This window comes from Allobosea sp. CCNWLY174 (genome assembly GCF_037120455.1).
Taxonomy (GTDB): domain Bacteria; phylum Pseudomonadota; class Alphaproteobacteria; order Rhizobiales; family Beijerinckiaceae; genus Allobosea; species Allobosea lupini.
In genome coordinates, this window is record NZ_JBBBBQ010000001.1 from 786,273 (window position 1) to 895,959 (window position 109,687).

General features: G+C 66.6%; 113 protein-coding genes and 2 tRNA genes (1 of these 115 running past the window's edge). 52 read left to right on the plus strand and 63 right to left on the minus strand.

The window, feature by feature from the left end:
- The first annotated feature begins 203 nt into the window (after positions 1-203).
- Complete coding sequence (locus V7S63_RS03790) at positions 204-1,388, plus strand: GGDEF domain-containing protein (protein WP_336529251.1); 1,185 nt, start codon at positions 204-206, stop codon at positions 1,386-1,388.
- A 43-nt stretch (positions 1,389-1,431) separates the two neighbouring features.
- On the opposite strand, the gene V7S63_RS03795 is transcribed toward V7S63_RS03790, so the two are convergent.
- Positions 1,432-2,115: a L,D-transpeptidase gene (locus V7S63_RS03795; RefSeq protein WP_091829882.1), complete on the minus strand. Its 684-nt coding sequence runs from the start codon at positions 2,113-2,115 to the stop codon at positions 1,432-1,434.
- Between the two features lie 305 nt (positions 2,116-2,420).
- Between V7S63_RS03795 and V7S63_RS03800 the strand changes: the two genes are divergently transcribed.
- From V7S63_RS03800 to ssb, 5 genes are all read left to right on the plus strand, one after another.
- Positions 2,421-2,495: transfer RNA gene (locus V7S63_RS03800), tRNA-Thr, on the plus strand.
- A gap of 72 nt (positions 2,496-2,567) precedes the next feature.
- Positions 2,568-2,993, plus strand: a complete 426-nt coding sequence (locus V7S63_RS03805) for a hypothetical protein (protein ID WP_091829884.1) — start codon at positions 2,568-2,570, stop codon at positions 2,991-2,993.
- Positions 2,994-3,234: 241 nt separating this feature from the next.
- On the plus strand, positions 3,235-4,221 hold the full coding sequence (locus V7S63_RS03810) for an MBL fold metallo-hydrolase (RefSeq protein ID WP_091829885.1): 987 nt from the start codon (positions 3,235-3,237) through the stop codon (positions 4,219-4,221).
- Between the two features lie 136 nt (positions 4,222-4,357).
- Positions 4,358-5,131 carry an NAD kinase gene (locus V7S63_RS03815; RefSeq protein ID WP_091829887.1) on the plus strand — a complete coding sequence of 258 codons (774 nt, stop codon included), beginning with the start codon at positions 4,358-4,360 and terminating at the stop codon, positions 5,129-5,131.
- 220 nt (positions 5,132-5,351) lie between these two features.
- A complete protein-coding gene (gene ssb, locus V7S63_RS03820; RefSeq protein ID WP_091829889.1) occupies positions 5,352-5,891 on the plus strand; it encodes a single-stranded DNA-binding protein in 540 nt (179 codons plus the stop codon).
- Between the two features lie 233 nt (positions 5,892-6,124).
- On the opposite strand, the gene V7S63_RS03825 is transcribed toward ssb, so the two are convergent.
- Positions 6,125-6,835, minus strand: a complete 711-nt coding sequence (locus V7S63_RS03825; RefSeq protein WP_091829892.1) for a helix-turn-helix domain-containing protein — start codon at positions 6,833-6,835, stop codon at positions 6,125-6,127.
- 183 nt (positions 6,836-7,018) lie between these two features.
- Between V7S63_RS03825 and V7S63_RS03830 the strand changes: the two genes are divergently transcribed.
- The 4 genes from V7S63_RS03830 to V7S63_RS03845 all read left to right on the plus strand — a co-directional run bounded on the left by V7S63_RS03830 (position 7,019) and on the right by V7S63_RS03845 (position 9,897).
- Complete coding sequence (locus V7S63_RS03830) at positions 7,019-7,789, plus strand: transporter substrate-binding domain-containing protein (RefSeq protein WP_336529252.1); 771 nt, start codon at positions 7,019-7,021, stop codon at positions 7,787-7,789.
- 64 nt (positions 7,790-7,853) lie between these two features.
- Positions 7,854-8,483 carry a hypothetical protein gene (locus V7S63_RS03835; RefSeq protein WP_091829897.1) on the plus strand — a complete coding sequence of 210 codons (630 nt, stop codon included), beginning with the start codon at positions 7,854-7,856 and terminating at the stop codon, positions 8,481-8,483.
- Complete coding sequence (locus V7S63_RS03840) at positions 8,480-9,154, plus strand: ABC transporter permease (protein WP_199777322.1); 675 nt, start codon at positions 8,480-8,482, stop codon at positions 9,152-9,154. The genes V7S63_RS03835 and V7S63_RS03840 overlap by 4 nt, the downstream gene beginning before the upstream one ends.
- An 8-nt stretch (positions 9,155-9,162) precedes the next feature.
- A complete protein-coding gene (locus V7S63_RS03845; protein WP_336529253.1) occupies positions 9,163-9,897 on the plus strand; it encodes an ABC transporter permease in 735 nt (244 codons plus the stop codon).
- Positions 9,898-9,918: 21 nt separating this feature from the next.
- Here V7S63_RS03845 and V7S63_RS03850 read toward each other — a convergent pair whose 3' ends face one another.
- Positions 9,919-10,377 (minus strand): Lrp/AsnC family transcriptional regulator, encoded by a 459-nt coding sequence (locus tag V7S63_RS03850; protein ID WP_100958910.1) that lies wholly within the window; start codon positions 10,375-10,377, stop codon positions 9,919-9,921.
- 146 nt (positions 10,378-10,523) lie between these two features.
- Between V7S63_RS03850 and V7S63_RS03855 the strand changes: the two genes are divergently transcribed.
- Complete coding sequence (locus tag V7S63_RS03855; protein WP_336529254.1) at positions 10,524-13,973, plus strand: indolepyruvate ferredoxin oxidoreductase family protein; 3,450 nt, start codon at positions 10,524-10,526, stop codon at positions 13,971-13,973.
- Positions 13,974-13,990: 17 nt separating this feature from the next.
- On the opposite strand, the gene V7S63_RS03860 is transcribed toward V7S63_RS03855, so the two are convergent.
- From V7S63_RS03860 to V7S63_RS03870, 3 genes are all read right to left on the minus strand, one after another.
- Complete coding sequence (locus V7S63_RS03860; protein WP_336529255.1) at positions 13,991-15,262, minus strand: 3-phosphoshikimate 1-carboxyvinyltransferase; 1,272 nt, start codon at positions 15,260-15,262, stop codon at positions 13,991-13,993.
- 72 nt (positions 15,263-15,334) lie between these two features.
- Positions 15,335-15,634, minus strand: coding sequence for a putative quinol monooxygenase (locus V7S63_RS03865; RefSeq protein WP_336529256.1), 300 nt, complete (start codon positions 15,632-15,634; stop codon positions 15,335-15,337).
- Positions 15,635-15,726: 92 nt separating this feature from the next.
- Positions 15,727-16,611: a LysR family transcriptional regulator gene (locus tag V7S63_RS03870; protein WP_336529257.1), complete on the minus strand. Its 885-nt coding sequence runs from the start codon at positions 16,609-16,611 to the stop codon at positions 15,727-15,729.
- 75 nt (positions 16,612-16,686) lie between these two features.
- On the opposite strand from V7S63_RS03870, the gene V7S63_RS03875 reads away from it, so the two are divergent.
- From V7S63_RS03875 to uvrA, 3 genes are all read left to right on the plus strand, one after another.
- On the plus strand, positions 16,687-17,265 hold the full coding sequence (locus V7S63_RS03875; RefSeq protein ID WP_336529258.1) for a GNAT family N-acetyltransferase: 579 nt from the start codon (positions 16,687-16,689) through the stop codon (positions 17,263-17,265).
- Positions 17,262-18,440, plus strand: coding sequence for an MFS transporter (locus tag V7S63_RS03880; RefSeq protein ID WP_336529259.1), 1,179 nt, complete (start codon positions 17,262-17,264; stop codon positions 18,438-18,440). Before V7S63_RS03875 ends, V7S63_RS03880 begins: the two co-directional genes overlap by 4 nt.
- Before the next feature lie 190 nt (positions 18,441-18,630).
- Positions 18,631-21,546, plus strand: coding sequence for an excinuclease ABC subunit UvrA (uvrA, locus tag V7S63_RS03885; RefSeq protein WP_336529661.1), 2,916 nt, complete (start codon positions 18,631-18,633; stop codon positions 21,544-21,546).
- Positions 21,547-21,601: 55 nt separating this feature from the next.
- Here the strand turns inward: uvrA and V7S63_RS03890 are convergent, their stop codons facing one another.
- The 3 genes from V7S63_RS03890 to V7S63_RS03900 form a co-directional block, all read right to left on the minus strand.
- On the minus strand, positions 21,602-23,719 hold the full coding sequence (locus tag V7S63_RS03890; RefSeq protein ID WP_336529260.1) for a DEAD/DEAH box helicase: 2,118 nt from the start codon (positions 23,717-23,719) through the stop codon (positions 21,602-21,604).
- A complete protein-coding gene (locus tag V7S63_RS03895; RefSeq protein WP_336529261.1) occupies positions 23,716-24,561 on the minus strand; it encodes a HamA C-terminal domain-containing protein in 846 nt (281 codons plus the stop codon). The genes V7S63_RS03890 and V7S63_RS03895 overlap by 4 nt, the downstream gene beginning before the upstream one ends.
- 632 nt (positions 24,562-25,193) lie before the next feature.
- Complete coding sequence (locus V7S63_RS03900) at positions 25,194-26,108, minus strand: hypothetical protein (RefSeq protein WP_336529262.1); 915 nt, start codon at positions 26,106-26,108, stop codon at positions 25,194-25,196.
- A gap of 271 nt (positions 26,109-26,379) precedes the next feature.
- On the opposite strand from V7S63_RS03900, the gene V7S63_RS03905 reads away from it, so the two are divergent.
- Positions 26,380-26,880 (plus strand): invasion associated locus B family protein, encoded by a 501-nt coding sequence (locus tag V7S63_RS03905; RefSeq protein ID WP_336529263.1) that lies wholly within the window; start codon positions 26,380-26,382, stop codon positions 26,878-26,880.
- 7 nt (positions 26,881-26,887) lie between these two features.
- Here V7S63_RS03905 and V7S63_RS03910 read toward each other — a convergent pair whose 3' ends face one another.
- Together V7S63_RS03910 and V7S63_RS03915 are read right to left on the minus strand one after the other, a co-directional pair.
- Positions 26,888-27,562 carry an RraA family protein gene (locus V7S63_RS03910; protein WP_336529264.1) on the minus strand — a complete coding sequence of 225 codons (675 nt, stop codon included), beginning with the start codon at positions 27,560-27,562 and terminating at the stop codon, positions 26,888-26,890.
- 98 nt (positions 27,563-27,660) lie between these two features.
- Positions 27,661-28,308 carry a ceramidase domain-containing protein gene (locus tag V7S63_RS03915; protein WP_336529265.1) on the minus strand — a complete coding sequence of 216 codons (648 nt, stop codon included), beginning with the start codon at positions 28,306-28,308 and terminating at the stop codon, positions 27,661-27,663.
- A 458-nt stretch (positions 28,309-28,766) separates the two neighbouring features.
- On the opposite strand from V7S63_RS03915, the gene V7S63_RS03920 reads away from it, so the two are divergent.
- Together V7S63_RS03920 and trmFO are read left to right on the plus strand one after the other, a co-directional pair.
- On the plus strand, positions 28,767-28,919 hold the full coding sequence (locus V7S63_RS03920) for a DUF1127 domain-containing protein (protein ID WP_091829925.1): 153 nt from the start codon (positions 28,767-28,769) through the stop codon (positions 28,917-28,919).
- Positions 28,920-29,088: 169 nt separating this feature from the next.
- Positions 29,089-30,501 carry a methylenetetrahydrofolate--tRNA-(uracil(54)-C(5))-methyltransferase (FADH(2)-oxidizing) TrmFO gene (gene trmFO / locus V7S63_RS03925; protein WP_336529266.1) on the plus strand — a complete coding sequence of 471 codons (1,413 nt, stop codon included), beginning with the start codon at positions 29,089-29,091 and terminating at the stop codon, positions 30,499-30,501.
- 121 nt (positions 30,502-30,622) lie between these two features.
- Here the strand turns inward: trmFO and V7S63_RS03930 are convergent, their stop codons facing one another.
- The 5 genes from V7S63_RS03930 to yajC form a co-directional block, all read right to left on the minus strand.
- Positions 30,623-31,504, minus strand: coding sequence for a phytoene/squalene synthase family protein (locus V7S63_RS03930; protein ID WP_091829929.1), 882 nt, complete (start codon positions 31,502-31,504; stop codon positions 30,623-30,625).
- A gap of 109 nt (positions 31,505-31,613) precedes the next feature.
- A complete protein-coding gene (locus V7S63_RS03935) occupies positions 31,614-31,994 on the minus strand; it encodes an Mth938-like domain-containing protein (protein ID WP_336529267.1) in 381 nt (126 codons plus the stop codon).
- Positions 31,995-32,165: 171 nt separating this feature from the next.
- Positions 32,166-33,107, minus strand: a complete 942-nt coding sequence (secF, locus tag V7S63_RS03940; protein ID WP_091829933.1) for a protein translocase subunit SecF — start codon at positions 33,105-33,107, stop codon at positions 32,166-32,168.
- A gap of 26 nt (positions 33,108-33,133) precedes the next feature.
- Complete coding sequence (gene secD / locus V7S63_RS03945; protein ID WP_091829935.1) at positions 33,134-34,744, minus strand: protein translocase subunit SecD; 1,611 nt, start codon at positions 34,742-34,744, stop codon at positions 33,134-33,136.
- A 53-nt stretch (positions 34,745-34,797) separates the two neighbouring features.
- Complete coding sequence (gene yajC / locus V7S63_RS03950) at positions 34,798-35,067, minus strand: preprotein translocase subunit YajC (RefSeq protein ID WP_091830596.1); 270 nt, start codon at positions 35,065-35,067, stop codon at positions 34,798-34,800.
- 289 nt (positions 35,068-35,356) lie between these two features.
- Between yajC and V7S63_RS03955 the strand changes: the two genes are divergently transcribed.
- Positions 35,357-36,235 (plus strand): ATP-binding protein, encoded by an 879-nt coding sequence (locus V7S63_RS03955; protein ID WP_336529268.1) that lies wholly within the window; start codon positions 35,357-35,359, stop codon positions 36,233-36,235.
- A 210-nt stretch (positions 36,236-36,445) separates the two neighbouring features.
- Here V7S63_RS03955 and V7S63_RS03960 read toward each other — a convergent pair whose 3' ends face one another.
- The 7 genes from V7S63_RS03960 to thrS all read right to left on the minus strand — a co-directional run bounded on the left by V7S63_RS03960 (position 36,446) and on the right by thrS (position 45,178).
- Positions 36,446-37,813 (minus strand): peptidoglycan DD-metalloendopeptidase family protein, encoded by a 1,368-nt coding sequence (locus tag V7S63_RS03960; RefSeq protein WP_336529269.1) that lies wholly within the window; start codon positions 37,811-37,813, stop codon positions 36,446-36,448.
- A 391-nt stretch (positions 37,814-38,204) separates the two neighbouring features.
- Positions 38,205-38,864, minus strand: coding sequence for a protein-L-isoaspartate O-methyltransferase family protein (locus V7S63_RS03965; protein WP_091829941.1), 660 nt, complete (start codon positions 38,862-38,864; stop codon positions 38,205-38,207).
- 11 nt (positions 38,865-38,875) lie between these two features.
- Entirely contained in the window at positions 38,876-39,637 is a 762-nt protein-coding gene (gene surE / locus V7S63_RS03970) for a 5'/3'-nucleotidase SurE (protein WP_336529270.1), read from the minus strand.
- A 4-nt stretch (positions 39,638-39,641) separates the two neighbouring features.
- Positions 39,642-40,946, minus strand: a complete 1,305-nt coding sequence (gene serS / locus V7S63_RS03975; RefSeq protein ID WP_336529271.1) for a serine--tRNA ligase — start codon at positions 40,944-40,946, stop codon at positions 39,642-39,644.
- 276 nt (positions 40,947-41,222) lie between these two features.
- Positions 41,223-41,846, minus strand: coding sequence for a GDYXXLXY domain-containing protein (locus V7S63_RS03980; RefSeq protein WP_336529272.1), 624 nt, complete (start codon positions 41,844-41,846; stop codon positions 41,223-41,225).
- Positions 41,843-43,132, minus strand: coding sequence for a DUF2157 domain-containing protein (locus V7S63_RS03985; protein WP_336529273.1), 1,290 nt, complete (start codon positions 43,130-43,132; stop codon positions 41,843-41,845). Before V7S63_RS03985 ends, V7S63_RS03980 begins: the two co-directional genes overlap by 4 nt.
- Before the next feature lie 48 nt (positions 43,133-43,180).
- Positions 43,181-45,178, minus strand: coding sequence for a threonine--tRNA ligase (gene thrS / locus V7S63_RS03990; RefSeq protein WP_336529274.1), 1,998 nt, complete (start codon positions 45,176-45,178; stop codon positions 43,181-43,183).
- Between the two features lie 247 nt (positions 45,179-45,425).
- Here thrS and V7S63_RS03995 point away from each other — a divergent pair, with 247 nt between their 5' ends.
- Positions 45,426-45,668, plus strand: a complete 243-nt coding sequence (locus V7S63_RS03995; protein ID WP_336529275.1) for a cysteine rich repeat-containing protein — start codon at positions 45,426-45,428, stop codon at positions 45,666-45,668.
- Here V7S63_RS03995 and yidD read toward each other — a convergent pair.
- On the minus strand, positions 45,650-45,982 hold the full coding sequence (yidD, locus tag V7S63_RS04000) for a membrane protein insertion efficiency factor YidD (protein ID WP_100958889.1): 333 nt from the start codon (positions 45,980-45,982) through the stop codon (positions 45,650-45,652). The two genes, V7S63_RS03995 and yidD, sit on opposite strands and share 19 nt — an antisense overlap.
- 128 nt (positions 45,983-46,110) lie before the next feature.
- Between yidD and V7S63_RS04005 the strand changes: the two genes are divergently transcribed.
- Complete coding sequence (locus tag V7S63_RS04005; protein WP_336529276.1) at positions 46,111-46,842, plus strand: phosphatase PAP2 family protein; 732 nt, start codon at positions 46,111-46,113, stop codon at positions 46,840-46,842.
- Positions 46,843-46,845: 3 nt separating this feature from the next.
- Here V7S63_RS04005 and V7S63_RS04010 read toward each other — a convergent pair whose 3' ends face one another.
- Positions 46,846-47,295 carry an iron-sulfur cluster assembly scaffold protein gene (locus V7S63_RS04010; protein WP_100959053.1) on the minus strand — a complete coding sequence of 150 codons (450 nt, stop codon included), beginning with the start codon at positions 47,293-47,295 and terminating at the stop codon, positions 46,846-46,848.
- A 158-nt stretch (positions 47,296-47,453) separates the two neighbouring features.
- Here V7S63_RS04010 and folE point away from each other — a divergent pair, with 158 nt between their 5' ends.
- From folE to V7S63_RS04025, 3 genes are all read left to right on the plus strand, one after another.
- The gene (gene folE / locus V7S63_RS04015; protein ID WP_336529277.1) at positions 47,454-48,095 is read left to right on the plus strand and encodes a GTP cyclohydrolase I FolE; all 642 of its coding nucleotides are present in this window, start codon (positions 47,454-47,456) and stop codon (positions 48,093-48,095) included.
- Positions 48,096-48,260: 165 nt separating this feature from the next.
- The gene (hisI, locus tag V7S63_RS04020; RefSeq protein ID WP_091829960.1) at positions 48,261-48,662 is read left to right on the plus strand and encodes a phosphoribosyl-AMP cyclohydrolase; all 402 of its coding nucleotides are present in this window, start codon (positions 48,261-48,263) and stop codon (positions 48,660-48,662) included.
- Positions 48,663-48,871: 209 nt separating this feature from the next.
- Positions 48,872-49,834 carry a patatin-like phospholipase family protein gene (locus tag V7S63_RS04025; RefSeq protein ID WP_336529278.1) on the plus strand — a complete coding sequence of 321 codons (963 nt, stop codon included), beginning with the start codon at positions 48,872-48,874 and terminating at the stop codon, positions 49,832-49,834.
- A gap of 135 nt (positions 49,835-49,969) precedes the next feature.
- On the opposite strand, the gene V7S63_RS04030 is transcribed toward V7S63_RS04025, so the two are convergent.
- Positions 49,970-50,401 (minus strand): CBS domain-containing protein, encoded by a 432-nt coding sequence (locus tag V7S63_RS04030; protein ID WP_091829964.1) that lies wholly within the window; start codon positions 50,399-50,401, stop codon positions 49,970-49,972.
- A 187-nt stretch (positions 50,402-50,588) separates the two neighbouring features.
- Positions 50,589-51,407: a rhomboid family intramembrane serine protease gene (locus V7S63_RS04035; protein WP_100958885.1), complete on the minus strand. Its 819-nt coding sequence runs from the start codon at positions 51,405-51,407 to the stop codon at positions 50,589-50,591.
- Positions 51,408-51,774: 367 nt separating this feature from the next.
- On the opposite strand from V7S63_RS04035, the gene V7S63_RS04040 reads away from it, so the two are divergent.
- The 3 genes from V7S63_RS04040 (at position 51,775) to V7S63_RS04050 (ending at position 54,202) form a co-directional block, all read left to right on the plus strand.
- The gene (locus V7S63_RS04040) at positions 51,775-52,347 is read left to right on the plus strand and encodes a PAS domain-containing protein (RefSeq protein WP_100958884.1); all 573 of its coding nucleotides are present in this window, start codon (positions 51,775-51,777) and stop codon (positions 52,345-52,347) included.
- Between the two features lie 65 nt (positions 52,348-52,412).
- A complete protein-coding gene (locus V7S63_RS04045; protein ID WP_091829969.1) occupies positions 52,413-53,027 on the plus strand; it encodes a PilZ domain-containing protein in 615 nt (204 codons plus the stop codon).
- Between the two features lie 542 nt (positions 53,028-53,569).
- Entirely contained in the window at positions 53,570-54,202 is a 633-nt protein-coding gene (locus V7S63_RS04050; RefSeq protein ID WP_100958883.1) for a transglutaminase-like cysteine peptidase, read from the plus strand.
- 204 nt (positions 54,203-54,406) lie between these two features.
- Here V7S63_RS04050 and V7S63_RS04055 read toward each other — a convergent pair whose 3' ends face one another.
- The gene (locus V7S63_RS04055; protein ID WP_336529279.1) at positions 54,407-54,937 is read right to left on the minus strand and encodes a gamma carbonic anhydrase family protein; all 531 of its coding nucleotides are present in this window, start codon (positions 54,935-54,937) and stop codon (positions 54,407-54,409) included.
- A gap of 55 nt (positions 54,938-54,992) precedes the next feature.
- Positions 54,993-55,322, minus strand: coding sequence for a DUF6949 family protein (locus V7S63_RS04060; RefSeq protein WP_336529280.1), 330 nt, complete (start codon positions 55,320-55,322; stop codon positions 54,993-54,995).
- A gap of 172 nt (positions 55,323-55,494) precedes the next feature.
- Here V7S63_RS04060 and V7S63_RS04065 point away from each other — a divergent pair, with 172 nt between their 5' ends.
- Complete coding sequence (locus V7S63_RS04065) at positions 55,495-56,217, plus strand: hypothetical protein (protein WP_336529281.1); 723 nt, start codon at positions 55,495-55,497, stop codon at positions 56,215-56,217.
- A gap of 12 nt (positions 56,218-56,229) precedes the next feature.
- Here V7S63_RS04065 and V7S63_RS04070 read toward each other — a convergent pair whose 3' ends face one another.
- Complete coding sequence (locus tag V7S63_RS04070) at positions 56,230-56,442, minus strand: DUF3126 family protein (RefSeq protein ID WP_057192263.1); 213 nt, start codon at positions 56,440-56,442, stop codon at positions 56,230-56,232.
- A 166-nt stretch (positions 56,443-56,608) separates the two neighbouring features.
- Here V7S63_RS04070 and V7S63_RS04075 point away from each other — a divergent pair, with 166 nt between their 5' ends.
- Complete coding sequence (locus V7S63_RS04075; protein WP_336529282.1) at positions 56,609-57,973, plus strand: serine hydrolase domain-containing protein; 1,365 nt, start codon at positions 56,609-56,611, stop codon at positions 57,971-57,973.
- Between the two features lie 247 nt (positions 57,974-58,220).
- Here the strand turns inward: V7S63_RS04075 and V7S63_RS04080 are convergent, their stop codons facing one another.
- Positions 58,221-59,546, minus strand: coding sequence for a serine hydroxymethyltransferase (locus V7S63_RS04080; RefSeq protein WP_336529283.1), 1,326 nt, complete (start codon positions 59,544-59,546; stop codon positions 58,221-58,223).
- 119 nt (positions 59,547-59,665) lie between these two features.
- Between V7S63_RS04080 and V7S63_RS04085 the strand changes: the two genes are divergently transcribed.
- A complete protein-coding gene (locus V7S63_RS04085; RefSeq protein WP_336529284.1) occupies positions 59,666-60,568 on the plus strand; it encodes a LysR substrate-binding domain-containing protein in 903 nt (300 codons plus the stop codon).
- A 43-nt stretch (positions 60,569-60,611) separates the two neighbouring features.
- Here V7S63_RS04085 and rpsI read toward each other — a convergent pair whose 3' ends face one another.
- Entirely contained in the window at positions 60,612-61,091 is a 480-nt protein-coding gene (gene rpsI / locus V7S63_RS04090; protein ID WP_091829985.1) for a 30S ribosomal protein S9, read from the minus strand.
- Between the two features lie 2 nt (positions 61,092-61,093).
- Entirely contained in the window at positions 61,094-61,555 is a 462-nt protein-coding gene (gene rplM, locus V7S63_RS04095; protein ID WP_091829987.1) for a 50S ribosomal protein L13, read from the minus strand.
- A gap of 238 nt (positions 61,556-61,793) precedes the next feature.
- On the opposite strand from rplM, the gene V7S63_RS04100 reads away from it, so the two are divergent.
- Positions 61,794-62,579: a substrate-binding domain-containing protein gene (locus V7S63_RS04100; protein ID WP_336529285.1), complete on the plus strand. Its 786-nt coding sequence runs from the start codon at positions 61,794-61,796 to the stop codon at positions 62,577-62,579.
- Between the two features lie 5 nt (positions 62,580-62,584).
- Here V7S63_RS04100 and V7S63_RS04105 read toward each other — a convergent pair whose 3' ends face one another.
- Entirely contained in the window at positions 62,585-63,001 is a 417-nt protein-coding gene (locus V7S63_RS04105; RefSeq protein ID WP_100958876.1) for a PaaI family thioesterase, read from the minus strand.
- A gap of 106 nt (positions 63,002-63,107) precedes the next feature.
- Here V7S63_RS04105 and V7S63_RS04110 point away from each other — a divergent pair, with 106 nt between their 5' ends.
- The 5 genes from V7S63_RS04110 (at position 63,108) to V7S63_RS04130 (ending at position 68,353) form a co-directional block, all read left to right on the plus strand.
- Positions 63,108-63,911 (plus strand): enoyl-CoA hydratase, encoded by an 804-nt coding sequence (locus V7S63_RS04110; RefSeq protein WP_100958875.1) that lies wholly within the window; start codon positions 63,108-63,110, stop codon positions 63,909-63,911.
- 153 nt (positions 63,912-64,064) lie between these two features.
- Entirely contained in the window at positions 64,065-64,595 is a 531-nt protein-coding gene (locus tag V7S63_RS04115) for a CoA-binding protein (RefSeq protein ID WP_336529662.1), read from the plus strand.
- Between the two features lie 196 nt (positions 64,596-64,791).
- Positions 64,792-65,766 (plus strand): Bug family tripartite tricarboxylate transporter substrate binding protein, encoded by a 975-nt coding sequence (locus tag V7S63_RS04120; protein ID WP_336529286.1) that lies wholly within the window; start codon positions 64,792-64,794, stop codon positions 65,764-65,766.
- A gap of 14 nt (positions 65,767-65,780) precedes the next feature.
- Complete coding sequence (locus tag V7S63_RS04125; RefSeq protein ID WP_336529287.1) at positions 65,781-67,004, plus strand: FAD-dependent oxidoreductase; 1,224 nt, start codon at positions 65,781-65,783, stop codon at positions 67,002-67,004.
- 71 nt (positions 67,005-67,075) lie between these two features.
- Positions 67,076-68,353 (plus strand): O-acetylhomoserine aminocarboxypropyltransferase, encoded by a 1,278-nt coding sequence (locus V7S63_RS04130; RefSeq protein ID WP_336529288.1) that lies wholly within the window; start codon positions 67,076-67,078, stop codon positions 68,351-68,353.
- A 158-nt stretch (positions 68,354-68,511) separates the two neighbouring features.
- Here V7S63_RS04130 and V7S63_RS04135 read toward each other — a convergent pair whose 3' ends face one another.
- A complete protein-coding gene (locus V7S63_RS04135) occupies positions 68,512-69,603 on the minus strand; it encodes a COX15/CtaA family protein (RefSeq protein WP_442896426.1) in 1,092 nt (363 codons plus the stop codon).
- 98 nt (positions 69,604-69,701) lie between these two features.
- Here V7S63_RS04135 and V7S63_RS04140 point away from each other — a divergent pair, with 98 nt between their 5' ends.
- The gene (locus V7S63_RS04140) at positions 69,702-69,911 is read left to right on the plus strand and encodes a DUF2842 domain-containing protein (RefSeq protein ID WP_326877010.1); all 210 of its coding nucleotides are present in this window, start codon (positions 69,702-69,704) and stop codon (positions 69,909-69,911) included.
- Between the two features lie 11 nt (positions 69,912-69,922).
- On the opposite strand, the gene V7S63_RS04145 is transcribed toward V7S63_RS04140, so the two are convergent.
- Positions 69,923-70,984 carry a polysaccharide deacetylase family protein gene (locus V7S63_RS04145; protein ID WP_336529290.1) on the minus strand — a complete coding sequence of 354 codons (1,062 nt, stop codon included), beginning with the start codon at positions 70,982-70,984 and terminating at the stop codon, positions 69,923-69,925.
- 107 nt (positions 70,985-71,091) lie between these two features.
- On the opposite strand from V7S63_RS04145, the gene V7S63_RS04150 reads away from it, so the two are divergent.
- The gene (locus V7S63_RS04150) at positions 71,092-72,327 is read left to right on the plus strand and encodes a GNAT family N-acetyltransferase (RefSeq protein ID WP_336529291.1); all 1,236 of its coding nucleotides are present in this window, start codon (positions 71,092-71,094) and stop codon (positions 72,325-72,327) included.
- A gap of 66 nt (positions 72,328-72,393) precedes the next feature.
- On the opposite strand, the gene V7S63_RS04155 is transcribed toward V7S63_RS04150, so the two are convergent.
- Positions 72,394-74,559 carry a GumC family protein gene (locus V7S63_RS04155; protein WP_336529292.1) on the minus strand — a complete coding sequence of 722 codons (2,166 nt, stop codon included), beginning with the start codon at positions 74,557-74,559 and terminating at the stop codon, positions 72,394-72,396.
- Positions 74,560-74,745: 186 nt separating this feature from the next.
- Here V7S63_RS04155 and V7S63_RS04160 point away from each other — a divergent pair, with 186 nt between their 5' ends.
- The 4 genes from V7S63_RS04160 (at position 74,746) to V7S63_RS04175 (ending at position 78,361) form a co-directional block, all read left to right on the plus strand.
- Positions 74,746-75,303 (plus strand): polysaccharide biosynthesis/export family protein, encoded by a 558-nt coding sequence (locus V7S63_RS04160; protein WP_091830606.1) that lies wholly within the window; start codon positions 74,746-74,748, stop codon positions 75,301-75,303.
- Between the two features lie 26 nt (positions 75,304-75,329).
- The gene (locus V7S63_RS04165; RefSeq protein WP_100958857.1) at positions 75,330-76,493 is read left to right on the plus strand and encodes a glycosyltransferase family 4 protein; all 1,164 of its coding nucleotides are present in this window, start codon (positions 75,330-75,332) and stop codon (positions 76,491-76,493) included.
- A gap of 132 nt (positions 76,494-76,625) precedes the next feature.
- Positions 76,626-77,996 (plus strand): sulfite oxidase, encoded by a 1,371-nt coding sequence (locus V7S63_RS04170; RefSeq protein WP_336529293.1) that lies wholly within the window; start codon positions 76,626-76,628, stop codon positions 77,994-77,996.
- A gap of 5 nt (positions 77,997-78,001) precedes the next feature.
- Entirely contained in the window at positions 78,002-78,361 is a 360-nt protein-coding gene (locus tag V7S63_RS04175; RefSeq protein ID WP_336529294.1) for a hypothetical protein, read from the plus strand.
- A 15-nt stretch (positions 78,362-78,376) separates the two neighbouring features.
- Here V7S63_RS04175 and mdtI read toward each other — a convergent pair whose 3' ends face one another.
- Complete coding sequence (gene mdtI / locus V7S63_RS04180) at positions 78,377-78,715, minus strand: multidrug/spermidine efflux SMR transporter subunit MdtI (protein ID WP_336529295.1); 339 nt, start codon at positions 78,713-78,715, stop codon at positions 78,377-78,379.
- Positions 78,712-79,080, minus strand: a complete 369-nt coding sequence (locus V7S63_RS04185) for a DMT family transporter (protein ID WP_091830042.1) — start codon at positions 79,078-79,080, stop codon at positions 78,712-78,714. The genes mdtI and V7S63_RS04185 overlap by 4 nt, the downstream gene beginning before the upstream one ends.
- A gap of 517 nt (positions 79,081-79,597) precedes the next feature.
- Here V7S63_RS04185 and V7S63_RS04190 point away from each other — a divergent pair.
- From V7S63_RS04190 to V7S63_RS04200, 3 genes are read left to right on the plus strand one after another with little or no spacing between them, the layout of a single operon-like run.
- Positions 79,598-81,139 (plus strand): undecaprenyl-phosphate glucose phosphotransferase, encoded by a 1,542-nt coding sequence (locus V7S63_RS04190; protein WP_100963113.1) that lies wholly within the window; start codon positions 79,598-79,600, stop codon positions 81,137-81,139.
- 2 nt (positions 81,140-81,141) lie between these two features.
- Positions 81,142-82,368 (plus strand): O-antigen ligase family protein, encoded by a 1,227-nt coding sequence (locus V7S63_RS04195; RefSeq protein ID WP_336529296.1) that lies wholly within the window; start codon positions 81,142-81,144, stop codon positions 82,366-82,368.
- Positions 82,365-83,507: an acyltransferase family protein gene (locus V7S63_RS04200; protein WP_336529297.1), complete on the plus strand. Its 1,143-nt coding sequence runs from the start codon at positions 82,365-82,367 to the stop codon at positions 83,505-83,507. Before V7S63_RS04195 ends, V7S63_RS04200 begins: the two co-directional genes overlap by 4 nt.
- Here the strand turns inward: V7S63_RS04200 and V7S63_RS04205 are convergent.
- From V7S63_RS04205 to V7S63_RS04215, 3 genes are all read right to left on the minus strand, one after another.
- Positions 83,480-84,292 carry a methyltransferase domain-containing protein gene (locus V7S63_RS04205; RefSeq protein WP_091830050.1) on the minus strand — a complete coding sequence of 271 codons (813 nt, stop codon included), beginning with the start codon at positions 84,290-84,292 and terminating at the stop codon, positions 83,480-83,482. The two genes, V7S63_RS04200 and V7S63_RS04205, sit on opposite strands and share 28 nt — an antisense overlap.
- A gap of 407 nt (positions 84,293-84,699) precedes the next feature.
- Positions 84,700-84,777: transfer RNA gene (locus V7S63_RS04210), tRNA-Pro, on the minus strand.
- A gap of 453 nt (positions 84,778-85,230) precedes the next feature.
- A complete protein-coding gene (locus tag V7S63_RS04215; RefSeq protein WP_336529298.1) occupies positions 85,231-85,443 on the minus strand; it encodes a hypothetical protein in 213 nt (70 codons plus the stop codon).
- 152 nt (positions 85,444-85,595) lie between these two features.
- Between V7S63_RS04215 and V7S63_RS04220 the strand changes: the two genes are divergently transcribed.
- Together V7S63_RS04220 and V7S63_RS04225 are read left to right on the plus strand one after the other, a co-directional pair.
- A complete protein-coding gene (locus V7S63_RS04220) occupies positions 85,596-85,898 on the plus strand; it encodes an SH3 domain-containing protein (RefSeq protein ID WP_091830058.1) in 303 nt (100 codons plus the stop codon).
- 151 nt (positions 85,899-86,049) lie between these two features.
- Positions 86,050-86,199: a hypothetical protein gene (locus V7S63_RS04225; protein WP_158673524.1), complete on the plus strand. Its 150-nt coding sequence runs from the start codon at positions 86,050-86,052 to the stop codon at positions 86,197-86,199.
- Positions 86,200-86,206: 7 nt separating this feature from the next.
- On the opposite strand, the gene V7S63_RS04230 is transcribed toward V7S63_RS04225, so the two are convergent.
- Complete coding sequence (locus V7S63_RS04230) at positions 86,207-86,836, minus strand: alpha/beta hydrolase (protein ID WP_336529299.1); 630 nt, start codon at positions 86,834-86,836, stop codon at positions 86,207-86,209.
- 69 nt (positions 86,837-86,905) lie between these two features.
- Positions 86,906-87,838 carry a ring-cleaving dioxygenase gene (locus V7S63_RS04235; protein WP_336529300.1) on the minus strand — a complete coding sequence of 311 codons (933 nt, stop codon included), beginning with the start codon at positions 87,836-87,838 and terminating at the stop codon, positions 86,906-86,908.
- Positions 87,839-88,023: 185 nt separating this feature from the next.
- Here V7S63_RS04235 and V7S63_RS04240 point away from each other — a divergent pair, with 185 nt between their 5' ends.
- From V7S63_RS04240 to V7S63_RS04250, 3 genes are all read left to right on the plus strand, one after another.
- Complete coding sequence (locus V7S63_RS04240) at positions 88,024-88,449, plus strand: DoxX family protein (protein WP_336529301.1); 426 nt, start codon at positions 88,024-88,026, stop codon at positions 88,447-88,449.
- Between the two features lie 96 nt (positions 88,450-88,545).
- The gene (locus V7S63_RS04245) at positions 88,546-89,502 is read left to right on the plus strand and encodes a LysR family transcriptional regulator (protein ID WP_091830066.1); all 957 of its coding nucleotides are present in this window, start codon (positions 88,546-88,548) and stop codon (positions 89,500-89,502) included.
- A gap of 62 nt (positions 89,503-89,564) precedes the next feature.
- The gene (locus V7S63_RS04250) at positions 89,565-89,735 is read left to right on the plus strand and encodes a hypothetical protein (RefSeq protein ID WP_167561519.1); all 171 of its coding nucleotides are present in this window, start codon (positions 89,565-89,567) and stop codon (positions 89,733-89,735) included.
- 26 nt (positions 89,736-89,761) lie between these two features.
- Here the strand turns inward: V7S63_RS04250 and sugE are convergent, their stop codons facing one another.
- The 7 genes from sugE to V7S63_RS04285 all read right to left on the minus strand — a co-directional run bounded on the left by sugE (position 89,762) and on the right by V7S63_RS04285 (position 94,596).
- Entirely contained in the window at positions 89,762-90,076 is a 315-nt protein-coding gene (gene sugE / locus V7S63_RS04255; protein WP_336529302.1) for a quaternary ammonium compound efflux SMR transporter SugE, read from the minus strand.
- Between the two features lie 127 nt (positions 90,077-90,203).
- On the minus strand, positions 90,204-90,812 hold the full coding sequence (locus V7S63_RS04260) for a MerR family transcriptional regulator (protein ID WP_336529303.1): 609 nt from the start codon (positions 90,810-90,812) through the stop codon (positions 90,204-90,206).
- Between the two features lie 48 nt (positions 90,813-90,860).
- Complete coding sequence (locus V7S63_RS04265) at positions 90,861-91,175, minus strand: integration host factor subunit alpha (protein WP_057192231.1); 315 nt, start codon at positions 91,173-91,175, stop codon at positions 90,861-90,863.
- A gap of 202 nt (positions 91,176-91,377) precedes the next feature.
- Complete coding sequence (locus tag V7S63_RS04270; RefSeq protein WP_100963103.1) at positions 91,378-92,355, minus strand: beta-ketoacyl-ACP synthase III; 978 nt, start codon at positions 92,353-92,355, stop codon at positions 91,378-91,380.
- 15 nt (positions 92,356-92,370) lie between these two features.
- Complete coding sequence (gene plsX, locus V7S63_RS04275) at positions 92,371-93,435, minus strand: phosphate acyltransferase PlsX (RefSeq protein WP_091830074.1); 1,065 nt, start codon at positions 93,433-93,435, stop codon at positions 92,371-92,373.
- 112 nt (positions 93,436-93,547) lie between these two features.
- The gene (locus tag V7S63_RS04280; RefSeq protein WP_091830076.1) at positions 93,548-94,099 is read right to left on the minus strand and encodes a YceD family protein; all 552 of its coding nucleotides are present in this window, start codon (positions 94,097-94,099) and stop codon (positions 93,548-93,550) included.
- Positions 94,096-94,596, minus strand: a complete 501-nt coding sequence (locus V7S63_RS04285; protein ID WP_336529304.1) for a ubiquinol-cytochrome C chaperone family protein — start codon at positions 94,594-94,596, stop codon at positions 94,096-94,098. Before V7S63_RS04285 ends, V7S63_RS04280 begins: the two co-directional genes overlap by 4 nt.
- 173 nt (positions 94,597-94,769) lie before the next feature.
- Between V7S63_RS04285 and V7S63_RS04290 the strand changes: the two genes are divergently transcribed.
- A complete protein-coding gene (locus V7S63_RS04290) occupies positions 94,770-95,264 on the plus strand; it encodes an outer membrane protein assembly factor BamE (protein ID WP_091830080.1) in 495 nt (164 codons plus the stop codon).
- Positions 95,265-95,423: 159 nt separating this feature from the next.
- On the opposite strand, the gene V7S63_RS04295 is transcribed toward V7S63_RS04290, so the two are convergent.
- From V7S63_RS04295 to nrdR, 10 genes are all read right to left on the minus strand, one after another.
- Positions 95,424-96,344, minus strand: coding sequence for a DMT family transporter (locus tag V7S63_RS04295; protein ID WP_336529305.1), 921 nt, complete (start codon positions 96,342-96,344; stop codon positions 95,424-95,426).
- Positions 96,345-96,546: 202 nt separating this feature from the next.
- Complete coding sequence (locus V7S63_RS04300) at positions 96,547-98,703, minus strand: sodium-translocating pyrophosphatase (RefSeq protein WP_336529306.1); 2,157 nt, start codon at positions 98,701-98,703, stop codon at positions 96,547-96,549.
- A 254-nt stretch (positions 98,704-98,957) separates the two neighbouring features.
- Positions 98,958-99,758 (minus strand): (S)-ureidoglycine aminohydrolase, encoded by an 801-nt coding sequence (gene allE, locus V7S63_RS04305; RefSeq protein WP_336529307.1) that lies wholly within the window; start codon positions 99,756-99,758, stop codon positions 98,958-98,960.
- Positions 99,759-99,796: 38 nt separating this feature from the next.
- The gene (locus V7S63_RS04310; RefSeq protein WP_336529308.1) at positions 99,797-100,999 is read right to left on the minus strand and encodes an MFS transporter; all 1,203 of its coding nucleotides are present in this window, start codon (positions 100,997-100,999) and stop codon (positions 99,797-99,799) included.
- A gap of 35 nt (positions 101,000-101,034) precedes the next feature.
- On the minus strand, positions 101,035-102,030 hold the full coding sequence (thiL, locus tag V7S63_RS04315; RefSeq protein ID WP_336529309.1) for a thiamine-phosphate kinase: 996 nt from the start codon (positions 102,028-102,030) through the stop codon (positions 101,035-101,037).
- 8 nt (positions 102,031-102,038) lie between these two features.
- On the minus strand, positions 102,039-102,506 hold the full coding sequence (gene nusB / locus V7S63_RS04320; protein WP_091830088.1) for a transcription antitermination factor NusB: 468 nt from the start codon (positions 102,504-102,506) through the stop codon (positions 102,039-102,041).
- Positions 102,503-103,000 carry a 6,7-dimethyl-8-ribityllumazine synthase gene (gene ribH / locus V7S63_RS04325; protein ID WP_091830091.1) on the minus strand — a complete coding sequence of 166 codons (498 nt, stop codon included), beginning with the start codon at positions 102,998-103,000 and terminating at the stop codon, positions 102,503-102,505. Before ribH ends, nusB begins: the two co-directional genes overlap by 4 nt.
- Before the next feature lie 119 nt (positions 103,001-103,119).
- Positions 103,120-103,767: a riboflavin synthase gene (locus V7S63_RS04330; RefSeq protein ID WP_091830093.1), complete on the minus strand. Its 648-nt coding sequence runs from the start codon at positions 103,765-103,767 to the stop codon at positions 103,120-103,122.
- On the minus strand, positions 103,767-104,897 hold the full coding sequence (gene ribD / locus V7S63_RS04335; protein WP_336529310.1) for a bifunctional diaminohydroxyphosphoribosylaminopyrimidine deaminase/5-amino-6-(5-phosphoribosylamino)uracil reductase RibD: 1,131 nt from the start codon (positions 104,895-104,897) through the stop codon (positions 103,767-103,769). Before ribD ends, V7S63_RS04330 begins: the two co-directional genes overlap by 1 nt.
- Entirely contained in the window at positions 104,890-105,387 is a 498-nt protein-coding gene (gene nrdR, locus V7S63_RS04340; RefSeq protein ID WP_336529311.1) for a transcriptional regulator NrdR, read from the minus strand. Before nrdR ends, ribD begins: the two co-directional genes overlap by 8 nt.
- Positions 105,388-105,649: 262 nt before the next feature.
- Here nrdR and V7S63_RS04345 point away from each other — a divergent pair, with 262 nt between their 5' ends.
- Positions 105,650-106,600, plus strand: a complete 951-nt coding sequence (locus tag V7S63_RS04345) for a hypothetical protein (RefSeq protein ID WP_100963095.1) — start codon at positions 105,650-105,652, stop codon at positions 106,598-106,600.
- A 23-nt stretch (positions 106,601-106,623) separates the two neighbouring features.
- Here V7S63_RS04345 and glyA read toward each other — a convergent pair whose 3' ends face one another.
- Together glyA and V7S63_RS04355 are read right to left on the minus strand one after the other, a co-directional pair.
- Entirely contained in the window at positions 106,624-107,922 is a 1,299-nt protein-coding gene (glyA, locus tag V7S63_RS04350) for a serine hydroxymethyltransferase (protein ID WP_336529312.1), read from the minus strand.
- Between the two features lie 95 nt (positions 107,923-108,017).
- Entirely contained in the window at positions 108,018-108,464 is a 447-nt protein-coding gene (locus V7S63_RS04355) for a helix-turn-helix domain-containing protein (RefSeq protein WP_336529313.1), read from the minus strand.
- Positions 108,465-108,531: 67 nt separating this feature from the next.
- Here V7S63_RS04355 and V7S63_RS04360 point away from each other — a divergent pair, with 67 nt between their 5' ends.
- A protein-coding gene (locus tag V7S63_RS04360; protein ID WP_336529314.1) for an MFS transporter crosses the window boundary here: on the plus strand, positions 108,532-109,687 show its 5' portion. It continues 53 nt past the right edge of the window; 1,156 of the gene's 1,209 nt are visible here — the first part of the coding sequence; the start codon lies at positions 108,532-108,534; its stop codon lies beyond the right edge, outside the window.

The window sequence follows — 109,687 nt, forward strand, 5'->3', positions numbered from 1 at the left end:
AATTCTTCGAGCCCGTCGTGAATCAACGTAGAGCAAAGCGACTGTTGTCGAGCACCTGAATATCGGCGGCTCATTGCTCAACGCAAGATGAGCTTGCCACGGCAGACCGTCACAATCTGATATTAACTCGCTTGGGCTAGCTTTCGCTGTCGCGAGGCAGGGTGGGAGCGCTTGATCATGCCTGAAACCGAATCCGGGCATCGTTGACGACGATCGCGATGGACCTTGCGACCCTCTGGTACCTGACGATCGGAACGCTGCTCGTCGCAGCGGCCATGACCCTGTGGGAGCGGCAGGCGCACGCCCGGCGATCGCGGGAACTCGGCATCTGGACGGCTGCCTATGTCGTCTTCGCCCTGGGCTGCCTCCTCGCCATGTCCCGGACCCTGCTGCCCGGTGTGTCCGGCCCCGCGCTAACCAATGTTGTCATGCTCCTCGGCTACCTTCTGGTCCTGCACGGGGTTCTGCTGCTCGATGGCCGATCCGTGCGCCCCGCTCTCGCCGCGGGCTTCCTCGTCGCGATCGGCGCGGCATGGTTCACCGCCGGCGCCGGCTGGGCGAACCTGCTCTGGAACCATGCAAGCGCATTGCCCATCGCTGTTCTGTCTGCCCTGACCGCCCTCGCCTTGTTCCGCAGTCCGATGGCGCAGGGATTGCGCTCCCGTCCGCTTGCGGTCGTCGTTTTCGCCTGTCACGGGCTGACCTATGCGGTCCGCAGCTTCGTCGTGCCGGTCCTCGTCTCGGCTCACGGCGACAGCGTTCTGCCCATCGTTGCCAAGCTGACGATGTACGAGGCCGTGCTGTTCACGATGACGATGCCCATGTCCCTGATCGCCCTCGTGCGCGAAGAGGACCGGGCCCGGCTCCTGACGCATGTGCGCACCGATTTTCTGACCGGTCTCAACAACCGCCAAGGCTTCTTCGAGCTCGGTCCCGAGTGTTTGCGCCGCGATGGCGAGAAGGCGTCGCATGCGCTGCTCGCCTTCGATCTCGACCACTTCAAGGCGATAAACGACACCCATGGACACGATGTCGGCGATCAGGTGCTGAAGCTGTTCGCCGGAATCGCACGAGACGCGGCGGGCCAGAAGGCCGTTTGTGCCCGACTCGGCGGCGAGGAGTTCGCGCTGCTGCTGCCAGGCGCGAGCGTCGACGAAGCCCGAAAGATCGCAGAGGCCATCACCTGGCGCTTCACGGAGGCGGCGGCGCGCAGCGACGGTCTCGCCATGGCCGCCACCGTCAGCGTCGGGTTGGTGGAGACGATCGCCGATCGGGTCGACCTCTGCGAGCTGCTGGCCGCCGCTGACCGCGCCCTCTACAAGGCCAAGCTGCTCGGGCGCAACCGCATCGAGCTTGCGGAACCCGTGAGGATCGCAGCCGCCGCGTGAGCCTCAGCAACGGTCCGCGAGCCCCTCGGACGTCACGCTGCCATCACACCGGCAGCACCGTGACCGGCGTTCCCAGCGCGACGCGGGCGTAAAGGTGGATGATGTCCTGGTTGATCATCCGGATGCAGCCCGAGGAGACATTGGTGCCGACGGTATAGGGCTCGGTCGTGCCGTGGATGCGGTAGCCGAGATCGCGCCCCTCGCCGAAGAGATAGAGGGTGCGGGCTCCGAGCGGGCTCTTCGGCCCGCCGCGGACGCCGGGGCCGCGCGACGTCGGCTCGAGTTGGGCCCTGATCTGCGGGTCGCGATCGATCATCTCCTGCGGCGGCACCCAGTCGGGCCAGTCGCGCTTCATGTTGATCTTCGCCTGGCCCGTCCAGCCGAAGCCCTCACGGCCGACGCCGACGCCATAGCGCGTCGCAACGCCCTGCGATTCGACGAAATAGAGATGGTAGGAGCCGGGATCGACGACGATCGAGCCCGGCGGCTCCGGCCGGCGGAACTCGACCGTCTGGCGCAGATAACGCGGCTCGATGCTCTGGTAGTCGATCGCCGGTACCGCAAAGCGCTCGCCCGGATATTCCACATAGACTTGCGCGTAATTCGGGCGTGCCAGCGTGCGCGTCAGGCTGGGTCCTCTCGGAGCGGCGATCTCCGGCAGCGCCACGATGCTGCCCCCTCCGCCGCAGCCGGCGAGACCGGGGGCCAGGAGCGACAGAGACGACATGGTAAAGGATCGGCGGCTCAGCATGGGCACATCTCAGACAAGGCTTTTGCAAAAGCATCGACTTAGATGGTTACGAGCCGGTGAATGCCGGGGCGTGAGTTTCCGCCGCGCTTCAGAACCGCATCTCGACGTCCCTTAAGGGCGTGGTCTCTGGAGCGTTCGCCGATGGCGGCGGCGTACGTCGGGCCGAGAGCGGTGCCACCGCGAACATAGCCTTGGGGGATGCGCCGGCGATCGTGGCGGAGCCGGCCAGCTCACCGCCGGCCTTGCCCTCGCCTCCCCGGCCTGATACCGCAGCGCACAGGGCCGGCGTAGCACAGCGGTAGTGCAGCGGTTTTGTAAACCGAAGGTCGGGAGTTCGATCCTCTCCGCCGGCACCATCCGACTTCGGTGGCCTGTCGCTTGCTTGCCATGCCGCCGCGACGACGAGGACGACCGGAGCCCACCGAGCGATGACCTCTGCCGACCAGCGCGACCACTTGCTCGCCCTCGCGCAACGCTGCGAGCGCACCGGCCGCCCCGACCGCAATCTCGACGCCGACATCTACGAGGCGCTTGGCTTCACCGTGCGGCGCAAGCCGACCACCCTGCTCGCCCCGCGCACGCCGCCCGGCGGCATCTACCAGCAGGGCTCGCTCTGGAAGGCGATCGGCCGGATCAGCGCCGAGATCGACGTCGCGGTCGGCGTCATCCGGCAGAAGGCCCCGGACTGGAACTGGAGCCTGCAATCGGTCGCGACCGAGGAGCAGACCTATGAGGCGCTGGTCGCCGGCTGTTCCGGCCAGGGCGCGCTCGCCTCGCTCGCGCTCTGCGCCGCCCTGCTCAAGGCGTTCGCGCGCGGCCGCTCCGATCAGCCCCCGACCCAGGGCGAGCGCTGAAACCATCCCGATTTCAAGGGCAAGGCCGATCTGGCGAAGAGATCGAATCAACCCACCCCGGCGAAGCCGCACAGCGACGACAAACTCACGGACAATTGACCCGAGGCAACCAAACGCCGGTTGAAGGCGTTGTTTGCCCAGTTAGTTTGACGCTCGGGCGAGCAATGCCCAGGGCACGAATCCGGCTGGCGGGGCGCCATCCGGGAGAGGTCGTGCCCTTCTCGTTGTTGGAGCCTGATCGATGGCCCGTTTCGAAGCCTCGCGCCGCACTGTCATGGCGGGCGCCGGCGCGCTAGCTGCAGCTGCCGCGCTCGACCTGCCCGCCGGCATCGCGCCAGCCCACGCGCAAGGAGCGTCCGTGAACCAGAACCCGGGTTTCTACCGCTACAAGGTCGGCGACATCACCGTCACCGCCCTGAACGACGGCTTCGCCAAGCGCCCGCTCGAAGGCTTCGTGCGCAATGCCGAGCTCGCGGACGTCAAGAAGGCGATGGAGCAGGCGTATCTGCCGAGCGACGCCCTCTCGATCACCTTCACCACGCTGGCGCTGCAGATCGGCGACAAGATCACCCTGATCGACACTGGTAACGGCGATTCCGGCGCGCCGACCTCGGGCGCCTGGATGAAGAACTTCCAGGCTGCCGGGCTCGACCCGAAGAATGTCTCGACCGTGGTCTTCAGCCATTTCCACGGCGACCACATCAACGGCTTCCGGCTGAAAGACGGCACCGCCGTGTTCCCGAACGCCGAAGTGATGGTGCCAGCGGCCGAATGGGCCTTCTGGATGGACGACGCCAAGATGAATGCCGCGCCCGAGGCAATGAAGGGTGCCTTCGCCGGCGTGCGCCGCGTTTTCGGCCCGGTCGCCAAGGATGTGAAGCAATACGAGGCGGGCAAGGAGATCGTCCCGGGCGTGACCGCGATCGCCGCCCCCGGCCATACCCCCGGCCATACCGTCTTCGCCGTCTCCTCCGGCAGCGGCAAGCTGATGGTGCTGTCCGACACCACCAACCACCCGGCCCTGTTCGTGCGCAATCCCGACTGGTCGGCGGTGTTCGACATGGACGGGCCGCAGGCCGCCGCCACCCGCCGCAAGCTGCTCGACATGGCCGTCGCCGACAAGATGCAGGTCTGCTTCTACCACGCCCCCTTCCCCGCCACCGGCCATATCGCCAAGGCGGGCAACGGCTTCGAGCTCGTACCGGTGCAGTGGAGCAGCGCGATCTGAGACCCTCGCGCTTCCGCTGGGAAAGGCCGGGGCATGCGCCTCGGCCTTTCTTTTTGCGGCGTGCTCGCCGGGCGGCTCGCGATCCTGTCCGCGGCCATGCTAGACCGGTCGCAGCCATGCCTGCCGGATACCAGCGATGACCGAGCGCTTTACCGCCATCTCCTTCGTCGCCAGCGAGACGCCCGAGGCCGAGGCCGCGCGCGCCAAGCTGGTCGAGCGCTATGGCGATGCCGATCCGGCCGAGGCCGAGGTCGTCGTCGCTCTCGGCGGCGACGGCCTGATGCTGCAGACGCTCCATCGCTTCATGGGCACGGCCAAGCCGATCTACGGCATGAATCGCGGCTCGGTCGGCTTCCTGATGAACGAGTTCCGCGAGCGCGGGCTGCGCCAGAAGCTCGAGGCGGCGCATCGCAGCGTCGTCCATCCGCTGGTGATGACGGCGGTCGACTGCAACGGCAAGCGCATCGAGGCGCGCGCGATCAACGAGGTCTCGCTGTTCCGCCGCTCATACCAGGCGGCCAAGCTGCGCATTTCCGTCGACGGGCAGGTGCGCCTGTCCGAGCTCGTCGCCGACGGCGTCCTGCTCGCGACCCCGGCCGGCTCGACCGCCTACAATCTCTCCGCCAATGGCCCGATCCTGCCGCTCGACGCGCCGCTCCTGGCGCTGACCCCGCTCTCGCCGTTCCGGCCCAGGCGCTGGCGTGGCGCATTGCTGCCCGACCATGCCCGGGTGACGATCGCGGTTCTGGAGGCCGAAAAGCGGCCGGTCAGCGCCGTCGCCGACCATACCCAGATCGACAACGTCATCTCGGTGCAGATCGCGATCGACCGCTCGCTCGATCTTGTCATGATGCACGACCCCGGCCACAGCCTGGACGAGCGCATCCTGCGCGAGCAGTTCGGGTATTGAGGCGCAGCGGAGGCCGCTCGTAGCGGCAATACCTGTCCCCGCCGGCACCCGTCAGGGCTCTGCGCCTTCGCGACATTCGCGAATTTTAACGGGGACAAGCCACGAAAGGCCCCTTGAACAAAACAGGAACATCATTGATAGTGCCGGCACGGACCGCTAGGGTCCGCATTCGGTCATTCGGCCGGGTTCGTGATGAAGTGCGCAGGAAACGGAGCCTGTCATGGCTGGTAGCGTCAACAAGGTCATTCTGGTCGGCAATCTCGGGCGCGACCCCGAGGTGCGGCGCCTCGGCAGCGGCGAGCCGGTGGTCAATCTGCGGATCGCCACCTCGGAAACCTGGCGCGACAAGCAGTCGGGCGAGCGCAAGGAGCGCACCGAGTGGCACTCCGTGGTGATCTTCAACGAGAATCTCGCCAAGGTCGCCGAGCAGTATCTGAAGAAGGGCTCGAAGATCTACATCGAGGGCCAGCTGCAGACCCGCAAATGGCAGGACCAGCAGGGCGTCGAGAAGTACACGACCGAGATCGTGCTGCAGCGTTTCCGTGGCGAGCTCACCATCCTCGACAGCCGCGGCCAGGGCGGCGACGAGTTCGGCGGCGGCAGCGGTGGCTATGGCGACGAGGGATCGTCGGGTGGCAGCTCCTTCGGCCGGTCGAGCCCGGTCGGTGGCGGTTCGCGCCAGCCGGCGATGGCAAGCGGCGGTGGCAGCAGCGGCGGTTCGCGCTCGTCGAGCCATCTCGACGACGACATCCCGTTCTAGAGAAATTCCAGCAAAAGTGCGCAGCGGTTTTGCGTCTGGAATTGCGTGGAAACAAAGGGATAGAGCATTTCCGGCGAACCAGTGTTCGTCGGAAATGCTCTAGGTTTCGCAGGCCGTCGGGGGATCTCGCCGACCCCGCCCTCCGCATTTCGACGGATGGCGCAGGCCTGAGTGCCGCACGACGACAATGAGATGGATCACCATCATCGCGTCCTGCCGGGCGCGATGATGATCTATGTGCGCAGGTTGAACACGACCGACAGGAAGCGGACGGTCGGCGTCAGCAGCCGCTCGTGGCCATGGACGAAATTGGCATCGAAGACGAGCGTATCGCCGGGCCGCAGTTCCATCGACGCGTCGGCATAGCGGTAGACCATCGCGCCTTCGAGCATGTGCATGAACTCGATCCCGGTGTGCTGGAAGCCCGGATGGTCCGCCGCCTCGCTGGTCAGCGTCACCAGATAGGGCTCGATGTATTTCTCGCCCGAGAGCAGGTGGCCGAGCAGTTCGTAGCTCAGGCCGGCGCGCTGGCCGCGTCGCTGCACGGCGATACCCTGCCCTGCACGCACGAGCGAATAGTCGGCCTGCTGGTTATAGGAAGCGAACAGCCGCGCGACCGGCACCTTGAGCGCTGCCGCGATCGAGACCAGCGTCGTGAAGGACGGCGTGGCCGAACCGCGCTCGATCTTGGACAGCATGCCGTTCGACAGCCTGGCCGCCTCGGCCAGCTGGTTGGCGGCCATGCTGAGACTCAATCGCAGGCTCCTGATCTCCTGGCCGACCGCCGCTGCCAGGGCCTGGCCACCCTGCCCGCCTTCTGGCTCCTGGTTGGTTGATGGACCCCCGCCGGTCGCCGCTAGGCCGGCTCGCGTCATCATCGAGAGCGCGCCACGCCTGACACGCTTTCCGTCCGGCGGTTTGCCGTCGCGTTTGCGATCGACCAAAGCAGAACCTCCCAGCCTTCGCGGATCGGTTTGGAGCCGGCATGGCCCATCCGGACAGGCCATCCGCACTTGCCGCGACCACCACATTTTCATGAGATGAAAATATTTGCCAGCGCGTTGACAAGCCGCGGGTGCGACAGAACAATCCCTGCAACGAGCGATAATAAACATCGTGAGGGGATCATGATCAATAAGCACAAATTCACGACTATTCTTGTCTGCGCCGCTTTTTCGAGCGTGTTCGCCGGAGCATCACAAGCAAAAGACCTGCGGATCGCCACCGAGGGAACCTATGCGCCGTGGAGCTTCGTCGACGCCGGCGGCAAGCTGACGGGTTGGGACGTCGATATCGCCAACGCCCTGTGCGAGGCGATGAAGGCCAAGTGCACGATCATGGCGCAGGAATGGGACGGCATCATCCCCGGCCTCAACGCCAGGAAATACGACCTGATCGTCGCCAGCATGGGCGTCACCGAAAAGCGCAAGCAGCAGGTCGCCTTCTCCAAGAAATACAAGAACACGGCGAGCCAGTTCGTCGGGAAGAAGGATGCGCCCGCCGACACCAGCCCCGACGCGCTCAAGGGCAAGCGGATCGGTGTCCAGCGCGGCAGCATCCAGGATGCCTATCTGACCGCGACCTATCCGAAATCGGAGATCGTGCGCTACGACAAGACCACCGATGTCGAGCTCGACCTCATCGCCGGCCGCGTCGACCTGCTGCTCGCCAACAAGGTGACCTCGATGCTCGGCTTCCTGAAGCGGCCGGAAGCGGCGAGCTTCGCGCTCGTCGGCCCGGAATACAGCGGCGGCCTGCTGGGCGAAGGCAACGCCATCGCCCTGCGCAAGGACGACGCCAAGCTGCTCGAAGAGGTCAATGCCGCCATCGATACGCTGATCTCCAACGGCACCTATGACAGCATCACCAGGAAGTATTTCGACTTCAAGCTGATGTGAATCGACACGCCGTGCCGAAGGCGGGCCCGGCCTGCCTTCGGCTGGGAAGAACGAGACCGACCCGATGATCACCTTTGCGACACTCGGCCCGAGCGGCACCAACCATGAGCTCGTGACCAGGGAATACATCAAGTTCCACGAGATTCCCGACAGCGAGATCGTGCTGGTGCCCGATTTCGACATGGCGACAAGCGGGCTGATGCGGGGCGACTATGATTTCGTCGTCCAATGCGCCGTCCACCCGGACACGCCGCCGACGCTCGGCACGCATTTCCACAAGGTCTTCGCGGTCGACAGCTTCATCTCCCGCAGCAAGGAGCTGGCGGTGCTGACTCGCTCGGAGGTCGAGCAGCCGAAATCGATCGGCCTGCTGGCGCCGGCGACCGAGAGCTATATCGACATCGGCCGCTGGGAGACGCGCGTCTCGGATCCTTCGCTGCCGATCATCTTCCAGAACCTGCTCGCGGGGAAGTACGACTCGGCGCTGGTCTATCTCGAATATGCCGAGCAGTATCCGGACCGCGTCCGCGTCGACGAGATTCTGGGCTCGCCCGACGATGTCTGGATCGTCTATGCGGACGAGCGGACCTCCGGCGGCAAGCTCCAGGCCTGGCGGGACGGGCCTGTCCGCGAGCTGATCCGCCAGAAGGTCGCGAGCCGCGCCGCCGAGGATGCGGGAGCCGCGCTGCCATGACGCTGGCCTGGCTCTCCGGCTATGGGCTGCAACTGCTTTACGGAGCGGGGGTGACATTGTCGGTCGCCGCGGTGGCGCTGCTGTTCGGAACGGCCTTCGGCCTGTCGCTCGGCGCGCTCAAGACCTATGGCAGCAGGCCGTTCCGCTATGTCGCGGAAGCCTATACCGCGATCGTCAGGGGCGTGCCCGACCTGATCGTCATCTACCTCATCTATTTCGGCGGCACGATCGCCCTCACCCGGCTGACCGGGCACTATGTCGACATCAACGGCTTCGCCGCCGGCGTGGCGGCGCTGGCCTTCATCTTCGCGGCCTATGCCAGCGACATATTCCGCAGCGCGATCAGGCAGGTCCCGCGCGGACAGTCGGAGGCGGCGCATGCGCTCGGCCTGCCGCGGAGCGTCACCTTCTTCAAGGTGGTGCTGCCGCTGGCCTGGCGGATCGCGCTGCCGGGCTTCGGCAATCTTTCGATCATCCTGATCAAGCAGACCTCGCTCATCTCGGTGATCGGGCTGGAGGAACTGCTCAGGGCCTCCGCCGTCGTTTCCGGCGCGACGCGAGAACCGTTCTTCGTCTACGCCGTCGCCGCGCTGCTCTATCTCGCCATCACCAGCACCGCGTCCTGGGGCCTGCACCGCGCCCGTATCCGCTCCAATCGCGGCTTTGCCTGAGCGATCCGATGCTTGACCTCCAGATCATGGCCGAGGCTTTCCCGAACCTGCTCCAGGGCGTCGGGCTGACGGGCAGGCTCGCCATCCTCATCCTGATCTTCGGCATGCTGGTCGCGATCCCGCTGGCCTATGCGCGCAATGCGCACTCGGCCTGGCTGCATGGGCCGGCGAGCGCCTACATCTTCGTCATTCGCGGCGTCCCGTCGCTGCTGCAGGTCTTCCTGGTCTATTACGGGCTCGGGCAGTTCGAATTCATCCGGAGTTCGGCGCTCTGGCCGATCTTCCGCGACCCGTTCTGGTGCGTGATCATCGCGCTCGGGCTGAACTCGGCCGCCTATACCGCCGAGATCATCGCCGGCGCGCTCAGGCTGGTCCCGAAGGGGCTGAACGAGGCGGCGCGGGCGCTCGGCCTCTCCTGGTTCCAGACGCAGCGCAAGATCATTATCCCGCTCGCGGCCCGCCTGGCCCTGCCCGCCTACGAGAACGAGATCATCCTGACGGTGAAGGCAACCTCGCTGGCGAGCACCATCACCCTGCTGGACCTCACCGGCGCGGCCCGGCTGGAGGTGTCGAACACCTTCGCGCCCTATGAGGTCTTCCTCACCGCCGGCGCGATCTATTTCTGCATCACGACGACGCTGAGCTGGCTGCTGCGCAAGCTCGAGCGGCGCCTGTCGATCGAGAATCGCGGCGTCGTGCAGAAGGCGCGGGAGCTTCGGCTCGGCGCGGCGGCGCACGCCTGAGAGCCGACCCGCGGTCGATCCTCATACCGGCACCGCGCCGTGCACCTTGATCTCCTTCAGGACGAGGTTGGTGCGGACATGCGCGATGCCTGGCAGCCTGAACAGGAAATGGTCCAGGAACTCGTTGTAGGCGTCCTTGTCGCGGCAGACGATATGCAGGTGATAATCCGCCTCGCCGGTGGTCGCGAAACATTCCAGCACCTCCGGCCGCTCGGCCACGCGTGAAATGAAGGTCGAGACGTGGTCGGCCTCGTGCCGCACCAGCCCGACATGCACGATCGCGCTGAAGGCGAGCCCGGCTTTGGCCGGATCGACGATGGCGCGATAGCTCGCGATCACGCCCGCCTCCTCCAGCGCCCGCACGCGCCGCCAGCAGGCGGACGCCGACATGCCGGCGCGCTCGGCCAGATCCTGGTTCGAGATGCGGGCGTCGCCCTGCAGCAGAGCGACGAGCTTGCGATCCTGATCGGTGAGTTGCATCTGCCGGGGTTACGGAAGGATCATCCTTTTAGGCGGCCATTTTCGGTGAAATCGACCGATCGCGCAACCAATTCCGGCAAACGAGACAGATCTTTCCAGAGCAGGCGGCGTAGACTCTCCGCGAGACTTGCCGGGAGGTCCGCGCCATGAATGCCATCACGCCGATCGGCCCACTCTCCGACTACGCGCTGGGCGATCGCTACACCCGCAGCAGAGGCCGTGTCTTCCTGACCGGCACGCAGGCGCTGGTGCGGATCGCGCTCGATCAGGCCCGGCGCGACCGCGCCGCCGGGCTCGATACGGCGGGCTTCATCTCGGGCTATCGCGGCTCCCCGCTCGGTGGCGTCGACCTCGAACTCTGGCGCTCCAGCGATCTCCTGAAGCAGCACGGCATCGAATTCCTGCCGGCCGTCAACGAGGACCTCGCCGCGACCGCGGTCCTCGGCTCGCAGCAGGTCGAGACCAATCCGGACCGGACGGTGCAGGGCGTCTTCGGCCTCTGGTACGGCAAGGGCCCCGGCGTCGATCGTGCCGGCGATGCGCTCAAGCACGGTAACGCCTATGGCTCCTCGCCGCATGGCGGCGTGCTGGTCGTCGCCGGCGACGATCATGGCTGCGTCTCCTCATCGATGCCGCATCAGTCCGACGTCGCCTTCATGGCCTGGTTCATGCCGACGCTGAACCCGGCCTCGATCGGCGAATACCTCGCCTTCGGCGAGTACGGCTACGCGCTGTCGCGCTATTCCGGCATGTGGGTCGGCTTCAAGGCGATCTCGGAGACGGTCGAGAGCGGCCAGTCGGTCGAATTGCCGGCGCCGCGCCAGTTCAACGATCCCGACTACACGCCGCCGGCCACCGGGCTGCACTATCGCTGGCCGGATCTGCCGGGTCCCCAGATCGAGGAGCGGATGGAGGCCAAGAAGATGGCCGTCTTCGCCTTCGCCGAGGCGAACCCGATCGACCGGCGCATCTACGACATCCCCGACGCCTCCTTCGGCATCGTCACCACCGGCAAGGCGCATCTCGACCTGATGGAGGCGCTGCGCCTGCTTGGCCTCGACGAAGCGGCCTGCCGCAGCCACGGCATCGACATCTACAAGGTCGGCATGGTCTGGCCGCTGGCGCGCCGGGCGGCGCTGGAATTCGTGCGTGGGAAGGCGGAGATCCTCGTCGTCGAGGAAAAGCGCGGCATCATCGAGAGCCAGCTCAAGGAGTACTTCTACGACTATCCCGGCCACAAGCCGCATTCGATGGTCGGCAAGCGCGACGAGGACGGCCATCGCCTGATCTCCTGGATCGGCGAGCTGTCGCCGCGCCTGCTCGCGCCGATCGTGGCGAAACGCCTGGACGCGCTGTTCCCGGATCTGCGCCTTGCCGAGCGGGCCGCGGCGCTCGCGCCCGAAGCCAGCCGGCTGATCCAGGTGCCGGGCGCGACGCGGACGCCGTATTTCTGCTCCGGCTGCCCGCACAACTCGTCGACCAAGGTGCCGGAGGGCTCGAAGGCGCTGGCCGGGATCGGTTGCCATTTCATGGCGAGCTGGATGGACCGCGAGACCAGCTCGCTGATCCAGATGGGCGGCGAAGGCGTCAACTGGGCGGCGTCGTCGCTGTTCACCGGCAAGGGCCACATCTTCCAGAACCTCGGCGAAGGCACCTATTACCATTCCGGCTCGATGGCGATCCGCCAGGCGATCGCGGCGAAAGCCAACATCACCTACAAGATCCTGTTCAACGACGCCGTCGCCATGACCGGCGGCCAGCCCGTGGACGGGCCAATCAGCGTACACGCCATCGCGCAGGAGGTCCGCGCCGAGGGTGTCGAGCGGATCGCGCTGGTTTCGGACGCGCCGGAGAAGTTCGCGCCGAGCAGCCTCCCCCATGGCGTGACGATCCATCACCGCCGCGAACTCGATGCGGTCCAGCGCGAATTGCGCGAGATCAAGGGCGTCTCGGTGCTGATCTACGAACAGACCTGCGCCACCGAAAAGCGCCGCCGGCGCAAGCGCGGCACGATGGAAGACCCGCAGCGCTTCGCCGTCATCAACGACCTCGTCTGCGAGGGCTGCGGCGACTGTTCGGTGGCGTCGAACTGCCTCAGCGTCGAGCCGAAGGAGACGCCCTTCGGCCGCAAGCGGCAGATCAACCTCTCCAACTGCAACAAGGACTTCTCCTGCCTCGACGGCTTCTGCCCGAGCTTCGTGACGGTCGAAGGCGCCACTCGCCGCAAGCGGCAGGCGAGCGCGGACGACTTCGCCGGGCGGGCGGCGGCGTTGCCTGAACCGGCTCTGCCGGCGCTCGACAGGCCCTATGACCTGCTCGTCACCGGCGTCGGCGGTACCGGCGTCGTCACGATCGGCGCGCTGATCGCAATGGCGGCCCATCTCGAAGGCAAAGGCAGCTCGGTCCTCGACTTCACCGGCTTCGCCCAGAAATTCGGGCCGGTGCTCTCCTTCATGCGGATCGCCGCAACGCCCGAGGCGATAAACCAGGTCCGCATCGACGCCGGCGCGGCCGACGCGCTGATCGGCTGCGATATCGTGGTGTCGTCCTCGCCCAAGGCCTCGGCGACGTATCGCGCCGGCATGCGCGCTGTCGTCAACCTGGCGGAGATGCCAACCGGCGACATCGTGCGCCAGCGCGACGCCGACCTCGCGACGCGCCGCCGGCTGAAGGCGATCGAGGCGGCGATGGGCGCCGCTAACGTCCGCGCCATCGATGCCAATGCCCTCGCCGAGACGCTGTTCGGCGATGCCGTCTTCGCCAACATCGTCATGCTCGGCCATGCCTGGCAGCAGGGGCTAGTTCCGGTCGGGCTGGAGGCGCTTCACCGCGCCATCACGCTCAACGGGGTCGCGGTCGAGCGCAACCGGCAGGCCTTTGCCGCCGGCCGGCTCGCAGCCGCCGACCCGGCAGCCTTCGCGCCGGCACCTGTCGCCTTCGAGACGGAAGGCCTCGACGCGGTGATCGCCCGTCGCGTGCGCTTCCTCGCCGACTACCAGGACGAGGCCTGGGCGCGGCGCTACCGGGCTGCTGTCGACAAGGTCCGCGCCGCCGAGCGGCCGTTCGGCAGCGAAGCGCTGACGCTGGCCGTCGCCCGCTCGCTGTTCAAATTGATGTCCTACAAGGACGAATACGAGGTGGCGCGGCTGCACATGCAGACCGGCTTCCTCGACGAGCTGAAACAGCGCTTCGAGGGCGACTTCACGGTGAACTACCATCTCGCCCCGCCCTTCCTCGGCGGCGAGAAAGATGCGCGCGGACGCCCGCTGAAGCGCCGCTTCGGCCAGTGGATCCAGACGCCTCTGCGGCTGCTGGCGCGCTTCAAGGGCCTGCGCGGCACCGCTTTCGACCCGTTCGGCTACACGGCGGAGCGCAAGATGGAGCGCGCGCTGATCGGCTGGTACGAGGGGCTGATCGACGAGCTGCTGGCACGGCTCCCGGCCCGGGGGCCGGACGCCCTGGCAACGATCGCCGCCTTGCCGATGGATATTCGCGGCTATGGCCCGGTCAAGGATGCCGCCGTGGAACCGGTCAAGGCCGCGGCGGAGCAGCGGCTGAACGAGCTTTCGACGGCAGCGGCGAAGGAAGCGGCCTGAGCGCCATGCGGCAAGCCCTACGGCACATCGCCTTCGAAGCGCACGCCGAGCGAGCCGAGCGCGCGCCAGTAGTCCGGATAGGTCTTCGCCACGCAACCGGGATCGAGGATGGTGACGCCGCCGATCTTCAGCCCGGCCAGCGCGAAGCTCATGGCGATGCGGTGGTCGGCGAAGGTGTCGATCTCGGCCGGCAGCGTCTGGCCGGCCAGCGCCGGATCGGAGGCCACCAACAGGTCGTCGCCCTCCTCGACACCGAGTCCGGTGCGAATCCGCGACAGGCCCTGCGCCAGCGCGGCGACCCGGTCGCATTCCTTGACGCGCAGATTGGCGATGCCGGTGAAGCGCACCGGCGTCCGGTTGAAGGCGGCGAGCACGGCGAGCGTCGGCACCGCATCCTGCATCTGTGAGCCGTCGATCTCAGCCGGCAGATTGGGGAAGGCGGCGATCAGCTCATGCGCCCTGGCGTCGGGCTGGGTGAAGGCGGAAGCCGGCACGCCGAGATCGATCGCGCCGCCGGTCAGCACCTCCGCCGCCCAGAGATAGGTCGCGGCCGAAGCGTCCGGCTCGATCAGATAGTCTGTCGCAGCATAGCCGGTCGGCGCGATCCGCCAGCCGCCGCTCGCCGGCTCGGAGACTTCGGCGCCGAAGGCGCGCATCGTCGCCAGCGTCAGGTCGACATAGCCGCGCGCGCCGATCTCCTGGCCGGTCAGGACGACATCGACGGGGTTGCGCGCGCAGGCGCCTGCCATCAGCAGCGCCGAGACATATTGGCTGGAGAGCCCGCCATCGACCTCGACCAGCCCGCCTTCGAATCCGCCCTGCCCCTGGATGGTGACCGGCGGGCAGCCGCTCGGCGCGCTGATCGCAACGCCGAGCCTCGTGAGCGCTTCGACCAGCGGCAGGATCGGCCGCTTGCGCATATGCTCGTCGCCATCGACGACGACCGTGCCGTCGACCAGCGCCGCTGCCGCGGTCAGGAAGCGGGTCGCCGTGCCGGCATTGCCGAGGAAGAGCGGTCCGGCCGGCGCCTTGAGCCGTCCGTCGCTGGTGACGATGAAGCTGGTCGCGTCAGGCTCGTCGATCGTGACGCCCATGTCGCGCAGCGCCTGCGCCATATAGCGGGTGTCGTCGCTCTTCAGCGCGCCGCTGAGCCGGCTGGTGCCTTTCGCCAGAGCCGCAACCAGCAGAGCCCGATTGGTGATCGATTTCGAGCCGGGCGGCATCACGCGGCCGGTCAGGGCGGCCGTCGTCGGCAGGATGGTGAGTTTGCTCAGGGCGGAGTTGGTCATGGCAGGCTCGCGGCTCGGTCGCGAGGGTCTTAGACCGTGCCGCCGCCGAGCGGAAGCCGCGTCCGCGGGCCCTCAGTCCTTCGCCAGCCCGAACCCGCCGACCGGCTGCGTGACGACATGGCTGTCGAAACCGGCGATGATCGGCCTGGCCTTGGCGATCGCTGCCTGCACCGCCGGCAGAGCGAGCGAAGCCTTGTGGCTTTCTTCCTTGTCCCAGACTTCGGTCACCCAGATCGCATCGGCATCGCCGGGATCGCGAGCGACGATGTAGCTCAGGCAGCCAGGCATGGTGCCGCTGCTCTCCAGAATGTAGCCGATCAGCGCCTCGCGCTCGCCGGGCATGGCCCGCATCTTCCCGATCAATCCGTACATGGCAGGCACCTCCTCGAGTCCGGCCGCAGCCTGCCCTCCGGCCTGATACGGAGCAATCAGCCGTCCTGACCGGACCTGTCAGCAGTGCAGGCTCAACCAAGCGTGCCCAGCGCCCGCAAGGCCTTCAGCGTCTCGCGCAGGCCGCGATGCAACGGCTTGTCCTTGCGCAGGACGAGGCCGAGCGTGCGATGCACCCGCGGCGTCAGGGCGCGCACCACCAGCCCGTCGTTCTCGTCATACACTGCCATGCCCGGGAGGATGGCGCAGCCGAGGCCGGCGCCGACCAGCCGCTTGATCGCCTCGACGCTGCCGAGCGACATCACCGGTTTCAGCGTCACGCCGGCGCGGTCGAACCATTCGTCGGCGATGCGGCGGGTAATGCCGCCCGGCTCGAACAGCAGCACCGGCAGGCGCGCCATCGCCTCGGGCGTCAATCGCGCCGGCAACTCCATGCCGGGCGGCGCGATCACGGCGAACTCGTCCTCCAGCAGCGGCGTGACGTCCAGAGCGCGACCTGCGGCCGGCAGCGAGACCAGGCCGATATCGATCTGATTGTCCTCGATCGCCTTGACGATGTCGGAGGTGTTGCCGGTGCTGACCGTGATTTCCAGTGTCGGGTGTTGCTGGCGCAGTTCGCGCAGTACCGGCGGCAGCAGGAAGATGCAGGCGGTGGCGCCGGTGCCGATCCTCACGCGGCCCATCGCCCCGGTCGCATGGCGCGCCATCGCCTCTTGCGCGGCCGCCACCGCCGCCTCGATCCGGCCGGCATGGTCGAGCAGTTCAGTGCCCGCCAGGGTCGGCTGCGCCCGGCGCCCGACGCGCTCGATCAGCACCGTGCCGAGCCGGCGCTCCAGTTCACGGATCTGCAGGCTGACCGCCGGCTGGCTCAGGCCCAGTCTCTCGGCCGCCGCCGAGAAACTGCCGAGCGCGATCACCTGGCGGAAGCTGTCGAGCTGGTCGAGGCGGAGGTCCCTCATATCAAAGAATTTCTCATGCTCTGCATAACTTCGAGAAGCTTCATTTATGGCACGGCAAAGCGCAAGATCGCCGTGATGACAAGAATCGACTCCTCCCCCTCCACGCCACCCGTCGTCGTCCGCGACGCGGAAGAAGCCGACATGGCTGCGATCCAGGCGATCTACAGCCATCATGTCCTAACCGGCCTCGCCAGCTTCGAGGAGACGCCGCCGAGCGTCGCGGAGATGCTGGCGCGCCGGCGGGCGGTGCTGGCACTCAGCCTGCCCTATCTCGCTGCCGAGCAGGGCGGCCGGATCGTCGGGTACAGTTATGCCAGCAGCTACCGGCCCCGCCCGGCCTACCGCCACACGATCGAGGATTCGGTCTATGTCGCCGAGGGACAGGCCGGGCGCGGCATCGGCGGCGCGCTGCTCGCGGCACTGATCGCCCGCTGCGAGGCCGGCCCGTGGCGGCAGATGCTGGCGGTGATCGGCGACAGCGGCAATGCCGCCTCGATCGCCCTGCATCGCCGTTTCGGCTTCGAGCCAGTCGGCACCTTGCGCTCGGCCGGCTTCAAGTTCGGCCGCTGGGTCGACACTGTCCTGATGCAGCGCAGCCTCGGGCCGGGAGACCAGACACTGCCACAGCCATGGACGGCCGGATCGGCCGGGTGATCTCCCGCCGCACCGTCTTCTGCCTCGGGCTGGCGCAGCTCATTTCCTGGGGCGTGTCCTATTATCTCGTTGGCGCCTTCGGTGAACTGATCGGTAAAGAGCTCGGCTGGTCGCAGGCGATCATCCATGGCGGGCTCTCGGCCGGCCTGCTGGTGATGGGGCTGACCTCCGGCGCGATCGGCCGCCTGATCGACCGCCATGGCGGCCGCACGGTGATGTGCCTGGGATCGCTGCTGACAGCCGCCGGCTGCCTCGGCCTCGCCTTCGCCCATACGATCGCGGCCTATTACGCCGCCTGGCTCTGCCTCGGCCTCGCCATGCGGCTCAGCCTCTATGACGCCGCCTTTGCGGCGCTGGCTCGGATCGGCGGCAGCGCAGCGCGCCGGCCGATCGCCCAGATCACCCTGCTCGGGGGCCTGGCCTCGACCGTGTTCTGGCCGCTCGGCCATGTGCTCGCCGAGCAATTCGGCTGGCGCGGCGCCCTCATCGCCTATGCCGGCTTCGCGCTGCTCACCTTGCCGCTGCACCTGACCTTGCCCACTGTCTCCGCGCGGCCTTCGTCTGACGCGGCTGCCGCGAAGCCCGTCGTCACGCTTGGCCCGGCCGATACGCGCTTCGCCGGCCTGCTCTACGCGTTGATCGTCACCTTCGCCGGCGTGCTCAACGCCGGCATGTCCGCCCATATGATCGGCATTCTCGCCGGGCTCGGACTGCCCGCCGCGGGCGCGGTCTGGATCGGCGCGACCCGCGGCATCGGCCAATCGCTGGCGCGGCTCGGCGAAGTGCTGTTCGGCGCAAAGACCAGCCCGTTCGACCTCAACCTCGTCGCCTGCCTGGTCCTGCCGCTGTGCTTCGTCGTCGGGCTCGCCGGCGGGGCGAGCGCCATCGCGGCACTGGCCTTCGCCTTCTGCTACGGCGCCGGCAACGGTGTGCTGACGATCACGCGCGGCACGCTGCCGCTGATGCTGTTCGATCCGAAGAGCTATGGCGCCTCTGTCGGGCGTTTGCTGGCGCCGGGCTTTTTCCTCTCGGCCGCCTCGCCGCTCGCCTATGCCCTGCTGATCGAGCGCTATGGCGCTGCGGCGGCGCTGATCCTGTCGGGGACGCTGGCGCTGGCCATGCTGGTCTCGGCCATCCTGCTCAGAGCGCGCTTCCACAGCCTGCCACGCTCCTGACAATCTCTGTCAGCACACCTCGCAGGAACAATGCGGCAACATCGGCGGCTGCGTGCTACTCATGCCCGCCTCCCGCCCGGCTGCACTGGCACGAGCCGGCGATTGCCCTATCTCTACGGCTTAGCCCGAACCGGACACCACCATGGCCCGCAAGACCACGCTCGCCGAACAGGCCGCGACGCTGGAAGACATGTTCGACCGCAACCGTGCGGCCGATCCGAACGCCCGCGTCATCTCGGTGCGCGGCGCGCGCGAGCACAATCTCAAGAATGTCGATCTCGCGATTCCGCGCGACAAGCTCGTGGTGTTCACCGGGCTTTCCGGCTCGGGCAAGTCCTCGCTCGCCTTCGACACGATCTATGCGGAGGGCCAGCGCCGCTATGTCGAGTCGCTCTCGGCCTATGCCCGCCAGTTCCTCGAGATGATGCAGAAGCCCGATGTCGACCAGATCGACGGGCTCTCGCCGGCGATCTCGATCGAGCAGAAGACGACGTCGAAGAACCCGCGCTCGACCGTCGGCACCGTCACCGAGATCCACGACTATATGCGCCTGCTCTGGGCGCGCGCCGGCATCCCCTATTCGCCCGCGACCGGCCTGCCGATCGAGAGCCAGACCGTGCAGCAGATGGTCGACCGCCTGGTCGAGCTGCCGGAGAAGACCCGCGGCTACCTGCTGGCGCCCGTCGTGCGCGGCCGCAAGGGCGAGTTCCGCAAGGAGATGGCCGACTGGCTGAAGCGCGGCTTCCAGCGCGTCAAGGTCAATGGCGAGTTCTACGAGATCCCGGACGCACCCGCCCTCGACAAGAAGTTCAAGCACGACATCGACGTGGTGGTCGACCGCATCGTCATCCGGCCCGATCTCGGTGCCCGCCTCGCCGACTCGCTGGAGCAGGCGCTCGACCTCGCCGACGGCATCGCCGTCTTCGAATATGCCGACGAGAAGGAGGAGAACGGCGAAGCCAAGCGCGTCACCTTCTCCTCGAAATTCGCCTGCCCGGTCTCCGGCTTCACCATCCCCGAGATCGAGCCGCGCCTGTTCTCGTTCAACAACCCGTTCGGCGCCTGCCCGGCCTGCGACGGCCTCGGCCACGAGATGCGGATCGATCCCGAGATGATCGTCCCGGATCATTCGCTCAGCCTGAAGAAGGGCGCGATCGCGCCCTGGGCCAAGTCGACCTCGCCCTATTACGGCCAGACGCTCGACGCGCTCGCCAAGCATTTCGGCTTCTCGACCACCAAGCCCTGGAGCGAGCTGCCGCAGAGCGCGCGCGACGCCATCCTGTTCGGCACCGGCACCGAGGCCGTGCGCATGGCTTATAATGACGGCCTGCGCGCCTATGAGGTGAAGAAGCCCTTCGAGGGCGTGATCACCAATATGGAGCGGCGCTGGAAGGAGACCGAGAGCGACTGGGCCCGCGAGGAGATCGGCCGCTTCATGTCGGAGACGCCCTGCGCGGCGTGCAACGGCTTCCGGCTCAAGCCCGAGGCGCTGGCGGTCAAGATCGACATGCGCCATATCGGCGAGATCTCGCAGCTCTCGGTCAAGGACGCGCTCGCCTGGGTCAGCGCCCTGCCCTCGCGCCTGTCGGCGAAGCAGAACGAGATCGCCCCGCGCATCCTCAAGGAAATCCGCGACCGGCTGACCTTCCTGCTCGATGTCGGCCTCGAATACCTGACGCTGGCGCGCGGCTCGCGCACGCTCTCGGGCGGCGAGAGCCAGCGGATCCGCCTCGCCAGCCAGATCGGCTCCGGCCTCACCGGCGTGCTCTATGTGCTGGACGAGCCCTCGATCGGCCTGCACCAGCGCGACAATGAGCGCCTGCTCGGCACGCTGCGCCGCCTGCGCGACCTCGGCAACACCGTGATCGTGGTCGAGCATGACGAGGACGCGATCCTCACCGCCGACTATGTCGTCGATGTCGGCCCCGGCGCCGGCATCCATGGCGGCGAGATCGTCTCGAAGGGCACCCCGCAGGACATCCTCGCCGACCCGAACTCGCTCACCGGCAAGTACCTCACCGGCGAGATGAGCGTGCCGGTGCCGCTGAAGCGCCGCAAGCCGCAGAAGGGCCGGAGCCTGAAGATCGTCGGCGCCCGCGGCAACAACCTCAAGGACGTCACGGTCGACATCCCGCTCGGCCTGTTCACCTGCATCACCGGCGTCTCGGGCGGCGGCAAGTCGACGCTGGTCATCGACACGCTCTACAAGGCGATCGCGCGCAAGCTCAACGGCTCGATCGAGCACCCCGCCCCGCATGAGCGCATCGAGGGCATGGAGCATCTCGACAAGGTCATCGACATCGACCAGTCGCCGATCGGCCGCACCCCGCGCTCGAACCCGGCGACCTATACCGGCGCCTTCACGCCGATCCGCGAATGGTTCGCCGGCCTGCCCGAGGCCAAGGCGCGCGGCTACCAGGCCGGGCGCTTCTCGTTCAACGTCAAGGGCGGCCGCTGCGAGGCCTGCCAGGGCGACGGCGTCATCAAGATCGAGATGCACTTCCTGCCCGACGTCTACGTCACCTGCGATGTCTGCAAGGGCAAGCGCTATGACCGCGAGACGCTCGAGGTGAAATACCGCGACCGCTCGATCGCCGACGTGCTCGACATGACGGTCGAGGAGGCCAAGGACCTATTCAAGGCCGTGCCCTCGATCCGCGACAAGATGGTGACGCTCGCCCGCGTCGGGCTCGACTATGTCAAGGTCGGCCAGCAGGCGACGACGCTCTCGGGCGGCGAGGCGCAGCGCGTCAAGCTCTCCAAGGAGCTCTCAAAGCGCGCCACCGGCCGCACCCTCTACATCCTCGACGAGCCGACCACCGGCCTGCACTTCCACGACGTCGCCAAGCTGATGGAGGTGCTGCACGAACTGGTCGAGCAGGGCAATTCCGTGGTGGTGATCGAGCACAATCTCGAAGTGATCAAGACCGCCGACTGGATCATCGACATGGGCCCTGAAGGCGGCGACGGCGGCGGCGAGGTCGTGGCGCAAGGCACGCCGGAGGATGTGGTCCGCATCGGCAAGGGCCACACCGCGCGCTTCCTCAAGGAAGTGCTGGAGCGGCGGCCGTTAAAGGGCAAGGGGGCGCGGGAGGCGGCGGAGTAGAGGCGCGTATTGCGCTAGAAGGCAATATCTAAATCAGCGGATATCAACCCCATCTCTATAATGATGAACGCATCATCTGGCATTCGAACTCGGTAAGACCATTGGAAATATAATTTTCATCATCGATACTCCTTAGAATCGAAACTGCCTCATCAACATCTTGGGCTGCTGAAAAATAATGCTGAACCTTCATCCCAAGCGGAATCGGTATTCCGATTTCCTCAAGGCCTTTAACATGCCTTGGCAAATAATGACTCTCGATGATATCCGCCATTGTTGAATAATCAACACTAGGACGATCAAATCTGGGTGAATAATAATTCACTAGTACTTGCAACGCTGATAGAACAGATGGGATATAAAAATCCACATCTCTTATTGCCTTAAGCGCTCGATCAATCTCACGCTGAACTACCTCCTTTTCTAAAGGAGCGATTATTCCATTTAAATAGCTACGCACCCTTCCACCCGAACCCAGCATTCGAAACGCATAAAATGCTGCTTGGGCGCCAGAAACAATTGAGGAACCTTTTGCGAAAGGTCGCCATCCCATCGCAAGGGTCGTCGACAGCTCTTGATAATCAACACGCCCCGACCAGAGCACCAGCTGATCATTGTCCTGAAGCTTAGATTTTACAGCTTCCGCTGCAAGACGGATGGAGGAAATAGGAAACGTCGCTAGCCTCTCGATAACATCTGCCGGCAAATCAAGATCTTCCTCCAGCTGCACTCGCCGGTCGCGCAAAGACTCATCGTGCGCGAAACCATCAACGCCGATTAGAAAATCATCACTAAGATCCACCGGGTCGGAGAGACTCGGAATCTCCAAATGGTAAGCCTCCGGATCAGGGGCTTCATTGAATATAAATACGTTTCCAACCATATATCTTCCGAATCTACCTGCCCTTCCAGAGATATTTTTATAAGAAAAATAGTCAAAATTGGTCGATCTTATCTTATTGTCAAAAATAAAAACATTCTCGGCCTTCGTATTTACACCCTCAATTAGCGTCGAAGTACAAAGCAGAACCTCTAAATCTTTATCCTCGAAAGCCCGAAGAACCTGCTGCGAAACGCTGCGCGGCATCGCACCATGGTGCATGCCGATCCCCCCTTCTAGCGCCCTCGCGACGATCCAGTCCGGATGATAATGCTCCGCAAGCCAGGCCCCCAATCTCTTGCAATAGGGAGCTCGACGACCAACACCTTCGTGGCCAAGACTATCGGCAAGCTGCCGAGCGGAAGCAGGCGACTTACAAAATACCAGAGATTTCTCCGATGCACGCTCCCTGAGCAGCCCACCCAATCGCTTACGTTTGGAAGTCTCACCGCTAAAATCGTGGATAACCGTCGCCACTGTCGTCGCATGAGAGTCTATACGAACAGCGGAAATCTTGCGGAGATCAACATCATACTCAATATTCGGTCCAAGCAAAAATATCTGCTTGGCACGTGGAGCGTACCTGCTAAATATGATATTTAAACATCTGCTTCTAGTATCATCAATTTTTGCATTCAGCTTATAGAATTCATCAATAATAAGCAAATCTATATTATCGATATCACCCCTGTCTCTAAGCCTTTCTTGAGTCAAAATAAGTATATTTCCGCGATTAATATCTACCTCCTGATCATTTCTATATATAATTTTATAGTAATGTCCAAAATTTTTGTCCAACCTGCGCCGCTGCTCATCTAACAAAGACAACGTCGGAACAACGAGCACAACAGATTTGGGCTGACGTACATCAATTAGATTGTCTATCAGGAATGATTTCCCAAAACTCGTTGGGGCGCTTAGGACAAGATTTTTGCCTGACGCCAGCACATCGAAGGCATGCGCTTGCTCCCGGTGAAATAGGTACTTCGAAGCCAGTCGACCAACAGGCCTGAAACTTTCTCTTGCAACAGCATCCTGCCAATCGAGCTCGACGCTCTCAAGGTAGGGGAAAAGCCCCACCTCTCGTAGCAAACCCTGTGTTGCCGGGAGCAACCCCTCCAACGCTGGAGTATCAAGCACGCCGGCATGGAGCGAGATAATATGCTGATTAAGCCACCCCTCAGCAGCGCCGTGTTCCAATATGTAGCGGCCAATCGCCGAAATTTTTCGAAATGCCCCACTAAGATCAAGCCCTTCACTCGCGAGAATCCTTTCGAGTTGCTGGCGTCTCATGATCTATAGAACCCCAATCTCCTATTGAACTCATCCTGAAGTAATTTTTTCGAATTCATAGGAAGCATGATCTTTACAATACAAACTTCAATTGAAGATCCTCGAATTATATCGTCTATCAAAAATAGCTCTTTTTCGAGCTGATCCAAGTATGTCTTATCGTTCTCGAACGATGCGCACGGAGCGCTATCGTAGCATATTATTACAGGCACAACGATTCGATCGAATATCTCATCAAGCGGGGTATCAACATCAAACATCCATAAGAGCTTTTCATAACCCGGAGTTTGAGGAGATATCTTTCCTCCGAGCATTATCTTTTCACTCTTCAAGAACCCTCTATCTAAATGAGATTGGATTGACTTGATGGCGGCGGCAGCGGCTCGCTTACCATCTTGATAAAATTTTGCTTCTCCGAGCCAAATCTCAATTTTTTCATCGTGAGAAACGCGGACGTGCGCTAAATCGAAGCCTTTAACTACTTCATTTGACGAAGTTTTATAGAATAATTTTGAAACAGCGGGAAAAGTCCCAAAGAACTGCCTGCAACAAATGTGGAGCAATAACTCTCCTAACTCCCCTCGACTTGGGCCCGCTCTCTCAGCGTAGAGATGCTCGATAGCGCGTTCCATTAAACGTCTGACCTCAGACGTATTCTCGATGCGGTCCGGCAAATCATCAGGTCGAAACGAAAATTCCGGCAGCCAATCTGTAAGGTGCGCTGCAAGCCGATCGAACCGCCATCTCTTATTGTCGAATAACGGACAAGGAACCAGCAGTTCTCGAGCCGAAATCGCACCTGATTCGCGCTTAACAAGCAGTGGTGATGGCAGCGGGTACATTGAGATAGGGATTCGCCGTCTCTACGAGTGTGCGCCACGATATACCAAAGCGCGCATGCCACAATGATAGGCACACGTAACGAGATACGTTCTTTTCTCTCGATACCATTGCGTAGCTCGGGAGATTGAACTTATCCCCGCTCCCAAAACCTCCCGTATGATCCCCTCGCCCATCACCCATACGGGGCGGCCGTCCGGAGGTATGCCAGAGGCTGGGTGAGGGTCGGCGCCTGCGGGCGGGGGTTACGCCCCGCTCCCGGGAGGCTTCGGGGCACCGCCCTGGGGGCACTACGACCCCTGTGCGAGGAGCTCGCTAGATGGACGGCCCGCCAGGCGCCGCCCTGTTCACATGCCGGCGCGACCACCCGTTGAGGGGCACTGGCGCCGGCCGGAGCGGGACGACCGGCAGGCCAACCGCAGAAGCGCGGCCCGAAGACTGAAAGAGCCGAAGGCGGAGCGCCACGGGGCGCGCGGATGAGGCTTCATCCGCGCCGCTTCCTGGCTCAACGGAAGCGGATGCCACTCGACGCGCCTCGCGGCGCTCCGCCAGCCCCGTATTTTAAGGCGCCCGCAGGCAGGCCTGCGGGCGGGGGTTGGCGCGTGGCCGACGGAAGGGCGCGGGAGGCCTGGGGTCAGCGGCCGAAGGCCCGGCGCAGGACCGCCTCGTTCTCTTCCTGCCGCTTCCTGTCCTCGTCGGCCCGTCGGGTCTCCTCCTCCAGCGCCCGCTTCTGCGCGACCTCCCGCGCGCGGCGGTCTTCGAGGGCCTTGGCACGGGCCAGTCTCGCTTGACCCTGCCCGTCCAGCTGCCAGAGCCCGGCGAGATTGGCGCCGGCAGCGGCGATGCCGGCCAGCAGGACGGCGATCTGGAGCCGCTGGAAGAGCGGGAGCGTCTGCGGATCGTCGCCCATGGCCACGACCTGCGCGGGGCGGCGGTCAGAGCCGTCGGGGACGATCCCGATCGCCTTCCCCGCCGGCCGGTCGCGGAAGGCGAGCCACCGGCGCGTCACCGCCCGGCGCAGCTGCTGGCGATCGGCCGCGACCAGCTCGTGGTGGAGCGCGACCTGCACGGTGTCGCCATGGGGAATGAAGTTGCCGTTCCAGCCGGGGCCGCGCAGCCAGAACGATTTGACATGGAGCATGGCGTCGTAGAACCGCCGGGAGACCACGATCACGGTGACGTCGGCATGGAGCGCGCGCCGATACATCAGCGTCGAGCCGCTGGAGAACAGCCAGACGGGATTGAACAGCCTGGTGACGATATCGGCCCTCTCGACGGCCTGCACCTCGTGCCAGGGGATCAGGACCTGCCTGACCCAGCGGTGCTGAATGCCGGCCGGCGAGAGGGTGAAGACCGGCTTGCCGGGGCGGTAGCGCGCCCGCAGCGCCACCACGATGACGCCGAGGCCCAGCGCCAGGGCCAGGGCGATGAAGGCAAAGTGGCCTCGCGACGCAGGCTTGTCGTCGGCATCGGCGAGGACGAACAGGGCGAGCCCGATGACGATCAGCAGCAGGCCGGTCGGCAGCAGCCGGGCGACGCTGGTCGTCATGCGGTATTCCAGCGTCCTGCGGAGATCCTGACCCTCGTCGTCCACGGCTGCCCCCGGCTGCGACAATGAGCGCGAGCCGCCCCATGCCGGCGGAGCAGCCCCGCCAGACTGGCCGAACGCGTCGGCGCCGGCAAGGCGGGCCGGAGCGGCGGGCGCTGGGCCGCAGGAGGAGCCAGCCGCGCCCTTGCGTCGCACGGCTTTGTGAGGGTCTTGTTTACGCCTTGTTAAACCCGGCACTTTCATCCCTGCGATGCAAACAGGAGATGACCCGATGATCAGACTGGCCCCTCTGGCTGCACTCAGCCTTCTTTCGGCAACGGCCTCGGCTTTCGCCGCCCCGGCGCAGCCACTCGGCCAGTTCAAGCAGTGGAACGCGGCGGCCTATGACAATGCGAATGGCAAGCGTTGCTATATCGTCTCCTCGCCGACCGCCGAGACACCTGCGACGTTGCGTCATGGCGACGTGTTCTTCTTCGTTCAGACCGCACCGAACGCGCAAGCCCGCACCGAGTCGAGCTTCCAGACCGGCTATGATTTCGCCAAGGATTCGACCGTCACCGTGACGATCGGCGACGAGACGTTCCGCATGCTGACCTCGGGCAACAATGCCTGGCTGCAGCGGCTGGAGCGCGAGGGCGAGCTGCTCGCGGCGATGAAGGCCGGCGATGAGATGGTGCTGGCGGCGCGCTCGGCCCGCGGCAACGAGACCAGCTACACCTTCTCGCTCGACGGCGTGACCGCGGCGTCGCGGCTGCTGGAGCGCTGCGGCTGACGCGCGGCTACAGGACGCCGTGGCGCTCGAAGACCGAGCGCAGGCTGTTGCCGGCGAGCAGTTCCTCGCGGGTCGTATCCTCGGCCTCGATCTTGGCCAGCGCCCGCCGGATCGCCTCGGGCGCGATCGCGCGGGGCACGATGACGACGCCGTCGACGTCGCCGAAGATGAAATCGCCCGGCGCGACGCGGGCGCCGCCGAGCTCGACAGGCTCGTCGGCGGCCATCATCTCGGCCCGGCCCTTGGTGTCGAGCGGGCCGATGCCGCCATGGAAGACCGGGAAGCCGAGCTCGCGGATGCGGCGGACATCGCGCACCAGCCCGTCGGTGAGGCAGCCGGCGGCGCCTCTCACCATCGAGGCGGTGGTGAGCAGTTCGCCCCAGGGGGCGATCCGGTCGGTCGGCCCGTCGCAGGCGAGCACGGGGATCTCGCCGGGCTTGAGGCTGTCGATCAGGTCCATCTCGAGGGCGTAAGGGTTATGGCCCTCGGGGAGATGGTAGCGTTTCATGTAAAGCCCGGTACGGGCAAAGCCGCAGAGCACGCTGGCCTCGTCGAGCGGGCGCACGAAGGGCTTCACCGCCTGGTCGGGATGGCCGAGCTCGTCGAGCACATCGGAGAGCACCGCTGCATAGAGCCGGCCCTTCAGCTCGGCGAGATCGAGTTCCCTGGCCAGATCCGGCATGCGCGCTTCCCCTCTCCTCATTATAGGGGAAGCTTCCGGGCGCGCCGGCGGCGGGTCAAGCCGTCGCCGCTGCGTGGGGCGCGGTACAGCGCTGCGATTCAGGAGCGGGGCGAGAGGAGCGCCGCATGCAACAGCAGATAGAGCAACAGCCCGTTGAGCAGGTGCCAGCCCCAGTGCAAGCCGAATGGCACCGCGCTGCACAGGACGGAGTCGAGTGAGCGGAAGCTCAGTGACAGGGCGAAGACGAGGCTGGCGACGGCCATACGCCCACCCGTAGCAGCATCTCCGCGCCCCCTCGCCGCAAGCGCCACACCAAAGAGGCCGATGAGAAAGCCGGCATAACCGGCCGAACCGCGCATGCCGGCCGGCAGCAATGGCGCAACGCCGGAAGCAAGGCCGAAGCAGGCGCCGAGGAAGAGCAGCGCGCCGATCGCCGCCAGCAATGGCGACAGCCCGAGAAACCGGTTGAGCGCCAGCCCGAAATAGCAGAGCGCGAAAAGCTGGATCGGCACGACATCGGCCAGCAGCGTCCAGCGCTGCGGCATGGTGTGGAACAGGAAGGAGCCGACGCCGATGATCCCGACCAGTATCGTCAGCGCTTCGACCGGCCGGTCGCGATGACCCTGCCGGCGCAGCATGAGGAATGCCGCCAGCGCCGCCAGCAGGAAGGCCGCATTGCTGATCGCATTGAGCGGTTCGGCCCAGAAGGCTCCGCCCAGCCGCTCGCAATAGCCCGCGCCCTGCATGCCCTGTCCCGCGCCCGCTCGAATCGTCGAATCATGCCACCGGCCTCATGCCGACGCATGACACGAGCCGGCCGAACCGGGCGGAATTTTCTTCGAATCCAGCCATGGTGAACAGCGCGTTACGCAGCCCCCCGGCTTGGCAACCGATATTGCAGCGCAAACTGCATGCCCCATCGCACCGATTCTGCATAGATCCGCGCCATATCTTGAGCGGACGCCAGCGCGCGCCAGTGAACGCCTAAACATTAGGCCAAATTTTCACTGTTCTGACAAAATCGTTAAGCGCTCTGCGCGGGTCTGGCGCCGTTTCCAAACGATCTCTTAATTCGCCATGCGTCGAAAGCATAACAGAGCTGACGCCGCGCACCTGTGAGAGGCACCCTGATCGCTCTATATGCAGTGCACAACGAATTCATCGCTGTCGGGGCTAAGCCCCGCAAAACCAAAAGGTTATCACCATGTTCCTGACCATGATCGCTGCCAAGATTCGCGCCTATCTTCGCTATCGCGAGACCGTCCGCGAGCTGTCCCGCCTGACCGACCGTGAGCTCGACGATCTCGGCCTGTCGCGCTCGGACATCCAGTACGTCGCCCGCACCCACGCGGCCTGATTTCTGACCGCCTGGGTTAGACGAGTAGTTTCTCCTAGACTCCGCGTTCCTCCCCTCGGGGTCTGGTCGAAGAGCGAATGCCCGCTTCCGAGCGGGCATTTTGCGTTTCTGGGCCTGGATTCAGCCCAGCGCCCTTGACCTTCCGCGCCGCCGCGGACACATCGCGACCATGACAATCGCACCCATCCACGTCGTCGGCGGCGGCCTCGCCGGTTCGGAAGCCACCTGGCAGATCGCTGAGGCCGGCGTTCCGGTCGTCCTGCATGAAATGCGTCCGATGCGCGGCACCGACGCCCACAAGACGGAAGGGCTGGCCGAGCTGGTCTGCTCCAACTCCTTCCGCTCGGACGATTCGTCCTCCAACGCCGTCGGCCAGCTGCATTGGGAGATGCGCCGGCTCGGCTCGCTGATCATGGCGAAGGGTGACACCCACCAGGTTCCGGCCGGCGGGGCGCTCGCGGTCGACCGCGACGGTTTCTCGCAGGCCGTCACCGCGGCACTGGAAGCCCATCCCAATGTCACGATCGAACGTGGCGAGATCGCCGGCCTGCCACCGGCCGATTGGGACAAGGTCATTGTCGCGACCGGCCCGTTGACCTCGCCGGCGCTGGCGGAGGGCATCCGCTCACTCACCGGCACGGGGGAGCTCGCCTTCTTCGACGCGATCGCACCGATCGTCCATTTCGATTCGATCGACATGGACGTCGCCTGGTTCCAGTCGCGCTATGACAAGGCGGGCCCAGGCGGCACCGGCGCCGACTACATCAACTGCCCACTCGACCGCGACCGGTACGAGGCCTTCATCGACGCGCTGCTCGCGGCGGAGAAGACCGAGTTCAAGGAGTGGGAGGGCACGCCCTATTTCGACGGCTGCCTGCCGATCGAGGTGATGGCCGAGCGCGGCCGCGAGACGCTGCGCTGGGGGCCGATGAAGCCGGTCGGCCTGACCAACAAGCACAATCCGACGGTGAAGGCCTATGCCGTCGTCCAGCTCCGCCAGGACAATGCGCTGGGCACGCTGTTCAACATGACGGGCTTCCAGACCAAGCTGAAATACGGAGAGCAGGCCGCGATCTTCCGGATGATCCCCGGGCTGGAGAATGCCGAGTTCGCCCGGCTCGGCGGCATCCACCGCAACACCTATCTCAACTCGCCGGAACTGCTCGATCCGCAATTGCGGCTGAAGGCCGATCCGCGCCTGCGCTTCGCCGGGCAGATTACCGGCTGCGAGGGCTATGTCGAGAGCGCCGCGATCGGGCTGCTGACGGGCAGGCTCGCCGCGGCCGAGCGGCTCGGCCTGCCGCTGGAGCTGCCACCAGCGACGACGGCGCTGGGCGCGCTGGTCAACCACATCACCGGGGGTCATATCGTCACCATCGACGAAGGCCCGCGCTCCTTCCAGCCGATGAACATCAATTTCGGCCTGTTCCCCCACATCGAGGGCGTGGCGACCACGGGTCCGGACGGCAAGCGCCTGAAGGGCCCGGCCAAGAGCCTCGCCCGCAAGCAGGCGCTGACGGCGCGGGCGAAGATCGAGATGGATGGCTGGGTTGGGGCTAAGAGCGTAGAGGCGGCGGAATAACTGCCGTCATTCTCGGGCGGAGCGAAGCGCAGATCCGAGAATCTCATGACAAGACGGCACCGATCAGAGCCTCTTTCTGCCTAGAGGCTCGGGTCAAGCCCGAGCATGACGCGCTGCTCTGCTACGCCCGTGCCGCCCGCCACAGCGTCCATTGCCGCCGGAGCGGCGAAAGGCCGATGATGGTGCGGTAGGGATCGTAGCTGCGCCGCTCCATTTGCCTGAGATAGGGCTCGACCAACGCGACGGGGAGGAAGGCGGGCCTGATCGCGGCCGGCACGGTGGCGGAGAGGTCGTTGAGCTTGCGCAGATGGATGCGCGCCAGCGCCCGCATCTCCTTCAGCGAATAGGTCAGGCCCGGCCCGCCGCGGCCACGCACGATGTCCTCGCGGGTGACGCCGTTGCGGCCGAGCAGATCGGCCGGGAGATAAACCTGTCCGCGCGCCGCATGCCAGGGGAAGGCGCGCATCAGCCCGCAGAGCGCATAGGCGACACCGGCATGGCCGGCGGCTGTCGCGCCGCCGGGATCGCGGCCTTGGCCCAGCACGAGGGACGCAAGCCGGATCAGCGCACTCGAGGTCTCGCCAGCATAGCCTTCGAGGTCGGAGAGCGCGGGCATCGGGTCGTCGTAGAGATCGAAGACGCGCGCCTCGACCAGGCCTGAAAGCGGGGCGATCGGCAGGCGAAAGCGCCTGACGGTGTCAAGCAAAGCCTGCGCGACCGGGTGGCCCGACACAGGCGCGTCCGAACCGGCCTCGAGCACATCGCGCCACCATTGCAGGCGGACCTCGCCCGGCAACGGCTCGCTGACCTGCTCGCGCACGCGGGCGATCTCGTGACTGAAGGCATAGAGCGCGAACAGACCGGGCCGCAGCGCTTCGGGCGCATAAAGCGAGGCGATATAGCGGTCGGGATCGTGCTCCCGAACTAGCGCCAGGCAATGGCCATAGGCCTGGGAGAGCGGGGCCGGCGCAGTGCCGGCACGGTCCTCGGTTCTCGTGGTCATGCGCCCTCCCCGCTCCCGCCGTCACGCGGGTCGAAGCGGCGGCAGTCTAGGCTCAGGCGGCGGCCTTGGCTACGCGGGAGCGACATGGCTGGTTGGATTTGATCGCCGACTAGTCGACCGCGATCAGCGCTGCGGCAACGCGCCGCTCCTCGCCGACGAGGACGTTGTAGGTGCGTGCCGCGGCCGGCGTCGCCATCGCCTCGACGGTGATGCCGGCGGCCTTGAACGGATCACGCAGCGCGGACGGCAGGAAGGCGATGTCATGGCCGATGCCGAGGATCAGGAAATCGATCGTTTCGGCCTCGTCGAGAACCGGCTGCAGGCTCTCCAGCGTGACCTGCGCGAAGGATGTGACCGGCCAGATCCGGATGCCGGACGGCGTCGCCAGGATCGAGCCGCGATGGCTCATCCCGGCGAAGCGGAAGCCGCCGGCGCCGAAGGCGTCGAGCTGGCAGCGGCCGGGTACGAAGCCGTCGAAGCGACGCTCCATGACTACCTCTCGCGGTTGCCGACAAAGCGCGTTGTCCCGGGCGACCGGAGGGAGACCCGTGACCCATTCCGGAACCTTGATCGGTGAGGCTCAGGAATGGATCCCGGCTCTGCGCGGCTACGCCGCCCCGGCCGGGATGACTTGCGCCATATGCGAATAAACGACCGGCCCTCAGACCCGCGCCTTGGCCTCGGCCAGTTCCTCGCTCTGGTCGAGGCGGCCGGCGCGCACGTCGAGATAGAGCAGCACCGGTGTCGAGACGAACATCGCCGAATAGGTGCAGACCATCACGCCGAACAGCATGACCAATGCGAAGCCCTCGATCGCCGTGCCACCGAAGAAGACCAGCGCGATCAGCGCCAGGATCGTGGTGGTCGAGGTGATGGCGGTGCGCGACAGCGTCGAGTTGACGGACAGGTCGAGCAGCTCCGGGATCGGCATGGTCTTGTAGCGGCGCAGCAATTCGCGCGTCCGATCGAACACCACGACGGTCTCGTTGAGCGAGTAGCCGACAATGGTCAGGATCGCCGCGATCGAGGTCAGGTTGAATTCGAGCTGCGTGATCAGGAAGAAGCCCATCGTCAGCACGATGTCGTGCATGGTGCCGACGATCGCGCCGATTGCGAGCTGCATCTCGAAGCGGAACCAGAGATAGACCAGCACGCCGATGATCGCGAGCACGACGCCGAGCGTGCCGGCCTGGACCAGTTCGCCCGAGACGCGCGGACCGACGGTCTCGACGCGGCGGAACTCGTAGGCGTCGGCGAAGGCTGCCCGCGCCTTGGTCACCACCGCCTGCTGCGCGACCTCGCCGCCGGGCTGGAGCGCAAAGCGCATGGAGAGGTCACCGGCATTGCCGAACTCCTGGACCTCGACCTCGCCGAAGCCGAAGCTGTTGGCGGTCTGGCGGACCTGGGCGATGTCGGGCTTGCCGCTCTTGGCCTGCATCTCCATCAGCGTGCCGCCGCGGAAATCGATGCCGAAATTGAGGCCGACCGTCAGGAACAGCACCAGCACCAGCACCGAATAGGCAGCCGAGAACGGATAGGCGAGACGGCGCCAGTGGACGATGCGGAACTTGGTGTTGTCGGGAACGATGCGAAGCAGGCGCATGGTCTGTTATCTCCTGGCCTGCGGGATCAGAACGGAAGGGCCTTCGGCCGCGCCCAGCGATACCAGAGCGCAATCAGCATGCGCGTCAGCGTCACCGCGGTGATGACCGTGGTCAGGATGCCCAGGATGAAGACGACGGCGAAGCCGCGCACCGGACCTGAGCCGAGCGCGAACAGCGCGACCGCGGCGATCAGCATGGTGACGTTGGAGTCGATGATCGTGGCGAAGGCGCGCGTGAAGCCCGCTTCCAGCGCCGAGACCAGCGATCTGCCGAGATGCGATTCCTCGCGCATGCGTTCGTAGATCAGCACGTTCGAATCGACCGCCGTGCCGATGGTGAGCACGATTCCGGCGATGCCAGGCAGAGTCATGGTGGCGCCCAGCAGCGACATCAGGCCGAGGATCAGGCAGACGTGCACGAGCAGCGCGATGCTGGCGATGATGCCGAACAGCCCGTAATTGCCGATCATGTAGAGGATGACCAGCACGGTCGCGATGATCGTCGCCATCTTGCCGGCCTGGATCGAGTCCTGGCCGAGGCCGGGGCCGACGGTGCGCTCCTCGACGATCGTCATCTTCGCCGGCAGGGCGCCGGCGCGCAGCAGGATGGCGAGGTTGTTGACGGCCTCGACCGTGAAGTTGCCGGAGATCTGGCCGGAGCCGCCGGTGATCGGCGACTGGATGACCGGGGCCGAAATCACCTTGTTGTCGAGCACGATGGCGAGCTGGCGGCCGAGATTCTCGGTGGTCGCCTGGCCGAAGCGCTGGGCCCCGCGGATGTTGAAGCGGAAATTGACGATCGGCTGGCTGGTACGCTGATCGAAAGCCGGCTGGGCGTCGATCAGATCTTCGCCCTCGACGATGACCTGACGGCTGATCGGGATCGGCTGGCCGCCCTGGTCCTGCGAAGGCAGCATGTCGACATCGCCGGCATTCGCATCCGCGACCATGCGGAACTGCAGCTTGGCGGTCTCGCCGAGGATCTGCTTCAGGCGCTGCGGGTCCTGCAGACCCGGCACCTGGACCAGGATGCGGTCGAGGCCCTGGCGCTGGATGTTCGGCTCGGTGGTGCCGAGCGCGTCGACGCGGCGGCGCAGCACTTCCATCGCCTGCTCGACGGCGCGGCGGATACGCTCGTTCGCGCCGGCCTCGGTGACGCTAAGCTGGATCAGGCCGTCGGGGTTCTCGTTGACCTCGATCGACTGGTTGCCGGAGGGTCCGAAGGCGCCGAAGGTGCCGATCGGCTGGGCGAGCTCGCGCAGCTTCGGCATCAGCTTGGCGCGGTCGGCCGCGTCGGGAACGCGCAGTTGCACGCCGCGCGGGGTCAGGCCGATGCCGCCCTGCAGGCCGACGCGCTCCTCGCGCAGGATGCGGCGGACGTCGTCGCGCAGCTGAGTGACCTGGCTGCGGATCAGGTCGGCGCGGTCGATCTCGAGCAGGACGTGCGAGCCGCCCTGCAGATCGAGGCCGAGCGTCATCGCATGGATCGGCAGCAGGAAGCGCGGGATCCAGGCCGGAGCGCCTTGCTCGATCGCCTTGCGGGTCTCGGGCGAGAACAGGTTCGGCACGGCGAGCCCGCAGCCGAAGACCAGCACGAGCAGAACGAGAATGACCTTGCGGGCCTGGAGACGAAGCATCTGTATGAACAGCCTTGTTGGCGGGCGCGGCGTCTAGCCGCGCCTCACGGCCTTCAGCTCTTGACCGGCTCGCCCTTGGCGCGCACGTCCGAAACCATACCCTTGAGGATGCGCACGCGCACGCCGTCGGCGATCTCGGCCTCGAGCTCGGCGTCGTCGATCACCTTCGAGACCTTGGCGATGATGCCGCCCGAGGTGACGATCGTGTCGCCGCGGCGCACGTTCTTGATCATCTCCTGATGCGACTTCACCCGCTTCTGCTGCGGCCTGATGATCAGGAACCACATGATGATGAAGATCAGGACGAACGGAACCAGCGACATCAGCACGTCGTTGGTGCCGCCGCCTCCAAGGCCCTGGGCAAAAGCGGGGGTGATCACGGGAAGGCTCCTTCACGTCGCCGCCGATTGACGGCCGGCCGGCGCGGGGGTTGCAAAATCGCGCGGACTATAGCCAGCGATGTCATGAAATCAATCGAAAGCGACCGGTCCTGCGACCGTTCTCCCAGCTAAGCGCTCCCCGCCCTGCGCGCAATGGCCTTGCCTTCACGAGCACAGCGGAGTTATGAGCGTACCGTACCGTTCGGTACGCCATGTTAGCGGACCCGCTGCGATGACCGACACCGCCCCCGACCAGACGCTCGCCACCCTGCTGCGCATCGCCGACGCGCTGGAGCGCCTCGCACCGCCCGCCAAGCGCAAGCCAGATCTCTCCGCCGCCGACGCCTTCGTCTGGCATGCCGCCGGTCATGAACTTGCTCCGGTCGCCAAGGTGAACCGAGTCGCGCTGTCGCTGCTGCGCGGCGTCGACCGGGTGCGCGATACGCTGGCCGAGAACACCGAGCGCTTCGCCCGCGGCCTGCCGGCCAACAACGTCCTGCTCTGGGGGGCGCGCGGCATGGGCAAATCGTCGCTGGTCAAGGCGGTGCATGCCGACACCAACAAGCGACTGCCGCCTGGCGCCCTCCCCCTCAAGCTGATCGAGATCCACCGCGAGGACATCGAGAGCCTGCCGGTGCTGATGGGGCTGCTCAAGGCCGATCCGCATCCCGCCATCGTCTTCTGCGACGACCTCTCCTTCGACGGGCAGGACACCTCCTACAAGTCGCTGAAGGCGGCCCTGGACGGCGGCGTCGAGGGGCGCCCGGAGAACGTCGTGTTCTACGCGACCTCGAATCGCCGGCATCTGCTGGCGCGCGAGATGGTCGAGAACGAGCGCTCGACCTCGATCAATCCTGGTGAGGCGGTGGAAGAAAAGGTCTCGCTGTCGGACCGCTTCGGCCTCTGGCTCGGCTTCCACAAGTGCAGCCAGGACGAGTACCTTTCGATGATCGACGGCTATGTCGGCCATTTCGGCCTGACGATCGAGCCGGAGCAGTTGCGGCGCGAGGCGCTGGAATGGGCGACGACGCGCGGCTCGCGCTCCGGGCGCACGGCCTGGCAGTACATCCAGGACCTGGCGGGGCGGCTGGAAACGAAGCTGGAGGGGTGAAAGGGCGTCATTCTCGGACGGAGCGAAGTGTAGATCCGAGAACCTCATGACGAGAAAGGCGCCAACCAGAGCCCGTCCTGCCTGAGATGGTCGGGTCAAGCCCGAGCATGACGCATCTAAAAAAGAAAAGCGGGGCGGCCTTTCCTGGGACCGCCCCGCCTGGTTTCGACCGGTGGGGTCTCGCAATTGCCGGTCGAAATCTGACCGGGACTAGTTGCTGCTGAGATAGGGCATCGGATCGACCGGGGTCGAACCCTTGCGCAGCTCGAAGTGCAGCTGCGGCGAGTTGACGTTGCCGGACTGACCGGACTTGGCGACGACCTGGCCGCGCTTGACCGTCTCGCCACGCTTGACGTTGAGCTCGCCGTTGTGGGCGTAGGCCGAGACATAGCCGTTCGGGTGGCGGATCAGCACGAGATTGCCGTAGCCCTTGAGCTCGCTGCCGGCATAGGCGACGACGCCGCCCTCAGCCGCCTTGACCGGCGTGCCTTCGGGAACCGCGATGTTGATGCCCTCATTGCCGCCCTTGCCGGCATAGCCGGTGATGACGCGGCCACGTGCCGGCCAGCGGAACTCGGCGCCGGACGAAGCGGGTTCCTCGGCCTTGGGCAGGCTCGCAGTGGTCTGCGGCTCGGCGGCCTTCGGCTCAGGAGCAACCACCTTCGGCTGCACGGTGACTTTGTCGGCCGGCGCGCTGGCGACAACCGGAGCGGCAGTCTTCGGCTTGGCCGGCTGAGCGACAGGAGCCGGGGCCGGCGCCGGCAGCGCCGCGGTCTTGGTCTCGTTGCCGGCCTTTGCGGCGGCCTTGGCCTTGGCCTCGGCGGCGAAGCGGGCACGGGCCTCGCCCATGCGCTTGGCATCGGCGGCGGCTTTTTCCTTGGCCTCGGCGGCAGCCTGCGCTTTCGCCTGGGCAGCCTGTGCCCGGGTATCGACGGCCGCGACCTTCGGGGCAGCCGCGGACACGGCCGGCGCGGAGGCTATCGGACGCGACACCGGCGGCGGAGCAGAGCGCGGTTGCTCGAAACGGTTATCGCTCGGCGCCGGCTGGCGCGCGGCGGTCTGCGAGCCGCCGCCATTGTAGACGGGGACGACGATGCGCGAACCTGGCGTGACTTCGCCGCGGAGGCCATTGGCCTGCATCAGCGCCGAACGCGGCACGCCGTAGCGACCCGCGATCACGTCGAGCGTTTCGCCATGGGCGACGACGATCGGGGTGCCGCCCTGGGGGCTCCAGCCGGCGGCCGAACCCGGCGCGCTCGGAGCGGGGGCGGATTGCGGCGCGGGACGGGCAGCGACCGAAGCGGTCGGTGGCGCCAGAGGCTGGCTGCGCACGCTCGGATTGCCGGCGGCCGAGGCCGTCTCATAGGACTGGCTCGGACCGTTGCGGCCGATCGAGCCTGTCGTGGCCGGATCGCGCTGGGGGGCCGGGGCCTGAGCGGTCTTGAAGGGATTGCCGAAAGGCGCCTCGGTGAAGCGCATGGCCTCCGAGGAGCAGGCGCCCAGGCCGGCCGCAAGGGCGCAGACCGACACGGCGCGAACCACGGATTTCGACACGGCCAGCTCGACTTGCTTACGCATGGACTCTGCACTCGCGAACGACGCAACTCTACGGTCCGCATTAAAGAGCCGGTTAGGTTAAGAAGGCGTTTCGCTACTGACAGGTCAGGTGAATTTTCGAAGGCAGCCGCAATCTCACTGACGGTGGCGCGCAGTGGTCCAGCGGGTAGAGGCGAATGGGGTCCCCGCGGGATCCCCTCTCCCGGATGGGAGAGGGGTAGGGGTGAGGGACCGCCGCGAATTGTTGAAACTCAGCGGCGCCGTTGCGCCTTCTGCGGATAGGGCGGGCCCTCATCCCTGCCCTTCTCCCACACGGGAGAAGGGTTCCCCGCGAATGCCACTTAGGCCAACATCTGCTCGAACATCCCGGGGCACTCGGATCAAGCCCCAGCATAACGGCGGGAAAAATCGCCTACAGCGCCTGCGACAGCCCTGGCGCCAGCGGCGGGATTCGCATGATCGCGCCGAGCGCGTGATCGAAGCCGTCCTCGCTGCGGGTTACGACGACGAGCCGCCCTGCCCCCTCGACGCGTAGCGCGCCGACGAGGCGCCCGCCGATCTCCAGCCGGGCAAGCAGCGCCTCCGGCACCGTCTGCATCACGCCGTTGACCAGGATGCGCTCGAAGCGACCGAGCGTACGATCGGGCTGCAAGCCGTCGGCATGGCGCAGCTCGACCAGCTGCGCGAAGCCACCGCCCGTGAGGCGCTCATGCGCGGCGAGTGCGAGCGTGCGATAGCGCTCCAGCGAGACGACCTTGCCCCCCATTGCCGCGAGCAGCGCCGCGACATAACCCGAGCCGGAGCCAACCTCGAGCACCCGGCAATCGGGCTTCATCTCGAGCGCGCCGACCAGCGCCGCGACCGTGTGCGGCGCCGTCATGGTCTGGCCGCAGGGGAGCGGCACCGAGACGTCCTGGCGGGCGAGATCGGCGAAGCGCGAGGGCGCGAAATGCTCGCGCGGCACGCGCTCCATCGCCCGGAGCAAGGCGAGGTCGCGCACGCCGCGCGCGCGCAACGACAACAGGAAAGCGACGGTACGTTCGCTCTCGCTGCTGGCGCCCTCGTCGGTCATTCCTCCCGCCCTCAGGCGAAGAGCTGTGCGAAGCGCGTCATCGTCGGCTCATGCGTCAGGTCGAGCTCGAGCGGCGTCACCGAGATCTTCTTCTCGGCGAGGGCGCGCAGGTCGGTGCCGTTGGCCGGCTCGTGCTTCCCGCGCTGGAAGGCGATCCAGTAATAGGGATTGCCGCGCCCGTCGCGCCGCGGCTCCAGCCGCATCAGCTCCTGGTCTCGCCGGCCCTGCGCCGTCACCGCGACGCCAACGACCTCGGCAGGCGGGACGTTCGGGAAGTTGAGATTGAACAGGATCCCATCGGGAATCCCCTCCTCCAGCAGCCGGCGGATGATGCCGGGCGCATGCTGCAGAGCGCAGTCCCAGATGATTTGGGTGCGGTCGCCCGCCATATAGGCCTGGCTCACCGCGATTGAGGGAATGCCGAGCAGCGTGCCTTCCATGGCGGCGGCGATGGTGCCGGAATAGGTCACGTCCTCGGCGACGTTCTGGCCGCGGTTGACGCCGGAGAGCACGAGATCGGGCTTGATCTCGGCCATGACCGAGCGCACCGCCATGATTACGCAATCGGTCGGCGTGCCCTGGACGGCGAAGCGCTTCTCCTCGATCTGGCGCAGGCGCAGCGGGTTCGACAGCGACAGCGAATGCGCCACGCCCGACTGGTCGGTCTCGGGCGCGACCACCCAGACGTCGTCGGAGAGCTGGGCGGCGATCTGCTCGAGGACGGCGAGGCCCTCGGCATGGATGCCGTCGTCATTGGTCACCAGGATGCGCATGGGCTCAGGCCGCCTTCTCGATGCGGGTGACCCCGCGCATATAGGGAACCAGCACATCGGGCACGGCGATCGAGCCGTCGGCGTTCTGGTAGTTTTCCATCACCGCGATCAAGGCGCGGCCGACCGCCGTGCCCGAGCCGTTGAGGGTGTGGACGAAGAACGGGCCCTTGCCGTCCTTGGTCTTGTAGCGGGCATTCATGCGGCGCGCCTGGAAATCGCCGCAGACCGAGCAGGACGAGATCTCGCGATAGGTCTTCTGACCGGGCAGCCAGACCTCGATGTCGTAGGTCTTCTGCGAGGCGAAGCCCATGTCGCCGGTGCACAAAGTCATGACGCGATAGTGCAACTCGAGCTTCTTCAGCACGGTCTCGGCGCAGGCGAGCATCCGCTCATGCTCCTCGCGCGACTTCTCCGGCGCGGTGATCGAGACGAGCTCGACCTTCTCGAACTGGTGCTGGCGCAGCATGCCGCGCGTATCGCGCCCGGCCGAGCCGGCCTCGGAGCGGAAACAAGGGGTCAGCGCGGTATAGCGGCGCGGCAGCTCCTCTTCAGAGACGATCATGTCCGCAACGAAATTCGTCAACGTCACCTCGGACGTCGAGATCAGCCAATGCCCCGTAGTGGTCCGGAACAGGTCTTCTTCGAACTTCGGCAGTTGACCAACCCCGTATACCGCCGAGTCTCGCACCAGCAGAGGCGGATTGACCTCGGTATAGCCGTGCTCCTCCGTGTGCGTGTCGAGCATGAACTGCCCGATGGCGCGCGACAGCCTGGCGATCTGGCGCTCCAGCACGACGAAGCGCGAACCGGAGAGCTTGGCCGCCGTCTCGAAATCCATCTGGCCGAGCGCCTCGCCGAGCTCGTAATGCTCCTTCGGCTGGTTGACGCCGACGAGGCGCTTGCCAGTCTCGTCCGGCTTCGTGCCATGGGCGTGCAGCAGGACGTTGCCGTGCTCGTCTGCGCCGTCAGGCACCTCGTCGAGCGGCGTGTTCGGAATTGCGGCGAGCTGGGCGTTCAGCGCCTCGACTGCGGCCTTCTCCTCGGCTTCCAGCGCCGGCACCTGCTCCTTCAGCGCGGCGACCTCGGCCTTGAGCTGTTCGGCCAAAACGAGGTCCTTCTGGCCCATCGCCTTGCCGATCTCCTTGGAGAGGGCGTTGCGACGCTCCTGCGCTGCCTGTGCCTTGCTGATCGCGGCCCGGCGCTGGTCGTCGAGCGCCAGCAGCGACGACGACAGTTTCTCAAGCCCGCGCCGCTGCAAGCCCCGATCGAACGCCTCAGCGTTCTCGCGAATCCATCTGATGTCGTACATCGCTCAAGCCGATCCGTTGTGGAATCGGCTGATGCTCTAGAGCATGCCGCGCCGGCACGGAAGCGCTGCGTCGCCGTGGGCGGGTGCGGGCGAGACAGAGACAGGTTTGCGCGGGATCCCCTCTCCCGGATGGGAGAGGGGTAGGGGTGAGGGACTGCCGTCAATTGTCTGAACACAACGGAGCAGCAGCGCCCTTTACGGTTAGGGCAGGCCCTCATCCCTGCCCTTCTCCCACACGGGAGAAGGGTTCCCCGCGCCTTACCTGTTACCGGGCCTTCAGTAAGGCGGCTCCTGATGGACGAGCTTGCCGTCGATCAGCAGGCGCTTGATCGCCGCCTGTCCGGAGCTCGACACGGCCGCGACGATTTCGAGCCGCTTGCGCTCGGTCGTCTCGATGGCGCGACCGGTGCCCTCGGGCACGAAATAGCTTTCGAGGCCATAGCTGACGCGGATGGCACGGCGGCCGGCATTGCAATCGGGGTCGCCGTCGGCATTGGTGACGCAGGCGCCGGCCGAGGCGACCTTGCCCACGATCACGGTCTCGCCGGCGCCGGCAGCCGGGCGGGCGAGATAGACGCCTTTCGCCTCGGAGAGGCCGTCGGCCCCGGGCGCGACGCGGACGAAGACCGTCTGGTTGCGCTCGAAGCTCTTGTCGCCGTCGAGCCTGGAGAGATCGAGCGTGCTGATCTTGTAGCCGAGGATGACGTAATCGCCGCGAAATAGGTCACGCGGATCGACCGGGGCCGTCGCGAGCCTGATCTCGGTGCCGGAGCGCAGGATGCCGGCGCGCGACTCGACCATGGCAAGGATCAGCGCGCAAAGCAGGACAATGGCGGCGAGCCCGCGCCAGAGCGGCGAGACGCGGCCGGTAAAGGCATCGGCGGACGGCAGGCGGATCATGGCGCGGCCTCCACCGGCTTGCTGAATTTGGCGAGGAGCCGGCGCATCCCGCTGGCGATCGCGATGAGGGCCGCGCCGCCGACCAGGAAGAACAGCGACTGGTCGAGCAAGGTGCCGATGGTCTGCCAGAGCAGGGTCACGATCGCGATGGCGAACAGCAGCGAGCCGGCGATGCTCAGCCGGCGCACGCCGCCACCCGCACCGGCGACGACGAGGCCGATCGCGATCGAGAGAATCAGTGCCGCCACGACGATCTTGCCAGCCATGCTGACCGCGCCGCCGCTCCAGAACAGCACCGGTACCAGCAGCGACATGACGAGCGCCGCTGCCAGCGGCCAGGCGAAGCGGCGCTCGCGCGCCAGCAGGCCGAGACCGATCACCGCCGGCAGCGCCAGCGCATAGGCGACATAGTTCAGCGAATGCGCCGTTCCCGCCTTCGCCTCGCTCGGATCGAGGATGCGGATCAGCTCGACATTGAGCGACAGGATCAGCCCGATCAGCCCCCAGGGCAGGAAGGCGGTGAGCAGGCCCGGCCCGCCCCGGTCGAGCGCCAGCGCGCCGAGCGCAACGAACAACGCGGAGACGGCGAGCCCATAGGCGAGCAGGCCGTAGTCGAAGCGCAGGAAGGCCGGCTGGCCCGGCAGCGTCGCGAACCAGCCGAGCAGCGCCAGCGCCGCGACATGATGGACGAGGCGGTTGTGCCGGGTCGCGGCCAGCCAGAGCGCCGGCAGGAAGGGCAGCCAGAACAGCAGGTGCGCCCTGCTCCCGCCCTCGTCCCAGCGGCCGCCGGCCCAGCAGCCGATCCCGACGATGGCGATGACGAGCGCCCCGTTCGAGCGCAGCAAAAAGGCGACGATCAGCGCGCCGAGCGCGACCAGCAGCGCCCCGCCCGGCCAGTCGGTCGGCAGATGATACATCTGGCCGACGAGCGCGACGCCGGCAGCGAAGATCAGGGTGCCGCAGGTCGCGGCGGCGTCGGCGCCGCCTGTCGAACCGCGACTTTCCAGCCGGGCCGAGATGCCGAGCGCGCCGGCGAGGCCGAGCAGGATCATGACGAGCTTGGCGATGCGGGGGATCTCGTCCCAGTTCGCCGCGACGAAGGCGGAAACGCTGGAGGCGATCAGCAGGCCGCCGAACAGGCCGATCAGGGCCGGCAGCTTGAAGCCGCCGCCCTCCTGCGCCAGCGAACGGCGGATGGTCGCGGCGCTTTCGGGACTGACCAGCCCCTCTCCCACCCAGCGACCCAGATCGGCTTCGAGCCGTTTGCGATAGGAACCCGTCAGCATGCGCGCTTATTTGGCACGGGCTGACGGGTTTTGGCGAGATGGCCTGTCTTAGGCCGCCTTGACCTTGCGCTGCCGCGCAAGATCGGGCGGCGTCGCCTCCTCGATCAGCGCCGCGACCACGGCGTCGAGGCTCATCACCGTCTGGGCCTGGCTGCCGAGGCGGCGCACGGTCACGGTCTTCTCCTCGGCCTCGCGCTTGCCGACGGCGAGGATGACCGGGACCTTGGCCAGCGAGTGCTCGCGCACCTTGTAGCTGATCTTCTCGTTGCGCAGGTCGGCGCGCGCGCGCAGGCCGGCCGAGAGCAGCGCCATGGTGACCTCCTCGCCATAGGCATCCGCCTCCGAGGTGATCGGTGCGACCACGATCTGCTCGGGCGCCAGCCAGAGCGGGAAATGCCCGGCATGGTGCTCGATCAGGATGCCGACGAAGCGCTCCAGCGAGCCGCAGATGGCGCGATGGACCATGACCGGCTGCTTCTTCTCGCCGTCCGAGCCGATATAGAAGGCGCCGAAGCGCTCCGGCAGATTGAAGTCGACCTGCGTCGTGCCGCATTGCCAGTCGCGGCCGATGGCGTCGCGCAGGACATATTCGAACTTCGGCCCGTAGAAGGCGCCCTCGCCCGGATTGATCTCGGTCGTGATCCGGTTGCCGGACTGCTTCGCGATCCTCTCCAGCACCTTCGTCATGACGTCTTCGGCATGATCCCAGACCGCGTCGGAGCCGACGCGCTTCTCCGGCCGCGTCGAGAGCTTGATGACGAGATCGTCGGTAAAGCCGAAATCCTCGTAGACCGACAGGATCAGATCATTGATCGCCAGGCACTCGGCGGCGAGCTGCTCCTCGGTGCAGAAGATGTGCGCGTCGTCCTGCGTGAAGCCGCGCACGCGCATCAGCCCATGCAGCGCGCCGGACGGCTCGTAGCGGTGGACATTGCCGAACTCGGCCAGCCGGATCGGCAGGTCGCGATAGCTCTTGAGGCCGTGCTTGAAGATCTGGACATGGCCCGGGCAGTTCATCGGCTTCAGCGCGAAGACCTTCTGGTCGCGCGTCGGATCGTTCGGGTTCTCGAAGGCCGAAGCCGACTTCACCGCGAACATGTTGTCCTGGTACCAGCCCCAGTGGCCCGAGGTCTCCCAGAGCGACTTGTCGAGCACCTGCGGGGCGTTGACCTCCTCATAGTCGGCGGCGAGCCGCCGGCGCATATAGGTCAGCACCTCCTGGAACAGCCGCCAGCCCTTGGAGTGCCAGAAGACGACGCCCGGCCCCTCCTCCTGGAAATGGAACAGATCCATCTCGCGGCCGATCCGGCGATGGTCGCGCTTCTCGGCCTCCTCGATCTGCTTGAGATGGGCGTCGAGCTCCTCCTGCCGGGCGAAGGCGGTGCCGTAGATGCGCGTCAGCATCGGGTTCTTGCTGTCGCCGCGCCAATAGGCGCCGGCCACCTTCATCAGCTTGAAGGCGTTGCCGACCTTGCCGACCGAGGTCATGTGCGGGCCGCGGCAGAGGTCGATCCAATCGCCCTGCGCATACATCTTCAGCGTCTGGTCTTCCGGGATCGCGTCGACCAGCTCGACCTTGAAGGCCTCGCCCTTGTCGCGAAAGAAGGCCTTAGCCTTGTCGCGGCTCCAGATCTCCTTGGTGAAGGGTTTGTCGCGCGCGATGATCTCGCGCATCTTCTTCTCGATCGGCGCGAAATCCTCCGGCGAGAACGGCTCGTTGCGGAAGAAATCATAGAAGAAGCCGTTCTCAATCACCGGGCCGATCGTCACCTGCGTGCCTGGATAGAGCTCCTGCACAGCTTCGGCGAGGACATGGGCGCAGTCGTGCCGGATCAATTCCAGCGCGCGCGGATCCTCGCGGTTGAGGAACTCGATCTTCGCGTCGGCGGTGATCGGATCGGCGAGGTCGACGACCACGCCGTCGAGCGCCATCGCGACCGTGCGCTTCAGGAGAGAGGGCGAAATGCCGCCGGCGAGTTCCCTGCCGGTGATGCCGGACGGGAATTCGCGCTGCGCGCCATCGGGAAATGTCAGGGAGATCGTCATCGATCGGCTCCTGCTCACTCGGGGATACAAGCCCCGTAAGCCAAGGCCGGCTGCATGAATGGGCGGGGCGACGCGGCCTGCAGCCGGTTCGGCACGCGCGCCGGCGAGGCCTATACGAGCGGGAAGGTGCAGGCAATCGGCGAATGGCTCTTCCCTCGGAAGCTGTCGGTTTCGTCATGTTCCGGTCAGGTCGCAGCAAGCCAGGCTCACCCAGCATCGCAGCCTCACCCAATCGGAGCCGACAGCCATGCCTTGCCACCTCGTTCTGACTCTCGCCCTCGTTGCGCTCATACCCGCGGCGGCCCTGGCGCAGACACCCGGTCGTACGGCGATCCGCAACGCCTGCGCTGCCGATTTCCAGAAGCATTGTCCAGGCATCCAGCCCGGCGGCGGCCGCCTCGCCGCCTGCTTCAAGGAGAAACAGGCGGCCTTCTCCGCCGATTGCGTGGCGACGCTGCAGATCGCCAGGTCTCAGCGTCGCTCGAACTGATCACCTTCGTCCGCCGCTGCCACCGGCGGCGCGTTGACCCCGCGCCAGCGGCCATAGGCCCAGGGCTTGTACCAGGCTCCCTCCGGCGGCAGCTCCTCGCAGACGATGTCGATCCCCGAGGTGCCGAGCGGCGTGCAACGGCAGATGCGGGCGAAGCCGACCCATCCGCCGGCCCAGAGCCCGTGCCGCTGGATCGCCTCGTCGGTATATTCCGAGCACGACGGCCAGTGCCGGCACTGCCGGCCGATCAGCAGTGAGAAGCTGAGTTGGTAGCCGCGGATCAGCAGATGGGCGCCCTGGCGCGGCAGGCGCAGAAATGCCTGTCGCCATGAAAGGCTTTTTTCAGCATGTTTAGGCAAGTATGACTCAGGCAAACGCTGCCGGCTCCCTCCAGCCAAACTTCCACCGCCCCTCTTCGATCCCGCCTTCCCAGATTCTGGTCATGATGCGCGCACGCTTCCTTGCCTCCGCCACCGCCCTCTGCGGGCCGCTGCTCGCGCTCGCCCTGGCGACGCCCGCGGCGGCACAGCAGCGAGCCTATCTGATCTGGCTCGACGCCGCCAAAATCGACGTCGCCAAGGTGATGGGCCTGCCCCCGGCACAGAACTCGCCGGAGCATCGCGCCGAGTTCGAGAAGGTGCTCGCCCTCTCCTCCGCGCGCACACCGGAGCGCGAGAAGCAGGCGATCGCCGACCAGTACCAGACGTTCAATGCCTTCCTGAAAGGCATGGACCACAACTATATCGACGGCACCCATCGCGAGACACGGCTCTTGATGCGCGAGGCGCAGGTCGAGCTCGCCATCCTGCTGAAGAGCGTCAACCGCCTGACCAGCCGCATCCGGCCGTTCCAGATGTGGAACAAGGTCAGGGTCAAGCCCTGCCCCGGCGGACGGCCGGAAGGAACCTCCTTCCCCTCGGCCCATGCCGCGACCGCAGCGCTCTATGCCACGCTGCTCTCGGACGCCGTCCCCGAACTCGCCGACAAGTTCGAGGAGCGGGTGAAAAGCTATGACGAAAGCCGTCTCATCTGCGGCTTCCACTACCCCACCGACCTGGAAGCCGGCGACAAGATCGGCCGCGTCGTCGCCAAGGCACTGTTGGCCGAGAAGGCCTTCAAGGTCCGCTATGACGAGACGAAACCGGAAATCCGCCAGGCGTTCGGGCTGAAATAACCTTCAGCCCGCCACAGTCTCGCGCCGCTTCGCCTCGATCTGGCCGATCGCGTCGACCACCGCGTCGAAGGTCAGCATGGTCGAGGCGTGGCGCGCCTTGAAGTCGCGCACCGGCACGAGCACGGACAGGTCCGCCCATTTACCGCTGGGTGGTTCAGCGCCCTCCTTCAGGATCGCGCGGGCCTGCTCGCGGACCTCGCGCAATTCGGCGGCAGTCGAGCCGACGACATGGCGCGCCATGATCGAGGACGAGGCCTGGCCGAGAGCGCAGGCGCGGACATCGTGGCCGAAGCCGGTGACGACATCCTCGTCCATCGTCAGGTCGATCGTGACCGTCGAGCCGCAGAGGCGCGAATGGGCGGTCGCCGTCGCATCGGGCACCGGCAGGCGCTCGAGCAGCGGGATGTTTCCTGCCAATTCGAGGATTCGCTTGTTGTAGACATCGTTCAGCATGTGCGAGCCCATGCGGGGGTGGATCGACCCGCCTTCCACCCCAATATAGAAAGGACCCTCCCAGATGGGGAGGGCCGTCTCGCCGCAGCAGTCGACGAATTGATCCATCCCCGCCTTCCGCACGTAGGAGGGCGAGACAACAGAACGGAAGGCACCACATGGACGCCGTGGTTAAGTCCTTATCCGCGGACCAGGCCCTGCGCCCGGCCGCAGACACCTTTCTCGTCAGAAAGCCGACGCGGGAAGAAGCCGAGGAAGCGGTGCGCACCCTGATTCTCTGGGCCGGCGACGATCCTTCGCGCGAGGGGCTGCTCGAGACACCCGGCCGCGTCGCCAAGGCCTATCGCGAATTCTACAGGGGCTACGACGAGGACCCCGAGGAGATTCTCGAACGGGTTTTCGAGGAGGTCGACGGCTACAGGGACATGGTCCTCGTCCGCGACATCCCGTTCTATTCGCATTGCGAGCACCACATGGTGCCCTTCGTCGGCAAGGTCCATATCGGCTACTATCCAAACGGCGGCGTGGTCGGCCTGTCGAAACTGGCCCGCGTCGTGGAGGTCTATGCACGCCGCCTACAGACGCAGGAGACGATGACGGCGCAGATAGCCCAGGCGATCGAGCGGACGCTCAAACCGGGCGGCGTCGCCGTCCTCGTCGAGGCAGAGCACATGTGCATGTCGATGCGCGGCGTGCAGAAGCAGGGCTCGTCGACGATGACGACGCAGTACACGGGCCGCTTCCGCGATCCGGCCGAGCAGGTGCGCTTCTTTACCATGGTGAAGTCGCCGGGGCTGTGAGCCCACGACCTGCTCTCCGACGCGGCATGCTCGGGCTTGCTTCGAGCATCTCGGAAACCAGTGTCTTCTGGCCTTGGGATTCCCGGGCCGGCGCTTCACGCCGCGCGAGAATGACGGCTCACGTTACCTGCCGTATATGCGAGGCGTCACCGTCAGGATTCCAACATGACTGCCTTCCCCACCCTTTCAGCCAAAGCCGAGATCGAAGAGGGCACGGTCCTTGCTCCCAAGTTCGACCGCGACGGCCTCGTCACCTGCGTTACCACCGACGCTGTGACCGGCGAGGTGCTGATGGTCGCGCATATGAACGCCGAATCGCTGCGCCTCAGCATCGAGACGGGCGAAGCCTGGTACTGGTCGCGCTCGCGTCAGGCGCTCTGGCGCAAGGGCGAGACCTCCGGGCAGTTGCAGAGCATCGTCGAAATGCGGATCGACTGCGATCAGGATGCGATCTGGATCAAGGTCAATGTCGGCGGCGACGGCGGCTGCTGCCACACCGGCCGCCACAGCTGCTTCTATCGGGTTAAGCCGGTCGGCACCGCGGCCGACGGACCACTGACCATCTGAACCGGGACTGCCTGCTTCGTTGGCAATCCTTTCACCAAGCTTTCATGTTTCCTTCAAAAGCGACTGATAGCCGCCTTAGGGTCCCGGCGCCGTTCATCTTTCGCTCATCGGCTGGCGCGATCCTGAAGTCCTCCCGCGGAGGGATCGCGCCGATGAGACTGGAGAACATCGCCAGACGGGCCTTTGGATTGGGCGGCGGCGGAGCTGCGATGAACGATCTCGTTTCCCGACGCGCCGCGCGCCTCAGCCGGCCGCGGATCGGCCTTGCCCTCGGCGGCGGCGCTGCGCGCGGCTGGGCGCATATCGGCGTCCTCGATGTTCTCACCGAGGCCGGCTACGCGCCCGAAGTGATCGCCGGCACCTCGATTGGCGCGGTGGTCGGCGGCTGCTACGCCGCCGACAAGCTCGAGCAATTGCGCGAATTCGCACTCGGCCTGACCAAGCGCCGCGTCGTCGGGTTGATGGATTTCCATCTCGGCGGCGCCGGGCTGATCGCCGGCGGCCGGCTGAAGCGCCTGCTGGAACGCGATCTCGCCGGCCTGCAGATCAGCGATCTCAGGCAGACTTACGCCGCCGTCGCAACCGAACTGGGCACCGGCCATGAGATCTGGCTGACCCGCGGCTCGCTGGTCGACGCGCTGCGCGCGTCCTACGCGCTGCCCGGCGTATTCGACCCGGTGAAGCTCGGCGGCCGCTGGCTGATGGATGGCGCGCTGGTCAATCCGGTGCCGGTCACGGTGGCGCGCGCGCTCGGTGCCGACGTCGTGCTCTGCGTCAACCTGAACAGCGACATGACCGGCCGCGGCACGGTGATCCAGTCCTACGGCGCCGATCCGGACCCGGAGCCCGTGGTCGAGCAGCGCCCGACGACCGGCTGGTTCGGCGGCGTGCGCGAGCGCATGCGCGGCATCGTCGGCAAGGCCAATCACGAGCAGCAGCCGGGCCTCGCCGGCGTGATGATCGACGCCTTCAACATCACCCAGGACCGGATCTCGCGCTCGCGTCTCGCAGGCGATCCACCGGATGTGATGATCGGCCCAAAGCTCGGCCGCGTCGGCCTGTTCGACTTCCACCGCGCCGACGAAGCGATCGCGCTCGGCCGGCAGGCGGCGGAACGCGCGCTGGACGAGATCGCCGCGATCGTCGCGGCCAATCACCTGCCGCTGAACTAGACGCGAAGGGCCGACTTAACGCCCGTTTCCGTCATGGTCGGGCTTGTCCCGACCATCCACGTCTTCGCCTCAGTGATCCAAGGCGGAATTAAAGGCGTGGATGCCCCACAAGGGCGAGCATGACGGCGGGAGGCCTCACGCCATCGCGATATAGTCGCGCATCGCCCGGCTCTCGGCCTCGATCTCGGCGACCCGATGCTTGACCACGTCGCCGATCGAGACGATGCCGGCGACCCGACCGTTATCGACCACAGGCACATGCCGGAAGCGGCCTGACGTCATGATCTCCATCAGATCGTCGACGCTGGTGTCAGGCCGGCAGGTCACGACCTTGGCGGTCATGGCGCGCGACACCGGCGTCTCCAGCGCCGCGGCGCCATCGGTGCCCAAGGCCTTGATGATGTCGCGCTCCGACAGGATGCCGAGCAGGCTGCCATCGGCGCCGGTCACGACCACCGCGCCGATCCGCTTCTCCGCCAGGGTCCGCGCTGCCTCGCCAAGCGTCCGGTGGGGCTGCACCGAGATCACCTCTGCGCCCTTGTTGCCGAGAATATGAACGACGTTCATCGACTCCTCCTCCAGCGATAGCGGCACCGTTGACCGGCGCTCATTTGATGGGTTCAACGGCAGCAGCGCCTAAACGCGGATCGTTGCGTCCGCGATACGACGCCAGCTTGGACTTGATCGACTGTGAGCGAAGTCTGAGGCGACGGCAAGGCGTTCCCGGCAGGAAAGCTGCCCGCTCCGGTTGCAATCAGCGCCGCACCGGCCCGCGATCGAGCAGCGGGAACAGCAGAAGCCCGGCGAGGAAGCCGCCGATATGCGCCTCCCAGGCGATGCTGGTCTCCTCGCCGAGAATCGGCACCAGCCCGGCACCGAACAGGATGTTGGTGACGAACCAGATCACCACGAACAGCATGGCCCGCGAATTGCGCCAGAGGCCGCCGAGCGGCTCGGCCGGAATCGCACGCACCACCTCGTCGTGGCCAAGCCCGCCGAAGTGCACGCCCGGGGAGAACACGAAGCGAATCGCCGCCGCCGTCGCGCCCGAGACACCGGCCGAAGCGCCGACCAGCGGCAGGACGTCGAGTTCGCGCGACCACCAGTGCAGCAGGGCGCCGGCGATCGTGGACACGGCCATCAGCAGCAGGAAACGCCCGGCCCCGAGCCGGCGTGCGACCGGACTGCCGAAGGCGGCCAGCCAGACGACGTTCGAGACCAGGTGCAGCCATGAACCGTGCAGCAGCCCATAGCTGAGCAGCGTCCAGAGCTGGCCGCCGCCATCGGCCAGCAGCAGGCGGACCAATTGCAGGCGCTGGACGAAATCGGGCGTACCGGAGGTGCCGAGCGAGCGGGCGATCTCCTCCAGGCGCTCCGGCGCGAACCAGAGCGTCAGGCGCGCTGGCACGAAGGAGAGCCAGGAAACGAGCAGGAAATCGTCGCGCTCGCTGAGCAACTCGCGCGCCCCCTGGATCAGCGCCAGGGCCGCGATCAGCCAGACGACGACGCCGGGCAGGTTGAAGACCGGCTCGCGCACTGGCGGGCCATATGGATCGTCTGGGTTCGCCGACATCGCGCCCTCACTGGAGCATGGGCCCTCGGCAGGCAACAGAAAAGGGGAGAGCGACCGCTCTCCCCTCTCCTCCCCGGCCGGTCACGCCCCCGCGCCCCCGCCTTTTCCAGTGAGCCCGGACGCATCGTGCGGGCTCGAATTCGACAGGGCATTTATGCGGCATTTTAGGGATCTTCCACAAGCTTAACCGTTGCTTAACCTTAACGACCCCTGCCGCCTCCCCCTGTCCGGGTCGCGTGGCAAGACGGCATGCGGGCTGCGTCCTGCCGATTCGCAAGGGCCCGACAGTCCCCAGCTCGAACGAAAGCGATCCGATTTGACACGCATTCGCACGATCAGGGACAGCGCAGACCGGACTGGACACGACATGAAGAATCCGAGCACCCGCCTGGTTTTCGACTACTGGGACATGCTGCGCGGCGAACGGAGCGCCCCTGAACGGGGCGAGATCGAGCCGGGCGCGCTGCGCCATGCGCTGGCAGACACCTTCGTGCTGGAGAACGAGCCGATCGGGCCGGTCTTCCGCCTGGCCGGAACGCGGCTCTGCGCCCTGTTCGGGCGCGAGCTGCGCGGACGAGCCTTCACGGCGCTCTGGCCCGATGTCGAGGCACAAGGCGACATGCGCCGCCTGGTCCAGACCGTGATGGACGAGACTGCGGGCGCCGTCGCCGGGCTTTCGGCCCAGACGCAGAACGGCGCGAGCGTCCATCTCGAGCTGCTGCTGCTGCCCCTGCGCTATCGCGGGCGGACCCATGCCCGCATCCTCGGCGCGTTCTCACCGGCGTTGTCGCCGGAATGGCTCGGCCTCGACACACTCGAATCGATGCGGATGATCTCCCTCAGGATGATCTGGCCCGATGCGCGCACGCAGCGCCCGACCGAAGCCGCGGCCCAGGACAAGCGGCCGAAGCTGATGCTCCTGCCCGGGGGACGTGTGTGAGAACGCTCTAACGTGCTCTTAACCCGCGAGCCGGTAGCATCGCTCTGGTAGAAACAGAGTTTGCAATGCTCACGGCGCCCCAAAATCCAAAGACGGGCTCGGTCCCGGTCGAGCGCCGGCGCCATCAGCGCATGAAAGTCGTCCTGCTTGGACGCTACATGCTGCCCAACCGCATGGAATATCCCTGCCAGACCACCGACATCTCGCCGGGCGGCCTGCACATGGTCGCGCCGGCCAAGCCGATGATCGGTGACCGCGTCATCGTCTATCTGGAGCATCTCGGGCGAATCGAGGGCACGGCAGTACGCACCACCCCCGCCGGATTCGCGATGACCATCACCGCGACAAGCCGCAAGCGCGAGAAATTCACCGCACAGCTGACCTGGCTCGCCAATCGCGACGAACTCGGCCTGCCCGAGGATCGGCGCCACGAGCGCATCATCCCACGCAACCCGCGCTGCATCATCACCCAGGAAGACGGCAGCGAGCATGCGGTCCGGCTGATCGACATCTCGCTCTCGGGCGCGGCCTTCGCCAGCGACCACCAGTTCGAGATGGGCACGGCGATCCGGCTCGGCAGCACCGCGGGGATGATCGTGCGCCGCTTCGACGGCGGCTACGCCGCCCAGTTCCGCATGCCCCTCTCGGCCGACGTGCTCGACGAGAATCTCGAGCTCTGAGCGCGGACCAGCGCTTCTTTCCTTTCAGCCGAACCTTCAAGACAATCCAGGCAGCGCGTCTCGCGTTCACGCCCGCCGCGCAGCGGCTCGCCATGGCTCGCTGCTCGACAGATCCGCGATAGAAGAAGTATCCGCCAATCGCCTCCTCGCATATGGGAGAACAGTGCGGATGAAAGTCCGCCTCGCGGCAGAGGCGCGGCGCCAGCCGCCTCTCCCTGGCGCAGATGGAATCTCTCCCACCTGCCCGCGCTGAAGCCGGGAAAGAGGCCGGCCTGGCCTCTCTTCGCGGTCGGGCGCGGCAATCCTTGATCATGTGTTACCGGGCTTGCCTGCAGGGTTAACAGACTGGATGGTTAAGAAACCCCATAGTTAATATTCTCCGACATATGCGCTGAGAATTCTTACTTCCGGTTTTATACCTGATTTTCTGTAAGTACTTTGATCTTCAATAGGCTCGATTTCAGTAAAATTGTGCGCTTTCATTTCAAGCGATCTCTACAGCCCAAGAGCATTGTCGGCCCCGGGACAGGAAAGGGGACGTCATGTTTTCGGGTTCTCGGGGATTTCGCGGCCTGGCCGCTGCTACCATCATCACCCTCGCCGGCATGACCGGCGCTGAGGCGCAGCAGAATGGCGGCCTGCCGGTCGCCAGCGCGCCAATCGTCGCCGGCGGCGACGCCCGGGCGCCATATGCCTGGGTCGACTTCTGCAAGCGCATGCCGAGCGAATGCGCAGTCGATACCCGCGAAGCCGAGCAGATCGAGCTGACGGCCAAGACCTGGAAGCTGATCGTCGCCGCCAACGTCAAGGCCAACCGCGATATCGAGGCCATCACCGATCAGGACCATTGGGGCGTGGTCGACCGCTGGGACATCCCGACCGACGGCAAGGGCGATTGCGAGGATTACGTCCTCCTGAAGCGCCAGCGCCTCGCCGAGGCCGGCCTGCCGCGCCGTGCCATGCGCGTCACCGTCGTGATCGACGAGGAGAATGCCGGCCATGCCGTGCTGATGATCCGCACCGATCGCGGCGACTTCATCCTCGACAACAAGCGCAACGCGATCCTGCCGTGGAGCCAGACCGGCTACACCTACGTCAAGCGCGAATCCCAGGCCCGTACCGGCTGGGCCTCGCTCGGCGGCCTCTCGACCTCGACGGTTGCGTCGCTGCGCTGAACCAGACAACGCGTCGGGCGGGGACGAAACCCGGCGCGAATACCAGACCGGCGAAGTCGAGTCGGGCTTCGCCACCAGACGACGAGTCCGGTCACGTCCCCACCCACCCGTCCCCGACCGGGCATCGTCCAGGGCCGGCTCCTTCCCCGGGAGCCGGCCCGCTTCTTTTTCGAGGGTAGCGGAACCGCGGCGGAGAACGGACGGTCAATCGATCCGCTTCATGCCCTTCGCGAACTGCTTCCAGCGCTCGGAATAGCCGGCGGCGGAGGCGCGCAGCCCCGCAGCTGCGGCTTCGTCGAGGGTGCGGACCGCGCGCGCCGGCGAGCCGACGATCAGCGAATTGTCCGCGAATTCCTTGCCCTCGGTCACCAGCGCGTTGGCGCCGACCAGACAGTTGCGGCCGATCTTCACATAGTTGAGCACGGTGGCACCCATGCCGATCAGGCTGTTCTCGCCGATGATGCAGCCGTGCAGGATCGCGCGGTGACCGATAGTGCAGCCGGCGCCGATCCTGAGCGGCGCGCCCATGTCGGTATGGAGCACGCAGCCTTCCTGGATATTGGAGGCTTCGCCGATCTCGATCCACTCATTGTCGCCGCGCAGCACGGCGCCGAACCAGATCCCGACATCGCGGGCGAGCCGGACACGGCCGATGACATGGGCGTCTGGCGCGAGCCACCACTGCCCTTCCGGCGGCGTCTCGGGCGCGGTTCCGTCGAGCGAATAGAGCGGCATGGCGTATCCTCCAGGGCTTTTCAGCCCGAGGATTGCAGGGCGAGCACCCTGGCCGTCAAGCAGCGCCGATCATCATCAGCAGGTCGAGCACGACCCGGCCGCTGACCAGGCTCCAAAGCGAGGCGATCATGCTCGCCGCCATCACGAAGAAGAAGGGCCGTCCCTCGATCTTCCGTCCGCGCACGGTGTTGCGCAGGATCAGGAAGGGCGCGCTGAAGACGACGACCGGCACGCTCGCCACGGCACGGACACCGCCGCCCTGCAGCAGTTCGAAGCCGGCGCGCTTGTGCGTGAACAATTCGAAGGCACTGGCCAGCAGGCCGGCGAAGGCGAAGCCAAGAACCAGTGATTTCAAGGCTTCGACGGCAGAGGGTTCAAGCGTCACGGACGTGGCTTCCAGCGGATGCCGGCGAACCATGACGCAAGGACGATTGCTGCGAAAGCGAAGCTTTAACCCTTGGTTAACCACGCCGGCCCGGACATGGTTTACGGGGTGTTAAGGCGGCTCTGTTTCAGTTTCCAGACAGGGCCGCGCGTCGGCCCCGGAGACGAATCCGATGAGCCTCTACGCGCCCGACCAGACCCAACCGCTCGCCAACGCCACCGATGTCGCAGCGCTGATCCGCAATCATCTCAGGCGCCGCCCCGCGCCGGCCCAACCGCGCGGCGACCGGGCTCTGCTGCGGCTTGCTGGCGCGATCGTCGTGCTAGGCCTGGCCGGCACCGGGCTTGCCCTGTTCGCTACCCGCCCCAATCCCGACGCCGGCACCGAGTTGCAGGCATCGCGGGTCGGCGAGGTCGTGCTGGCGATCCCGGAGAACCTGACGGGCGCCGATGGCGAGGATGGACGCCTCGTCGGCATGGCGCGCCTGCGACTGGACTGGCCGAGCCTCGGGCCGGTGATGCCCGACACCAGGCACCGCCTGCTGGTGACATTGAGCCCGCCGGACAAGGTCAACGAGCCGGCGACGCAGCTCTCGACCTATGCCCGCTTCCTGACGCCGACGGTCTGGTCCAATCCGGGCGGGCTGGTCGTGCGCGGCTTCCGCAAGGGCTCGCCCTACGAGGGCGACGAGCTCTATGTCTCTGTGCCGGATGCGCGCGGCTTTGCGGCGCGTTGCCCGGTCGAGACCGCCCAGAGCGGCCTCGACGAGCCTTGCCGCGTGACCTTCCGCCATCGCGGCGTCGATGTGAACATCCGCTTCCCGCGCGCGATCGTGGCCGACTGGCAGATCATGCTCGGCGGCGTGCGCCGCACGATCGACGGGCTGATGCGCTGAGCGCCTGAACCCTCAATCCTCGAGATCGACGTCGAGGATCGCCATGGTGAAGTTGAACGAGCGGTCGCCGTCCTCGTCGTCGACATGGATGATGCCGATGAACTCGTCGGCCAGGTAGACCTCGGCCGAATCGGTCTTCTTCAGCCGCGCGCGCACGCTGATATTGTGGTTGGCGAAGGTGCGACGGAGATAGGCTTCGAGCTTGGCGAGTTCGGTCTTGTCCACGATGACGATCCTTATGTGTGGCGCGGACGGATGCCACGCGTGAGCGCTAAGGGCAAGGACGAAGGCGTTTCCGCCAACAACGCATGGCTCCTGCGCTTCGCGGCGCTGACGCGACATCATTGCCTGTGCCAAGCTTCGCTTCCCCCGCCCGAGGATGGATTCCCCGATGAAGCCCTGGTTGCCCGCCGCGCTCGACTATGTCGCAAGCTGGCTTGAATTCCAGCGCCGCTTCCATGACCAGCCCGGTTGCGCCGTCGCGATCGCGGATGGCGGCGAGATCGTGCTGGAAGCCGCCTTCGGCAGCGCCGACCTCTCGACCGGCGAGGTGCTGACGCCGCGCCATGGCTTCCGCATCGCCTCGCACTCCAAGAGCTTCACCGCCGCGGGCATCCTGCGCCTCGTCGAACAGGGGCGCCTGCGCCTCGACGACAAGGCCGGTGCCTATGTCGAGAACCTGCACCCCGACGTCGCGGCGGTGACGCTGACCCAGCTTCTCTCCAACAGCGCCGGCCTCCTGCGGGACGGCGTCGACTCTGGCCAGTTCTTCGATCGCAAGCCCTATCTGCGCAAGGACGAGCTGCTCGCCGATCTCGCCCGGCCGCCGGTCTTTCCGGCCTCGCAGCGCCTGAAATACTCCAATCACGGCTTCGGCCTGCTCGGCCTCGTCATCGAGGCGGTGACGGGAGAGGCTTACGCCGACTGGATCGCGCGCGAGATCGTTGCACCCGCGGGACTGAAGGAGACCCGGCCGGACATCACGCTGTGGAACGGGCCGATGGCGAAGGGCCATAGCGGCACGCAGCCGCTCGGCCGGCGCGTGGTGATCCCGGCCGACAATCCCGGTAACGCGATGGTGTCGGCCGCCGGCTTCGTCGCGACCGCGGCCGATATCGCCCGCTATATCGCCCAGCTGTCGCCGACGGCCGAGCGCAGCGTGCTGTCAGGGCTCAGCCGCCGCGAGATGACGCGCCGGCTCTGGCCCGATGCCGAAAGCAGCCTCGGCCGGCATTACGGACTCGGCACGATTTCCGGTGGCGGCGATGGCTGGGACTGGGTCGGCCATTCCGGTGGTTTCCAGGGCTTTATCACCCGCACCGCCACCCTGCCGGAACAGGGTCTCACCATATCCGTCCTGACCAACGCCATCGACGGCCTCGCCCATCCCTGGCTCGACGGCGTGATCCAGATCTTCCGGACCTTCGCCGAGCACGGCGCGCCGACGCCGGCGACCGAGCGTTGGCGCAAGCGCCTCTGGACGATCTGGGGCGCCGGCGACCTCGTCCCGGTCGACGGCAAGGTGCTGATGGCCAATCCTGCGCTGTTCAATCCCTTTTTCGACGTCGGCGAGATCGTGCTGGAGAGCGAGGACCAGGGCCGGATCGTCAAGGCCTCGGCCTTCGCCAGCCCGGGCGAGCCGGTGCGCCTGATCCGCAACGCCACGGGCGAGATCGAGCAGGCCTGGCTCGGCGCTGCGCAGGTGATCGGCGAAGAGGCGCTGAAGGCCGAGATGGTGGAACGGTATGGGAGTTGAAGCACCTGCTTCCCTTCTCCGCTTCCGGCAGAAGGTGGCCAGAAGGGCCGGATGAGGGGTCGCTCAGGGCTTTCCGTCATGCTCGCCCTTGTGGCGAGCATCCACGTCTTGACCACCGCTTTGCAGACGAGAAGACGTGGATGGTCGGGATAAACCCGACCATGACGATGAAGCGCGAGCCCCCTCTCCCTAAGCCTCTCATGTGGGGAAGACGGAATCTGCCGCGCCCTTCAGCCGGCTATGAGCCTCACCTCACATAGTGCAGCTTTTCAAACCGCCGGCGGAAGGCGGTGACGTCGCGGGCGATCGCATCGTCCGGGCGCGCACCCGACAGCCCATCGGCGATGTAGCCGGCAAGCTCCGGCATGTGCTCGGGCTTCATGCCGAAGCGGACGATCTCGGGCGTGCCGAGCCTGAGGCCGTTGACGTCGCCTTCGACCTCCGCGATCGGCAGGCCGATGCCGCAGCTCAGGATGTTGACGGCGCGCAGCCGCTTCGCCGCGGCCTGCCCGCCGCCATAGGACGCCGACTCGATCGCGAACTGGTGCGAGGTCGTCGTGCCGCGATCGCGGGCGAACACCGGCACCTGCCGCTCGACAAGAGCCTCTGCCAGCGCCTTCGCCGTCGCCGCCATCATCGCGGCGTAGTCGCGGCCGAACTCCTGCCAGTCCATCATGGTGATCGCCAGCGCCGCCGATTTCGCCGCGTCGAAATTGGCGGTGAGGCCGGGATAGGCGATGGCGTCGAGCCTCTCGGCAAGATCGGCATCGTTGGTGACGATCAGGCCGGAGGGGGGGCCGCCCAGGCTCTTATAGGTGCTCATCGTCATGACATGAGCGCCCTCTTCCAGCGGCTGCTGCCAGCCATGGCCCGCGATCATGCCGGAGAGATGGGCCGCGTCGAACAGCACGATCGCGCCGACCTCGTCGGCGATGGCGCGGATCTCGCGGATCGGGTGCGGGAACAAATTGAGGCTGCCGCCGATGCTGATGACCTTGGGCCGCAGCCGCAGCGCATCCTTGCGCAGCGTCTCGACATCGACCGTATAGCCGTCGGCATCGATCGGCGCCGGATGGGTGACGACGCCATAGAGCCCGGCGGCGCCGGCGCCGTGATGGGTGACATGGCCGCCGATCGCGGGCGGCGGCGCGATCACGACATCGCCGGCCCGGGCCGTCGCCATGAAGACGTAGAGATTGGCGATCGCACCGGAAGGTACGCGGATCTCGGCATAGGACGCGCCGAAGACCTGCGCTGCAAGCTCGGCCGCCATCACCTCGATCTGCTCGATCGCCTCGAGGCCCATCTCGTATTTGTCGCCGGGATAGCCGAGCGAGGGCCGCGTGCCGAGCCCCTGCCCCAGCACCGCCTCGGCCCGCGGGTTCATCACATTGGTCGCCGGGTTGAGGTTGACGCAGTCACGCTCGTGGATGGTGCGGTTCTCGGCGACGAGGTTGGCGAGCCGCATCTCGCGAGCTCCGCGGTCCTCACCGGCAACTTCGCCGGCGATCCGCAGCACATAGTCCTCGCTCGCCACCGGCACCCAATCGCGCCGCGCCAGTTTCACCGTCATCGCCGTCCCCGCAGAGTGTTGTTTCGTGCGGCCATTGCAGCGATTTGCCGGCGCCGATGCAAACCAGTTATCGTCGCCGGAAGGCCTAGAAAATCTAGGCCTGCAACGTCGTTTCGCCAATGCCCGTCAGACCACCGCGTCCACACCTGCCACCGCTCAACGCACTGCGCGCCTTCGAGGCCGCGGCGCGGCTCGGCAGCTTCTCGCGGGCGGCCGAGGAGATCGGGGTGACGCAAGGCGCCATCGCCCAGCAGGTGCGTCATCTCGAAGCCTTTCTGGGCCTGACATTGTTCCGCCGGCTGCCACAGGGCGTCGCGCTGACGGAAGCGGCGCAGGAAGCCCGGCCACGGCTCAGCGCCGCCTTCGATGCGCTCGCCCTGACCGTGCAGGAGCTCAAGGCGAGCCATGCCGGCCGGGCGCTCGCCATCGCCGCCCTGCCCTGCATCGCCCAGCTCTGGCTGTCGCCGCGCCTGCCGGCGCTGCAACAGGCCTTTCCGGGCCTGGCCATCTCGATCAGCGCGATGGAAGACCCGCCGACGGGCCGGTACGACAATTTCGACCTGGCGCTGTTCTATCTCGCCAGGCCGCCGGCCGACGCGCTCGCGCTTGGCGAGGACCGCCTGTTCCCGGTCTGCGCTCCAGCGCTCGCCCACACGCTGCGGACACCGGCCGATCTCGCCGGCCAGACTCTGCTGCACGACGCTGTCTGGCGCGGCGATTGGGCGCGCTGGCTGCGTCATGCCGGCGCCGGCGACGTCGATCCCGGCCGCGGCCCATCCTATTCGCTCTATGCGCTGGCGCTCGACGCGGCGCTCGGTGGCGCCGGTATCCTCATCGGCCGTGGGAGCCTCATTGCGCCCAATCTCGCCGACGGGCGCCTGGTTGCGCCTTTCACCGATGAGCTTCCCAGCGGGGACCGGCTTACCATGCTGTTCCCACCGGCCGGCAAGCCGCATCCGCGGCGGGCCGAAATCGTAGCCTGGCTGGAGGCCAGCGGCTCAACGAAAAAGGGCGGCTCGTGAGAGCCGCCCTTCGGATCGATATCGGCAGGGGCCGATACAGAAATCAGCGCTTCGAGAACTGGAAGCTGCGGCGGGCCTTGGCCTTGCCGAACTTCTTGCGCTCGACCACGCGCGAGTCGCGGGTCAGGAAGCCTTCCTTCTTGAGCGGGCCGCGCAGCTCGGGCTCGTAGAAGGTCAGAGCCTTGGAGATGCCGTGACGGACCGCGCCGGCCTGGCCGGAGAGGCCACCACCCTTGACCGTGACGATCACGTCGTACTGGGTCATGCGATCGACCAGCATCAGCGGCTGCTGCAGGATCAGGCGCAGCACCGGACGGGCGAAGTAGACTTCCTGGTCACGGGTGTTGACCGTGATCTTGCCGGAACCCGGCTTGATCCAGACGCGGGCGATGGCGTTCTTGCGCTTGCCGGTGGCATAGGCGCGGCCCTGCGCATCGACCTTCTTGACGTGGACGGGAGCCTCCGGCTGGACGCCCTTGGCGACCTGACCGAGCTGCTCGAGAGACTGGAGAACCTCGGCCATCGTCAGACCCTCGCGTTCTTGCGGTTGAGCGCCGCGACGTCGAGCGCCTCGGGCGACTGGGCGGCATGGGGATGCTCAGAGCCCTTGTAGACGCGCAGATTGCCGAGGATCTGGCGGAAGAGCGGGCCGCGCGGCAGCATGCGCTCGACAGCCTTCTCGACGATGCGCTCCGGGAAGCGACCTTCGAGAATGAACTTGGCGGAGCGCTCCTTGATGCCGCCGGCATAGCCGGTGTGATGGTAATAGATCTTCTGGTCGCGCTTGCGACCGGTCAGCACCACCTTGTCGGCGTTGATGACGATGATGTTGTCGCCGCAGTCGACATGCGGGGTGTAGGCGGCCTTGTGCTTGCCGCGCAGACGCATCGCCACCAGGGAGGCGAGACGGCCGACGACGAGCCCGGAGGCGTCGATCACAACCCACTTCTTCTCGACATCGGCGGGCTTGAGCGAGATGGTCTTCATCGCGGCACCCTTCGGCTGCTTGAAAAAAGGACAAGCCGCCGGCAGGCCGGCGGCGGTGTGGGGGCTGGATAGGCGGCTACCCCCGCAATGTCAAGCGAAGATAACACGGCGCCTTGGCCAAAAACGCATTGTTTTCAGCGCAATGCAAGAAACGGTATCTAGATACCGCAATCTGATGAAAACTTGCGCAACCCGTTCCGGCGGGCCAGCATGACTTCCCGCAACCCGGAGGAACGCCATGCCAGCTCCAGCAATCCGTCATCTTGCCGGCGCCGCGTTGTTCGCGCTTCCGCTCGCCTTCGCGCAGCCGGCCGCCGCTGAAATCCATGTGCTCAGTTCCGGCGGCTTCACCGCCGCCTACAAAGACCTCGTCGCCGGCTGCGAGGTGAAGCTCGGCGAGAAGGTCGTCAGCGCCTATGGCGCCTCGATGGGAGCAGCCCCCGACGCGATCCCGAACCGGCTGGCGCGCGGCGAGCCGGCCGATGTGGTGATCCTGGCGGCCGACGCCTTCGAGAAGCTGGTCGAGGACGGCAAGGGCGCGGCTGGAACCCGCGTCGACCTCGCCCGCTCGGCGATCGGGCTCTCGGTCAAGGCCGGGGCGCCCAAGCCGGATATCTCGACGGTTGAGGCACTGAAGAAGACGCTGATGGAAGCGAAATCGATCGCCTATTCGGCAAGCGCCAGCGGCACCTATCTGTCCGAAGAGCTCTTTCCGAAGCTCGACCCCAGTGGCCAGGTCATGGCCAAGGCGAAGAAGATCTTCTCCGAACGCGTCGGCACGATCGTCGCCCGCGGCGAGGCCGAACTCGGATTCCAGCAGGTCAGCGAATTGCTGCCGATCGAAGGCCTCGATTTCGTCGGAACGCTGCCGGAGGAGGTCCAGCGCGTGACGGTCTTCTCGGCCGGCCTCGCGGCCGGCGCCAAGCAGCCGGAGGCGGCAAAGAAGCTGATCGCCTGCCTCGGCTCGGCGGAAGCGGCACCGGCGATCCGCAAGACCGGGCTCGACCCGATCCCGCCAAAATAGCCGGGCTAGCGCTCGGCGGGGATCGAATAGGTCCCGGTCGCGTGGCAGACCATCTCGGCCTCGCCTTGCGAATAGAGACAGACTTCGCCAACGGCGAGGCGCTTGCCGAGCTTGAGCAGCTTCGCCTCGCCGATCAGCGCCGACTGGCCGGGCTTGCGCAGGAAATTGTAGTTGAGGCTCGTCGTCACCGCGAGCGCGACCGGGCCGATCTGGGCGAGGATCGCGACATAGAGCGCAAGATCAGCCAGCGCCATCATGGTCGGGCCGGAGATGGTGCCGCCGGGCCGCAAATGCTTCTCATGGTAGTCGCAGCGCATGCGCGCGGTGAGCGGCCCGACCTCCTCGACGAAATAGGTGCGCCCGCCATAGTGAAGCTGCGGGAAGACCTGATCGAGATAGGCCTCGATCTCGGCGGCGCTCATGCGGGTCGTCATCGTGCGGAAAACCGGGGTCTGATCGGGCGTTGATCCCCTTGCAGCACGGGCCCAGCCTTCCGACAATAGGACAAACAGCGAAAGGCCTGTCGCCATGAACGCCCATGCCAAAGCGCAGATCCTGTTGCGCGAGGATGCCGACGGCATCGCGACGCTGACCCTCAACCGGCCCGAGGCACGCAATCCGCTGAGCGAGGCGATGCTGGCGGCGCTGGCAGAGACACTCGCCGCGATCGCGAACGACCGCAGCATCCGTGCCGTGGTGCTGGCCGCTGCCGGCCCGGTGTTCTCGGCTGGGCACGACCTCAAGGAGATGAGCGCGCGCCGGGCCGATCCTGATCGCGGCCGCGCCTATTTCGCCGATGTCCTCGGGCGCTGCTCGGGTGTGATGCAGCAGATCACTGCCCTGCCCCAGCCGGTGATCGCCGCCGTCGAAGGCACGGCGACCGCCGCCGGCTGCCAGCTCGTCGCGAGCTGCGATCTTGCCGTCGCCGGCGAAGCTGCGCGCTTCTGCACGCCGGGCGTCCATATCGGCCTGTTCTGCTCGACGCCGATGGTCGCGCTCTCGCGCAATCTTTCCGCCAAGCACGCGATGGAAATGCTGCTGCTCGGCGAGATGGTGCCGGCGCAGGAAGCTGCCCGCATGGGCCTCGTCAACCGCGTCGTGCCGGCGGGCGAGGCGCTTGACGAAGCCAGGCGGCTGGCCGCGGTCATCGCCTCGAAATCGGCGGCGACGGTCAAGGTCGGCAAGCGCGCCTTCTACGAGCAGCGCGAGATGGGGCTGAAGGCGGCCTATGACCACGCCTCTGCGGTAATGGTCGAGAACATGCTGGCGCGCGACGCGGAAGAAGGCATCGGCGCTTTCATGGAGAAGCGTCAGCCGGTGTGGGAGAGCTGAGGCTCCAAGCGATCCATCCCGTCATTCCGGCCGAAGCGTAGCGGCGGCCCGGAATCCATCGTAGAGCAGCGTGTGCTTCGATGAATTTCGGAGCGACCTGCGATCTTGCGGAACGACGAGCTTTCCGACCAGTGCATCGAGACCAGAGCCGACATGAACCACGACGCCTATCCCGACAGCCTAATCCGCGAGATCCTGAAAAGCGTGAAGACGATCGCGCTGGTCGGCGCCTCCGCCAACGAGGCGCGGCCGAGCTGGATCGTCACCAAATACCTGCTCGATCGCGACTATGACGTGATCCCGGTCAATCCCGGCCTCGCCGGGACGACGCTGCTGGGCAAGACGGTCTACGGCTCGCTGAAGGACATCCCCCGGCCGGTCGACATGGTCGAGATCTTCCGCAACTCGGAGGCGGCCGGACCGATCACCGACGAGGCGCTCGGTCTCGAGCCGCTGCCCAAGGTGATCTGGATGCAGCTCTCGGTGCGCAATGACGAGGCTGCGGCCAAGGCCGAGGCCAGGGGCGTCACCGTGATCATGAACCGCTGCCCGAAGATCGAGTATGGCCGGCTCTCCGGCGAGATCGGCTGGCAGGGCATCAATTCGCGCATCCTCTCGGCGAAGAAGCCGGTGCTCGCCGGAAAGGGCTTCCAGAAGCTGACGATCAACCGGCCGGTGACGTAACCCCTGCTCCACAGAGCCGCTTGATCGCAAGCATCTCGGCCTTCACTCTTCGGGTCGTCCCGGGCGACCGAAGGGAGACCCGGGACCCATTCCGGAACCTCTCTCGGATAGGCTCAGGAATGGATCCCGGATCGGCGCGGCTGCGCCGCTTGTCCGGGATGACCGCGATTGGGTGAGCCGTCTACGGAGAAGGCCGATGCCACCTCTCGATCGCCGCACCGTCCTGCTCGCCGGGCTCGCCAGCGCGCTCGGCACCGGCGGCGCCCGCGCTGCCTTCCCCCAACGGCCGATCCAGCTCGTCGTGCCCTTCGCGCCGGCTGGCGGTACCGATATCGCGGCGCGCCGGCTCGGCGAGACCCTGGCGAGACAGCTCGGCCAGTCGGTGATCATCGACAACCGGCCGGGCGCCAACGGCATCGTCGCCGGGCAGGCCGTGGTCAAGGCACCGGCAGACGGCCATACGCTCCTCGTCGCGACCGCGGCCAGCTTCGCCGCCGCCCCGGCGCTCGGCCAAAAACTGCCCTATGACGTCGCCTACGATTTCGCGCCGGTCGGCATGCTCGGCCTGTTTCCGCTGGTGCTGAACGTCTCGCCGACCCTGCCGGTCAATTCGCTCGCCGAGTTCGTCGCTTATGCGAAGCAGCGGCCGGGCCAGCTCAACTTCGCCTCGGCGGGAGTCGGCGGCACCAACCACCTCGTCTTCGAAATGATCATGCAGGCGGCCGGCCTCAAGCTGGCTCATGTGCCCTATCGCGGCGCCGGACTCGCCGCGGCCGACCTGATGTCGGGCCAGGTCCAGGTGATGATCGACAGCCTCGCCGCCAGCCTGGGGAACATACAGGCCGGCAAGCTGAAGGCACTCGCCGTCACCACCGATGCACGTCAGCCGCAACTGCCGGAGTTGCCGACGCTCAGGGAACAGGGCGTCGACCTGATCTATCCCGGCTGGGCTTCGATCGTCGCGCCGGCCGGCATCGAGCCGGGTACGCTGCACATCCTCAACACCGCAATCAACGCGGCGATGGCCGATGCCGAGCTCGTCGCGCGCTATCGCGAGCTGGTGATAGAGCCGGTTGCCTGGAGCCCGCAGGAAACCGGTACCTTCATGGCACGCGACCGCGCCATCCTGACCGAGCTGGTGGCGAAGACCGGGATCAGGCTGACCGAATAGGCGGAGAACAAGGCATGCACCGGGAAAGCACGACCTGCTGCATCGCCGGAGGCGGCCCGGCCGGGATGATGCTCGGCTTCCTGCTGGCGCGCGCCGGGGTCGAGGTGACCGTGCTGGAGAAGCACGCCGATTTCCTGCGGGACTTCCGCGGCGACACCATCCATCCCTCGACCATGCAGGTGATGCACGAGCTCGGCCTGCTCGAGAAATTCCTGACGCTGCCACATGTCCGGGAGGACGATCTCGTCGCCCGCTTCGGAGCTGAGGACATCACCGTCGCCGATTTCAGCCATCTGCCGGTCAAGGCGCCGTTCATCGCCTTCATGCCGCAATGGGACTTCCTCGATTTCCTCGCCGATCACGGCCGGGAGTATCCAAAATTCCGTTTGCTGATGCAGACGAAGGCCGCCGGGCTCATCGAGGAGAACGGGCGCGTTGCGGGGGTGAAGGCGGAAGGACTCGATGGCCCGCTGGAGATCCGCGCCGACCTCGTCGTGGCGGCGGATGGGCGGCGTTCCGATGTCCGCGCCGCAGCAGGCTTCACCGTCACGGAACTGGGCGCGCCGATGGATGTGCTCTGGTTTCGCTTCAGCCGCCGGCCGGATGAACCCGCACAGGCCTTCGGCCAGGTCGCGGCCGGGCGCTTCTTCATCCGGCTCAACCGCGGCGACTATTGGCAATGCGCCTTCGTCATCCCGAAGGGCTCGCTGGAGCAGTTGCAGGCCGCCGGGCTCGATGCCTTCAAGGCAGGGCTCCTCGCGCTCGCGCCGGAGCTGGCCGATCGGACCGGTGAACTTGCCTCTTGGGACGACATCAAGCTGCTCTCGGTCGCGGTCGACCGGCTGGAGCGCTGGTGGCGGCCGGGGCTGATCTGCATTGGAGACGCCGCCCACGCGATGTCGCCGATCGGCGGCGTCGGCATCAACCTGGCGATCCAGGACGCCGTCGCGACCGCCAACCTGCTAGCGCGCCCGCTGCGCGCGAAAACGCTGACGGATGCCGATCTCGCCGCCGTCCAGAAACGGCGCGAATGGCCGGCCAAGGTCACGCAGGCCGCCCAGATTGCGATTCAGAACCGGGTGATCACGCCGCTGCTGGCGGCGGAGAAGCCGATTGCACCGCCCTGGCCGCTCAGGCTGCTGCAGCGTTTTTCGCTGCTGCGACGCCTGCCCGCGCGCATGGTCGGCATGGGTGTCCGCCCGGAGCATGTCGGGCCCGAGCTGAGGCCACGGCGCTGAATTGACGCCTCGCAAGGCGTTCGTTAAATCGAACAAGTCGTCCGAAATCAAAGTTATCGAGGGAGCACGCCATGACCGACCGCGCACCGGGTTTCCATACGCTCGCCGTCCATGCTGGCGCTGCTCCCGACGCAGCCACAGGCGCGCGCGCCACGCCGATCTACCAGACGACCAGCTTCGTGTTCGACGATGTCGACCACGCCGCCTCGCTGTTCGGGCTGCAGGCCTTCGGCAACATCTATACCCGCATCGGCAACCCGACCAACGCGGTGCTGGAAGAGCGCGTCGCCGCGCTGGAGGGTGGCACGGCGGCGCTCGCGGTGGCTTCGGGCCATGCCGCCGAGTTCCTCTGCTTCCACGCGCTGCTGCAGCCGGGCGACGAATTCGTCGCCGCCAAGAAGCTCTATGGCGGCTCGATCAACCAGTTCAACCATTCCTACAAGAACTTCGGCTGGAACGTGATCTGGGCCGATTCCGATGATCTCGACGCCTTCGCCGCCGCTGTGACGCCGAAGACCAAGGCGATCTTCATCGAATCCATCGCCAATCCCGGCGGCGTCATCGTCGATATCGAGGGCATCTCGAAGATCGCGAAGAAGCACAACATCCCGCTGATCGTCGACAACACGATGGCGAGCCCCTATCTGATCCGCCCGTTCGAGCATGGCGCCGACATCGTCGTGCATTCGGCGACGAAGTTCCTGGGCGGCCATGGCAATTCGATCGGCGGCCTGATCGTCGACGGCGGCTCGTTCAACTGGGTCGGCGACGAGCGCTACCCGATGCTGTCCAAGCCGCGGCCTGAATATAATGGCATGGTGCTGGGCGAGACCTTCGGCAATTTCGCCTTCGCGATCGCAACCCGCGTGCTCGGCCTGCGCGACATGGGCCCGGCGCTCTCGCCCTTCAATGCCTTCATGATCCTGACCGGCATCGAGACCCTGCCGTTGCGCATGCAGCGCCATTGCGAGAACACGCTCAAGGTGGCGACGCATCTTGCCAAGCACCCGGCGGTCGAGTGGGTGAACTATGCCGGCCTGCCGGACAACAAGTACCACGCCCTCGCCCAGCGCTACTGCCCCAAGGGCGCCGGCGCGGTCTTCACCTTCGGCCTGAAGGGCGGCTATGACGCCGGCGTCCAGCTGGTCTCGAAGCTCTCGCTGTTCTCGCATCTCGCCAATATCGGCGACACGCGCTCGCTGGTGATCCATCCGGCCTCGACCACCCACCGCCAGCTCTCGGACGCGCAGAAGACCGCGTCGGGCGCCGGCCCGGAAGTGGTGCGCCTGTCGATCGGCATCGAGGATGTCGAGGACCTGATCGCCGATCTCGATCAGGCGCTGGCCTGATCGAGGCCGACATTTCCGAAATGATAAAGGCGCCGGAAACGGCGCCTTTTGCTTTGGAAGATGCTCACAGGGTCATGGACACCGCTGCGACCCTGTCGTGGGTTGCGGGTCCGCTGCTGCGCAGCGTCCTGGAATGACAAGTGCGGAGCCGCTTTGCGCTAGCCCCCCGCCGCCTGCTGCGTGCGCGTCAGATGCACCACGCCCATCGCCAGCACGGTAAAACCGAGCGCCTGATGCGCGAGGCCGGCCCAGAGCGGGACGACCAGAAGCAGCGTCACGATGCCCAGCGCAGATTGCGCCAGCACCAGCCCGGCGATGGCGGTCGCGCGCTTGGCCGCGCCGGAGCCCGGCGCGGCGCGGCGCAGGCTTAGCATTTGCCAGAGCGCGAAGGCGAACAGGACATAGGCGCCGATGCGGTGGTTGAACTGCACCAGCGCGACATTGTCGACAAAGTTCTCCCAGAATGGCGTGCCGGCGAAGAGGGTCGACGACGAAGGCACCAGCGCCCCGTCCATCAGCGGCCAGGTGTTGAAGGTGAAGCCGGCCTTGGAGCCGGCGACGAGTCCACCGAGTGCGATCTGAACGAAAAGCAAAAAGAGGAGGAACCAGGCGGCACCCCTGCCCCAGGCCGGCTCGATGCGACGCAGCGGGGTGAGCCAAGTGGCGAAGGCGATGACGCTGGCGAAGAAAAAGCCGGCGAAGGTCAGGTGCAGCGTCAGCTTGACCGGAGCGACCGCGACCATGCCGGGCTGCAAGCCCGAAGCGACCATGATCCAGCCGATCGTGCCCTGCAGGCCGAGCAGCAGGCCCATGCCGAACAGGATCGTGGTTTCGCGCCAGGGCATCGAGCGCCGCAGCAGCACGACGAGGAAGCCGGCGAGATAGAGCAGGCCGATGAAGCGGCCGAGCTGGCGGTGGCCCCATTCCCACCAGTAGATGAACTTGAAATCGGCAAGCTCCATGCCGGTATTCAGCAGCTGGTACTGCGGGCTCAGGCGATATTTCTCGAATTCGAGTGCCCAGGCCGCGTCTGACAGCGGCGGGATCGCGCCGGTGACCGGCCGCCATTCGGTGATCGAGAGGCCGGAGCCGGTCAACCGCGTCGCCCCGCCGACCACCACCATGACGAAGACCAGGAAGGCGATGGCCCAGAGCCAGCGGCGGATGCCGGCATGGCCGTTGGCGGCCGGAACGGCTGGCTGATCGAGCGCGATCGTCACGGCGGCGGGACCTCGGGTCGCAGGCGGCAGAGTTGATTGCGCTTCACAAGCGCGGCGGCGGGTGACAGATAGTCCGCCCTTGAAGCCTGAACAACGCCCGCAATGCCGCAGCCGGACTGAAGATCGCCATGAGGCAGACCCATCGCAAGCTCGTCGGCACGGTCGTGATGATCGTCTTCGTCTGCGTCTACGCGCTCGTCGCCATGGCGCTGGCGCAGGGCCGGATCACCGAAGCCTCGAAACCGGTGCAGACCATCGCCTATATCGTGCTCGGGCTGATCTGGGTGCTGCCACTGCTGCCGCTGATCAAATGGATGGAGCGGAAGGACGAGGTCTGAGGCTCCCGGCGTCAGTCGACGCTCACCCTCTGCCCCTTGTTCCACAGCAGGAAAGGCAGCCCCGACAGCAGCGCCTTCAGCGCCGCCTCGCTCTGGTGCAGGCCGTTGAGCGAGACGCGCGGCAGCGCGTGCAGGTGGGCGGCATGCTCGGGGAAGAGATGGCCCGGCCGGGTCGTCACGGCGCTCGCGAAGCCCGCTTCCCTGGCCAGAGCGAACTCGCGCGGGCCGGCGGAGGTGGGATCGCCGACCGGATAGGCGAAGTGGCGGACCGCAATGCCCAGCGCCTCCTCCAGCCAGGCCTTGCTCTCGGCGATCTCGCGGCGCGCTTCCGCTTCGGGGTGCTTGGCCAGCATCGGATGGCTCAGCGTATGCGCGCCGATGGTGACGCCGGGCGCGCCGGCGAGCGATCGCAGCGTCTCGGTGGGCAGGCATTCGCGTTCGACCAATGCGACAGCGTCGATGCCACCTTGCCGCGCGAGATCGGAAATCGCCGAGAGCAGAATCGCTTCCGGGCCTTTGCGCAGACGCCAGTAGAGCTGGTCGAACGCCTTCTGCTTCTCGGCGTCAGTTCCAGATGGAGCGTCGAAGCGGCCGTCTGGAAGCTCGACCGAGACGCGCGGCAGGGCCCGGATCGCCTCCTCCAGCTCCAGCCACCAGAGCCGGGCCGTGCGCTCGGCAAAGCCGCGCACGGCATAGAGCGTCCAGGGCACACCGTGCTTCGCCAGTACCGGCCAGGCATGGTCGAGATTGTCGCGATACCCGTCGTCGAAGGTGAGCGCGACGAAGAAGCGGCCGGGCTGCGGATCGACCAGCCGCGCCAGCGCCTCGTCGAGCGAGACGATGTCGTAGCCCTCGGCCCGGATCAGGGTCAGCGCCCGGTCGAGGAAATCGGGCGTGATCTCCAGCAGCCCGTTCGGACAGAAACCGCCGGCGGTTGCCGGGCGGACATGATGCAGCGTCAGGATCGCGCCCTTGCCCTGCGCGAGCCCCCTGCCCCAGCGGTCGGCACCGGTCGCCGCTATGGCCGTGAAGGCGGCTGAAAAAGCCTTGTGGCGCAGGCTCATGCCCGGCATCTCCGAGAGATCGATTCAACCCTTCGCTAACGCTGTTCGGCGAAGCTGTCTTGCAACGTCCGCGACAGTGGCAGGTCCGTTCACAATGCGGGGTTAAGGAAGGCGGCATGTCCGTCGTCGCCGACCGCGCGCCCAGCCCGTCCGCCCCTCCTGCCCTGCGGCGGGAGAATGAGGCGCGCCCTTGGGCCAGGATCATTGTGAGCGGCGACCTTGCCGCTCTCGAAGCCGATTGGCGCGCGCTCGAAGCCGATGCGCTGGTGACGCCCTATCAAGCCTATGACTGGGTTCGCCCCTTCGTCACGACGATCGGCCGGGCCGAGGAGATGGACTTCCGCTTCGTCCGGATCGAGGACAGCCAGGGCGCGTTGCTGGCTCTGTTCCCACTGGTGGTCGCCAGGCGCCTTGGCACGCGCTTCGCCGAGTTCATCGGCGGCAAGCACGCCAATTATCACATGGCGCTCTATCGGCCTGATTTCGCCGAAGCGCTCGATGCGACGGCAGCACAGCAGCTGCTCCGGGAGATCGGCGCGGCGATCGGCGGGATCGACGCGCTATTCCTGATCAACCAGCCGACCGCCTGGCAGGGCATCGCCAATCCGCCGGCAAGGCTCGCCGCCGGGCAAAGCCCGAGCCGCGCCTACAAGCTGGCGCTCGAACCGGGCGATTGCGACGGCACGCTCCGGCGCTCGATGAGCAAACATGCCCGTAAGAAGATGACGACGAAGCGCAATCGTTTCGCCGAGTTCGGGCCATCGGAACTGGTCCAGGCCCACAGCGACGCCGAGATCGAGCGGGTGCTCGACGCCTTTCTGGCGCAGAAGGCGGCCCGCTTCGCGCAGCTGGGCCTGGCCGACCCGTTCGCCACCCCGGCGATCCGCGCGTTCCTGCGTGACGGAGCGCTGGCGCAGGCAGGCCGCTCACCGGCAATCGAGCTCTATTCGCTCGATCTCTCGGGCCGTTCGGTCGCGACCTATGTCGGCGCCGTCCAAGGCAAACGCTTCTCCGGCATGGCGACCTCCTTCGATCTCGGCTCGGAGGCGGCGCGGACCAGTCCCGGCGAGATTCTCCTGATCGAACTGATCAAGCGCAAATGCCGGGCCGGCGTCACCATGTTCGACCTCGGCGTCGGCGAGGCCCGGTACAAGACGACGATCTGCGACGACAGCGACGAACTCGTCGACACCTTCGTCCCGCTGACGGCCAAAGGGCGGGCCTATGCAGGCTACAGCCAGGCGAAGCGCGCGCTGAAGCGGCGGATCAAGGCTTCGCCGTTTGCCCTGAAGACGGCGCAACGCGTCCTCGGGCTGCTGAGGCGCCGCAAGCCGGCAGAGGCGGATGAGTAGGCCGCCTGCGTCTTCGTCAGAGCACGGAGTCATCCGAAATGTGGTGGCCACATTTCGGTTCGATGCTCAGGCCGGCGCCGGCTCCTTGTCGGGCATGGGCACCTCGATCGTCTCCGGCGCATCGACTATGACGAGTGCGATCGGGGCTCCGGTCAGGTCGGTGAGGCGATAGGCAGCCTCGACCGCATGGCCGTTGCCGACATGGCCGGCCATGACCAGCGCGCCCTGAGCACGGCCGAGCAGCGGCGCCAGCGCCTCCGCCTCATCGGTCGAGGTGGCGGCGACCAGCACCCAGTCATAGGTCTCGCAGAGCGCATCGAGCGCGACGTCGACGATGTCGGATGCCGCCAGCACGGCCGCCCGCCCTGCCCGGCCCGGCGCGATCTCGTGCAGACGCGAATCCGGCTCGCGCGTGATGATGTCGGAGAACATCGCCTCGCCGGCGAGCAGCTCGGAGAAGCCGGCCCGATCGCGGGAATCGCTGGCGAGGTCGACCAGGATGCAGCGGCTGCGCTCGGAGAGAAGCAGCGCCAGCGCCCGCGGCAAAGCCTCGCCGGGCTCGGCCCCGTCCAGCACCACGACGAGCGGCGCATGGCCTTCGCTCGGCTTGTTGATGCAGGCCGCGAGATCGGCGGCCGCCGACTCAGGGTCGGCGACATCGAGATGGAGCTGGCCGACACGCCCGCCATGGGTCAGGAGGCCGGCAATACGCTCGCGGCGCGCCGGCGCCTTCGCGGCGCCCTGCTCATCCTCTTCCGACGCCTCCATCTGCGGCTCGGCACGTGCCCGCATCTTGCGGCGCGGCGCGTCCTCGGCAGGCGCCGGGGTTCCGCCATTCAGAAGCTCGCGCGAGACGACCGCCGCCAGCGTGACCAGGAAGGTCGCGAGCGTCGCGACGACCATGGTCGGCAGCTTCTTCGGGAAGGAAGGAGCGGTCGGCTCGACGGCGCGGGAGATGACGCGGGCATCGGCCGGAGTCGCATTCTGCGCGTCGCGGGCGAGCGCCTCGCGATAGCGCAGCATGTACTGTTCGAGCTGCTCGCGCTGGGTACGGGCCTCGCGCTCGAGAGCGCGCAGCTGGACCTCGTCGTCATTGGCGCCGGAGGCGGTCTTCTTCTGGCCGTCGAGGGCGGCGGTGACGCTCTCGACGCGCTGCCCGGCGATCTTGGCCTCGTTCTCAAGCGTGCGCACGGCGCGCTCGGCGGCAGCGCGGATCTGGCCTTCGAGATCGGCGAGCTGAGCGTTCAGCTCCTTGATGCGCGGGTGCTCCGACAGGAGGTTGCGCGATTCGAGCGCGATCTGGGCGCGCAGGTTGACGCGCTGCTCGACCAGCCGGCGGACGAGCTCATTATTGGCGACATCCGGAATCTCGAAGGTGCGGCCGGCCTTGATGGCGTCACGGATGATCGAGGCCTTGGCCTGCGACTCGGCCTGCTGGTTGCGCGCAGCGGAGAGCTGCGTCGACAGATCGGCGAGCTGCTGAGCGGTGATCGTGGTGTTGTTGGCGCCGACGAGCAGGCCGTGGCGGGAACGGAATTCCTCGACCTTGGCCTCGGATTCAGCCAGTTTCCTGCGCAGCGGCTCGATCGTGGTCGAAAGCCAGGACGAGGCGCTGCGCGCGGTGTCCTGCTTGGCCGCCTCCTCCATGTCGAGATAAGCGGCGGCGATCTCATTGGCGCCCTTGGCGGCGAGCGCCGGGTCCTGCGAGGTGAACTCGACCGCGACGATGCGCGAGCGCCCGACCGGGAAGACCAGGAGCCGGTCGTAATACTTCTCCAGCACCCGCTCCTCCGGCGAGCGATCGGCCGGATGGGCGCCGATGCCGAGCAGCACGCCGACCTTCTTCAGCGCGCCGAGCGCGCCGGCTCCGGAGTCGAATTCGGGATTGCCGACAAGGCCGATGCGCTTGATCGCCTCGCGCGCCAGATCCCGCGACATGATGACCTGGACCTGGCTCTGCACGCCCTCGGCATCGAATTGCTGGCCGGAATTGTCGGAGGACTGGCCCGGCCGCGTGTAGTAGCTGTCGCGGCTCTGCAGCAGGAGCTGGGCCTGGCCGGTATAGCGCGGCGGGATGACGTTGACCGCGGCGAAGGACAAGCCCAGCGCCGCCAATGTCGGCCCGATGATCCAAAGCTTCTTCGCCTTGATCGCGGCCCAGAGAGCCGGCAAGTCGAGCAGGTCGGAGCGGCTCTCGCCGGCGGCCGCAACGGTATCGTAGCGAGCGGTCATGAGGCTTCCATTCACGCAGAACTCTTGTGCCCCTGGGGGAGCACGTCACCTCATCTGAGCGCATTAAGGTTATTGGCGGGTTAAAGCGGCGCGGCGCCGGAATACATCCCGCGCCCCGGCGCTCAGCCTTTGTTAACCATGTCGGCCTAACCCTAGAGACAGATTCTGAAGGGTTCGCCGGTGATGATGAGTAGACATCCCGTCTGTCTGGCGCTTGCCGCTGCGCTCGCAGTGGCCGGCTGCGCGCCGCGCATCGAAGCGCCTGAATTCGCCGTCGAGCGGACTGCGCCATACCAGCTCGCCAGCGGCGACAAGCTGCGCGTCATCGTGTTCGGGCAGGACAACCTCTCCAATATCTATGCCGTCGACGGCTCCGGCCGCATCTCCATGCCGCTGATCGGCGCGGTCGAGGCGCAGGGGCGCTCGACGCAGCAGCTCGAGCGCGCGATCGAAGCGCGTCTGCGCGCCGGCTATCTGCGCGAGCCAAAGGTCTCGGTCGAGGTCGACGCCTACCGGCCGTTCTTCGTGCTCGGCGAGGTCACCAATTCCGGCCAGTTCCCGTTCGTCAACGGCATGACGATGCAGACCGCGGTGGCGATCGCCGGCGGCTTCACGCCGCGCGGCCAGCGCAACTATGCCGAGGTCACCCGCTTGATGGACGGCCAACTCGTCACCGGCACGGTGCCGATCACCTACCCGGTCCGGCCCGGCGACACGATCGTGATCAAGGAACGCTGGTTCTGACCGGCTCTGCCCGGGATACCGCCACCATGCCCGCTGCGGCCGGCTCTGCTCCGCTCAAGATCCTGCATGTCTTCCGCGCGCCGCTCGGCGGGCTCTTCCGGCATGTGCTCGACCTCGCCCGCGGCCAGATCGCGCGCGGCCATGCCGTCGGCATCTTCTGCGATTCGACCACGGGCGGCGCCCGCGCCGATCAGGTCTTCGCCGAGCTCGCACCGCAGCTTTCGCTCGGCGTCACTCGCGTGCCGATGTCGCGCTATCCGAGCCTCACCGACCTGCGTGCGCAGATCTCGCAGGTCTCGATCCGCGATCGGATCGCACCGCAGATCGTGCACGCGCACGGCTCCAAGGGCGGCGTCTACGCTCGCCTGCCGGCGCTGGTCTCGCCTCGCCGACGCTACATTACCGCCTATACGCCGCATGGCGGCAGCTTCAACTACAAGCCCGGCAGCGCCGAGCACCGCGTCTATATGACGATCGAGCGCCTGCTCGAGCGGGCGACCGACATGTTCCTGTTCGAGAGCGCCTTCATCGCAGGCCGCTTCGAGGCCCATGTCGGGCACAAGCCGCGCACCGACCATCGCGTCGTGCTGAACGGCATCTCGGAAGCCGAGTTCGAGCCGATCGACCATGCCGACGCCGCGTTCGACCTCGTCTATCTCGGCGAACTGCGCTCGGCCAAGGGCGTCGACACGCTGATCGAGGCGCTCGCGCTGCTGAAGCGCCGCGACGGCTTGACGCCGCGCATCCTGATCGTTGGCTCCGGCCCGGACGAGGCGCTGCTACGGCAGATGACCGTCGAGCAAGGCGTCGCGAGCCAATGCGTGTTCGAGCCGCCGGGGCCGATCCGCGCCGCGCTCGCCAAGGCGCATGTCATGGTGATCCCGTCCCGGGCGGAATCGCTGCCCTATGTGATCCTGGAAGCGGCCGCGGCAGCGCAGCCGCTGATCGCGACCGATGTCGGCGGCATCAAAGAGATCTACGGCCCCAGGCATGCCGACCGTCTGATCTCCGCCAACGAGCCGACCATCCTGGCCGATGCGATCCGTAAGGCCCTGGCGACACCGGAGGCGGAGCGGCTCGCCGAGGCCGCCGACCTCGCACTGCATGTCAGGGCCAATTTCTGCCTGAATGCGATGATCGACGGCGTCCTCGACGCCTATCGGGCCGCGCTCGCCAAGCGCGGCGGCTGATCGGCTGCCCCAAGATTCTGCAGCCGAGCAGAGCCCCCGGCGCCGGCATCGATCGAGGGTAGAATATCCTTCTCCATTGGCGCATCCTGCCTCCGCAGCGCGCGAGACGACGCCGCCGCGAGGGAGGACATGATGGGCAAGCAGGAACGGTCCCTGGGCGAACTCTATGGCGACGATCCCGAGCGCGGCGACGCGCTGGCCTTCGGCCGCCGGACCGGCGCCTCGCGCCGCGGCTTCCTCGGCGGCGCCGGGCTCGCGGCGATGGGTGCAGCCGTCGGCGGCGCGATCCCGTTCTCGGACCAGATGCCGGCCGGGCTCATTCCCGTTGCACTGGCGCAGGGCATACCGCCCGCCTCCGCCGTCCCCTCCGCGGCCCCGGCGACCGCCACGCCGAAGGGCCCGGAATTCCTCGATTTCCCCGGCAAGGCCAAGGGCCTTGTCCTGCTCGGCGACCGGCCGCTCGTCGCCGAAACGCCCGAGCACATGCTCGACGACGACACCACGCCGATCGAGAAGTTCTTCGTCCGCAACAACGGCCAGACGCCCGAGCCTTTCACCGAGGGCGACGCCTGGGAATTGACCATCGATGGCGAGGTCAACACGCCGCTGACGATCAAGCTCGGCGAGCTCAAGCAGAAGTTCACGCACAAGACCTTCCGCACGGTGCTGGAATGCGGCGGCAATGGCCGCTCGTTCTTCCAGCCGCAGGCACGCGGCAACCAGTGGACCAATGGCGGCGCCGGGTGCGCCGAATGGACCGGCGTACCGCTCGCCGACGTGCTGCAGAGCGCCGGCCTGAAGTCGACCGCCGTCCACACCGCCAATTACGGCGCCGATCAGCACCTATCCGGTGATGCGAGCAAGGATGCGATCTCGCGCGGCGTGCCGATCGCGGCGGCGCTGGAGCCGCATGCGCTGCTGGTCTGGGCGATGAACGGCCAGCCGCTGCCTGCCATCCATGGCGGGCCGCTGCGGGTGATCATTCCCGGCTTCCCGGCCTCGGTCTCGCATAAATGGCTGAAGCGGATCGCGATCCGCGACAAGGTGCATGACGGCCAGGGCATGGGCGGCACCTCCTACTCCGTCGCGATCAAGCCGATGATCCCCGGCGGCAAGACCGACGACTCCAACATGCGCACCATGACCGACATGCCGGTGCGCGGCATCATCACCAATCCGGCCAACGGCACGCGCCTGGCAGCCGGCACACGCAGGCTCGCGCTGCGCGGCGCCGCCTGGGACGGGCATGAGGGCGTCTCGCGCGTCGATGTCTCGATCGATTTCGGCGCGACCTGGCAGCCGGCCAAGGCGGCCGAACCGCGCAACCGCTATGATTGGCGGCGCTGGACCGCCGAGGTCGAGCTGCCGTCCGACGGCTATTACGAACTCTGGGTCCGCGCCACCGACAGCAAGGGCCGGGCGCAGCCGCATGTCGCCGGCGGCTGGAACCCGCAGGGCTACGGCGCCAACCCGATGCACCGGGTCGCGGTACTCGTCGGTTGAACGCCGTGATCGCACGTATCGGCCGCGCCGGGCTCATGCTCGGCACGGGCCTGCTGCTCGCTACGTCGATGGCGCTGGCGCAGGCACCTGCTCCGTCGGAGGAGACGCCGGAGATGTTTCCGGCCGGGCCCAACCGCGACGAGGCCTTCTATGCCTGCGTCGCCTGCCACAATTTCAAGCTGGTCGCGGCCCAGGCGATGAGCCGTGAGAAATGGGGCGAGACGCTCGACTGGATGGTGACCAAGCACAACATGCCGGCCCTCCCTGCGGAGGAGCGCGGCAAGGTGCTCGACTATCTCGCCGAGGTCTTTCCGACCAAGGCGCCGGCCCAGCAGGGCGGGTGGAAGAACCCGTTCCTGAACTGACGCGACGCCTTCCGGTCAGAACAGCTTGAGCGCGACCACGCCGGCGACGACCAGCGCGATGCCGAGCCAACCGGCCGGGCGGATGCGCTGGCCGAAGGCGAGCGCGCCGACCACGGCGGTCAGCACAAGGCCGACGCCACCCCAGACGGCGTAGGCTACCGAGAGGTCCATGCCGCGGATCGCCTGCGCCAGGGCGGCGAAGGCGCCGACGACGCAGAGCACGCCGAGGCCGCCGACGAGCCGGCGCTTCAACCCGTCGGAGATCTTGAGCAGGCTGGTGCCGATCACTTCGAGGATGACGGCAAGTCCGAGCCAGGCAAGCGCGAAGGCTTGCGCGGAGGCAGCGAAGGTCACACCAGCCTCCGCTCATCCTCCCTGGGGGCCGCAGGGTCGGCGTCGTGACCGACGCCGCGTTCCAGCAGCACGATGCCGCCGATGATCAGGGCCAGCGCCAGGATGCGCGGGAGCGTCAGATGCTCGGCGAAGAAGGCATGGCCGATCAGGGCGATGCCGACGATGCCGAGGCCTTCCCAGACCGCATAGGCGACGGCCATGGGAATGACCCGCAGGGCGACGCTGAGCAGGGCGAAGGACAGTCCGATCAGCACGAGCGGCAGCACCGCGACGAGGACCGGGCCCGCGACGAAGGCCTTGAGAGCCGACGTCGCAAGCAGCTCCACGGCGATGGCCGCGAGCAGGATCAACCAATGAAAAGACATAAGTCACACAGGGGCGCTGGCCCGGGGCGCAGGCGGCGCGGGTGCGGCGTCTGCGGGGTGCGCATCGTTAGCGTTCAAAAGACGATGTTCGAGATGAAGGGAGCGCTCAGGCTTTCGCCGAAGGCCAGCACATCGCCCAAGCCCAAATCACCGGAAATACCCGTGGGCAAGGTCAATGAAATATGTGCTTCTCAGACACTCATCGCGGCGTTAAGTGCCTGAATCTAAGCTTTTTGTCAACTCGATCGCGACTTTCAGTGCCTTCGACACTATTTTCGCGGCCGCGAAACCCTCGGCTAATACCTTGAAGGCCCGAGTGAAAATCGACCTTTCCATAGGTCCGAAAAAAGATGCCCCGACGATGCGGTTTCAGCCGTCTTCGATGGGCTCAAATCGCCTCAAATCCCGATCGCTTCCGCAGAGTCCGATTAAGTCTTCCGAGAGCAATTTGCGCTAGGTGACGAGAGCTTTCAGCGCGGCGGGCGAGCCCGCATTCCCTGCGCGAGGACTGGACGAGATGGGCGCTTTCGACGTTCGCGACCTGATCAAGGCGGATTCTACCGGCCCCGCATCTGCAAGCGGAGCATCGGAGGGCACGCGGACCTTCCACCCGCTGGCCGAACGCATCGCGGCGATGCCGGTCAAGCAGACGCTGTCGCCGGTGCTGATCGAGGGGCTGGTGCGCCTCGCCGACATGCTGGTGATCCTCGGCGTCGGCGGGCTCGTCTTCGCCCTCTACGTCGCCGGCAAGGTCGACTACGCCCTGCCCTACCAGGTCACGGTGCCGCTGGTGGCGGTCGGCGCCCTCGCCGTCTTCCAGGCGCTCCACCTCTACCATGTCAGCGCGTTGCGCAATTTCATCGGCATCGCGGTACGGGTCGCAGCCGGCTGGACGATCCTGTTCCTGCTGGCGCTGGCCGGCTTCTTCTTCCTCAAGGTCGGTGACCAGGTCTCGCGCGTCTGGCTCGCCGCCTTCTATGCCGTCGGCCTCGTACTGCTGCTGGCCGAGCGGCTGACAGCCTCGCTGATCGTCCTTCGGCTCACCCGGATGGGCCGGCTCGAACGTCGCACAGCGATCGTCGGCGGCGGCCCCGCCGGCGAGGAGCTGATCAAGGCGCTGGAGGCCCAGCGCGACACGGGGCTGCGCGTCTGCGGCGTCTTCGACGACCGCAATGACGATCGCTCGCCCGATCTCGTCGCCGGCTACCCCAAGCTCGGCACGATCGACGATCTCGTCGAGTTCGCGCGCCGCACCAAGCTCGACCTCGTGATCTTCACCCTGCCGATCTCGGCCGAGGCGCGGCTGCTCGCCATGCTGCGCAAGCTCTGGGTGCTGCCGATCGATATCCGGCTCTCGGCCCATATGTCGAAGCTGCGCTTCCGGCCGCGCTCTTATTCCTATATCGGCGCGGTCCCCGTGCTCGACGTGTTCGACCGACCGATCGCCGACTGGGACATCGTCGTCAAATGGGTGTTCGACAAGGTCGTCGGCACGCTGGCGCTGATCGCGCTGTCGCCGCTGATGATCGCGACCGCGATCGCCGTCAGGCTCGACTCGAAGGGTCCGATCCTGTTCCGGCAGAAGCGCTACGGCTTCAACAACGAGATGATCGAGGTGCTGAAGTTCCGCTCGCTCTATCACGATATGAGCGATTTTGCCGCCGCCAAGCAGGTCACCAAGGACGATCCGCGCGTCACCCGCGTCGGTCGCTTCATTCGCAAGACCTCGATCGACGAGTTGCCGCAGCTGCTCAACGTCGTGTTCAAGGGCAATCTCTCGCTGGTCGGCCCGCGCCCCCACGCGATCCACGCGACCGCATCGAACCGCGCCTATGAGCAGGTCGTCGACGGTTACTTCGCCCGCCACAAGGTCAAGCCCGGCATCACCGGCTGGGCGCAGGTCCATGGCTGGCGCGGCGAGACCGACACCGAGGACAAGATCCAGCGCCGCGTCGAGCATGATCTCTATTACATCGAGAACTGGTCGGTGCTGCTCGACCTCTACATCCTGATCAAGACGCCGTTCTCGCTGATGACCAAGAACGAGAACGCCTATTGAGCATGCTGGCGCACGACCCGGGGCTCGGCCGGCGCCTCCGGATTTCCCACGCCGCGCTGCAGCGCGGCGCGCTCTGGCTGCTGACCGCCTCCAGCTGGGTCGCGATCATCGAGCCCTCGCCCTATGAGATCGCCTTCCTGCTGGTCCTGGCGGTGTTCGTGCTCACCGGTCTGCGCCTGTCGCGGGCGCTGCTGCCGCTGGCGCTGCTGCTGCTCGGCTTCAATCTCGGCGGCGCCATCTCGCTGATCCCCTGGATGAACGATCCGGATGCGGTGCGCTTCATCGCCGTCTCCTTCTATCTGATGGTCACGGCGATCGTGCTGGCGGCCGTCATGGCCGACGACACGCAGGCCCGGCTCGAGGCGCTGAAGCGCGGCTACCTGTTCGCGACATGGTGCACCGGCCTGCTCGCGATCGTCGGCTATTTCGACATCGCCGGCCTTGGCGACCATTTCACGCTGTGGGGCCGCGCGACCGGCACGTTCAAGGATCCGAACGTGCTCGGCCCGTTCCTGGTGCTGCCGATCGTCTTCGTGCTGCAGGACATCCTGGTGGGACGGCGCGGGCTCGTCGGCGGCCTCACCCTGATCAGCGTGCCACTCGCGGCTCTGTTCCTGACCTTCTCGCGCGGCGCCTGGGGCAATCTCGCGGCTGCGGTGCTGCTGATGGCGGGCCTGACCTTCCTGACCGCGGGCACGGCCAGGATGCGGGCACGGATCGTCGCGCTGGCTCTGACCAGCCTCGTGCTCGCCGCCGTCACCCTGGCGATCGCCCTCTCCTTCGACGTCATCCGCGAGATGTTCGAGGTCCGGGCCAGCCTCGACCAGAGCTACGATCTCGGCGTCACCGGCCGCTTCGGCGCGCAGCTGCGCTCGATCCCGATGCTGCTCTCCGAGCCCAACGGCTTCGGGCCGCTGCGCTTCCGCTGGCTGTTCCTCCAGCAGGATCCGCACAATGTCTACATCAACGCCTTCGCCTCCTATGGCTGGCTCGGCGGCTTTTCCTGGCTGGCGCTGACCGTGGCGACCTGCTGGGCCGGCTGGTGGCTGGTGTTCCGGCGCGGCCCGCTGCAGGGCCAGGCGATCGCGGTTTGGTCGGTCCTCTTCGTCACGATCCTGCAGGGCTTCCAGATCGACACCGACCATTGGCGCCACTTCTACCTGCTGCTCGGGCTGATCTGGGGCCTCGCAGCCATTGCGCGTCGCCCGGGCACTGAGACCGCGCCATGACCGGGAAGACGGGGGAAGCCCGGCAGAACCAGGCGATCCAGGTGCTGCGCGGCGTTGCGGCGCTGCTCGTCGTGATCGGCCATGCGATCCATGAGACGCAGGCGATGGGCAGCGCGCTCGGGCGCGCACCGCTCGACGGCTCCCTGCTGCGATGGAGCACGGGCGTCGACATCTTCTTCGTCATCTCCGGCTTCATCATGGTCTACAGCTCGACGCAACTGTTCGAGCGCCCCGGCGGATGGCGCAGCTTCCTCTGGCGCCGCTTCGTGCGCATCGTTCCGCTCTACTGGCTGCTGACGACACTGTTGCTGCTCGGCGCCCTCGTCGCACCAAGGCTGCTGAACGTGCCGATCGACGATTGGCGGCATGTGCTGGCCTCCTATCTCTTCATCCCGTCCCTGCGGGCGCCCGGAGAGATCCGCCCGGTCATGGCGCTGGGTTGGACGCTGAACCTCGAAATGTTCTTCTACGTGCTGTTCGCCTGCACGCTCGCCTTGCCGATGCGCCTGGCGGTGCCGGTGCTGACGGCGATCCTCGCCGTGCTCGCCGGGGTCGGTCTCGCCTTCGAGCCGACGCAGGTCCAGCTCGCCTTCTGGACCCAGTCGATCATCCTCGAATTCGCCTTCGGCTGCCTGCTGGCGCTCGCCTATCTCGGCGGCCTGCGGCTCGGCGCGCCGACGGCGCTCATATTGGCCTGCGCCGGCATGGCCGGCCTGGTGCAATGGCCCGCTCTGGCCGATCAGCAATGGCCGGACGCGCTGCGCTGGGGCGTGCCTGCCCTGATGATCGTCAGCGCCGCGGCTCTGCACCGAGGCGCCAGCGCGGCGCGCGGGAGGCCGTCACGGCTGCTCGGCGTCGCGGTGCTGCTCGGCAACGCCTCCTACAGCCTTTACCTGGTACACCCCTTCGTACTGCGCCCGCTGCGCAATCTCTGGACGCAAGCCATTGGCGATGCGCTTCCGCTGACGGCCTATGTCGTGGTCGCGACGGCAGCCTCCTGCGTCACTGCCCTGCTGCTCTACCGCTATGCGGAGCAGCCTTTGCTGCGGGCGATGCGGAGCCGGCGGCCGGACGGAGCCGGCGAGCGCGAAGCGCGCTCGCCCCTGCCTGCTCAGCGTTCCTTGCGAACGACCACATAGGCATAGGTCGTCACCAGGCGCCAATCGGCCTTGGCGGCGAGCTTGTTGAAGGCCGCATCGAGGCCGCGCAGGCCCGGCATCCGCTCGAAGTAGCCGCTGCCCCAGAAGGGCTGGACGTGGACGTCGCGGAAGCCGGCCCGCTGGAGCATCGGCTCCAATGCCGCGCGGCTGCCACGGCACTGGTCGTAGAAGGCCGGGAAGACCGGGTCGTCGCCGTCCTGCCGCCGCGCTGGGAAGAGCGCATGCATGATGGCGCGCGACGCCGCCTTCGGCAGGATGTGATTGAGCGCGAAAACCGGCGCCCAGAGCGTCGGCATGAAGGCGAGCCCGATACCGCCCGGCGCCAGCAAGGCATGGATGTTGGCCCAGGCACGCTCAACGTCATGGACATGCTCGAACACCATGCGCGAGATCATCATGTCGTAGCCGCCGCGGGCGACATCCGGCTCGGACAGATCGCCGGCGATGTCGAAACGCGCGGTGCGCAGCCCTTTCGGCGTCAGCGCGAGCTCCCCCGCATCGATGTCGTTGACGATGAGGTCGAGCCCATGACGGCGCGCGTCCTCGACGGTGAAAAGCGGATCGCGGCCGCCACCGATCTCGCAGAGCCGCCTCAGGCCGAACTGGTGCATCAGCGCCAGGATCGTCGCCTCGTAATGGTCCCAGGCCCAGTTGGAATGCCAATCGGGCTGGAGCCCGGCGAAGAAGCTCTCGATCGAGCCCCTGTCCACCGCCGCGGCATCCTGCGACCGCAGCGGCCGACGTTCGGTCAGCGCCATCGACATGACGATATGTCCCGTTTCCTGCTGTGAGGCCCCGACCCTGCGCCCGCTGCAGGGGCCGCGCAATCGAAGCCTTAAGGGAGGGTTAACAGACGACGAGGCCACTCGCTCCGAAAAGGGACACCGCCGACTGACACCGCCAGCCTTCAATCGCACTCGGTCAAATCGCCATTGCCGGCCTTGTGGGTCTGGCATGTCGCCGGGCCCGTCCGCTCCCGCGCGCAAGCGGACAACGCGAAAGCGAGGAGCGACAAGGCGACGATGATTCTGACCGAACGGAACGGCATGGAAGCGCGCGGCTGGCTGGCGGACATGTCCGCCAGTTGGCAGTGCCTGAGCCTATCTCGTTCAGGACGCGCCAATGCGGGCGGCCAGGCCGCCTCTGGCAAAACCGAGATGAAAGAAGAAAATGGTCGGAGCGAGAGGATTCGAACCTCCGACCCCTTGTCCCCCAGACAAGTGCGCTAACCGGGCTGCGCTACGCTCCGACGGGTCGGCTTATAGAGCGCACGACGCCGCGATGCAACGCGGCAATTGCCGGATCGGGCCGCTCGATTCACAGCTACCTGTCGTCATGCGCAGGGGTGCGACCTCGGCCGGCGTGATGCCCCTGCGTCCGGCATGGCGGACGATGGTGCGCACGAGCCCGGCAAAGACAATCACCAGCGGCAGGGCCAGCGCTGCGTTACCTCCAGCGCGAGCCAGAGCGAGGCGGCCAGCGTCGCAATCGTCGCGACGACGAGGAGAGTGCTGGTCATGCCGTGTCCACTCCGGCCCAGGACCGCCGCTGCGGCCTGCTCGACTGCTCCTCGATAGGCTTCGCACCGCGGCCAGGCCACGCTTCAGCCAGCCAAACATGCCAAGGGCTTTCCGGGTGCATGCACGAGCGTCAAGCCACCTTCGGCACTGACGCCGGCGGGTGGGCACCGGCTCCTGGCCTATCAGCTGCGCCGGACGCGCTGATCGCTTCGTGCCTGCGCCGGACACGCGTCCGGCTCGTCAAGCGCTACCGGCGGTGGCGATGCCGCGATTCCGACCAGTGCGAACCCCCATGGATTTGCGGCCTGCGTCAGCGTCCTCGCGACGATCCGCGCCTGCGCGCTGGCATAGTCGGCGGCCTGATCGCTGACCCGGCCAGCGATCGTCTCGAACAACTGGAACATCATCGCTTTCGCCTCCGTGCCGCAGCGCGGCGTCGCAGAGACAACGCGCGAAAGCGGCACAGGTGCCACCGTACCGCGATAATCTCGGTGCCTTGCCCCGCGTCTTGCAGCATGCTGAGGCGCCTCGAACCAGGGGAAACGCCATGATCCGCCCGGCCCTGCTCGTCCTGTCCGGCCTTCTGCTCCATCCAGGCGACGCCAGCGCCTCGCTGTTCTGCCTCGTCCCGGAAACGGCCGACGGGTTCGTCGCCCTGCGCGCCGCGCCGGGCGCGCAAAGCCGGCTGATCCTGCGCATGAGGGCCGGCGACGAGGTCCAGATCATCGAAGGCGGCCGCGGCGGCTGGAGCAAGGTCAGGCATTGGCCCGGCGATACCAGACTAGCGAAGGGCTATGAGGGCTTCAGCGAGGGCCATGTCGCGCGCCGTTTCCTTAGGGATTGCGGCTGAGCGGCGGGCCGGGCCGCTGCCGAGTGCGGCCGCCTGCCGCATGAGCAAAAGCCCGCAACGGCAAGATTCTGTTAACGTACTCCGTTCAAATGAGGTTCACAGAGTGAAGGTTATCTTCATGATACTGGCACCAATTCATGGAGGCCCCGTCATGACGTTGGACTGGCGCAACAGCCTGATGCTCGGCTTCATCGCGGCCGTGTTCGTCACCTGCCTGTTCGGCCCCTATATGATCTCGGTTATGCTCGGCGGGCTCGGCCTGACGTGCTATCTCACCAAGCACGCCAGGCCCGGAGCCTGAGCCCGTCTCAGGCCGCGAGCGCGAGGCGCTGAGCCAACCAATCCCGCACCAGCCCCAGATCCGCCTGTGACAGGCCGTGACCGGTCGGCAGGCTGCGGTGCTCCACCGAAGCCCCCGCCCCGGAGAGCGTCGCCGCCAATCGCGCCGCATTCTCCTCCGGGATTATCGGATCGAAGCTGCCGGAGATAATCAGCACCGGCTTGGCCGCCAGCGTCACCACAGGCGGCTTGGCGAAAGGCGACATCGCCCGCAGCAGCACCGCTCCCGACAGCACCTCCGGCCGCAGCAGCAGCATCGCGGCTGCGATGTTGGCGCCGTTCGAGAAGCCGAGCGCGATCGGCGCCGGCAGCCCGTATTCCGCGCGCGCCTGCTCGACGAAATCGGCGAGCTCATGCGTCCGCCGGATGAGGTCGTCCTCGTCGAAGACACCCTCGGCCAGACGGCGGAAGAAGCGCGGCATGCCGGCCTCCAACGTCCGTCCGCGCGGCGAGAGCAGCGCCGCGCCCGGCGCGACGGTGCGCCCGAGCGGCAACAGGTCGTTCTCGTCACCGCCGGTGCCGTGCAGCAGGAGGAGCGGCGCCGGGCCAGGCGCAGTCGCCGGCTCGAAGCGGTGGATGAAGGTTTCGGACGCACTCATGTCGTCCCTCCTTTCACAGTGAACATCCAGCGAGGGGCGCCCCGCCCCAAGGCGGAGCGCATTGATCGATCAGACCAGAGCCGGCAGGACCGCCTCGATCTCGGCGCGACGAGTCTCGTACCGCGCGGGCAGCTTGAGCGCGCCGCCGAGGTCGTCTGCCGGCTCGTCGATGGCGAAACCGGGCGCGTCGGTCGCGATCTCGAACAGCACGCCGCCGGGCTCGCGGAAGTAGACGGAGCGGAAATAGTTCCGGTCCCTCTGCTCGGTGGGGCGCAGGCCGAAGGTCTCGGTCAGCGTCTTCACCATGCGGGCCTGCTCCGCGTCGTCGCCGGCGCGGAAGGCGACGTGATGAACCGAGCCCGCGCCCATCCTTGCGGGCAGGAAGCCACCGGCTGCGCGCAGGTCGACGACGCTGCCATGGTCGGTGCCCTCCGCCCGCATGCGGACGGTGTTGCCCTCGCGCCCGGCCTCGACGAAGCCGAACACGTCGCGCAGGATCGCGACGGTCGTCTCCGTCTTGTCGAGCAGCAGCGTGACACCGTGGAAGCCGCGGATGGCGGATTCAGGCGGCACCTCGCCGTTGTCCCAGGCCGGCTCGCTCTCGCTGCCGGGCACGCCGACCAGCGCAAGCCGCATGCCGTCGGGATCGCGGAAGCTGAGCACCGTCTCGCCGAAGCGCTTCTGCGGGGCGTCATGGGCAACGCCGTTGGCGATGAGCCGATGCGTCCAGTAGCCGACCGCCGCCGCCGGGATGCGGAAGGCGGTCACTTCCGTCTCGCCGACGCCGAGCCGGCCGGGCGCGACATGCTCCCAGGGGAAGAAAGTCAGGATCGTGCCCGGATTGCCGCCGGCATCGCCGAAATAGAGGTGCCAGGTGGTCGGGTCGTCGAAGTTCACCGTCTTCTTGACCAGGCGCAGGCCGAGCACCCGGCTGTAGAAGTCGAGGTTGCGGCGCGCTGGGCCGGCGATTGCGGTGACGTGGTGGATGCCGTTGATCTGCATGACGATAGTCCTCCGGGCTGCGAGAAGCGGCCCTCGTTGACGCCAAGATGATTGCGGCTCGCCAAATTGCCAGGCTTGATTCATTGCATGCTAGCAATGTCACAATCCTGAAATGCCAATTTGAATTGCGATGCCGAAATCGACAATCTCTGCCGTAGACCCAACCGGTCCTTCGGAGAAAGACCATGATCGACACTCGTTTCGCCCCCTATGGCGCCCTCACATTGCGCGTTGCGCTCGGCGTCATGTTCATCGCCCACGCCTATCTGAAGTTCGCCGTCTTCACCGTTCCCGGCTTCACCGGCTTTCTCGGCCAGGTCGGCCTGCCCGGCTTCCTCGCCTGGCCGATCATCCTGGCTGAAGTTCTCGGCGGCCTTGCCATCCTGATCGGCTTCTATGGCCGCTATGTCTCGGTCCTGCTGCTGCCGATCCTGCTCGGCGCACTGTCCATCCACGGTCCCAATGGCTGGGTCTTCAATGCGCCGAACGGCGGCTGGGAGTATCCTGCCTTCCTTGCTCTGGCCGCTGTCGCCCACGCCCTGATCGGCGATGGCGCGCTAGCGCTGCGCTCGGCCGGGCTGCCGGTCCCGGCCAAGCCCGCCTTGGCCTGAGCCTCGGCAACCGTCACGACAGAACGGGCGACAGGTTGCTGCAACCTGTCGCCCGTACCATGTATCAGGGGTAGCTGACTCGCCCGGAGCCACCTCTTGCCGACCGCCGCCTCCTCTGTCGCCTGGGACGATTTCCGGCTGATCAAGGCCATCGCCGAGGCGCGCAGCCTGCCGGCAGCCGCCGAGCTGATCGGGCTCAACCATTCGACCGTCTTCCGCCGCCTCGGCCAGATCGAGGAAAGCTTGGGCACGCGCCTGTTCGAGCGGCATCGCTCCGGCTACGTGCCGACGCCGGCCGGCGAGGAGATGGCGGTCCTGGCCGAGCGGCTGGAGACCGACATCGCCGGCTTCACCCGGCGCCTTGCCGGCCGCGAGATCCTGCCGGCGGGTGAATTGCGCGTCACCACCAACGACACACTGCTGGTCGAGCTGCTGACGCCGCTCTTTGCCGCCTTCATGCGGCAATGCCCGGACATCAAGCTTGACGTCCTGCTCGGCAACCAGGCGCTCAACCTCAGCAAGCGCGACGCCGATGTCGCGATCCGTGCCACCGACAATCCGCCCGAAAACCTCATCGGCCGGCGCGCCGCCAAGATCGGCTGGGCACTTTATGGCCGAAGCGTCGATTTCCCCGATTCAACACCGCAGGCCGAGGAGAGCTTGCGCGATCGCCCCTGGATCTCGCTCGGCGACCAGTTCGGCGCGTTCAAGGTGGTCCAGCACGTGCAGAAGATCGTCCCGGCCGAGCGGGTGATCTACAAGATCAACACCGTGCTCGGGCTGACGGAAGCCGTCGAGGCCGGGATCGGGATTGGTTACCTGCCCTGCTTCATCGCCGACAAGCGGCCGGCGCTACACCGGCTCGGGCCGCCGCAGGCGGGCTATGCCGCCGATCTCTGGCTTCTGACCCATCCCGACCTGCGCCACTCGCCGCGGGTGCGACTCTTCCTCGATTTCATGGCGCAGGAACTGGCGAAGCTGCGGCCGCTGATGGAGGGCAGTTCGGCAGCGAGTGAGCCGGTCGTTGAAGCCGGGTCCGATCGAGATCTTTGACTTGCGTCGGCTCTTCCGAAAACCGGATGCCACTTTTCGGGCCGATGCTCTAGGATAACGCCATGGAGCTCCTCATCCCCCTCATCGCGGGCCTGGCGCTGATCTGGCTGATCGGCCGCGGCGTGCCCTGGGACGCCAAGCTGGTGACGATCGTCGTCACGCTGGCCGTCATCGTCGCGGTCGTCCTGCTCGAGCGCAACGGCCTCTGGCCCGAGGCCTTCCGGCGGCGCTGAGACGCCGGAAGGCTTGCACGGCGGGCTCAGGAGACGAGCTTCGACCCCACGATGCCGGCGACGATCAGGCCGACGCAGACGAGGCGCAGGGCCGTCGCCGGTTCGCCGAACAGGATGATGCCGAGGATGGCGGTGCCGATCGTGCCGATGCCGGTCCAGATCGCATAGGCCGTGCCGAGCGGCAGGCTCTTCAAGGCGAGACCGAGCAACCCGAGGCTCACCGCCATGCTGGTGACCGTCAGCACGGTCGGGACGAGGCGCGTGAAGCCGTGCGTGTATTTCAGCCCGATGGCCCAGCCGACTTCGAACAGGCCGGCGAAGAAGAGATAAGTCCAGGCCATGGCGGCCCTCCTTTTGGAAGGGCGGGGTCGTCCACGCCTAGTGGGAAACGCAGGCCGCAAGCCTGCGGAGGTCGTCCTCGCCCGCTGATCTAGCGAGCCGGGAGCAAAGGTTCAAGCACAGGCGCGCTCAGCCGTCCTCGCCAACGGTCGCGCCGGCCAGGGCGCCATGCAGCAGACGGCGGCATTCGATCAGCTCGGAGAGTGTCGCCTTCAGGAAAGCGAGGTCGTCGGCGTCGACCAGCGGCTGGGCCGCGCGCGGCAAGGAAGACAGAAGCGCCTTCGCCGCGAAACCCGGCTCCATGGCAGGGGCATGCTGATGATGCTGCGCCGGCTGGGCCGCCGGCATCGCTTCGCCCCGCGGCGGCGCCATGTGGGCGGCTGCGGGTGGCTGGGCAGGCGCGTTGCCACCGACGATCTCGCCGCCGCGGCCGATCGCCTGGACGTAACGGGGCCCCTGCTCCTTCAGGATGCGCTGCAGGCCCTTGATCGTGTAGCCCTCGCCATAGAGCAGGCGGCGGATCCCCTTGAGCAGGGCGACATCGTCAGGCCGGTAATAGCGCCGGCCGCCGCCACGCTTCAGCGGCTTGATCTGGGAGAAGCGCGTCTCCCAGAAACGCAGGACATGTTGGGGAATGTCGAGGTCTTCGGCGACCTCGCTGATGGTTCTGAATGCGTCTGGGCTCTTGTTATCCAATTCGGCCTCGAATCCGCTGCCGTGGAATTTTTGATCCTGCATCGGCCTAATCCGAAACCGCACCCCACTTTTCGGGCCGATGCGCCAGAGTCACTCTTCCTCACCCACGCCGTTCAATCCGTTGATCCGCGCCTTCATCACATTGGACGGCTTGAACACCATCACGCGGCGCGGCTCGATCGGGACTTCGACGCCGGTTTTCGGATTACGCCCGATTCGCTCGCCCTTGTCGCGCACGACGAACGAACCGAACGAGGACAATTTGACGTTTTCCCCACGTGCCACCGCATCGCAGATCTCGTCCAGCACCGCTTCGACCAGCTTGGACGACTCCGTCCGCGACAGGCCGATCTTCTGATAGACGGCCTCGCACAGATCAGCCCGCGTAATCGTTTGCCCCGCCATCAGCTCCTCCAAGGCGTTTCTTCAAACAGCGGCGTCCCTAATCAACCATCGCCCCATTGGAGGCGGACGCTAGGCGGCGAGGCGACTACGGTCAATCCTCGACACACCCGCACAGGTTGAAAAACGCGGAAATCCGCGCTGACGACCGCTAAGAAAATGTCATAAATCCAAAGTGCTTAGCCTGGGCGGCCCAACCGGGCCGCTACCAGCGGATCAGCGCCGACCCCCAGGTGAAGCCGCCGCCCATCGCCTCGATCAGGACGAGCTGGCCGGGCTTGATGCGGCCGTCCATATGGGCCTGCGCCAAAGCGAGCGGAATCGAGGCCGCCGACGTGTTGCCGTGCTGCCCGACGGTGACCACGACCCGGTCCTCGCTGATGCCGAGCTTGTGGGCGGTGGCGTCGATGATGCGGCGGTTGGCCTGATGCGGCACGAACCAGTCGATGTCGGCGCCGCTGAGCCCCGTCTCCTCGAAAGTGTGGCGCACCGTGTCGGCGAGATTGACCACGGCATGCTTGAAGACCTCTCGGCCCTCCATGCGCAGGAAGCCCACGGTTTTGGTCGAGCCAGGCCCGCCATCGACATAGAGCTTGTTCATATAGCGGCCGTCGGAGCGGACATGGGTGGTCAGCACGCCGCGATCGGCGAGCGTGCCGGCGCCCTCCTCCGCCCGCAGCACGACGGCGCCGGCACCGTCGCCGAACAGCACGCAGGTGGCGCGGTCTTCCCAGTCGAGAATGCGCGAGAAGGTCTCGGCGCCGATGACGATGGCGGTCCTGGCCGCACCGCTGGTCAGGAACTTGTCGGCGGTGGCGAGCGCGAAGACGAAGCCGGAGCAGACCGCCTGCAGGTCGAAGGCGGCGCCTTGCGTGATGCCGAGCGCGGCCTGGATCTGGGTCGCGGTCGCCGGGAAGGTGTGGTCGGGCGTCGCCGTCGCGACGATGATGAGGTCGACCTCACTCGCCGGGATGCCGGCGTCGGCAAGCGCAGCCTGCGCAGCCTTCAGGCCGAGCGTGCTGGTGGTCTCGTCGTCAGCCGCGATGTGGCGGGCATGGATGCCGGTTCGCTGGACGATCCACTCGTCGCTGGTGTCGACCTTCTCAGCCAATTCGGCGTTGGTCATGATGCGCGCCGGCAGATAGGAGCCGCAGCCGCGCAGGACGGATCGCATTCTGGACAAGGACGTTTCTCTTCCCTACTCGCCGGCGGCGACTTGTGGGCTTGCCGGTGCTGAGCTGGGCCGCGCCGTCGCGGCCATCATCTCGCGTACCTTCGCCATCAGATTCTCGCGCGCCATCTCGTAGCCGAGTTCGGTCGCGCTGGCGAACCCGACGGCATCCGTGCCGCCATGGCTCTTGATCACGATGCCTTCGAGCCCGAGGAACACGCCGCCATTGACCTTGCGCGGGTCCATCTTGTCCCTCAGCGCCGCGAAGGCGCCGCGGGCGAAAAGATAGCCGATCTTCGACATCAATGAACGGCCCATCGCCGCGCGCAGGTATTCGCCGATCTGCTTGGCGGTGCCTTCGGCGGTCTTGAGGGCGATGTTGCCGGTGAAACCCTCGGTGACGACGACGTCGACCGTGCCCTTGCCGAGATCGTCGCCCTCGACGAAGCCGTGATAATCGAGATGCGGCAGCGCGCTCTCGCGCAGGATCCGGCCGGCTTCCTTGACCGCCTCGACGCCCTTGATCTCCTCGACGCCGACATTGAGCAGGCCGACGCTCGGCCGGTCGATATCGAGCACCACGCGCGCCATGGCAGCGCCCATCACGGCAAGATCGACCAGATGCTGGGCATCGGCTCCGATGGTGGCGCCGACATCGAGCACCACGCTCTCGCCGCGGACCGTGGGCCACAGGCAGGCGATCGCCGGACGATCGACCTGCGGCATCGATTTCAGGCAGAACTTCGACATCGCCATCAGCGCGCCGGTGTTGCCGGCCGAGATCGTGACGTCGGCCTCGCCGGTCTTGGTGGCGTCGATGGCGCGCCACATCGACGACTTGTAGCGGCCATAGCGCAAGGCCTGGCTCGGCTTGTCGTCCATCTTCACCGAGACCTCGGTGTGGTGGAAGGTGGTGACGGCCTTCAGCTTCGGATGCGCGTCGAGCAGCGGCATGACCTCGCCCTCGTTGCCGAAGATCACGAATTTCGCGTCCGGACGACGTTCGAGCGTGAGGGCGGCGCCCGGGATGACCACGGACGGACCGTGGTCCCCGCCCATGGCGTCAAGCGCGATTGTAACCGGGCGTGTCATGCGGGGGTGATCGATTCCAGGGCCTGCGCCCCCTGCCGGGGGCGGCCGGGCGGCGGCGGACAATAGCGGGTTGGCCGCTCGCCGCAAGGGAAAGCGCGGAGGTTTCCGCCGGTCATGGCTCGCGCTTCAGCTGCAACAGGGCAGCAAAAGGCGATTCGGCTGGCGTCTCCGGGGCGGGCTCGCTGAACGCCACGCCGGGCTTGCGCGGATAGGGATCGAGCGACAGCGCCAGGAATTCGAGCGTGACCACACCCAGATCGATCGTGCCGTCGATGATCGGCTCCGGCGGCTCCTCTTCGTTGAGCAGAACCTCGATGTCGATTTCGTCGTCCTCGGACGGCTTCGCCATGGCGGCGATCTCGGCCTCCGGCGCGAAATCGAGCTTGACCGGCACGTTGAGCTCGACCGGGAAGGGCTCGAGCGTGACGACGCAGTTCTGGTGCAGCCCCGCCTTGATCATGCCCTCGAGCTTGAGCCGCTCGCCATTGCGCGACAGCGTGTAGCTCGCCTTCAGCGCCTCGACCGAGGCGACGCCGAGATAGGTCGCGATTGCAGCAAGATCTGCCTGCTCAGGCGTGACCACGACCGGTACCGGGCGCAAGGTGATGCTCTCGACGCGAATCGGACGGTGAAGGGGCAATTTGTCCTGAGGGGAAACGGTCATGCTTCGATACTGCCAGAGAAAGGCGGGAACAACGGATCGGCGACCAGGATATCGTCGAGCGAGCGCATGGCCAAGACGGCGCCCCCCGCCCTGGCATGGCGGGCCAGCGCCGCTGCGTCGATCTGCGGGGCGATGTTGCGGGCTAGCGCGGCTTCGAAGGCTCCAGGCTCCCCGGCGGCAAGCGCCTCCTCATAGCCACTGAGCCGGCCATAGAAACTGCGGCCGATCTTCTTCATCCGCTTCGGCACTGCGACGTCGCTGATGCCGCCCTGGCGGAAACCGAGCTCGAGATAAGCAAAGCTGGCGTCGATCAGGTCCTGCGCCACGTCGGCCGCCGGGGCCGGCAAGTCGCGCAGCCGCCGTAGCACCAGGAAGAGATGCAGCGTCAACGACTCGAACCGCCCCTCGAAATCATCGGGAACGCGGCCCTGCAGATACAGGGCCGGCTCGCGCGAGGCGCCGACGATGCGCTCAAGCAACGTGTTGACCGGCGCCATGCGCGCACGCTTCCTGCCGAACAGGCCGAAGATCACAGCCCCTACCCGCCTTTCCCAACCAGCTTGGCTAAAAGTGACTTGCCTTGCCAAAGCCATCCTCGGGCGTTACGCCAAGCGCACCCACCCTGACAAGCGCGGCAGCTCCGCGCGCCTCCCCTTCGGATCCGCCACGCATGACTGCTCCGACCCGCCGTACCGTCCTGATCGGCTCGCTGGCCGCCGCCCTGCCGCTGGCCGGCTGCGGCACGGCCACCAATCTCGGCTTCCGAACCCCGACCTCGGCCGGCCTCAACGAGGAGTTCACCCGCGGCTTCGTCATGGATGACGAGCTGATCGCCAAGGTGAAGGTCGGCATGGACGTGCAGACCGTGCTGACCACGCTCGGCACGCCCTCGACCACCTCGACCGTCGGCAACCGCACCTTCTACTACATCAGCCAGAGGGTTCGCCGGCGCTTCCAGTTCCAGGACTTCGCCGTCATCGACCAGAATGTGCTGGTGATCTATTTCAACAAGGGCTTCAAGGTCGAGCGCATCGCCAATTACGGCCTGCAGGACGGCGTGATCTTCGACTTCATCAGCCGCACCACCCCGACCGGCGGCGAGGAGCAGAGCTTCCTGCGCAACCTGTTCCGCGGCGTCACCAAGTTCACGCCGTTCGGCGCCTGAACCCGTCTCGCCATCCATGACGTGAGAGCCCTGCGGCGACACCGCAGGGCTTTTTCATTGGCGGGCCCCCGCGTTCCGCGTCGTGACGGATGCTTCGTGCTTCCGAGTCGGGCGCTAAAGCAACAAGATAGATTCGCGACCTATCGGATGCGCGGCGATCTAGCCGCCCTTCGGCTTCCGTGCCGGCAGCGTCATCGCGAACACTCCGACGATGACCAGCGCGAGCCCGGCCCAGGCGGTCGGGCTCAGGCGCTCGCCGAGGAAGAGAACGCCCAGGGCAACTCCGGTGGGCACGCGCAGATAGGCGACCGAGGTCGTCCCGACCGTACCGAGCCGGTCGATCAACCGGAAATAGAGGATGAACGCCAGCGCGGTCGAGAACACCGACAGTGCCAGCAGCGCCTGGATCGATGCGGCCGAGGGCGTGATCGTCCAGGGCCGGTCTATGATCAGGCTGAAGGGGATCAGGATCACGGCGCCGCAGATCAAGGAGCCGGCGGCCGGCATGATCGGGTCGAGCCCCTTGAAATTGCGCCCGAACAGCGCCGCTCCGCCATAGCAGGCGGCCGCCGCGACGAGGGCGAGCTGGGCCCAGAGTTCGCGGCCGAAGCCGGAGAGCGCCTCCATGCCGATGATCAGGCAGACACCGAGCATGCCGGCGGCGACGCCAAACAGCTTCCTGCCCGCAGCAGCCTCGGTCCGAAAGAGCAGCAGGCTGAGCAGGAAGGCGAAGATCGGCGAGCCGGCATTGAGGATCGCAGCAAGACCGGCATCGACGCTGGTCTCGGCCCAGGCGATCAGGGTGAACGGCACGGCACTGTTGAGGCAGGCCTGGATCAGGAAGCGCCGCCAGATGACGGAATCGCGCGGCAGGCCGAGGCCGCGCCAGCGGATGACGACGAGCAGGAGCGCGCCGGCGATCAGCGTGCGCGCCCCGATCAAGGTCAGCGGCGGGATCGTCTCGACACCGAGCTTGATGAAGCTGTAGGAGGCGCCCCAGAGCGTCGCCAGCAGGAGCAGCGAGGCCAGATCGACCAGGTGCCCGGATCGTACGGCGGCGGGAGCGGCTGGGGTGGTCATCGGGTCCTCCTCGGATGGCCGGGACCATGACAGGCGAAGCCAGGCCCGTCGCGCCGGAATGCTACGGCCCCGGCCGTAGCCTCGCCTATCGATTCAACCGCCTGGCAATCTGATTCAGCAGCCGGGCGCAAATCTTCGCATCGCAACGAAAAACCCCGCGGATCGCTCCGCGGGGCCAGGCATCTGTCAGGAGATCTGCCGCTCAGCTATGCGCCAGGATGGCGAGCAGCAGCAGCGCGATGATGTTGGTGATCTTGATCGCGGGATTCACGGCGGGGCCAGCCGTGTCCTTGTAGGGGTCGCCGACGGTGTCGCCGGTGACCGAAGCCTTGTGCGCCTCGGAGCCCTTGAGATGGCGGACGCCGTCCTTGTCGACGAAGCCGTCCTCGAAGCTCTTCTTGGCGTTGTCCCAGGCGCCGCCGCCCGAGGTCATCGAGATGGCGACGAAGATGCCGGTGACGATCACGCCCATCAGCATGGCGCCAACCGCGGCGAAGGCCTGGTTCTTGCCGGCGATGGCATTGATGACGAAGAAGGTCACGACCGGAGCGAGCACCGGCAGCAGCGACGGCAGAACCATTTCCTTGATCGCCGCCCTGGTCAGCAGGTCGACGGCGCGGGCATAGTCCGGCCGATCCGTGCCCTGCATGATGCCGGGCTTCTCCCTGAACTGACGGCGCACCTCCTCGACCACCGAGCCTGCCGCCTTGCCGACGGCGGTCATGCCCATGCCGCCGAACAGGAAGGGGATCAGGCCGCCGAGTAGCAGGCCGACGACGACGTAGGGATTGGACAGCGAGAAGTCGACGGTGACGCCCTTGAAGTACTGGAAGGTCGTCGAACCCGCCTTGTTGGCCTCGGCCACGAAGAAGTTGAGGTCCGAGGTGTAGGCAGCAAAGAGTACCAGCGCGCCAAGGCCGGCCGAGCCGATGGCGTAGCCCTTGGTGATCGCCTTGGTGGTGTTGCCGACGGCATCGAGCGCGTCGGTGGAGTGGCGGACCTCCTTGGGGAGGCCGGCCATCTCGGCGATGCCGCCGGCATTGTCGGTGACCGGACCGAAGGCGTCGAGCGCGACGACCACGCCGGCCAGCGCCAGCATGGCGGTGGTGGCGATGGCGATGCCGAATAGGCCGGCGAGACCGTAGGAGACGATGATGCCGGCGATGATCACGATGGTCGGCAGCGCGGTCGATTCCAAGGATACCGCGAGACCCTGGATGACATTGGTGCCGTGGCCGGTGACCGAGGCCTGGGCGATCGAGACGACCGGGCGCTTGCCGGTGCCGGTGTAGTACTCGGTGATGACGACGATCAGCAGCGTCACCGCGAGGCCGACAAGTGCGCAGCCGAACAGGCCACCCGAGGTGAAGGTCACGCCCTGCACCGTGGTGAACGAGGCGGCGAAGCCGCCGAACATCAGGTAGTTGACCGCGGCGATCGCACCGACGGAGAGCACGCCGGCGGCGATGAAGCCCTTGTAGAGCGCGCCCATGATCGACTGGTTGGCGCCGAGCTTGACGAAGAAGGTGCCGATGATCGAGGTGACGACGCAGGCCGCGCCGATCGCCATCGGATAGAGCATCATCGCGCCGAGCACGGGCTGGCCGGCGAAGAAGATGGCGGACAGCACCATGGTCGCGACCAGCGTCACCGCATAGGTCTCGAACAGGTCGGCCGCCATGCCGGCGCAGTCACCGACATTGTCGCCGACATTGTCGGCGATCGTCGCCGGGTTGCGCGGGTCATCCTCGGGAATGCCGGCCTCGACCTTGCCGACGAGGTCGGCACCGACATCCGCGCCCTTGGTGAAGATGCCGCCGCCGAGGCGGGCAAAGATCGAGATCAGCGAGGCGCCGAAGCCGAGCGCGACGAGCGAGTCGATGACGACACGGCTCGAAGGCGCGAAGCCCTTCATCCCGGTGAGGAAGCCGTAATAGCAGGCGACGCCAAGCAGAGCGAGGCCGGCGACCAGCATGCCGGTGACCGCGCCCGCCTTGAAGGCGACGTCGAGGCCTTCGCCGAGCGACTGCATCGCCGCCTGGGCGGTGCGGACATTGGCGCGGACCGAGACGTTCATGCCGATGAAGCCGGCGGCGCCCGAGAGCACGGCGCCGATCAAGAAGCCGATGCCGACATAGGCGCCGAGCAGATAGGTGAGGCCGACGAAGAGTACCACTCCGACCATGGCGATTGTGACGTATTGGCGCTTGAGATAGGCCTGCGCGCCCTCGGCCACCGCACCGGAAATCTCCTGCATGCGCTGGTTGCCGGCATCGCGTTTCATCACGTCGCCATAGGCCCATAAGCCGTAGACGATCGATAACGCACTCAAGACAATGATGATGAGCAAGGCCGACATCGAATTTCCTATCCCTGAGATTTCGTCATCCGGGGTAGGACACCCCGACGGAGCCGGTTTTCCGGTTCTTTGAACGCAGGAAACGGCTCTGTCGGCCTCACGACGAATCAGGCCACAGCGCCGATCACCAGTGTCGGATCGGATTGTTGCCCAGTTTCCGCCAGAATCGCAAACGGGTCGGCTGACAATTCCGGGAGAATGTCAGGTCATCGTGCACCGATCTGCCGATCGGCCGTGACCATTTGAGGGTCACTCTAAAGTGCCACGTCCCGATTGACGTTCTTGTAGAGCAGGTAGCAGGCATCGCCGAAACCGGTCGGATAGAACTGCTGCGGGCAGTAGCCGCCCATCCAGATGAAGTCCTCGGCCCAGATCTCGTGCCAATCCTGTCCGAGGAAGTAGAGCCCCTGCCCTTCCAGCATGTAGAGCCCGTGCTCCATCACATGGGTCTCGACATCCGGGAAAAAGGCGCCTGGCTTGAACCACATCAGGTTCATCTCGAAATCGAAGCGCATGTCGCCATAGGGCAGCAGGAACTGGAAGCCGCGCCCCTCCATGCCGGTATGATTGGTCAGCAGGACCGCATCGCGATGCGACAGGATCGGCTCGGGCACGGCAAGGCCGGGCGCCGGCTCGTAGCGCTTGCGCAGGCCAAGGACGCGCACCGGCCCATCGCTGTCATTGCGCAGCGAGAACCGCGTTCCACCCGGAACATAGGCAAAGCTGCCGGGACCGAAGGCGTTGCCGCCGGCACCGTCAATGGCGAACGCCGCTTCGCCGGACAGTCCATAATAGAAGTGCTGGACGCCGTCCTCGGCGAAAGGCGCAAGCGTGCCGCCGCCGGGCTCGATCTCGAGCACGTACTGCGCAAACCGAGCCCCCAGCACCGGGGCTGCGAGAATGCGCGCAATGGTCTTCTCGACATGCGGCAACCGGCTGACCAGCACGCCCTCGGGCGGCATGAAGGCGTAGTTTCTCTGCACCACGCCGCGGTTGTGACCGATCGCGCCCGCGACGGGGCGACCGGCGCACTGGGGAAGCTGATGAGGGCGCATGCGACGTCTCCGCTTCAGGCCGGACTATCCAGCAAGAATCACGCCACCACACGCCTCTGCAGGCCTTGCCAGGCGACCAGAGCCAGCGCGACTGCGACCGGCGGGAAGACCAGCCAGTTGACGCTGGTCCAGCCGCCGGCGCTGAGCAGTCCGCCGGAGGAGAAGGAGGCGATCGCGACCGAGCCGAAGACAAGGAAGTCGTTGGCCGCCTGGACCTTGACCCGCTCCTCCGGCCGGTAGCAGTCGGTCACCAGCGCGGTCGCACCGATGAAGCCGAAATTCCAGCCGATCCCGAGGAGGACGAGCGCGATCCAGAAATGCGCGACACTGAGGCCGCTGAGGCCGACGATCGCCGCGAGCGCCGTCAGCAAGAGGCCGGCAGCCGTGATCGTCTCCTTGCCGAAGCGGGCGATCAGGCGACCGGTGAAGAAGCTCGGCGCGAACATGGCGAGCACATGCCACTGGATACCGAGCGCGGCATCGCCGACACTGTGGCCGCAACCGACCATGGCGAGCGGGGCCGCTGTCATCACGAAGCTCATCAGCCCGTAGGCGACGAGCGCCGCGATCACCGAGGCGATGAACTTGGGCTGGCGCATGATCTCGGCAAGCGGCCGGCCGCCACCGGACCTCGCCTCCTTCACCGGTGGCGCGCGCAGCGCCAGCACGACACCAATGGCGATCAGAGCAAGCGCACCCTGCGCCAGGAAGCTTGCGGCAAAGGGCGCGGCCGGCGTCAGGTCACGCGTCCAGTAAACCGATTGCGGCCCGATCACGCCGGCAGCCAGCCCGCCGATCATCACCCCGGAGATCGCACGCGGCCGGAAGCCCTCGCTCGCCGTGTCGGCGGCGGCGAAGCGATAGCTCTGGACGTAGGAGCCGTAGAGCCCGCACAGGAAGGTGCCAAGGCAGAACAGCCAGAACAGCCGTTCGGCCACACCGGTCGCGGCGACGCTGGCGCCGACGGCACCGATCAGCGCGCCGACGATATAGCCGCGGCGGCGGCCGAGCCGGCGCATCAGGAACGCCGCCGGGATGACGCCGCAGGCGAGACCGAGCTGCATCAGGCTGACCGGGACGGTGGCGAAGGCCTGGTTCGCGACCAGTTGCGAGCCGACGATGCCGCCGAGCGAGATCACGATCGCCGGGCTCGCGCCGCCGAGCGCCTGGGCGCCGGCGAGCACGAGCGCATTGCGCTTGGCGAGGGTATCGCCGTCCATCGCCGGAACATGCTGGTTCATCGCAGCCGCCGCCCTTCGCGGCCGCCCAGCCGCCGTCAGAAATGAGCGAAGGAGCCGCGCGCGAAGTTTCGCGGCCGGCCCGCTTCGGTATAGCGCACGCTCCCCGCCTCTGCGGTGACGCGCCCGATGCGCGCGAGGCTGAGCCCCGCCGCCTCCGCGGCAGCAACCATAGAAGGAAATTCTCCTTCCGGGATCGTACAGAGAATTTCGTAGTCGTCGCCGCCGGTCCAGGCCAGTTCCGTCAGTGCGGGATCGGCCATGACGGCAGAGCGGGCCGCGGGCGAGAGCGGCACAGCATCGAGGTCTATCTCCGCCCCCGCCTTCGAGGCCGCCAGCAGCTTGGCAAGGTCGCCGACCAGCCCGTCGGAGACATCCATCGCAGCCGAGGCATGCGTCTGCAGGGCGGCGGCGAGCGCAACCCGCGGCTGCGGGTGCAGATAGCGATCGGCGAGGAAGGCGCGATCGGCTTCCGGGAGTTGGCCGACCCAGGCGGGCCGATCCGGCCCGTGCGCCTTCAGGCCGAGCGCGCCGTCGCCGATCGTGCCGGTGACGGCGACGACATCGCCCGGCTTGGCTCCCGAACGCAGCACCATGCGGCCGGCGGGAACGCTGCCGAAGGCGGTGATCGAGAGGGTCAGCGGGCCGTTGGTCGAGACCGTGTCGCCACCGATCAGCGGACAATCGGCCTCGCCCGCCATGACACCGAGCCCCTGTGCGAAGCCGGCGAGCCAGTCTTCCGTCCAGCCCGTGGGCAGAGCGAGCGTCAGGACGAAGCCGTCGGGCCTAGCGCCCTTGGCGGCGAGATCGGAGAGATTGACGCCGAGCGCCTTGCGCCCGATCGAGGCCGGCGGGTCGTCGGCGAAGAAGTGCACGCCGGCGACGAGCGCATCGGCGGTGACCACGAGCTCATAGCCGCGCGCCGGGCGCAGCAAGGCGGCGTCGTCGATCAGGCCGAGCCCGGCGCGGCCGGCGATCGGCGCGAAATAGCGGGCGATCAGCTCGAATTCGCCGGGGCTCCGGGGTCCGGCCACGGCGCCGCTCACGCTGCCGGAGCGTCGAATTCCTCGGCGCGGACGTCGCGGGCCATCCTGTCGAGCACCGCGTTGACCATGCCGACCTCGTCGCCCTCGTAGAAGGAGCGGGCGACCGCGACATATTCCGAGATCACGGCACGGCCCGGCACGTCCTTGCGGAAGGCGAGCTCATAGGCGCCGGCGCGCAGGATGGCGCGCACCACCGCCTCGACGCGCTTCAACGGCCAGCCGGAGGCGAGGAGATCGTCGACGGAACGGTCGACCAGGCGCTGCTCACGGACGACGCCACCGAGCAGGTCGCGGAAGAAGGCGATCTCGGCCTTGGGGAGCTCGATGTCCTCGACTTCCTTGCCGATCCAGAAGGCTTCGAACTCGGCCATGGCCTCGACCACGCCGCGCCCACCGACCTCCATCTCGTAGAGCGCCTGGACGGCCGACAGCCGGGCGCCGCGGCGCATCTCGGATCGGCTCATTTCGACTCCTCCGCCAGCGAGCGCTTGTAACGCAGCACCGCGAGCGCAGCTTCCGCTGCGCCGCCACCCTTGTCCATCTCGCTGCGGTTGGCGCGGGCCCAGGCCTGCGCGTCGTTCTCGACGGTGAGGATGCCGTTGCCGAGCGGCAGGGCAAAGGCGACCGACAGGTCCATCAGCGCGCGCGAGCTCTCGCCGGCGACGATGTCGTAATGGCCGGTCTCGCCGCGGATGACGGTGCCGAGCGCGACGACGGCCTCATAAGGGTCGACCGCCTCGTCGGCGGCACGCAGGCCGATGACGATGGCGGAGGGGATTTCGAGCGCGCCGGGGACGGTGACGACATCGACGCGGCAGCCGGCCTTCTCCAGCACGGCGGTCGCGCCGGCGAGCAGTTCGTCGGCCAGGCCGTCGTAGAAGCGGGCCTCGACCACCAGCACACGGGCGTCGTCGAGCGGAGCGGCTGAGGCAGCCGAAGATTGCCGGGATCCGGCCATGGCGTCTTCCTTATGCAAGAGATGGTGCCCGTGAATATCCAAGCACCAAAGCCCTCATCCTGAGGAGCTGTTTCGACGGAAACTGCTCCTCAGGATGAGGGCTAAGCGTTGGGCCGGCTTTAGCCCCCCGGACGCGCCTCCGCAAGCCGCGCGGCATACCGCGCCATCAGATCGACCTCGACATGGACGCCGTCCCCCTTCCGGCGCTCACCCCAGGTTGTGACGCTGAAGGAATGCGGTATCAGCAGCACGGTGAAGACGTCGTCCTCGACCGTGTTGACGGTCAGCGACGTCCCGTCGAGGCAGATCGAGCCCTTGGCGGCGATGAAGCGAGCGAGCCCCTGCGGCGCCCGGATATGGAAACGGGCCGTCGCGCCCCAGGGCTCGCTCGGGTCGGGCGCAATCTCGTCGATCGTCAGGATGGTGCCGACGCCGTCGACATGGCCGGTGACGAGATGACCGCCGAGTTCGTCGCCCATCTTGAGCGAGCGCTCCAGGTTGATCTTCGTGCCGGACATCCACGCGCCGACGGACGTCTTCGCCAGGGTCTCGGCGGCCGCCTCGACCTGGAACAGGCAGCCGGGCTCGCCATCCTCGCGCGGCTTGAGGGCCGTGACAGTCAGGCAGACGCCGGCACAGGCGATCGAGGCGCCGAGCTCGATGCCGGATGCCTCCCACGGGCACGAGATATCGAACTGCTTCAGGCTCGGGCCCTTGGTCTGCGAGCGGGTGACGGTGCCGATGGCGGTGACGATGCCGGTGAACATCAGGCGATCCTCGTGAAGGCTTCGAAACGGTCGCAGCCGATCTGCCCGGCTTCGGTGACGGCGTAGATTTCGGGATCGGCGAGCAGCGCCGCAAGCCCCGGTCTGACGGCGACGACGCCCTCGGCCCCGAGCGGCTTCGGCGAGGTCGAGACGATGACCTCGTCGGCAAGGCCCCGCAGCGCCAGTTGCTCGCCGATCGTCGGGCCACCTTCCGAGAAGACGCGGGTGATGCCGCGGGCCGCCAACAGTCGCAGCGCCTCCGATAGGTCGAGATGGCCGTCGGCGCCGCGCGAGACGCGCATGACCTCGACGCCGGCGGCGACCAGCTTCTCCTCGGCCGCGACCGGGGCATCCTCGGCCGCGATCACCCAGAGCGGCACTGTCGCCGCCCCCTGCACCAGCTTGGCGGCAAGCGGCAGGCGCAGAGAGGAATCGAGCACGACACGGATCGGCGAGCGGATTTCGAGTCCGGGCAGGCGCACGGTCAGCAGCGGGTCGTCGGCAAGGACGCTGCCGATGCCGAGCATGATCGCATCATGGCTGGCGCGCAGGCGGTGTACCCATTCGCCGGATTCCGGACATGAGATGGCGAGCCTAGCGCCCCCTACCCCGCCGGCGAAGCCATCGGCCGTGCGCGCGACCTTGAAGGTCACCATCGGCCGTCCCTCGGTCACCCGCAGCACATGGCCGCGATGGCTGCGCTGCGCCTGGTCCTCGAGCACGCCGAGCTTGACCTCCACACCTGCCATGCGAAGCAAGGCATGGCTGAGACCGGCGATCTGCGGATTGGGATCCGACATCGCAGAGACGACGCGCCGGACGCCGGCGAGCAAGGTACGCTCGACACAAGGCGTGCCGCCACGGATCGTGCGGTGCGAGCAGGGCTCCAGCGTGACATAGAGCGTGCCGCCGCTCGCCGCTGCGCCGGCGTTCTCGAAAGCCATCGCCTCGGCATGCGGGCGACCGCCGGGTTGCGTGCGCCCCTCGCCGACGACTACCGGGCCGTCCGGACCATCGCGCACGACGACGGCGCCGACGCTGGGATTCGGCCAGGTCTGGCCGAGCCCACGCGCGCCGAGCTCCAGCGCCCGCGCCATGAAGGCGCGGTCGATCGCGTCCTGATCAGGCATCGTCGCGGGCGGGCGCCGGCTTGGCCACAGGCTCGATCTCATCGCTACCGAGCTGGCCGAGCAGCTCCTCGAAATCGCGGGCTTCACGGAAATTCCGGTAGACCGAGGCGAAGCGGACATAGGCGACGTCGTCGAGCGATTTCAACCCCTCCATCACCAGCTCGCCGACGGCCGAGCTCTGGATCTCACCCTCGCCCGAGCTTTCGAGCTGGCGGACGATGCCGTTGACCATGCGCTCGATCCGCTCGGGCGCGACCGGGCGCTTGCGCAGCGCCACCTCGATCGAGGTCTGCAGCTTGTCGCGATCGAAGGCCGTGCGCCGGCCCGAGCGCTTGACCACGGTGAGCTCGCGCAGCTGCACGCGCTCGAAGGTCGTGAAGCGGCCGCCGCAATCGGGGCAGACGCGCCGGCGCCGGATCGAGGCGTGGTCGTCGGTCGGCCGCGAATCCTTCACCTGGGTATCGAGCGAGCCGCAATAGGGACAGCGCATGAATGGGGCCTTCAGGTTAGCTTGAGGGACGATAGCGCCCGCGGCCCTTCCTTGCCTCAGCCATGCCGTCGCAGGCCAGCGAAAAACGACCAGCCGGCGGCAAGGGAGCAAGCACGAGATCGCATGACGCTCCGGCACCGGATCGCGGCCCTCGCCAGAACATGACGCCGGACGATGCGCCTTGCCCATAGCAGGATATCGTTCTGCGACCCGCCTGCGCCTGCCTCCCGATCCACAAAGCTCGCCAATCGGAGTTACGCAGATGTCCAATGATAGTGTCGGCGACGCCTTCGGCGGCCTGGTCGTCCTGGCCTTCGACCTTCTCGACAGCGAAATCCAGAGGTCTCCCGAACGCCTCGCAGAGATCCTCAAGAGCCCTGTCGTCCTGTCGACAGCGCAGAAGGGTCTGCTGAGCTTCGCGAACGCGAAACTCAAGAGCCAGACGACCCAGCTCTCGTCCGAGGACATCCAGAAGCTGCGCTCGATCGGCGACGACGTGCTGTCCAAGGCGGCCGACGAGTATTTCAAGCAGATCAAGAAGTCGTCGAACTACAAGGCTCTGGAAAAGCAGGTCGATGCGTTCAAAGCGGCAGCGAGCTCGTCGGCGCTCGGCGTCTGGGTCGATCAGCACAAGGGCATCGTCTACGTCGTCGGCGCGGCGCTGGCGCTCGGAGCGGGCGCCGCCCTCTTCGTCACCAAGCCGAACAACGGGGCGGTGACGCTCGGCCTGCAGCAGCTGGAGAAGCTCAAATTCGAGGTCGTCAAGCTCGGCGCGCTGAAACTCGGCGTCGGCGGCATCGTCTTCGATCCGACCGCCGAGCTGGTCGGTGCCAAACTGACCGGCAAGCTGAAATGGGACCGGCTAAAGCTCGATCTCTCGATGCAGGTGGTGACCAAATCGGCCGCGATCGAGAAGGTCGAGGGCGAGGTCATGGTCCAGTACGGCTCGTTCGAGCTCAGCGGCATCGTCAAAAAGGACGTGACCAAGCCGACCGTCGACCTCAACCTCAAGCTGAGCGCGACGGACGACCGCTTCAATGTCTCGGTGGCGGCGCAGGTCAAGGACGGCCAGTTCGGCGGTAGCGCCTCTGCCGGCTACAAGATCACCAAAGGGCTCGACCTCAACGCAGAACTCAGCCGGACCAACCGGGGCGATGCGCCCGGAGGCCCGGAGAACCTGTTCATGATCAAGCTGACCGGGACCTTCCCGTAGAAGGCGGTCCGGACGCCTCCCTCTCAGTAGATCGGGAAGCGCGCCGTCAGCTCGTGGGCCTTGGCCTTGACCGCCTGCTCGACGGCGGCGTTGCCCTCTTCGCCATTGGCGGCGAGACCGTCCAGCACCTCGGCGATCAATTCGCCGACCTTCTTGAACTCGGCGACGCCGAAGCCGCGCGAGGTCGCAGCGGGCGTACCCAGGCGGATGCCGGAGGTGACCATCGGCTTCTCCGGATCGAAGGGGATGCCGTTCTTGTTGCAGGTGATGTGAGCGCGCCCGAGCGCGGCCTCGGCCGCCTTGCCGGTGACCTTCTTGGAGCGCAGGTCGACCAGCATCAGGTGGTTGTCGGTGCCGCCGGTGACGAGGTCGAAGCCCTTGCTCTTCAGCGTCTCGGCCAGCGCCTTGGCATTGGCGACGACGGCATGGGCGTAGCTCTTGAACTCCGGCTGCAGCGCCTCGTGGAACGAGACCGCCTTGGCGGCGATGACGTGCATCAGCGGGCCGCCCTGCAGGCCCGGGAACACCGCCGAGTTGATCTTCTTGGCGATCGCCTCGTCATTCGTCAGCACCATGCCGCCGCGCGGGCCGCGCAGCGTCTTGTGCGTGGTGGTGGTAACGACGTGGGCGTGCGGGAACGGCGAGGGATGGGCGCCGCCGGCGACCAGCCCGGCGAAATGGGCGATATCGACCATGAAATAGGCGCCGACCTTGTCGGCGATCTCGCGGAAGCGGGCGAAGTCCCAGTGACGGGCATAGGCCGACCCCCCGGCAACGATGATCTTCGGCTTGTTCTCGACGGCGAGACGCTCCATCGCGTCATAGTCGATCAGCTGGTCGACGACGCAGACGCCATAGGGCACGACCTTGAACCACTTGCCGGACTGGTTGACCGGGGCGCCATGGGTAAGATGGCCGCCGGCAGCGAGATCGAGGCCCATGAAGGTGTCGCCCGGCTGCATCAGCGCCATGAACACGGCCTGGTTGGCTTGGCTGCCGGAGTTCGGCTGGACATTGGCGAACTGGCAGTCGAACAGGCGGCAGGCGCGCTCGATCGCGAGCTTCTCGGCGATGTCGACGAACTGGCAGCCGCCGTAATAACGCCGGCCCGGATACCCTTCCGCGTATTTGTTGGTCATCACCGAGCCTTGAGCCTCGAGCACCGCCTGCGAGACGATGTTCTCCGAGGCGATGAGCTCGATCTCGTCGCGCTGGCGACCAAGCTCGAGCTCGATGGCGCGGGCGATCTCGGGATCGACATCGGCAAGGCCAGCGCCGAAGAAGGAGTTGGAGAGGTGCTTGTCGCGCGCGGCTTCGGTCATATCCGGCTCCTAAGAATGCGGCGGCCGATCCCGGCCGATCCCCGCGCGGTCCCTATCACGCAGAGTGAGGCTGTCCAAGCGCTAGATGGACGCGGCTAAGGAGCCGCCCGGCGCGCGCCCGAACGCCGGACGGACGGGCGGTAGACGAGCTTCCGGCGCGAGGCAGCCTGCATCAGCTTGCGGAAGGTCGGGCACTCCAGATGCGAGGGTGCGGGGCAGTCCGCGACGTGGCGCAGTATGTCACGCAGCGTGCGCAATTCAGCCATCTGGCGCTGCAGCTCGTCGGCCTTAAGGCGCAGCTGGTCGCGCGGAATATCGGGCCTGCTGTCTCGGCCGAACATGCCGGCGATCTCTTCCAGCGAGAAGCCGGCCGCCTTGCCCATGGCGATCAGCGACAGCTTCAGCAGCACGTCGGCATCGAATTGCCGCCGCAGGCCCCGCCGCCAGAGCGAGGCGATCAGGCCGATCTCCTCGTAATAGCGCAGGGTCGAGGGCGCGACGCCCGCGCGTTCGGCGACCTCGCCGATATCCAGAACAGTCATGCTTGACCTCAAGTCGACTTGAATTTGTACGCTCTGCCGAACGCATCATTTCGGCAAGAGGTTCATCATGGAAGCTGTTCTCGTTTCAAGGCAAATTCCGGTCTGGCAGGATCGGCGCGCCATCGCCCTGCTGATGGCGGCATCGCTCACCACCATGGCGAACGCGACGATCGCCCCGGCCCTGCCCGGGCTGGAACGGCTGTTCGCGGACGATCCCAACGCCGCGCTGCTGACGCGGCTCCTGGTGCCGGCACCCTCGCTCAGCGTCGCGGTTCTTGCACCACTCGCCGGGCTCGCGGCCGACCGCTTCGGACGGCGCCGGTTACTGCTCGTAGGCGTGATCCTGTTCGTGCTGTCAGGCTGCGCCGGGCTCGTCCTGCCCGGCCTGCCGGCGATCTTCGCCAGCCGGCTCGTATTGGGGGTGGCGGTCGCCCTGATCATGACGGCGCAGACAGCGCTGATCGGCGACTATTTCACCGGCGGCGACCGCAATGCGCTGACCGGCCTGCAGATCTCGGCGCGCAATCTCGGCGGGCTCGTCTTCATTCTCACCGCCGGCTGGGCCGCGACGCTGTCGCCGCGCCTGCCCTTCGCGATCTACGGTCTGGCGGCTGCCTTCCTGCCGCTGATGTGGCTGGTCATCACCGACCCGCCGCGCCCGTCGTCGGCAGGCGGCGCGCAACCGGCGGGCGATCGAGGCGATGACCGTCCCTGGCGACTGCCCCTCGCCTTGCTGGTGCTGCTGCAGGGCACGACCAACATGATCTTCTTCATCATGCCGACGCAGCTGTCCTTCTTCCTGGATGCGCGAGGCCATGACAGCGCGATCATGACCGGCTCGGCGCTGGGCGTGCTGATGCTGTCGGGCGGCGGCTTCGCCCTGCTCTATCCCCGCATCCAGCGCGCTGTCGGCTACGCCGGCATTTTCGCGCTCGGCCATGGCGCGATGTCGGTGGGTTTCCTCATGCTGCTGCTCGCCGCGACCACTCCGGCGATCTTTGCGGCCGTGGCAGCGATCGGCGCGGGCTATGCGCTGGTCTCGCCGAGCTTCGTCGCCCTCGCCCTCAATCTCGCACCGACGCGGAAGCGCGGGCTCGCCGGCGGCATCCTGACCGCCTCGATCTTCATCGGCCAGTTCTGCTCGCCCCTGCTCAGTACGCCGGTGATCGCCGGGTTCGGTTACGCCAATCTGTTCGGCGGCACGTCAGCGCTGCTCGTGGCCA

Coding starts and splice junctions, on each gene's coding strand:
- V7S63_RS03795 (WP_091829882.1), bottom strand. CDS start 2,115: ATGTCGTCTCTGTCGCTCCTGGCCCCCGGTCTCGCCGGCTGCGGCGGA.
- V7S63_RS03805 (WP_091829884.1), top strand. CDS start 2,568: ATGACCTCTGCCGACCAGCGCGACCACTTGCTCGCCCTCGCGCAACGC.
- V7S63_RS03810 (WP_091829885.1), top strand. CDS start 3,235: ATGGCCCGTTTCGAAGCCTCGCGCCGCACTGTCATGGCGGGCGCCGGC.
- V7S63_RS03815 (WP_091829887.1), top strand. CDS start 4,358: ATGACCGAGCGCTTTACCGCCATCTCCTTCGTCGCCAGCGAGACGCCC.
- ssb (WP_091829889.1), top strand. CDS start 5,352: ATGGCTGGTAGCGTCAACAAGGTCATTCTGGTCGGCAATCTCGGGCGC.
- V7S63_RS03830 (WP_336529252.1), top strand. CDS start 7,019: ATGATCAATAAGCACAAATTCACGACTATTCTTGTCTGCGCCGCTTTT.
- V7S63_RS03835 (WP_091829897.1), top strand. CDS start 7,854: ATGATCACCTTTGCGACACTCGGCCCGAGCGGCACCAACCATGAGCTC.
- V7S63_RS03840 (WP_199777322.1), top strand. CDS start 8,480: ATGACGCTGGCCTGGCTCTCCGGCTATGGGCTGCAACTGCTTTACGGA.
- V7S63_RS03845 (WP_336529253.1), top strand. CDS start 9,163: ATGCTTGACCTCCAGATCATGGCCGAGGCTTTCCCGAACCTGCTCCAG.
- V7S63_RS03850 (WP_100958910.1), bottom strand. CDS start 10,377: ATGCAACTCACCGATCAGGATCGCAAGCTCGTCGCTCTGCTGCAGGGC.
- V7S63_RS03855 (WP_336529254.1), top strand. CDS start 10,524: ATGAATGCCATCACGCCGATCGGCCCACTCTCCGACTACGCGCTGGGC.
- V7S63_RS03860 (WP_336529255.1), bottom strand. CDS start 15,262: ATGACCAACTCCGCCCTGAGCAAACTCACCATCCTGCCGACGACGGCC.
- V7S63_RS03865 (WP_336529256.1), bottom strand. CDS start 15,634: ATGTACGGATTGATCGGGAAGATGCGGGCCATGCCCGGCGAGCGCGAG.
- V7S63_RS03870 (WP_336529257.1), bottom strand. CDS start 16,611: ATGAGGGACCTCCGCCTCGACCAGCTCGACAGCTTCCGCCAGGTGATC.
- V7S63_RS03875 (WP_336529258.1), top strand. CDS start 16,687: ATGACAAGAATCGACTCCTCCCCCTCCACGCCACCCGTCGTCGTCCGC.
- uvrA (WP_336529661.1), top strand. CDS start 18,631: ATGTTCGACCGCAACCGTGCGGCCGATCCGAACGCCCGCGTCATCTCG.
- V7S63_RS03890 (WP_336529260.1), bottom strand. CDS start 23,719: ATGAGACGCCAGCAACTCGAAAGGATTCTCGCGAGTGAAGGGCTTGAT.
- V7S63_RS03895 (WP_336529261.1), bottom strand. CDS start 24,561: ATGTACCCGCTGCCATCACCACTGCTTGTTAAGCGCGAATCAGGTGCG.
- V7S63_RS03900 (WP_336529262.1), bottom strand. CDS start 26,108: ATGACGACCAGCGTCGCCCGGCTGCTGCCGACCGGCCTGCTGCTGATC.
- V7S63_RS03905 (WP_336529263.1), top strand. CDS start 26,380: ATGATCAGACTGGCCCCTCTGGCTGCACTCAGCCTTCTTTCGGCAACG.
- V7S63_RS03910 (WP_336529264.1), bottom strand. CDS start 27,562: ATGCCGGATCTGGCCAGGGAACTCGATCTCGCCGAGCTGAAGGGCCGG.
- V7S63_RS03915 (WP_336529265.1), bottom strand. CDS start 28,308: ATGCAGGGCGCGGGCTATTGCGAGCGGCTGGGCGGAGCCTTCTGGGCC.
- V7S63_RS03920 (WP_091829925.1), top strand. CDS start 28,767: ATGTTCCTGACCATGATCGCTGCCAAGATTCGCGCCTATCTTCGCTAT.
- trmFO (WP_336529266.1), top strand. CDS start 29,089: ATGACAATCGCACCCATCCACGTCGTCGGCGGCGGCCTCGCCGGTTCG.
- V7S63_RS03930 (WP_091829929.1), bottom strand. CDS start 31,504: ATGACCACGAGAACCGAGGACCGTGCCGGCACTGCGCCGGCCCCGCTC.
- V7S63_RS03935 (WP_336529267.1), bottom strand. CDS start 31,994: ATGGAGCGTCGCTTCGACGGCTTCGTACCCGGCCGCTGCCAGCTCGAC.
- secF (WP_091829933.1), bottom strand. CDS start 33,107: ATGCGCCTGCTTCGCATCGTTCCCGACAACACCAAGTTCCGCATCGTC.
- secD (WP_091829935.1), bottom strand. CDS start 34,744: ATGCTTCGTCTCCAGGCCCGCAAGGTCATTCTCGTTCTGCTCGTGCTG.
- yajC (WP_091830596.1), bottom strand. CDS start 35,067: ATGTCGCTGGTTCCGTTCGTCCTGATCTTCATCATCATGTGGTTCCTG.
- V7S63_RS03955 (WP_336529268.1), top strand. CDS start 35,357: ATGACCGACACCGCCCCCGACCAGACGCTCGCCACCCTGCTGCGCATC.
- V7S63_RS03960 (WP_336529269.1), bottom strand. CDS start 37,813: ATGCGTAAGCAAGTCGAGCTGGCCGTGTCGAAATCCGTGGTTCGCGCC.
- V7S63_RS03965 (WP_091829941.1), bottom strand. CDS start 38,864: ATGACCGACGAGGGCGCCAGCAGCGAGAGCGAACGTACCGTCGCTTTC.
- surE (WP_336529270.1), bottom strand. CDS start 39,637: ATGCGCATCCTGGTGACCAATGACGACGGCATCCATGCCGAGGGCCTC.
- serS (WP_336529271.1), bottom strand. CDS start 40,946: ATGTACGACATCAGATGGATTCGCGAGAACGCTGAGGCGTTCGATCGG.
- V7S63_RS03980 (WP_336529272.1), bottom strand. CDS start 41,846: ATGATCCGCCTGCCGTCCGCCGATGCCTTTACCGGCCGCGTCTCGCCG.
- V7S63_RS03985 (WP_336529273.1), bottom strand. CDS start 43,132: ATGCTGACGGGTTCCTATCGCAAACGGCTCGAAGCCGATCTGGGTCGC.
- thrS (WP_336529274.1), bottom strand. CDS start 45,178: ATGACGATCTCCCTGACATTTCCCGATGGCGCGCAGCGCGAATTCCCG.
- V7S63_RS03995 (WP_336529275.1), top strand. CDS start 45,426: ATGCCTTGCCACCTCGTTCTGACTCTCGCCCTCGTTGCGCTCATACCC.
- V7S63_RS04005 (WP_336529276.1), top strand. CDS start 46,111: ATGATGCGCGCACGCTTCCTTGCCTCCGCCACCGCCCTCTGCGGGCCG.
- V7S63_RS04010 (WP_100959053.1), bottom strand. CDS start 47,295: ATGCTGAACGATGTCTACAACAAGCGAATCCTCGAATTGGCAGGAAAC.
- folE (WP_336529277.1), top strand. CDS start 47,454: ATGGACGCCGTGGTTAAGTCCTTATCCGCGGACCAGGCCCTGCGCCCG.
- hisI (WP_091829960.1), top strand. CDS start 48,261: ATGACTGCCTTCCCCACCCTTTCAGCCAAAGCCGAGATCGAAGAGGGC.
- V7S63_RS04025 (WP_336529278.1), top strand. CDS start 48,872: ATGAACGATCTCGTTTCCCGACGCGCCGCGCGCCTCAGCCGGCCGCGG.
- V7S63_RS04030 (WP_091829964.1), bottom strand. CDS start 50,401: ATGAACGTCGTTCATATTCTCGGCAACAAGGGCGCAGAGGTGATCTCG.
- V7S63_RS04035 (WP_100958885.1), bottom strand. CDS start 51,407: ATGTCGGCGAACCCAGACGATCCATATGGCCCGCCAGTGCGCGAGCCG.
- V7S63_RS04040 (WP_100958884.1), top strand. CDS start 51,775: ATGAAGAATCCGAGCACCCGCCTGGTTTTCGACTACTGGGACATGCTG.
- V7S63_RS04045 (WP_091829969.1), top strand. CDS start 52,413: ATGCTCACGGCGCCCCAAAATCCAAAGACGGGCTCGGTCCCGGTCGAG.
- V7S63_RS04050 (WP_100958883.1), top strand. CDS start 53,570: ATGTTTTCGGGTTCTCGGGGATTTCGCGGCCTGGCCGCTGCTACCATC.
- V7S63_RS04055 (WP_336529279.1), bottom strand. CDS start 54,937: ATGCCGCTCTATTCGCTCGACGGAACCGCGCCCGAGACGCCGCCGGAA.
- V7S63_RS04065 (WP_336529281.1), top strand. CDS start 55,495: ATGAGCCTCTACGCGCCCGACCAGACCCAACCGCTCGCCAACGCCACC.
- V7S63_RS04075 (WP_336529282.1), top strand. CDS start 56,609: ATGAAGCCCTGGTTGCCCGCCGCGCTCGACTATGTCGCAAGCTGGCTT.
- V7S63_RS04080 (WP_336529283.1), bottom strand. CDS start 59,546: ATGACGGTGAAACTGGCGCGGCGCGATTGGGTGCCGGTGGCGAGCGAG.
- V7S63_RS04085 (WP_336529284.1), top strand. CDS start 59,666: ATGCCCGTCAGACCACCGCGTCCACACCTGCCACCGCTCAACGCACTG.
- rpsI (WP_091829985.1), bottom strand. CDS start 61,091: ATGGCCGAGGTTCTCCAGTCTCTCGAGCAGCTCGGTCAGGTCGCCAAG.
- rplM (WP_091829987.1), bottom strand. CDS start 61,555: ATGAAGACCATCTCGCTCAAGCCCGCCGATGTCGAGAAGAAGTGGGTT.
- V7S63_RS04100 (WP_336529285.1), top strand. CDS start 61,794: ATGCCAGCTCCAGCAATCCGTCATCTTGCCGGCGCCGCGTTGTTCGCG.
- V7S63_RS04105 (WP_100958876.1), bottom strand. CDS start 63,001: ATGAGCGCCGCCGAGATCGAGGCCTATCTCGATCAGGTCTTCCCGCAG.
- V7S63_RS04110 (WP_100958875.1), top strand. CDS start 63,108: ATGAACGCCCATGCCAAAGCGCAGATCCTGTTGCGCGAGGATGCCGAC.
- V7S63_RS04115 (WP_336529662.1), top strand. CDS start 64,065: ATGAACCACGACGCCTATCCCGACAGCCTAATCCGCGAGATCCTGAAA.
- V7S63_RS04120 (WP_336529286.1), top strand. CDS start 64,792: ATGCCACCTCTCGATCGCCGCACCGTCCTGCTCGCCGGGCTCGCCAGC.
- V7S63_RS04125 (WP_336529287.1), top strand. CDS start 65,781: ATGCACCGGGAAAGCACGACCTGCTGCATCGCCGGAGGCGGCCCGGCC.
- V7S63_RS04130 (WP_336529288.1), top strand. CDS start 67,076: ATGACCGACCGCGCACCGGGTTTCCATACGCTCGCCGTCCATGCTGGC.
- V7S63_RS04140 (WP_326877010.1), top strand. CDS start 69,702: ATGAGGCAGACCCATCGCAAGCTCGTCGGCACGGTCGTGATGATCGTC.
- V7S63_RS04145 (WP_336529290.1), bottom strand. CDS start 70,984: ATGCCGGGCATGAGCCTGCGCCACAAGGCTTTTTCAGCCGCCTTCACG.
- V7S63_RS04150 (WP_336529291.1), top strand. CDS start 71,092: ATGTCCGTCGTCGCCGACCGCGCGCCCAGCCCGTCCGCCCCTCCTGCC.
- V7S63_RS04155 (WP_336529292.1), bottom strand. CDS start 74,559: ATGACCGCTCGCTACGATACCGTTGCGGCCGCCGGCGAGAGCCGCTCC.
- V7S63_RS04160 (WP_091830606.1), top strand. CDS start 74,746: ATGAGTAGACATCCCGTCTGTCTGGCGCTTGCCGCTGCGCTCGCAGTG.
- V7S63_RS04165 (WP_100958857.1), top strand. CDS start 75,330: ATGCCCGCTGCGGCCGGCTCTGCTCCGCTCAAGATCCTGCATGTCTTC.
- V7S63_RS04170 (WP_336529293.1), top strand. CDS start 76,626: ATGGGCAAGCAGGAACGGTCCCTGGGCGAACTCTATGGCGACGATCCC.
- V7S63_RS04185 (WP_091830042.1), bottom strand. CDS start 79,080: ATGTCTTTTCATTGGTTGATCCTGCTCGCGGCCATCGCCGTGGAGCTG.
- V7S63_RS04190 (WP_100963113.1), top strand. CDS start 79,598: ATGGGCGCTTTCGACGTTCGCGACCTGATCAAGGCGGATTCTACCGGC.
- V7S63_RS04195 (WP_336529296.1), top strand. CDS start 81,142: ATGCTGGCGCACGACCCGGGGCTCGGCCGGCGCCTCCGGATTTCCCAC.
- V7S63_RS04200 (WP_336529297.1), top strand. CDS start 82,365: ATGACCGGGAAGACGGGGGAAGCCCGGCAGAACCAGGCGATCCAGGTG.
- V7S63_RS04205 (WP_091830050.1), bottom strand. CDS start 84,292: ATGTCGATGGCGCTGACCGAACGTCGGCCGCTGCGGTCGCAGGATGCC.
- V7S63_RS04220 (WP_091830058.1), top strand. CDS start 85,596: ATGATCCGCCCGGCCCTGCTCGTCCTGTCCGGCCTTCTGCTCCATCCA.
- V7S63_RS04225 (WP_158673524.1), top strand. CDS start 86,050: ATGACGTTGGACTGGCGCAACAGCCTGATGCTCGGCTTCATCGCGGCC.
- V7S63_RS04230 (WP_336529299.1), bottom strand. CDS start 86,836: ATGAGTGCGTCCGAAACCTTCATCCACCGCTTCGAGCCGGCGACTGCG.
- V7S63_RS04235 (WP_336529300.1), bottom strand. CDS start 87,838: ATGCAGATCAACGGCATCCACCACGTCACCGCAATCGCCGGCCCAGCG.
- V7S63_RS04240 (WP_336529301.1), top strand. CDS start 88,024: ATGATCGACACTCGTTTCGCCCCCTATGGCGCCCTCACATTGCGCGTT.
- V7S63_RS04250 (WP_167561519.1), top strand. CDS start 89,565: ATGGAGCTCCTCATCCCCCTCATCGCGGGCCTGGCGCTGATCTGGCTG.
- sugE (WP_336529302.1), bottom strand. CDS start 90,076: ATGGCCTGGACTTATCTCTTCTTCGCCGGCCTGTTCGAAGTCGGCTGG.
- V7S63_RS04260 (WP_336529303.1), bottom strand. CDS start 90,812: ATGCAGGATCAAAAATTCCACGGCAGCGGATTCGAGGCCGAATTGGAT.
- V7S63_RS04265 (WP_057192231.1), bottom strand. CDS start 91,175: ATGGCGGGGCAAACGATTACGCGGGCTGATCTGTGCGAGGCCGTCTAT.
- plsX (WP_091830074.1), bottom strand. CDS start 93,435: ATGACACGCCCGGTTACAATCGCGCTTGACGCCATGGGCGGGGACCAC.
- V7S63_RS04280 (WP_091830076.1), bottom strand. CDS start 94,099: ATGACCGTTTCCCCTCAGGACAAATTGCCCCTTCACCGTCCGATTCGC.
- V7S63_RS04285 (WP_336529304.1), bottom strand. CDS start 94,596: ATGGCGCCGGTCAACACGTTGCTTGAGCGCATCGTCGGCGCCTCGCGC.
- V7S63_RS04290 (WP_091830080.1), top strand. CDS start 94,770: ATGACTGCTCCGACCCGCCGTACCGTCCTGATCGGCTCGCTGGCCGCC.
- V7S63_RS04295 (WP_336529305.1), bottom strand. CDS start 96,344: ATGACCACCCCAGCCGCTCCCGCCGCCGTACGATCCGGGCACCTGGTC.
- V7S63_RS04300 (WP_336529306.1), bottom strand. CDS start 98,703: ATGTCGGCCTTGCTCATCATCATTGTCTTGAGTGCGTTATCGATCGTC.
- allE (WP_336529307.1), bottom strand. CDS start 99,758: ATGCGCCCTCATCAGCTTCCCCAGTGCGCCGGTCGCCCCGTCGCGGGC.
- V7S63_RS04310 (WP_336529308.1), bottom strand. CDS start 100,999: ATGAACCAGCATGTTCCGGCGATGGACGGCGATACCCTCGCCAAGCGC.
- nusB (WP_091830088.1), bottom strand. CDS start 102,506: ATGAGCCGATCCGAGATGCGCCGCGGCGCCCGGCTGTCGGCCGTCCAG.
- ribH (WP_091830091.1), bottom strand. CDS start 103,000: ATGGCCGGATCCCGGCAATCTTCGGCTGCCTCAGCCGCTCCGCTCGAC.
- V7S63_RS04330 (WP_091830093.1), bottom strand. CDS start 103,767: ATGTTCACCGGCATCGTCACCGCCATCGGCACCGTCACCCGCTCGCAG.
- ribD (WP_336529310.1), bottom strand. CDS start 104,897: ATGCCTGATCAGGACGCGATCGACCGCGCCTTCATGGCGCGGGCGCTG.
- nrdR (WP_336529311.1), bottom strand. CDS start 105,387: ATGCGCTGTCCCTATTGCGGCTCGCTCGATACCCAGGTGAAGGATTCG.
- V7S63_RS04345 (WP_100963095.1), top strand. CDS start 105,650: ATGTCCAATGATAGTGTCGGCGACGCCTTCGGCGGCCTGGTCGTCCTG.
- glyA (WP_336529312.1), bottom strand. CDS start 107,922: ATGACCGAAGCCGCGCGCGACAAGCACCTCTCCAACTCCTTCTTCGGC.
- V7S63_RS04355 (WP_336529313.1), bottom strand. CDS start 108,464: ATGACTGTTCTGGATATCGGCGAGGTCGCCGAACGCGCGGGCGTCGCG.